Annotated in this window: 106 protein-coding genes and 2 pseudogenes (1 of these 108 cut by a window edge); 51 read left to right on the top strand and 57 right to left on the bottom strand. The window is 72.9% G+C overall.

The genetic code is table 11. The features are described from left to right. Positions 1-663, bottom strand: partial view of a fumarylacetoacetate hydrolase family protein gene (locus BLA60_RS35240; protein WP_075137394.1) — the 5' end (the start) only. 795 nt of this gene lie to the left of the window's left edge; 663 of the gene's 1,458 nt are visible here — the first part of the coding sequence; its start codon is at positions 661-663; its stop codon lies beyond the left edge, outside the window. Next, entirely contained in the window at positions 660-1,724 is a 1,065-nt protein-coding gene (hisC, locus tag BLA60_RS35235) for a histidinol-phosphate transaminase (protein WP_075137393.1), read from the bottom strand. Before hisC ends, BLA60_RS35240 begins: the two co-directional genes overlap by 4 nt. Before the next feature lie 93 nt (positions 1,725-1,817). Here hisC and BLA60_RS35230 point away from each other — a divergent pair, with 93 nt between their 5' ends. Genes BLA60_RS35230 through BLA60_RS35215 form a run of 4 tightly spaced genes read left to right on the top strand, consistent with a single transcriptional unit; the run spans position 1,818 to position 5,583 of the window. Beyond that, positions 1,818-2,744, top strand: coding sequence for a PDR/VanB family oxidoreductase (locus tag BLA60_RS35230; RefSeq protein WP_075137392.1), 927 nt, complete (start codon positions 1,818-1,820; stop codon positions 2,742-2,744). Between the two features lie 12 nt (positions 2,745-2,756). Then, positions 2,757-3,923, top strand: a complete 1,167-nt coding sequence (locus tag BLA60_RS35225; protein ID WP_075137391.1) for an aromatic ring-hydroxylating dioxygenase subunit alpha — start codon at positions 2,757-2,759, stop codon at positions 3,921-3,923. Continuing rightward, positions 3,923-4,399, top strand: a complete 477-nt coding sequence (locus BLA60_RS35220; RefSeq protein WP_075137390.1) for a hypothetical protein — start codon at positions 3,923-3,925, stop codon at positions 4,397-4,399. Before BLA60_RS35225 ends, BLA60_RS35220 begins: the two co-directional genes overlap by 1 nt. Beyond that, complete coding sequence (locus BLA60_RS35215; RefSeq protein ID WP_075137389.1) at positions 4,399-5,583, top strand: M20 metallopeptidase family protein; 1,185 nt, start codon at positions 4,399-4,401, stop codon at positions 5,581-5,583. The genes BLA60_RS35220 and BLA60_RS35215 overlap by 1 nt, the downstream gene beginning before the upstream one ends. 16 nt (positions 5,584-5,599) lie before the next feature. Here BLA60_RS35215 and BLA60_RS43875 read toward each other — a convergent pair whose 3' ends face one another. After that, positions 5,600-6,307, bottom strand: a complete 708-nt coding sequence (locus BLA60_RS43875; protein WP_075137388.1) for a FadR/GntR family transcriptional regulator — start codon at positions 6,305-6,307, stop codon at positions 5,600-5,602. Between the two features lie 130 nt (positions 6,308-6,437). On the opposite strand from BLA60_RS43875, the gene BLA60_RS35205 reads away from it, so the two are divergent. The 8 genes from BLA60_RS35205 to BLA60_RS35170 all read left to right on the top strand — a co-directional run bounded on the left by BLA60_RS35205 (position 6,438) and on the right by BLA60_RS35170 (position 17,432). Next, positions 6,438-8,123, top strand: a complete 1,686-nt coding sequence (locus BLA60_RS35205; protein WP_075137387.1) for a thiamine pyrophosphate-dependent enzyme — start codon at positions 6,438-6,440, stop codon at positions 8,121-8,123. Beyond that, complete coding sequence (locus tag BLA60_RS35200) at positions 8,120-9,547, top strand: aldehyde dehydrogenase family protein (RefSeq protein WP_075137386.1); 1,428 nt, start codon at positions 8,120-8,122, stop codon at positions 9,545-9,547. Before BLA60_RS35205 ends, BLA60_RS35200 begins: the two co-directional genes overlap by 4 nt. 64 nt (positions 9,548-9,611) lie before the next feature. Next, positions 9,612-11,204: an ABC transporter substrate-binding protein gene (locus BLA60_RS35195; RefSeq protein ID WP_075137385.1), complete on the top strand. Its 1,593-nt coding sequence runs from the start codon at positions 9,612-9,614 to the stop codon at positions 11,202-11,204. A gap of 4 nt (positions 11,205-11,208) precedes the next feature. Further along, positions 11,209-12,159 (top strand): ABC transporter permease, encoded by a 951-nt coding sequence (locus BLA60_RS35190; protein WP_075137384.1) that lies wholly within the window; start codon positions 11,209-11,211, stop codon positions 12,157-12,159. After that, entirely contained in the window at positions 12,156-14,045 is a 1,890-nt protein-coding gene (locus tag BLA60_RS35185) for a dipeptide/oligopeptide/nickel ABC transporter permease/ATP-binding protein (protein WP_075137383.1), read from the top strand. Before BLA60_RS35190 ends, BLA60_RS35185 begins: the two co-directional genes overlap by 4 nt. After that, positions 14,042-14,839: an ABC transporter ATP-binding protein gene (locus BLA60_RS35180; protein WP_211288953.1), complete on the top strand. Its 798-nt coding sequence runs from the start codon at positions 14,042-14,044 to the stop codon at positions 14,837-14,839. The genes BLA60_RS35185 and BLA60_RS35180 overlap by 4 nt, the downstream gene beginning before the upstream one ends. Further along, positions 14,836-15,990 carry a M20 metallopeptidase family protein gene (locus BLA60_RS35175; protein ID WP_075137382.1) on the top strand — a complete coding sequence of 385 codons (1,155 nt, stop codon included), beginning with the start codon at positions 14,836-14,838 and terminating at the stop codon, positions 15,988-15,990. Before BLA60_RS35180 ends, BLA60_RS35175 begins: the two co-directional genes overlap by 4 nt. Beyond that, positions 15,987-17,432 (top strand): S10 family peptidase, encoded by a 1,446-nt coding sequence (locus BLA60_RS35170; RefSeq protein ID WP_075137381.1) that lies wholly within the window; start codon positions 15,987-15,989, stop codon positions 17,430-17,432. The genes BLA60_RS35175 and BLA60_RS35170 overlap by 4 nt, the downstream gene beginning before the upstream one ends. Here the strand turns inward: BLA60_RS35170 and BLA60_RS35165 are convergent. Genes BLA60_RS35165 through BLA60_RS35155 form a run of 3 tightly spaced genes read right to left on the bottom strand, consistent with a single transcriptional unit; the run spans position 17,429 to position 19,784 of the window. Continuing rightward, entirely contained in the window at positions 17,429-17,806 is a 378-nt protein-coding gene (locus tag BLA60_RS35165; protein WP_075137380.1) for a DUF2255 family protein, read from the bottom strand. The genes BLA60_RS35170 and BLA60_RS35165 overlap by 4 nt on opposite strands. Further along, positions 17,779-18,339, bottom strand: a complete 561-nt coding sequence (locus BLA60_RS35160; protein ID WP_084735746.1) for an anthrone oxygenase family protein — start codon at positions 18,337-18,339, stop codon at positions 17,779-17,781. Before BLA60_RS35160 ends, BLA60_RS35165 begins: the two co-directional genes overlap by 28 nt. Positions 18,340-18,353: 14 nt before the next feature. Then, positions 18,354-19,784 carry an amidohydrolase family protein gene (locus BLA60_RS35155; RefSeq protein WP_162293058.1) on the bottom strand — a complete coding sequence of 477 codons (1,431 nt, stop codon included), beginning with the start codon at positions 19,782-19,784 and terminating at the stop codon, positions 18,354-18,356. Between the two features lie 37 nt (positions 19,785-19,821). On the opposite strand from BLA60_RS35155, the gene BLA60_RS35150 reads away from it, so the two are divergent. Then, positions 19,822-20,430, top strand: coding sequence for a TetR/AcrR family transcriptional regulator (locus tag BLA60_RS35150; protein ID WP_084735770.1), 609 nt, complete (start codon positions 19,822-19,824; stop codon positions 20,428-20,430). Positions 20,431-20,447: 17 nt separating this feature from the next. Here BLA60_RS35150 and BLA60_RS35145 read toward each other — a convergent pair whose 3' ends face one another. Together BLA60_RS35145 and BLA60_RS35140 are read right to left on the bottom strand one after the other, a co-directional pair. Continuing rightward, entirely contained in the window at positions 20,448-20,975 is a 528-nt protein-coding gene (locus BLA60_RS35145) for a winged helix-turn-helix domain-containing protein (protein ID WP_075137378.1), read from the bottom strand. Further along, positions 20,972-21,763, bottom strand: coding sequence for a TrmB family transcriptional regulator (locus BLA60_RS35140; protein ID WP_075137377.1), 792 nt, complete (start codon positions 21,761-21,763; stop codon positions 20,972-20,974). The genes BLA60_RS35145 and BLA60_RS35140 overlap by 4 nt, the downstream gene beginning before the upstream one ends. A gap of 163 nt (positions 21,764-21,926) precedes the next feature. On the opposite strand from BLA60_RS35140, the gene BLA60_RS35135 reads away from it, so the two are divergent. Then, the gene (locus BLA60_RS35135; protein ID WP_084735739.1) at positions 21,927-26,021 is read left to right on the top strand and encodes a S8 family serine peptidase; all 4,095 of its coding nucleotides are present in this window, start codon (positions 21,927-21,929) and stop codon (positions 26,019-26,021) included. A 67-nt stretch (positions 26,022-26,088) separates the two neighbouring features. On the opposite strand, the gene BLA60_RS35130 is transcribed toward BLA60_RS35135, so the two are convergent. The 3 genes from BLA60_RS35130 to BLA60_RS35120 all read right to left on the bottom strand — a co-directional run bounded on the left by BLA60_RS35130 (position 26,089) and on the right by BLA60_RS35120 (position 29,487). Beyond that, positions 26,089-27,024, bottom strand: a complete 936-nt coding sequence (locus tag BLA60_RS35130) for a sigma-70 family RNA polymerase sigma factor (RefSeq protein ID WP_075137415.1) — start codon at positions 27,022-27,024, stop codon at positions 26,089-26,091. A 10-nt stretch (positions 27,025-27,034) separates the two neighbouring features. After that, positions 27,035-28,231: an NAD(P)/FAD-dependent oxidoreductase gene (locus tag BLA60_RS35125; RefSeq protein WP_075137375.1), complete on the bottom strand. Its 1,197-nt coding sequence runs from the start codon at positions 28,229-28,231 to the stop codon at positions 27,035-27,037. An 80-nt stretch (positions 28,232-28,311) separates the two neighbouring features. Beyond that, positions 28,312-29,487 (bottom strand): PQQ-dependent sugar dehydrogenase, encoded by a 1,176-nt coding sequence (locus tag BLA60_RS35120; RefSeq protein WP_075137374.1) that lies wholly within the window; start codon positions 29,485-29,487, stop codon positions 28,312-28,314. Between the two features lie 257 nt (positions 29,488-29,744). Here BLA60_RS35120 and BLA60_RS35115 point away from each other — a divergent pair, with 257 nt between their 5' ends. Genes BLA60_RS35115 through BLA60_RS35105 form a run of 3 tightly spaced genes read left to right on the top strand, consistent with a single transcriptional unit; the run spans position 29,745 to position 32,834 of the window. Beyond that, positions 29,745-30,422, top strand: a complete 678-nt coding sequence (locus BLA60_RS35115) for a vWA domain-containing protein (protein WP_075137373.1) — start codon at positions 29,745-29,747, stop codon at positions 30,420-30,422. Next, a complete protein-coding gene (locus BLA60_RS35110; RefSeq protein WP_075137372.1) occupies positions 30,415-31,344 on the top strand; it encodes a protein phosphatase 2C domain-containing protein in 930 nt (309 codons plus the stop codon). The genes BLA60_RS35115 and BLA60_RS35110 overlap by 8 nt, the downstream gene beginning before the upstream one ends. Then, complete coding sequence (locus tag BLA60_RS35105) at positions 31,341-32,834, top strand: protein kinase family protein (protein WP_075137371.1); 1,494 nt, start codon at positions 31,341-31,343, stop codon at positions 32,832-32,834. The genes BLA60_RS35110 and BLA60_RS35105 overlap by 4 nt, the downstream gene beginning before the upstream one ends. Here the strand turns inward: BLA60_RS35105 and BLA60_RS35100 are convergent. Both BLA60_RS35100 and BLA60_RS35095 read right to left on the bottom strand, forming a co-directional pair. Continuing rightward, positions 32,792-33,667 (bottom strand): hypothetical protein, encoded by an 876-nt coding sequence (locus BLA60_RS35100; protein ID WP_075137370.1) that lies wholly within the window; start codon positions 33,665-33,667, stop codon positions 32,792-32,794. The genes BLA60_RS35105 and BLA60_RS35100 overlap by 43 nt on opposite strands. A gap of 3 nt (positions 33,668-33,670) precedes the next feature. Next, positions 33,671-34,045: a hypothetical protein gene (locus BLA60_RS35095; protein WP_075137369.1), complete on the bottom strand. Its 375-nt coding sequence runs from the start codon at positions 34,043-34,045 to the stop codon at positions 33,671-33,673. A 44-nt stretch (positions 34,046-34,089) separates the two neighbouring features. Here BLA60_RS35095 and BLA60_RS35090 point away from each other — a divergent pair, with 44 nt between their 5' ends. After that, a complete protein-coding gene (locus tag BLA60_RS35090; RefSeq protein ID WP_075137368.1) occupies positions 34,090-37,188 on the top strand; it encodes a CHAT domain-containing protein in 3,099 nt (1,032 codons plus the stop codon). A 49-nt stretch (positions 37,189-37,237) separates the two neighbouring features. Here the strand turns inward: BLA60_RS35090 and BLA60_RS35085 are convergent, their stop codons facing one another. Both BLA60_RS35085 and BLA60_RS35080 read right to left on the bottom strand, forming a co-directional pair. Further along, on the bottom strand, positions 37,238-38,956 hold the full coding sequence (locus tag BLA60_RS35085; RefSeq protein WP_075137367.1) for a glycoside hydrolase domain-containing protein: 1,719 nt from the start codon (positions 38,954-38,956) through the stop codon (positions 37,238-37,240). 68 nt (positions 38,957-39,024) lie between these two features. Then, positions 39,025-39,510, bottom strand: a complete 486-nt coding sequence (locus BLA60_RS35080) for a MarR family winged helix-turn-helix transcriptional regulator (RefSeq protein WP_075137366.1) — start codon at positions 39,508-39,510, stop codon at positions 39,025-39,027. A 73-nt stretch (positions 39,511-39,583) separates the two neighbouring features. On the opposite strand from BLA60_RS35080, the gene BLA60_RS35075 reads away from it, so the two are divergent. From BLA60_RS35075 to BLA60_RS35050, 6 genes are all read left to right on the top strand, one after another. Next, positions 39,584-40,453 (top strand): haloalkane dehalogenase, encoded by an 870-nt coding sequence (locus tag BLA60_RS35075; protein WP_075137365.1) that lies wholly within the window; start codon positions 39,584-39,586, stop codon positions 40,451-40,453. A gap of 15 nt (positions 40,454-40,468) precedes the next feature. Beyond that, positions 40,469-41,518, top strand: a complete 1,050-nt coding sequence (locus BLA60_RS35070; RefSeq protein ID WP_075137364.1) for an alpha/beta hydrolase — start codon at positions 40,469-40,471, stop codon at positions 41,516-41,518. Between the two features lie 24 nt (positions 41,519-41,542). After that, a complete protein-coding gene (locus BLA60_RS35065; protein WP_075137363.1) occupies positions 41,543-42,013 on the top strand; it encodes a nuclear transport factor 2 family protein in 471 nt (156 codons plus the stop codon). Next, entirely contained in the window at positions 42,010-42,204 is a 195-nt protein-coding gene (locus BLA60_RS35060) for a hypothetical protein (protein ID WP_075137362.1), read from the top strand. The genes BLA60_RS35065 and BLA60_RS35060 overlap by 4 nt, the downstream gene beginning before the upstream one ends. A gap of 154 nt (positions 42,205-42,358) precedes the next feature. Next, positions 42,359-42,976 carry a TetR/AcrR family transcriptional regulator gene (locus BLA60_RS35055; protein WP_154814819.1) on the top strand — a complete coding sequence of 206 codons (618 nt, stop codon included), beginning with the start codon at positions 42,359-42,361 and terminating at the stop codon, positions 42,974-42,976. After that, entirely contained in the window at positions 42,976-44,184 is a 1,209-nt protein-coding gene (locus BLA60_RS35050) for an APC family permease (RefSeq protein ID WP_075137360.1), read from the top strand. The genes BLA60_RS35055 and BLA60_RS35050 overlap by 1 nt, the downstream gene beginning before the upstream one ends. Before the next feature lie 93 nt (positions 44,185-44,277). Here BLA60_RS35050 and BLA60_RS35045 read toward each other — a convergent pair whose 3' ends face one another. The 4 genes from BLA60_RS35045 to BLA60_RS45015 all read right to left on the bottom strand — a co-directional run bounded on the left by BLA60_RS35045 (position 44,278) and on the right by BLA60_RS45015 (position 47,959). Further along, positions 44,278-45,402 (bottom strand): alpha/beta hydrolase family protein, encoded by a 1,125-nt coding sequence (locus tag BLA60_RS35045; RefSeq protein ID WP_075137359.1) that lies wholly within the window; start codon positions 45,400-45,402, stop codon positions 44,278-44,280. Between the two features lie 118 nt (positions 45,403-45,520). After that, on the bottom strand, positions 45,521-46,807 hold the full coding sequence (locus BLA60_RS35040) for an ArsB/NhaD family transporter (protein WP_075137358.1): 1,287 nt from the start codon (positions 46,805-46,807) through the stop codon (positions 45,521-45,523). Between the two features lie 130 nt (positions 46,808-46,937). Further along, the gene (locus BLA60_RS35035) at positions 46,938-47,453 is read right to left on the bottom strand and encodes a CBS domain-containing protein (RefSeq protein WP_211288952.1); all 516 of its coding nucleotides are present in this window, start codon (positions 47,451-47,453) and stop codon (positions 46,938-46,940) included. After that, the gene (locus BLA60_RS45015; RefSeq protein WP_211288951.1) at positions 47,450-47,959 is read right to left on the bottom strand and encodes a cation:proton antiporter regulatory subunit; all 510 of its coding nucleotides are present in this window, start codon (positions 47,957-47,959) and stop codon (positions 47,450-47,452) included. The genes BLA60_RS35035 and BLA60_RS45015 overlap by 4 nt, the downstream gene beginning before the upstream one ends. A 246-nt stretch (positions 47,960-48,205) precedes the next feature. Here BLA60_RS45015 and BLA60_RS35025 point away from each other — a divergent pair, with 246 nt between their 5' ends. Then, a complete protein-coding gene (locus tag BLA60_RS35025) occupies positions 48,206-49,159 on the top strand; it encodes a sensor histidine kinase (RefSeq protein ID WP_075137356.1) in 954 nt (317 codons plus the stop codon). After that, a complete protein-coding gene (locus tag BLA60_RS35020; RefSeq protein WP_075137355.1) occupies positions 49,156-49,815 on the top strand; it encodes a response regulator in 660 nt (219 codons plus the stop codon). The genes BLA60_RS35025 and BLA60_RS35020 overlap by 4 nt, the downstream gene beginning before the upstream one ends. Before the next feature lie 406 nt (positions 49,816-50,221). Here the strand turns inward: BLA60_RS35020 and gdhA are convergent, their stop codons facing one another. From gdhA to BLA60_RS35005, 3 genes are all read right to left on the bottom strand, one after another. After that, entirely contained in the window at positions 50,222-51,571 is a 1,350-nt protein-coding gene (gene gdhA / locus BLA60_RS35015; RefSeq protein WP_211288950.1) for an NADP-specific glutamate dehydrogenase, read from the bottom strand. A 69-nt stretch (positions 51,572-51,640) separates the two neighbouring features. Next, positions 51,641-52,219: a TetR/AcrR family transcriptional regulator gene (locus BLA60_RS35010; RefSeq protein ID WP_075137353.1), complete on the bottom strand. Its 579-nt coding sequence runs from the start codon at positions 52,217-52,219 to the stop codon at positions 51,641-51,643. Then, positions 52,216-53,643 carry an N-acyl homoserine lactonase family protein gene (locus BLA60_RS35005; RefSeq protein ID WP_075137352.1) on the bottom strand — a complete coding sequence of 476 codons (1,428 nt, stop codon included), beginning with the start codon at positions 53,641-53,643 and terminating at the stop codon, positions 52,216-52,218. The genes BLA60_RS35010 and BLA60_RS35005 overlap by 4 nt, the downstream gene beginning before the upstream one ends. Before the next feature lie 227 nt (positions 53,644-53,870). Between BLA60_RS35005 and BLA60_RS45010 the strand changes: the two genes are divergently transcribed. The 5 genes from BLA60_RS45010 to fdhD are packed head-to-tail and all read left to right on the top strand — an operon-like array spanning position 53,871 to position 59,784. Further along, positions 53,871-54,353, top strand: a complete 483-nt coding sequence (locus tag BLA60_RS45010; protein ID WP_075137351.1) for a formate dehydrogenase subunit gamma — start codon at positions 53,871-53,873, stop codon at positions 54,351-54,353. Next, positions 54,350-55,900, top strand: coding sequence for a formate dehydrogenase beta subunit (locus BLA60_RS34995; RefSeq protein WP_075137350.1), 1,551 nt, complete (start codon positions 54,350-54,352; stop codon positions 55,898-55,900). Before BLA60_RS45010 ends, BLA60_RS34995 begins: the two co-directional genes overlap by 4 nt. Further along, a complete protein-coding gene (gene fdhF / locus BLA60_RS34990) occupies positions 55,897-58,719 on the top strand; it encodes a formate dehydrogenase subunit alpha (protein WP_075137349.1) in 2,823 nt (940 codons plus the stop codon). The genes BLA60_RS34995 and fdhF overlap by 4 nt, the downstream gene beginning before the upstream one ends. Further along, on the top strand, positions 58,716-58,937 hold the full coding sequence (locus tag BLA60_RS34985; RefSeq protein ID WP_075137348.1) for a formate dehydrogenase subunit delta: 222 nt from the start codon (positions 58,716-58,718) through the stop codon (positions 58,935-58,937). Before fdhF ends, BLA60_RS34985 begins: the two co-directional genes overlap by 4 nt. Before the next feature lies 1 nt (position 58,938). Then, positions 58,939-59,784 (top strand): formate dehydrogenase accessory sulfurtransferase FdhD, encoded by an 846-nt coding sequence (fdhD, locus tag BLA60_RS34980; protein WP_075137347.1) that lies wholly within the window; start codon positions 58,939-58,941, stop codon positions 59,782-59,784. Positions 59,785-59,788: 4 nt separating this feature from the next. Here fdhD and BLA60_RS34975 read toward each other — a convergent pair whose 3' ends face one another. Further along, positions 59,789-61,078 (bottom strand): hypothetical protein, encoded by a 1,290-nt coding sequence (locus BLA60_RS34975; RefSeq protein WP_075137346.1) that lies wholly within the window; start codon positions 61,076-61,078, stop codon positions 59,789-59,791. Between the two features lie 167 nt (positions 61,079-61,245). Between BLA60_RS34975 and BLA60_RS34970 the strand changes: the two genes are divergently transcribed. Then, positions 61,246-62,712 carry a glycoside hydrolase family 76 protein gene (locus tag BLA60_RS34970; RefSeq protein ID WP_162293057.1) on the top strand — a complete coding sequence of 489 codons (1,467 nt, stop codon included), beginning with the start codon at positions 61,246-61,248 and terminating at the stop codon, positions 62,710-62,712. Between the two features lie 15 nt (positions 62,713-62,727). On the opposite strand, the gene BLA60_RS34965 is transcribed toward BLA60_RS34970, so the two are convergent. Then, positions 62,728-63,393 carry a lysoplasmalogenase gene (locus BLA60_RS34965; RefSeq protein WP_075137344.1) on the bottom strand — a complete coding sequence of 222 codons (666 nt, stop codon included), beginning with the start codon at positions 63,391-63,393 and terminating at the stop codon, positions 62,728-62,730. A gap of 33 nt (positions 63,394-63,426) precedes the next feature. Next, on the bottom strand, positions 63,427-63,948 hold the full coding sequence (locus BLA60_RS34960) for a DinB family protein (protein WP_075137343.1): 522 nt from the start codon (positions 63,946-63,948) through the stop codon (positions 63,427-63,429). An 89-nt stretch (positions 63,949-64,037) separates the two neighbouring features. Here BLA60_RS34960 and BLA60_RS34955 point away from each other — a divergent pair, with 89 nt between their 5' ends. The 3 genes from BLA60_RS34955 to BLA60_RS34945 are packed head-to-tail and all read left to right on the top strand — an operon-like array spanning position 64,038 to position 65,866. Then, complete coding sequence (locus BLA60_RS34955; RefSeq protein ID WP_075137342.1) at positions 64,038-65,006, top strand: helix-turn-helix transcriptional regulator; 969 nt, start codon at positions 64,038-64,040, stop codon at positions 65,004-65,006. A 21-nt stretch (positions 65,007-65,027) separates the two neighbouring features. Beyond that, the gene (locus tag BLA60_RS34950) at positions 65,028-65,378 is read left to right on the top strand and encodes a metalloregulator ArsR/SmtB family transcription factor (RefSeq protein WP_075137341.1); all 351 of its coding nucleotides are present in this window, start codon (positions 65,028-65,030) and stop codon (positions 65,376-65,378) included. After that, positions 65,375-65,866: an SRPBCC family protein gene (locus BLA60_RS34945; protein ID WP_075137340.1), complete on the top strand. Its 492-nt coding sequence runs from the start codon at positions 65,375-65,377 to the stop codon at positions 65,864-65,866. Before BLA60_RS34950 ends, BLA60_RS34945 begins: the two co-directional genes overlap by 4 nt. Here BLA60_RS34945 and BLA60_RS34940 read toward each other — a convergent pair. Genes BLA60_RS34940 through BLA60_RS34930 form a run of 3 tightly spaced genes read right to left on the bottom strand, consistent with a single transcriptional unit; the run spans position 65,781 to position 68,271 of the window. Continuing rightward, positions 65,781-66,224 (bottom strand): hypothetical protein, encoded by a 444-nt coding sequence (locus BLA60_RS34940; protein ID WP_075137339.1) that lies wholly within the window; start codon positions 66,222-66,224, stop codon positions 65,781-65,783. The genes BLA60_RS34945 and BLA60_RS34940 overlap by 86 nt on opposite strands. Next, a complete protein-coding gene (gene sigJ, locus BLA60_RS34935; protein WP_075137338.1) occupies positions 66,221-67,117 on the bottom strand; it encodes an RNA polymerase sigma factor SigJ in 897 nt (298 codons plus the stop codon). The genes BLA60_RS34940 and sigJ (BLA60_RS34935) overlap by 4 nt, the downstream gene beginning before the upstream one ends. After that, on the bottom strand, positions 67,114-68,271 hold the full coding sequence (locus BLA60_RS34930) for an NAD(P)/FAD-dependent oxidoreductase (RefSeq protein WP_075137337.1): 1,158 nt from the start codon (positions 68,269-68,271) through the stop codon (positions 67,114-67,116). The genes sigJ (BLA60_RS34935) and BLA60_RS34930 overlap by 4 nt, the downstream gene beginning before the upstream one ends. A gap of 64 nt (positions 68,272-68,335) precedes the next feature. Here BLA60_RS34930 and BLA60_RS34925 point away from each other — a divergent pair, with 64 nt between their 5' ends. Together BLA60_RS34925 and sigJ (BLA60_RS34920) are read left to right on the top strand one after the other, a co-directional pair. Then, on the top strand, positions 68,336-68,521 hold the full coding sequence (locus tag BLA60_RS34925; RefSeq protein WP_075137336.1) for a hypothetical protein: 186 nt from the start codon (positions 68,336-68,338) through the stop codon (positions 68,519-68,521). Positions 68,522-68,576: 55 nt separating this feature from the next. Continuing rightward, the gene (sigJ, locus tag BLA60_RS34920) at positions 68,577-69,494 is read left to right on the top strand and encodes an RNA polymerase sigma factor SigJ (protein WP_075137335.1); all 918 of its coding nucleotides are present in this window, start codon (positions 68,577-68,579) and stop codon (positions 69,492-69,494) included. On the opposite strand, the gene xylB is transcribed toward sigJ (BLA60_RS34920), so the two are convergent. From xylB to BLA60_RS34870, 10 genes are all read right to left on the bottom strand, one after another. Beyond that, positions 69,484-70,962: a xylulokinase gene (gene xylB, locus BLA60_RS34915; protein WP_075137334.1), complete on the bottom strand. Its 1,479-nt coding sequence runs from the start codon at positions 70,960-70,962 to the stop codon at positions 69,484-69,486. The genes sigJ (BLA60_RS34920) and xylB overlap by 11 nt on opposite strands. Before the next feature lie 110 nt (positions 70,963-71,072). Continuing rightward, complete coding sequence (locus tag BLA60_RS34910) at positions 71,073-71,858, bottom strand: GntR family transcriptional regulator (protein WP_211288949.1); 786 nt, start codon at positions 71,856-71,858, stop codon at positions 71,073-71,075. Between the two features lie 88 nt (positions 71,859-71,946). After that, positions 71,947-73,347: a mucin-5B gene (locus BLA60_RS34905; RefSeq protein WP_075137332.1), complete on the bottom strand. Its 1,401-nt coding sequence runs from the start codon at positions 73,345-73,347 to the stop codon at positions 71,947-71,949. Between the two features lie 16 nt (positions 73,348-73,363). Then, positions 73,364-74,323 carry a substrate-binding domain-containing protein gene (locus tag BLA60_RS34900; RefSeq protein WP_075137331.1) on the bottom strand — a complete coding sequence of 320 codons (960 nt, stop codon included), beginning with the start codon at positions 74,321-74,323 and terminating at the stop codon, positions 73,364-73,366. Positions 74,324-74,356: 33 nt separating this feature from the next. Next, entirely contained in the window at positions 74,357-75,334 is a 978-nt protein-coding gene (locus tag BLA60_RS34895) for an ABC transporter permease (RefSeq protein WP_211288948.1), read from the bottom strand. Beyond that, the gene (locus BLA60_RS34890) at positions 75,331-76,812 is read right to left on the bottom strand and encodes a sugar ABC transporter ATP-binding protein (RefSeq protein WP_075137330.1); all 1,482 of its coding nucleotides are present in this window, start codon (positions 76,810-76,812) and stop codon (positions 75,331-75,333) included. The genes BLA60_RS34895 and BLA60_RS34890 overlap by 4 nt, the downstream gene beginning before the upstream one ends. Then, the gene (locus tag BLA60_RS34885; protein WP_211288947.1) at positions 76,812-78,215 is read right to left on the bottom strand and encodes an aldehyde dehydrogenase family protein; all 1,404 of its coding nucleotides are present in this window, start codon (positions 78,213-78,215) and stop codon (positions 76,812-76,814) included. Before BLA60_RS34885 ends, BLA60_RS34890 begins: the two co-directional genes overlap by 1 nt. A 95-nt stretch (positions 78,216-78,310) precedes the next feature. Continuing rightward, on the bottom strand, positions 78,311-78,901 hold the full coding sequence (locus tag BLA60_RS34880; protein ID WP_211288946.1) for a vitamin K epoxide reductase family protein: 591 nt from the start codon (positions 78,899-78,901) through the stop codon (positions 78,311-78,313). Between the two features lie 23 nt (positions 78,902-78,924). Continuing rightward, positions 78,925-79,665: a DsbA family protein gene (locus tag BLA60_RS34875; RefSeq protein ID WP_075137328.1), complete on the bottom strand. Its 741-nt coding sequence runs from the start codon at positions 79,663-79,665 to the stop codon at positions 78,925-78,927. A 126-nt stretch (positions 79,666-79,791) separates the two neighbouring features. Then, positions 79,792-80,769: an enoyl-CoA hydratase/isomerase family protein gene (locus BLA60_RS34870; RefSeq protein WP_425427117.1), complete on the bottom strand. Its 978-nt coding sequence runs from the start codon at positions 80,767-80,769 to the stop codon at positions 79,792-79,794. A 65-nt stretch (positions 80,770-80,834) separates the two neighbouring features. Here BLA60_RS34870 and BLA60_RS34865 point away from each other — a divergent pair, with 65 nt between their 5' ends. Further along, a complete protein-coding gene (locus tag BLA60_RS34865) occupies positions 80,835-82,007 on the top strand; it encodes a CoA transferase (RefSeq protein ID WP_211288945.1) in 1,173 nt (390 codons plus the stop codon). After that, positions 82,004-83,344, top strand: a complete 1,341-nt coding sequence (locus tag BLA60_RS34860) for an amidohydrolase family protein (RefSeq protein WP_075137325.1) — start codon at positions 82,004-82,006, stop codon at positions 83,342-83,344. The genes BLA60_RS34865 and BLA60_RS34860 overlap by 4 nt, the downstream gene beginning before the upstream one ends. 7 nt (positions 83,345-83,351) lie before the next feature. Here the strand turns inward: BLA60_RS34860 and BLA60_RS34855 are convergent, their stop codons facing one another. From BLA60_RS34855 to BLA60_RS34810, 10 genes are all read right to left on the bottom strand, one after another. Beyond that, a complete protein-coding gene (locus BLA60_RS34855; RefSeq protein ID WP_075137324.1) occupies positions 83,352-84,191 on the bottom strand; it encodes an enoyl-CoA hydratase in 840 nt (279 codons plus the stop codon). Beyond that, positions 84,191-85,177 carry an acyl-CoA dehydrogenase family protein gene (locus BLA60_RS34850; RefSeq protein ID WP_075137411.1) on the bottom strand — a complete coding sequence of 329 codons (987 nt, stop codon included), beginning with the start codon at positions 85,175-85,177 and terminating at the stop codon, positions 84,191-84,193. The genes BLA60_RS34855 and BLA60_RS34850 overlap by 1 nt, the downstream gene beginning before the upstream one ends. Before the next feature lie 5 nt (positions 85,178-85,182). Continuing rightward, positions 85,183-86,310: an acyl-CoA dehydrogenase family protein gene (locus tag BLA60_RS34845; RefSeq protein ID WP_075137323.1), complete on the bottom strand. Its 1,128-nt coding sequence runs from the start codon at positions 86,308-86,310 to the stop codon at positions 85,183-85,185. Positions 86,311-86,325: 15 nt separating this feature from the next. After that, positions 86,326-87,372 carry an ABC transporter substrate-binding protein gene (locus BLA60_RS34840; RefSeq protein ID WP_154814816.1) on the bottom strand — a complete coding sequence of 349 codons (1,047 nt, stop codon included), beginning with the start codon at positions 87,370-87,372 and terminating at the stop codon, positions 86,326-86,328. Positions 87,373-87,388: 16 nt separating this feature from the next. After that, a complete protein-coding gene (locus tag BLA60_RS34835) occupies positions 87,389-88,273 on the bottom strand; it encodes an ABC transporter permease (protein ID WP_084735736.1) in 885 nt (294 codons plus the stop codon). Next, positions 88,270-89,022 (bottom strand): ABC transporter ATP-binding protein, encoded by a 753-nt coding sequence (locus tag BLA60_RS34830; RefSeq protein WP_211288943.1) that lies wholly within the window; start codon positions 89,020-89,022, stop codon positions 88,270-88,272. The genes BLA60_RS34835 and BLA60_RS34830 overlap by 4 nt, the downstream gene beginning before the upstream one ends. Before the next feature lie 130 nt (positions 89,023-89,152). Continuing rightward, the gene (locus BLA60_RS34825; protein ID WP_075137320.1) at positions 89,153-90,256 is read right to left on the bottom strand and encodes an NAD(P)H-dependent flavin oxidoreductase; all 1,104 of its coding nucleotides are present in this window, start codon (positions 90,254-90,256) and stop codon (positions 89,153-89,155) included. Then, positions 90,253-91,770 (bottom strand): class I adenylate-forming enzyme family protein, encoded by a 1,518-nt coding sequence (locus BLA60_RS34820; RefSeq protein ID WP_162293056.1) that lies wholly within the window; start codon positions 91,768-91,770, stop codon positions 90,253-90,255. Before BLA60_RS34820 ends, BLA60_RS34825 begins: the two co-directional genes overlap by 4 nt. A 12-nt stretch (positions 91,771-91,782) precedes the next feature. Then, on the bottom strand, positions 91,783-92,097 hold the full coding sequence (locus BLA60_RS34815) for a hypothetical protein (RefSeq protein WP_075137318.1): 315 nt from the start codon (positions 92,095-92,097) through the stop codon (positions 91,783-91,785). After that, positions 92,094-93,569: a class I adenylate-forming enzyme family protein gene (locus BLA60_RS34810; protein WP_075137317.1), complete on the bottom strand. Its 1,476-nt coding sequence runs from the start codon at positions 93,567-93,569 to the stop codon at positions 92,094-92,096. The genes BLA60_RS34815 and BLA60_RS34810 overlap by 4 nt, the downstream gene beginning before the upstream one ends. An 81-nt stretch (positions 93,570-93,650) precedes the next feature. Between BLA60_RS34810 and BLA60_RS34805 the strand changes: the two genes are divergently transcribed. From BLA60_RS34805 to BLA60_RS34780, 6 genes are read left to right on the top strand one after another with little or no spacing between them, the layout of a single operon-like run. Further along, a complete protein-coding gene (locus BLA60_RS34805; RefSeq protein WP_075137316.1) occupies positions 93,651-94,439 on the top strand; it encodes an enoyl-CoA hydratase/isomerase family protein in 789 nt (262 codons plus the stop codon). A gap of 3 nt (positions 94,440-94,442) precedes the next feature. Beyond that, positions 94,443-95,621, top strand: a complete 1,179-nt coding sequence (locus BLA60_RS34800; RefSeq protein WP_075137315.1) for a thiolase C-terminal domain-containing protein — start codon at positions 94,443-94,445, stop codon at positions 95,619-95,621. Beyond that, positions 95,618-95,956 (top strand): Zn-ribbon domain-containing OB-fold protein, encoded by a 339-nt coding sequence (locus BLA60_RS34795; protein WP_075137314.1) that lies wholly within the window; start codon positions 95,618-95,620, stop codon positions 95,954-95,956. The genes BLA60_RS34800 and BLA60_RS34795 overlap by 4 nt, the downstream gene beginning before the upstream one ends. After that, positions 95,953-98,205, top strand: a complete 2,253-nt coding sequence (locus BLA60_RS34790) for a CaiB/BaiF CoA-transferase family protein (protein WP_084735733.1) — start codon at positions 95,953-95,955, stop codon at positions 98,203-98,205. The genes BLA60_RS34795 and BLA60_RS34790 overlap by 4 nt, the downstream gene beginning before the upstream one ends. A 1-nt stretch (position 98,206) precedes the next feature. Continuing rightward, on the top strand, positions 98,207-98,995 hold the full coding sequence (locus BLA60_RS34785) for an enoyl-CoA hydratase/isomerase family protein (RefSeq protein WP_211288942.1): 789 nt from the start codon (positions 98,207-98,209) through the stop codon (positions 98,993-98,995). A gap of 5 nt (positions 98,996-99,000) precedes the next feature. Then, positions 99,001-99,552, top strand: a complete 552-nt coding sequence (locus tag BLA60_RS34780; RefSeq protein ID WP_154814815.1) for a MarR family winged helix-turn-helix transcriptional regulator — start codon at positions 99,001-99,003, stop codon at positions 99,550-99,552. On the opposite strand, the gene BLA60_RS34775 is transcribed toward BLA60_RS34780, so the two are convergent. Beyond that, positions 99,542-100,705: an MFS transporter gene (locus BLA60_RS34775; protein WP_075137312.1), complete on the bottom strand. Its 1,164-nt coding sequence runs from the start codon at positions 100,703-100,705 to the stop codon at positions 99,542-99,544. The genes BLA60_RS34780 and BLA60_RS34775 overlap by 11 nt on opposite strands. Before the next feature lie 88 nt (positions 100,706-100,793). On the opposite strand from BLA60_RS34775, the gene BLA60_RS34770 reads away from it, so the two are divergent. The 3 genes and pseudogenes from BLA60_RS34770 (at position 100,794) to BLA60_RS34760 (ending at position 103,477) form a co-directional block, all read left to right on the top strand. Continuing rightward, complete coding sequence (locus tag BLA60_RS34770; RefSeq protein WP_211288941.1) at positions 100,794-101,552, top strand: IclR family transcriptional regulator; 759 nt, start codon at positions 100,794-100,796, stop codon at positions 101,550-101,552. A 4-nt stretch (positions 101,553-101,556) separates the two neighbouring features. After that, positions 101,557-102,731, top strand: a pseudogene (locus BLA60_RS34765) (CaiB/BaiF CoA transferase family protein). Further along, positions 102,710-103,477 (top strand): citryl-CoA lyase, encoded by a 768-nt coding sequence (locus tag BLA60_RS34760; protein WP_075137310.1) that lies wholly within the window; start codon positions 102,710-102,712, stop codon positions 103,475-103,477. Before BLA60_RS34765 ends, BLA60_RS34760 begins: the two are co-directional and overlap by 22 nt. On the opposite strand, the gene BLA60_RS34755 is transcribed toward BLA60_RS34760, so the two are convergent. Then, positions 103,465-104,625, bottom strand: coding sequence for a hypothetical protein (locus BLA60_RS34755; RefSeq protein WP_075137309.1), 1,161 nt, complete (start codon positions 104,623-104,625; stop codon positions 103,465-103,467). The genes BLA60_RS34760 and BLA60_RS34755 overlap by 13 nt on opposite strands. A 133-nt stretch (positions 104,626-104,758) precedes the next feature. Between BLA60_RS34755 and BLA60_RS34750 the strand changes: the two genes are divergently transcribed. The 3 genes from BLA60_RS34750 to BLA60_RS34740 are packed head-to-tail and all read left to right on the top strand — an operon-like array spanning position 104,759 to position 107,528. Next, positions 104,759-105,787, top strand: a complete 1,029-nt coding sequence (locus BLA60_RS34750; protein WP_084735757.1) for a FecCD family ABC transporter permease — start codon at positions 104,759-104,761, stop codon at positions 105,785-105,787. Beyond that, positions 105,787-106,563, top strand: coding sequence for an ABC transporter ATP-binding protein (locus BLA60_RS34745; RefSeq protein ID WP_075137307.1), 777 nt, complete (start codon positions 105,787-105,789; stop codon positions 106,561-106,563). The genes BLA60_RS34750 and BLA60_RS34745 overlap by 1 nt, the downstream gene beginning before the upstream one ends. Then, positions 106,560-107,528 carry an ABC transporter substrate-binding protein gene (locus BLA60_RS34740; protein WP_075137306.1) on the top strand — a complete coding sequence of 323 codons (969 nt, stop codon included), beginning with the start codon at positions 106,560-106,562 and terminating at the stop codon, positions 107,526-107,528. Before BLA60_RS34745 ends, BLA60_RS34740 begins: the two co-directional genes overlap by 4 nt. Here BLA60_RS34740 and BLA60_RS34735 read toward each other — a convergent pair. From BLA60_RS34735 to BLA60_RS44410, 7 genes and pseudogenes are all read right to left on the bottom strand, one after another. Further along, positions 107,504-108,049, bottom strand: a complete 546-nt coding sequence (locus BLA60_RS34735; RefSeq protein ID WP_075137305.1) for a hypothetical protein — start codon at positions 108,047-108,049, stop codon at positions 107,504-107,506. The genes BLA60_RS34740 and BLA60_RS34735 overlap by 25 nt on opposite strands. Next, positions 108,049-108,771 (bottom strand): hypothetical protein, encoded by a 723-nt coding sequence (locus BLA60_RS34730; RefSeq protein WP_075137304.1) that lies wholly within the window; start codon positions 108,769-108,771, stop codon positions 108,049-108,051. The genes BLA60_RS34735 and BLA60_RS34730 overlap by 1 nt, the downstream gene beginning before the upstream one ends. Further along, positions 108,762-109,262 (bottom strand): hypothetical protein, encoded by a 501-nt coding sequence (locus tag BLA60_RS34725; RefSeq protein WP_075137303.1) that lies wholly within the window; start codon positions 109,260-109,262, stop codon positions 108,762-108,764. Before BLA60_RS34725 ends, BLA60_RS34730 begins: the two co-directional genes overlap by 10 nt. Beyond that, the gene (locus BLA60_RS34720; RefSeq protein WP_075137302.1) at positions 109,259-109,648 is read right to left on the bottom strand and encodes a hypothetical protein; all 390 of its coding nucleotides are present in this window, start codon (positions 109,646-109,648) and stop codon (positions 109,259-109,261) included. The genes BLA60_RS34725 and BLA60_RS34720 overlap by 4 nt, the downstream gene beginning before the upstream one ends. Before the next feature lie 34 nt (positions 109,649-109,682). Next, complete coding sequence (locus BLA60_RS34715) at positions 109,683-110,825, bottom strand: CHAT domain-containing protein (RefSeq protein WP_075137301.1); 1,143 nt, start codon at positions 110,823-110,825, stop codon at positions 109,683-109,685. Beyond that, positions 110,819-112,939, bottom strand: coding sequence for a tetratricopeptide repeat protein (locus BLA60_RS34710; protein WP_075137300.1), 2,121 nt, complete (start codon positions 112,937-112,939; stop codon positions 110,819-110,821). The genes BLA60_RS34715 and BLA60_RS34710 overlap by 7 nt, the downstream gene beginning before the upstream one ends. Continuing rightward, positions 112,936-113,512: pseudogene (locus BLA60_RS44410) on the bottom strand (hypothetical protein); the annotation flags it as partial. The pseudogene BLA60_RS44410 and the gene BLA60_RS34710, both read right to left, overlap by 4 nt.

Below are 113,512 nucleotides of genomic sequence, written 5' to 3'. Positions count from 1 at the left end.
CGTGGGGGTGGCGCCGAAGGCGGCCAGCCGGGGGCCGGCGACGACCGTGTTGGTCAGCCGGCCGGCGCCGGACAGCTCGACCTCCACGACGTCGCCGGGCAGCACGATCCCCGCCCCGGTGGGGGTGCCGGTGAGGATGACGTCGCCCGGTTCCAGGGTGATCGTGCGGCTCAGGTCGGCGACCAGGTGGTCGAAGTCGAAGATCATGTCGTCGGTGCCGGTGTCCTGGACGAGCCGGCCGTTGACCCACGTCCGCAGCCGCAGCGTCGCCGGGTCGACCGTGCTGGCGTCCACCAGGGACGGACCGAGCGGGGTGAACCCGTCGGAGCCCTTGGAACGCAGGTTCGAGCCCCGGTCGGCCGCCCGCAGGTCGTGCAGGCCGACGTCGTTGCTCGCGGTGAACCAGCCGATGTGCGCGGCGGCCCGCCCGCGCGGCACGTTCCTGGCCCGGGTGCCGATGACCACGGCGATCTCGCCCTCGTAGGTCAGCAGCTCGGCGCCGGCCGGCCGGACGATGTCGTCGCCGTCGGCGGCCAGCGACGAGGGCGGCTTGAGGAAGTAGGAGGGCACCTCCGGCACCCGCCCGCGCTCGGCCGCCCGGCTGCGGAAGTTGAGGTGCACGGCGATGATCTTGGACGGGCTGATCCCGAGCGGGTGGCTCATCGCAGTTCCCCCGCGGCGGCCAGCAGCGCCTCGTTGGCCTCGGCGTCGCCGAGGCACACCCGCAGGCCCTCGCCGTCGAACGGGCGGACCACGACACCGTGCCGGGCGAACACCTCGGTGCCCTCGCCGGTGCGCTCGCCCAGCGGGAACCAGAAGAAGTTGGCCTGGCTGGGCGGGATCCGCCACCCCAGGTCGGCCAGCGCGCCGGCCAGCCGGTCGCGCTCGGAGACCAGGTCGTCGACCCGGGCGGCCAGTTCGTCCTCGGCGTCCAGCGAGGCCAGCGCGGCGCCCTGGGCGAGGTCGGTGACGCCGAAGGGCACCGCGACCTTGCGCATGGCCACGGCCACCGGCTCGGGGGCCAGCGCGTAGCCGATGCGCAGGCCGGCCAGGCCGTAGGCCTTGGAGAAGGTCCGCGCGACCACGACGTTGGGGCGCCGGCGCGCCAGCGCGACGGCGTCCGGCACGTCGGCGTCCCGGTTGAACTGGACGTAGGCCTCGTCGATCAGCACCACCACGTCGGCCGGCACGGACTCGACGAACGCGGTCAGCTCGGCCGCGCCCACCGCCGTGCCGGTCGGGTTGTTGGGGTTGCACACGATGACCAGGCGGGTGCGCTCGCCGATCGCCGCGCGCATCGCCGCGAAGTCGTGGCCGTGGGCGGCGGTCAGCGGCACCTGGACCGGCCGCGCCCCGGCCGCGACCGCCAGCAGCGGGTAGGCCTCGAACGAGCGCCAGGCGAAGACGATCTCGTCGCCGGCCCCGGCGGTGGCCCGCATGAGCTGGGAGAGGATCTCCACCCCGCCCGCGCCGAGCACGACCTGGGCGGCGGGGACCCCGTGCAGGGCGGCGAGCCGGTCGGTGATCGCGTGCCCGGCCATGTTCGGGTAGCGGTTGACCCCGCCGGCCAGCTCCGCGATCCGGGCGGCGACCGAGGGCAGCGGCGGGTACGGGTTCTCGTTGGAGGACAACTTGAACCGGGGCCCCTCGCCCGGCACGGGCGCCTTCCCCGGCCGGTACGCGCCCAGCGCCTCCAGGTCTTCCCGTAACCGCACAGTCGTCATCAAGGCTCCTGTTTGACACCCGCCCGAGGCGGCTCGTAGGTTCCTAATGACTATAAACATTATGGTGGTTTTGTACAGGCGTGGAGGCCGTCGGTGGAGCTGCTGGTCCGTGACATCAGGCTGGAGGCCGACGACGTGCTCTCGGTCGGCCTGGTCGATCCCACCGGCGCCGACCTGCCGGAATGGACCCCGGGAGCCCACGTCGACCTCGTCCTGACCGGCGGCGTCGAGCGCCAGTACTCCCTGTGCTCGGACCCCGCCGACCGGTCCTGCTGGCGGGTCGCGGTGCTGCGGGAACGCGGCGGGCGCGGCGGCTCCCGGTTCGTCCACGAGCGGCTGCGGCCCGGGGACGTGGTCACCGCACGCGGGCCGGTCAACACCTTCGCGCTGGTCCCCGCCCGCGAGTACGTCCTGGTCGCCGGCGGCATCGGCATCACGCCGATCCTGCCGATGGTCCGGGCACTGACCAGGGCCGGCGCCCGCTGGCGGCTGGCCTACCTCGGCCGGCGCGCGGCCGGGATGGCGTTCACCGCCGACCCGCTGCTCGCCGGCGCCGAACTGTTCGTGTCCGAACAGGACCGTCGGGCCGACCTGGCCGCCTGGATCGGCGAGGTCGCCGAGGGCACCGCCGTCTACGCCTGCGGCCCGCGCCCGATGCTCGACGAGCTGGAGTCGCTACGCGCCGGCTGGCCCAAGGGAACACTCCACATGGAACGGTTCCAGCCGCTGGCCGTGCCGGCCGACCGGGTCGACGGCTCGTTCGTCGTGGAGTGCGGGCGGTCCGGGCGCACGCTGGTCGTCGAACCGGGCCGCTCGATCCTGGCCTGCGCCGAGGAGGCCGGCCTGCCGGTGGTCAGCTCGTGCCGCGAGGGCGTGTGCGGCACCTGCGAGACCCGCGTCCTGGACGGCGTCGTCGAGCACCGCGACTCGATCCTGAGCCCCGACGAACGCGAGGCCGGCGAGACGCTGATGATCTGCGTCTCCCGCGCCACCTCCCCCCAACTGGTACTCGACATCTGAGGAGGTCGGACCGTGACAGACACCGACACCGCCTACGGTTTCCGCCCCGGGCAACCGAACCGGGACCTCACCGGGGTCGGCCGGGGCACCCCCTACGGGGAGGTGCTGCGCCGCTACTGGCAGCCGGTCGCGCTGTCGGCCGACGCCACCACCACGCCCCGCCGGCTGCTGGTGCTCGGCGAGGAGCTGATCCTGTTCCGCACCCGCTCGGGCACCCCCGGCCTGCTCTACCCGCGCTGCGCGCACCGGGGCGCGTCGCTGTTCTACGGCGGCGTCGAGGACGAGGGCATCCGCTGCTGCTACCACGGCTGGGTGTTCGACCCGTCCGGTCACTGCCTGGAGCAGCCGTGCGAACCCGAGGGTGGGCCGCACCGCGACCGGATCCGCCAGCCCTGGTACCCGGTCCAGGAGCGCTACGGGTTCGTCTGGGCCTACCTCGGCGACCCCGAGCGCAAACCGCTGCTGCCGCGCTACGACGTGCTGGAGGACCTCGGTGAGGGTGAGCTGCTGATCGCCGACGACTCCGGGGTCGGCGGCGGCGGGCCGAAGCTGTTGGACTTCAACTGGTTGCAGCACTGGGAGAACGTGCTCGACCCGTTCCACGTGCCGATCCTGCACGCCCGGTTCAGCGGCTTCCAGTTCGTCAGGGAGATGGCCCTGATGCCGGAGGTGAGGTTCGAGTACACCGACCGGGGCGTGCGCTCCACCCAGCTGCGGACCCTCGACGACGGCCGCAGGCTGCGCCGGGTCACCGAGGTGATGTTCCCCAACCTGCGGGTGGTCGCCAGCCCTCGGCTGGCCGCCGGCCGCACCGACATCCTCGGCTGGGTGGTGCCGCGCGACGACGAGTCGTTCCACATCTTTACCCTCGCCAGGGCCACCGACCCGGACTACCTGCGCAGGCTGCGTTCCACCCACGACGGCAAGCCGTGGGCGGAGCTGACCGACGCCGAGCACCAGCGGATGCCCGGCGACTACGAGGCCCAGAAGAGCCAGGGGACCGTGACCCTGCACGGCGACGACCACCTGACCACCACCGACCAGGGGGTGGCGATGCTGCGCCGGATGATGGCCAAGCAGATCAGTCGGGTCGCCGACGGCGGTGACCCACCGGGCCTGGTGTTCGACGACCGGGACGTGGTTGTCGCCATCACCGGCGGCAACTTCCTGGACGACTGATGGCCTACACCCCGGCGGCGACCTCCGGCACCCGCCCGATCGCCTTCCTCGGCCTCGCCGGCGTCATCCACCTCGACGACGCCCCGGCCGTGCCGGTGCGCACGATCCGGGTGTCGGCCTGGGGCTGGTGGGCCAGGGAGGTCGCGGTCCCCGAGACCACCGCCCGCCAGCTGGCCACCCTGGCGTCGTTCACCGACGTCGTGTGGATCTCCGAGTGGGGTCACAACGCCCACACCGCGTTCGCCACGGCGCTGGACCTGCCGTCGCGGCCGTGGCCGACGCTGCCGGTCCAGTTCGACAAGCTCGCCGCCATCCGCGTCTACGCCGCCGCCCTGCCCTGGGTCTGGATCGACGACCCGCTGGTCATCCCGCCGGACGCCACCGGCGGCCTGGTCGTGCCGACCGATCCCCGGCGGGGCCTGGCCGGGGTCGACCTGGCCGCGATCCGCTCTCGGCTACCGGAAAGGACCCGTTGATGGACCTGCGTACGCGCGCCGCCGCCCTGGCGCCCGAGCTGGTGGCGTTGCGGCGGGAGCTGCACCGCCACCCCGAGCTGGGGCTCGACCTGCCGCGCACCCAGCGGGTGGTGCTGGAGGCCCTGGCCGGGCATGGCGTCGAGCTGGGCACCGGGCGCGGCCTGTCCTCGGTCGTCGGTGTCGTGCGGGGCGCGCGGCCGGGCCCGACGGTGCTGCTGCGGGCCGACATGGACGCGCTGCCGATCACCGAGCTGACCGGGCTGCCCTACGCCGCCGACAACGGTGCGATGCACGCCTGCGGGCACGACCTGCACGTCGCCGGGCTCGTCGGCGCCACCCGCCTGCTCGCGGACCGGCGCGACCGGATCGCCGGCTCGGTCGTGGTGATGTTCCAGCCGGGGGAGGAGTCCGGCGGCGGCGCGGTCCACATGCTCGACGAGGGCCTGCTGGAGGTCACCGGCGAGCACCCGGTCGCCGCCTACGGCCTGCACGTCGTCCCCGGGCCGGCGGGCACGTTCACCACCCGGCCGGGAGCCGTCATGGCCGGCGCCAGCGTCCTGGAGATCACCGTCCGGGGCCGGGGCGGGCACGGGTCCACACCCCAGCAGGCCGTCGATCCGGTGCCGGCGCTGGCCCAGATCATCCTGGCGTTGCAGGACCTCGCGGCCCACCGGTTCCCGCCGCGCGCGCCGGTCGTCATCTCGGTGACCGTGCTCTCCGCCGGGCAGGCGTCCAACATCATCAACGACACCGCGACCCTGCGGGCCACCGTGCGCACCGTCGCCAGGGACTCGATCGACGTGCTGCGTGCCGAACTTCCCGGGCTGGTCGGCGGGATCGCGGCCGCGCACCGGTGCACGGCGGAGATCGACCTGCGGGTCGGCTACCCGGTCACGGTCAACGACGACGACCTCGCGCGGCGGTCGCTGGCGGTGCTCGGTGAGCTGTTCGGGGCCGACCGCGCGGTGCGCCGCGACCACCCGCTGATGGCCTCGGAGGACTTCAGCTACGTCCTGGAGCGGGTGCCGGGCGCGTTCCTGCTGCTCGGCGCGACCCCGCCCGGCCTCGACCCGGACACCGCCGAGTTCAACCACTCACCGCGCGCGGTGTTCGACGACGCGGTGCTGGCCGACGGGGCCGCCGCGCTCGCGGCCCTGGCGCTCTCCCACGTCGGCGCGCGGTGACCGGCGCGTGACCGGCTCAGTTGGACCGGTGGGCCAGCACCACCGCGCGCACCGCCCGCTCGTCCTGGGAGCGGATCGCCTCGACGATGTCGTAGTGGATGCGCAGGCGTTCCTCGCTGGTGGACAGGAAGGTCGGCACCTGGGGGTCCACTGTGGAGGTCTGGCGCTCCAGTTCGATGTAGTCGACCATGTTCTGGTAGAAGGCCCGCAGCACGACGTTCGGCGTGATCTCGGCGATGCGCCGGTGCAGCTGCCAGTTGCAGCGGATGCCCTGCGCCGGGTCGTGCCACACCTTCGCCAGCTTCTTCATCAGCGCGTCCAGGTCGCGCAGGTCGCTGGCCCGGCGGTGGATCGCGGCGTCGCGGATGACCGCCTCGTCCAGGGCGTCGAGCACACCGAGCACCTCGTTGACGGTGGCGCCGGTGTCGCGCAGCGACAGCACGGTCTGGGCCAGGCGGATCAGCGGCGACTGGTCGGCGACGAACGTGCCGCCGCCGGGGCCGGGGCGCACGTCGACGATGCCGCGGGCGCGCAGCACCCGCAGTGCCTCGCTGAGCGTGGCCGGTGCGACACCGAACTCCTCGCACAGCTCCAGCTTGGTGCCGATGCGGTGTCCGGCGGGGAGGTTCTCGTCCCGGATCCGGGCCTCCACCTCCAGCACGATGCCGTCGGCCGCCGACCGTCCCGCGTGGTGCCGGCCGAATCGCCGCGTCGAGCCGGTCATGGACTCTCCTCCTCCGCTGGCAGGGCCCCATCCTAGGGAGATCGGCCGGCGAACCACGCGCCAACCACCCCTTGCCCAATACACATAAACCATTATAGTGATTACGCAATCCGTGGAAGGGCGCTTCGCAGTGAACTCAGCAGACACCGGTGGCCGGCTCCTGGTCAGGTCCCTGATCGGCCAGGGCGTCGACACGATCTTCGGCATCCCCGGGGTCCAGCTCGACGAGGCCGCCGACGCGCTGTACTCGGCGGCCGACCGCGTCCGGTTCCTCTGCGCGCGCAACGAGCAGGCCACCACCTACATGGCCGACGGGTACGCCAGGAGCACCGGCCGCCCCGGCGTGGCCATGGTCGTGCCCGGCCCCGGCGTGCTCAACGCCCTGTCCGGCCTGGCGACCGCCTACGCCACCAACTCCCGCGTCCTGCTGCTCGCCGGCCAGATCGACTCCCGGCTCATCGGCAAGGGCACCGGCGCGCTGCACGAGATCCCCGACCAGACCGGCATGCTGCGCCGGCTCACCAAGTGGACCGGCACCGCGCGCACCGCCGCCGAGATCCCCGACCTGGTCGCCAGGGCGTTCGCCGAACTGCACGGCGGACGCCCCCGCCCGGTCGCCCTCGAACTGCCGCCCGACGTGCTCGCGGCCACCGCCGACGTGCCGATCCCGTCGGTGGTGGCCGGGTCACCGGTCGTGCCCGACCAGGCCGAGGTGGAGCGCGTCGCCGCCCTGCTGGCCGGCGCGCGCCGGCCACTCATCCTCGTCGGCGGCGGAGTGCTCGCCGCGTCATCGAGCACGGGGGCCAGCACCGCGCTGGTCGACCTGGCCGAGGCCCTGGAGGCCCCCGTCGTGGTCAGCGAGAACGGCCGGGGCGCCATCGACGCCCGGCACCGGCTCGCCTTCGACGCCCTGGCCCTGCGGGCCTTCCGCGAGGACGCCGACCTCGTCCTGGGCGTCGGCACCCGCTTCCTGACCACCTTCGGCACCCCACTCGACGTCGGCGGCGCCCGGATCGCCCTGGTCAACGCCGAGCCGGCGGACCTGACCGGCCCGCGCACCCCGGCCGCCACCGTGCACGGCGACGCCGGCCTGAGCCTGGCCGCGCTCGCCGCCGCCGTCGGCCGCCCGGCCCGCGAGGACCGCACCGAGGAGTTCACCACGGTCCGCGACTGGCTGGCGCGCTCGCTGGCCGACATCGGGCCGCAGCGCGAGTACCTGGCCGCCATCCGCGACGCGTTACCCGACGACGGGGTGTTCGTCAGCGAGTTCACCCAGGTCGGCTACGCGGCGAGCATGTGCTTCCCGACCTACCACCCCCACGGGTACATCGGCCCCGGCTACCAGGGCACGCTCGGCTACGGCTTCGCCACCGCGCTGGGCGTCAAGGCCGCCGACCCCGACCGCGCGGTCATCTCGGTCAGCGGCGACGGCGGGTTCTCCTGGACCATGCAGGAACTGTCCACCGCGCGGCGCTTCGACCTCGGCCTGGTCACCGTCGTGTTCAACGACGGCCACTACGGCAACGTCCGGCGCATCCAGAAGAACCGTTACGGCGCACGGTACTTCGCCAGCGACCTGACCAACCCGGACTACCAGGCGCTGGCCGGGGCGTTCGGCGTCGGCTTCGACCGCGCCTGGAACCCGCGGGCCCTGCGCGGTGTGCTGCGCGAGGCCGTCGCCGCCAACGAGCCGATCCTCGTCGAGGTCCCGGTCGGCGAGTTCCCCTCGCCGTGGCACCTGATCCACGAGGGCCTGCCCCAGCCGGTGCCGGTCCCGCCCGGCGCCCACCTGCTCTCCGAACAGGACCGACCGTGACCCGCGGGCACTTCCTCGACGGGGACTGGGTTCCCGGAACCGGTGCGCTGACCGTCACCGACCCGTCCACCGGCGAGCCGGCCGGCGCGGTCGCCGCCGGGGACGCGGCGGTCGTGGACCGCGCGGTCGCCGCCGCCCGCGCCGCGTTCCCCGGCTGGGCCGCGCGCCCGCTCGACACCCGGATCGCGCTCGTGCGGGCGATCCGCGAGGGCATCGCCCGGGAACGCGACGCGCTCGCCCGGGTGCTCACCGCCGAGATGGGCGCCCCGATCACCTTCGCCAGGCAGGCCCAGGTCGGGGTGGCCCTGGCCGACCTGGACGCGCTGATCGCCGCGGCCGAAGCCGGCGAACCGGAGACGCAGGTGTCCCGCTCGCGGGTCGTCGCCGAGCCGGCCGGGGTGGTCGCGGCCATCACGCCGTGGAACTTCCCGCTGCACCAGATCGTGCTCAAGCTCGGCGCCGCGCTGCTGGCCGGCTGCACGGTCGTGCTCAAGCCCAGCGAGGTCGCCCCACTCAACGCCGTGGCACTGGCCGACCTCCTCGCCGGCGCCGGCCTGCCGGCCGGCGTGGTGAACGTCGTGTTCGGCACCGGCCCCGACGTCGGCGAGCCGCTGGTCGCCCACCCGGACGTGGACCTGGTGTCGTTCACCGGGTCCCGGGCCGTCGGCGGGCGGATCGGCGCGCTGGCCGGTGCGGCGATCAAGCGGGTGTCGCTGGAACTGGGCGGCAAGTCGGCGGCGGTGATGCTGCCCGACACCGACCTGACGACCGCCGCGCCGCAACTCGTCGGTGCCTGCTTCGCCAACACCGGCCAGACCTGCGCCGCGCTGACCAGGCTGCTGGTGCCCGCCGGCACCGAGGACGACTGGCTGGACGCGGTCGCCGGTGCGCTCGCCCCCTGGGCCCCCGCCGACCCCCGGCTGGAGTCCACCCTGCTCGGCCCGCTCGCCTCCCACCCGCAGCGCGACCGGGTGCGCGGCCACATCCAGGCAGCGCTCGCCGACGGCGCCCGGCTCGTCCTCGGCGGACCGGAGACCCCGGCCGGCCTCGGGTCGGGCGCCTACCTCGCGCCGACCGTGTTCACCGGGGTCGACCCGGCGATGCGGCTGTTCCGCGAGGAGGTCTTCGGCCCGGTGCTGGCGGTCACCGCCTACCGCACCGAGGACGAGGCGGCGGCGCTGGCCAACGACAGCGACTACGGCCTGTCCGGCGGCGTCTGGTCGGCCGACCCCGAGCGGGCGCTGGCCTTCGCCAGACGGATCCGCACCGGCACGGTCGGCCTCAACGGCGCCGGCCTGGACGTCGGCGCCCCCTTCGGCGGGGTCAAGCAGTCCGGGGTCGGCCGCGAGTGCGGCAGCCACGGCATCGCGGAGTTCCAGGAACTCAAAACGATCATGGGCGCCCCGGCGCTCCCGGCGCGCTAGCCGGACACGTCCCACCCACCCTGACCCCGCCGTGGCGGCGGGTTTCGCGTTCGGAGGAACAACCATGAAGCGCACCACGGTCGCGCTCGCCGCCCTGGGCGCGGCACTGCTGAGCGCGTCAGCGTGTTCCGGCTCGGGGGAGACCAGGACCGGCGACGACACCGGTGGGGCCGGCGGCGACGGCGTCACCGTCGCCATCGAGGCCGACCCCGGCAGCCTCAACCCGATCACCAACGCCACCCAGGCCGGGGAGACGCTCGCCGCGTTCAGCTACGAGTCCCTGCTCAGCTTCCCGCCCGGCCAGGAGGAGACCGGCGCGCTGGCCGAGAAGTGGGAGGTCAGCACCACCGAGGCGGTGTTCACCCTCAAGAAGGACATCACCTGCGCCGACGGCGCCAAGCTCACCCCCAGCGACGTGGCCGCCACGTTCACCTACGCCCAGACGCCGGACACCGGGTCGCCCTACCGTGGCGTCTACTTCCCGGCCGAGGGCCTCACCGTCACCCCCGACGACGCGGCCGGCACCGTCACCTTCACCGTCGACACCCCGCAGAGCTTCCTCAACCGCACCATCGGCTCACTGCCGATCGTCTGCGCCGCCGGCCTGAAGGACCCGGAAGCGTTGGCCACCAAGACTTTCGGCACCGGCCCCTACGAGCTGACCGAGGCCAACCCCGGCCAGAGCTACGACTTCGCGCTGCGCGAGGACTACGCGTGGGGCCCCGGCGGCATCACCGCCCAGTCCGACGGGATCCCCCGGTCCGTGGTCGCCAAGGTCGTCACCAGCCTGTCGACCAGGGCCAACATGCTCCAGTCCGGTGAGGTGCAGCTGGCGTCGATCAGCGGCATCGAGCGCGACCGGTTCACCGAGGACGACTTCACCACCTCGACCACGCTGAACCTGCGGCCCGGTCTGTTGTTCTTCAACCAGGCACCCGGCCGGCCGACCAACGACCTCGCGGTGCGCCAGGCCATCGCCACCGGCGTGGACTACGAGGGGATCGGCAACGTCGCCTCCGAGGGCTACGGCGAGCCGATGACCAACCTGGTCCCCGGCTACGACACGCTCTGCCCCGGCATGGACAGCGCCGCCGCGCTGCCCTCCTTCGACGTCGAGAAGGCCAAGGCCCTGCTCGACGAGGCCGGGTGGAAGGTCGGCAAGGACGGTCTGCGGGCCAAGGACGGCAAGCCGCTGCTGCTCAAGGTGCTGTTCCCCTCGGAGGAGAGCGCCGGGCTGACCGGGGCGATCGAGCTGCTCCAGCAGAAGCTCGGCGAGATCGGCGTGCGCGGCGAGCCGACACCGGCCGCCGCCTACACCGACGTGATCTTCCAGGGCGGCGACTGGGACCTGGTCTGGGCGCCGATCTACACCACGCTGCCCAGCGACTGGCAGGGCATCCTGTCCGGCGAGTTCCCGCCCGACGGCGGCAACTGGACCTACAACACCAACGAGGAGTACTTCACGCTGGCCGCGCAGGCCCAGGGCCACGCCGGCAAGGACAGCTGCCAGGCGTGGACCAAGGCCCAGGACTCGCTGATCACCGACCTCGAGGTGCTGCCGGTCACCAGCTCGACGACCACCATCTACGGCAAGGGTGTCGCGTTCGACCTGTCGAAGACGATCCTCGCGCCGGCCACGCTGAAGCTGGACTCCTGAGGGCATGAACCCCTGGGTGTCGTTCCTGCTCCGGCGCACCACGCGGGTGGTGGTGGCGATGCTGGTCATCGTCACCATCGCCTTCGGGGTCCTGCGCCTGGCCGGCGGCGACCCGGTGCGCGCGGCGCTCGGCCCGACCGCGCCGGCCAGCGTGGTCGACGAGCGGCGGGCCCAGCTCGGGCTGGACGACCCGGTCCTGGAGCAGTACGTCAACTACCTCGGCGACCTGCTCCACGGTGACCTCGGCACCTCGCTGGTCACCGGCCGCTCGGTGTCGGACCTGGTCGGCAACCGGCTGATGCCGACGCTGGAACTGGCGGGGCTGGCGTTCGTCGTGGCGCTGGTGTTCGCCGTGCTGATCGGGTTGTGCGTCGCGGTGTTCACCCAGGGGCACCGCCGCCGGGGTCTGGAGCTGGCGTTCACCGGCGTGTCCGGGTTCCTGGCCGCCATCCCCGAGTACCTGCTCGGTGTGCTGCTGGTGATCGGGTTCGCGATCACCGTCGCGGTGTTCCCGGTCGCCGGGCAGGGCGGACCGGACTCCTACGTCCTGCCGGTGATCGCGCTGGCGGTCTCGGCCACGGCCGGGCTGTCGCGGATCGCGCGGATCGAGGCGCTGAACACCCTGCGCGACGACTACGTGCGCACCGCGCGGGCCAAGCGGATCCCGCCGTGGCGGGTCTACCTGCGCCACGCGCTGCCCAACATGCTCACCGGGACGCTGACCATCGGCGGCACACTGCTGGCGACCATGATCACCAGCAGTGTGCTGGTCGAGCAGGTCTTCAACTGGCCCGGCATGGGCACCGCCTTCGTCCAGGCGATCGTCACCAAGGACTACGGCATCGTGCAGGGCCTGGCGCTCGTCTACGCGGCGATCGTGCTGGTGGTCAACCTGCTGGTGGACCTGGTCCTGGCGCTGCTCGACCGCCGCACCACCCTGCTGGAGACCGGATGACCGCCCGCGCGCGTCTGTTCAGGGCGCCGATGACGATCGCCTCGCTGGTGCTGGTGTGCCTGTTCGGGATCCTGGCGGTGGTCGCGCCGATCCTGTGGGGCGAGGAGGCGCTCACCGCCCGGCCGACCGAACTGCTCCAGGGCCCCAGCGCCGAGCACCTGCTCGGCACCGACAACCTCGGCCGCGACCTGCTGCTGCGCACGCTGGTCGCCACCCGGCTCTCGCTGGGCCTCGCGGTGCTCGCCACGCTGCTCGCGGCCGTGGCCGGGGTGCTGGTCGGCGGGCTGCCGGCGGTGCTGGGCGGGCGGGTGCAGCGGACGTTCGGCGCGGTGATCAACACCTGGCTGGCGTTCCCGGTGCTGCTGCTGGCGATGCTGGTCGCGATCCTGCTGGGCGCCGGGACGACGACGGCGGTGCTGGCGCTGGTGCTGACCATGACCCCGTCGTTCGCCCGGCTGGCCCAGACGCTGGCCTCGCGGGTGGGTGGCTCGGAGTACCTGGCGGCCGCGCGGATGCTCGGGGTGTCGCGGCGGCGCCAGTTCACCCGCTACGTGCTGCCCAACATCGCCGAGCCGGTGATCGTGAACGTGACGATCTCGATCGGCGGCGGGCTGCTGGCGCTGTCGAGCCTGAGCTTCCTGGGCGTCGGCGTGCAGCCCCCGGACTACGACTGGGGCCGGCTGCTCAAGGACGGCTTCGCCCAGGTGTACAACTCGCCGACCGCGGTGATCGGCCCGGCGGTGGCGGTCGTGCTGGCCGGGGTGGCCTTCGGGGCGCTGGGCGAGTCCCTGGCCGGGCACCTGCGCGGCCAGGACCACGGCCACACCGGCGGCCGGCGCGGCCCGGCCCCCGGCCCCGGACCCGGCTCCGGACCTGACGGCGGCCAACCGTCCACACCGGACACCCTGCTGGAGGTCGACGGCCTGTCGGTCGCCTTCCCCGGCGAGCACGGCTGGGTGCGACCGGTGCGCGACGTGTCGCTGACCATCCGGGCCGGTGAGATCGTCGGCGTCGCCGGCGAGTCCGGCAGTGGCAAGTCGGTGACCATGATGGCCATCGCCCAGCTCAGCGCCCCCGGAGCCGAGGTCGCCGCCCGCACGCTGCGCTTCGGCGACGAGGACCTGACCCTGCTGCGCGGCCGGGCGCTGCGCGGCGCGCTGACCGGGGTCGGCGTGGTGTTCCAGGACTCGCTGACCGCGCTCAACCCGGCGATGCGGGTCGGCGCGCAGCTGGCCGAGGTGCCACGCACCCAGCGTGGCGTCGCGCGTCGGCAGGCCAACCGGGACGCCGTCGCCGCGCTGGACGCGGTCGCCATCCCCGACCCCGCGCGGCGCGCCGGCCAGTTCCCGCACGAGCTGTCCGGCGGCATGCGCCAGCGCGCGCTGATCGCCATGTCCCAGATCGGCCGGCCGTCGCTGATCATCGCCGACGAGCCGACGACCGCCCTGGACGTCACCGTGGCGCGGCGGGTGATGCGCCTGCTGCGCCGCGAGTGCGACCGCACCGGGGCCGCCGTACTGGTGTCCTCGCACGACATCGCCGTGCTCGGCGAGCTGTGCCAGCGCGTGCTGGTGATGTACGCCGGCCGGGTCGTGGAGGACGTGCCGGTCGACGCGCTGCGCGACCCGGCGCGGCTGGCCCACCCCTACACGCGTGCGCTGGTCGCCGCCCTGCCCGACCTGGACAGCGACCGCGACGCCCCGCTGGCCACCATCCCCGGTGAGCCGCCCGACCCGGCCGACCCGGCGCCTGGCTGCGGGTTCGCCGCCCGCTGCGCGCTGGCCACCGACCGGTGCCGCGCCGAGGTCCCGGAGCTGACCGGCCACCGCCACGGCGGCCGGGTCGCCTGCTGGCATCCACAGGACCGGGAGGTGGTGAGGTCGTGAGTGCCCTGGACGTCACCGATCTGACCGTGCGGTTCGGCCGGGGCGCCGGGGCGCTGGTCGCCGTCGACGGCGTGAACCTGCGGGTCGAGTCCGGCGGGGTGCTGGGCCTGGTCGGCGAGTCCGGCTCGGGCAAGTCGACCATCGCCCGCGTGGTCGCCGGCCTGCGCCGGCCCAGCGCGGGGACGGTGACCGTCGACGGTCGCGACGTCACCGGCCGGCGGCTGCCGGCGCGGGAGCGGGCCCGGCTGATCCAGATGATCTTCCAGGACCCGTACTCGTCGCTGAACCCGAGGATGACCGTCGGCGAGACCATCGAGGAGGCGCTGGCCGCCCGCGAGGAGCAGGACGCCGCCGCCCGCCGGGCCGGCGCCCGCGAACTGCTCGACCTGGTGCGGCTCAAGGCCACCGTCGCCCAGGCGTATCCGCGTCAGCTCTCCGGCGGCATGCGCCAGCGGGTGGCGATCGCCCGGTGTCTGGCGGTCAAGCCGAAGGTGATCGTCGCCGACGAGATCACCTCCGCGCTGGACGCCTCCGTGCAGGGCTCGGTGCTCAACCTGCTGCGCGACCTGCGCGCCGAACTCGGCCTGTCGATGCTGTTCATCAGCCACAACCTCGCCGTGGTCCGCTACCTGGCCGACCGGATCGCGGTGATGCACCACGGCCGCATCGTCGAGGAGGGCCCCAGCGACGAGATCGTGCACGCCCCCCGACACGAGTACACCGCCACCCTCGTCGGCGCCGTCCCCAGCCTGGACAACGCCGGCACCGACGTACTGACAAGGGACGAACCGTGACAGATCTGGTTGAGCTGCGCAGAGCCATTCACGCTGAGCCGGAGATCGGGCTCGACCTGCCGGCGACCCAGCGCCGGGTGCTGGACGCGCTGGCCCCGCTCGACCTGGAGATCACCCTCGGTGAGGGTCTCAGCTCGGTGGTCGCCGTGCTGCGCGGCGCCCACCCCGGGCCGGTGGTGCTGCTGCGCGGCGACATGGACGCCCTGCCGCTGCGTGAGGAGACCGGCCTGCCCTACGCGTCGACCAACGGCGCCATGCACGCCTGCGGCCACGACCTGCACACCGCCGGCCTGGTCGGCGCCGCGCACCTGCTCGCCGCCCGCCGCGCCGACCTGCACGGCTCGGTCGTGTTCATGTTCCAGCCCGGCGAGGAAACCGGCCAGGGCGCGGCGCTGATGATCGAGGAGGGCGTGCTGGACGCCGCCGGCCGCCTGCCCGACGCCGCCTACGCGGTGCACGTCGTGCCGGGGGAGCGCGGCGTGTTCTCCACCCGGCCCGGCCCGCTGATGGCCGGCGCGCTGGAACTGCGGGTGAGCGTGCGCGGCCAGGGCGGGCACGCCAGCGAACCGCACCAGGCCCGCAACCCGGTGCCGGCCGTGACCGCCGCCGTGGACGCCCTGCACACCTTCGTCACCCGCCGGTTCAGCGTGTTCGACCCGGTGGTGCTGACCGTCACGGCGCTGTCGGCCGGCGGCCCGGCGCTCAACATCATCGCCGAGCAGGCCGGCTTCGGCGGCAGCGTCCGGGTACTGTCGGCCGAGTCGCTGGCGCGCGTGCGGGCGGAGATCCCGCCGCTGGTCGAGTCGATCGCCGCCGCCCACGGCTGCACCGCCGAGGTCGACCTCGACCTGGTCTGCCCGCCGACCACCAACGACGAGCACCTGGCCACCGAGGTCCTCGACGTGCTGCGCGCGCGGTTCGGCGAGGACCGGGTGCGGGTCACCCCCGAGGCGGTGATGGGCGGCGAGGACTTCTCGCACGTGCTCGCCAGGGTGCCCGGGGTGTACTTCTTCCTGCGGGCCACCCCGCCCACGGCGCCGCAGGTGTCCAACCACAGCCCGACGGCCAGCTTCGACGACTCGGTGCTCGCCGACCAGGCGGCCGCCCTCGCCGCCCTGGCCCTGCGTCACCTGGAAGGACCGACACCGTGACCGAGACCGACCCGGCCGAGGTGGAGCGCAGCGTGCGCACCACGCACACCCTGGAACTGGCCGGCACCACGCTGCGTTACCACGCCGACGCCGGCACCGTCCGCATCCGCCGCGACGACCACAGCCCGCTGGCCGACGTGTTCTACCTGGCGTACCGGGCGGTCGCCGAGCCGGGCGCGGCGCCCCGGCCGCTGACGTTCGCGTTCAACGGCGGGCCGGGCTCGGCCAGCCTGTGGCTCAACATCGGCGGCTTCGGCCCCCGACGGGTGCCGACCAGGACACCGCTGGCGACCCCGCCCGCGCCCTACGAGTTCGCCGACAACCCGCACAGCCTGCTGGCCGTCAGCGACCTGGTGTTCATCGACGCCGTCGGCACCGGCTACTCCCGCCTGGCCGGCGACGGCCGCCCCGACGAGGTGTGGGGCGTCGACCAGGACGTCGAGGCGTTCACCAGGGCGATCCTGCGCTACCTGACGGTCACCGACTCGTGGCACCGGCCGAGGTACCTGTTCGGCGAGTCCTACGGCACCACCCGGGCCGCCGCGCTCGTCCACCGCCTGCAGAACCTGGGGGTGGACTTCAACGGCGTGGTGCTGCTCTCGACCCTGCTGAACTGGGCGACCAACCAGCCGGGGGTGGACCAGAGCTACGTCAACCTGCTGCCGACCCTGGCGGCCACCGCGCACCACCACGGCCGGTCGGCCACCACCGGCCAGCCGCTGGCCGAGGTGCTGCGCGAGGCCCGCGAGTTCGCCCAGGGCGACTACGCCAGCGCGCTGCAACGCGGCGACACGCTGCCGGCGCGGCGGGAGGCCGAGGTGGCCGGCCGCCTGTCGGAGTTCATCGGCCTGCCGGCGGACTACCTGCTGCGCCGGCGCCTGCGGGTGGAGATGGAGGAGTTCCGCCGCGAGCTGCTGGCGGCCGAGGGCCGGCTGATCGGCCGCTTCGACACCCGCTTCGCCGCCGACCACCAGTACGTCATCGGCACCGGCTCGTTCGACCCGGCCACCGACGACGCGGCCACGGCCGGGGTGAACAGCGCGCACCTGTCCGGGTTCCACACCCACCTGGCGGCCGACCTCGGCTACCGCACCGACCTGCACTACCGGCACCTGCACAACATGACGATCGCCCCGGCGTGGGACTGGCGGCACAAGGCGCCGGGGATCGACGCGCCGCTACAGGTGCCGAACGTGTCGCTGGACCTGTCGGCCGCCCTGCGCCGCAACCCGGCGCTGGGCGTGTACCTGATGGGCGGGGTGTACGACCTGGCGACGCCGTTCTTCGCCGCCGAGTTCGACATCGCGCACCTGTACCTGTCGGAGTCGTTGCGCCGCAACGTCCGCGTGAGCTGGTACGAGTCGGGTCACATGACGTTCGTCGACGAACGGATCGTCGGCCAGATGACCGCCGACCTGACGGGCTTCTACGCCCAGACCTAGGCGCGGACCAGGCGCAGCGTGGTCGAGCGGGCCAGTGGTGTGGTCACGCTGCCGACGATGTCGTCGGCGTAGCGCCGGTACTTGTCGCGGTAGACGTCGTCCAGGGCGTCGTTGAGCCCGGTGTTGTCCACGGTGTCGACGAAGGCCACGTCACTGTCGACCCCACCGGCGGTGACATGCCCCGTGCCGTGGCGGGTTCCCCGGTACCACCCGGCGCCGGGCCCGTTCACCGACCGCACGTACAGGCCCCCGTCGTAGGGCACGACCCAGATGGTCCGCTCCGCCCGCAACGACCCGTCAGCCCGCCGCGTGGCGATCCGCAGTTCCTCGGCCTGGCCGATGCCGGTCAGTTGGTCCCCGGTCCACTCACCCATCGCCGTCCTCCCCGTTGGTCGGTCATCCGAGTGTCCTGGCAACCGGCGCGCCCGGCATCCCCAATCGCCCGGCGAACGTGCGCCGCGCCCGTCGCGGCCCCGATGACCAGGGCGAACGCGGCCAGCGCGGTGAGCGTACGGGTGATGTTGAAGGCGTCCCAGCGACTGAGGATCTCGGCGTGGTCGGCCGGCGGACCCTCGACCGCCCAGACCTTGATCCGGCCGTTGATCGGCACGTTGCCCAGCCGGGTGACCAGGAACGAGGCGATGGCCAGGGCCCCGGCCGCGCCGACCAGCCAGCGCCGCCGGCCCCTGGTCAGGACGGCGAGCGCGACGGTGCTCAGCGCGGCGGTGGCCATGGTGGTCTGCATGACCGGGCCGTTCATCCGCATGAGCGCGGAGTGGAAGGTCAGCCGCACGTCGAGCGGGACGGCGTGGAAGGTGGTGGCGATGTTGACGGCGCCGTAGCCGAACGCGCCGGCGAGCAGGCCGGTGGACAGCAGGGCGAGCGCGGTCACCAGTCGGGTGGGCAACGGTTCTCCTCGGGTCAGTGCGCGGCGACGGCGGCGAGCAGGGCGGCGCGGTCGGCGGGGGACAGGACGCGGCCGCCGGCCAGCACCGTGTGGACGCGGGTGGTGTGGCGGATGTCGGTCAGCGGGTCGGCGTCCAGGACGACGAGGTCGGCGAGTTTGCCGGGCGCGACGGTGCCCAGGTCGCGGTCGAGGTCGAGCAGCCGCGCGGATTCGACGGTGGCCGACGCCAGCGCGCGCAGCGGGGAGAGCCCGGCCAGCACGAGCAGCGCCAACTCCTCGTGCAGCCCGAACGCCGGCAGGACGAACGGCAGGTCGCCGCCGTCGGTCCCGGCGACGACCGGGACGCCGGCCCGGGCCAGTTCGCCGACGAACGCCAGCCGGTGGTCGAGCATGGCGTGCCGCTGGGCGGTTTCCCGTGGGGTGCGGCCGGCCTTGACGATGTTCTCCAGCGCCCACCGCCAACCCTCCACGACGGACTTCGGGACGTACCGGAGCCGGTCGTCGGTCAGGTCGACGTCGTCGGGGCGGTCGAGCACCCGGTACACCGACAGGGTCGGCACGACCGCGGTGCCCCGGCGGGCCAGTCCGGACAGGACGGTCGCCGCCTTCGTCGGGCTGTGGCTGGTGAACGCGGCCCATTCCAGGCGGTGGGTCTCGCGCATCCAGGTGAGCAGGTCCGTGCCGAGGGCACCGTCGGCGATCCGCGCCCGCAGTTCGCGCTCGCGTGTCGAGGTGGCGTACCAGGTGCCGTAGAGGTGTTCGACGCTGCGCTGACCGGCCGTGCTCGCGTCGGTGAGCGGAACCCGGTCCGGCAGGTGCCCGGCGAACGGGATCCGCAGCCGGCGGGCCTCGCCGGCGATCACCCGGTACAGGTCGGCCGGCAGGTTCGAGTACACCTTGACCAGGTCGGCGCCCTCCCGAACGGCGTCGCGGACCGCCGCTTCGGCCTGTGCCTCGGTCTCCACGATGACGGCCGACTCGGGCGACCCGGTGACCCCGTCGATGATCCGGCTGGCGATGACCGACCTCGGCCCGAGCAACGCGCCGCGCCGGACCCGGTCGCGCCACTCGTGGGCCAGTGGTGAGCCGGACATCTCGCGGACCGTGGTGATGCCGTTGGCCAGGTACAGCGGCGGGGTGACCGCCTCGATGGGGAGGCTGTGCACGTGCGCGTCGCACAGCCCCGGGATCACGTACTTCCCGTGCAGGTCGAGGACCGTCGCCGAGGACGGGATCGCCACTCTGCCCACCGCGACGATCCGCTCGCCGTCGATCAGCACGGTCACGCCCCGCCGGGTCGGACCGCCGGTGACGTCCACGACGTTCACCCCGGTCAGCGCGGTCATGGTGGTCGCCGCGGCCGTCCTGCTCGCCGGTACGGCCGCGGTCGTCGCCAGTACGGCTCCTGCCACCAGCAGTCCCCGTCGCGTCATTATCTCTGACATGCTGTCAAACATAAGTGCGTGAGCTAACCTTGACAATGTGTCCGAGATAACGGAGCCCCGGCGACGGCGACGGCGTACCGACGCCACCCGCAGCGTCGAGGCGATCCTTGGCTCCGCCAAGCAGGTCCTCGCCGAACGTCCGAACGCGAACATGGAGGATGTCGCCGCCGCGGCCAACCTGAGCCGCCAGACGGTCTACGCGCACTTCCGTACCCGGGAACTGCTGATCAGCGCCGTGGTTGACGCGATCGCCGCCGACGCCGCCGCCGCGATGGACGCCGCACGGCTGGACGAAGGGCCCGCCGCGCAGGCCCTGCTGCGCCTGCTCGACGTCAGCTGGCGCACCACCCAGCCGTACTCGGCGCTGCTGGCCACCGTCACACCACTGCCCGACCAGGACGCCGACCGCGTCCGCCACCAGCCGGTGACCGTCCACCTGGAACGCATCCTCGACCGGGGGCAGCGCTGCGGCGAGTTCACCAACGACCAGCCGGTGTCCTGGCTCGCCGCCGCCGTCGTCGCGATCGGCCACACCGCCGGCGGCGCTGTCCACTCAGGACACATGACCCGCGCCGATGCCGCCAAGGCCCTCGCGAACAGTGTCCTGTGGCTCTGCGGAGCGACATCAGGTGCGCCGTCCCCGTAGGGGCCGGCGGGAGGGCGCTAGCGCGCGGGGACCAGGTGCAGGTCGTTGCCCCGGGTGAGGCGGAAGCCGAGGCCGCGGGCGGTGTCGATGCGCAGCGGGAGGTCCCACTGCCGCAGTTTGGCGCGGAGTCGTTTGATCACCGACTGGACCGCGGCCGGGCCGGTGAAGTAGGCCTGGTCCCAGGCGTGGTCGTGCAGTTGGCGGTAGGTGCGCAGGCGTCCGGGCTGGGCGGCCAGGCAGCACAGGACCTTCAGTTCGTGCGGGGTGAGGCGCAGTTGGCGGTGGTGCCAGGTCGCCTCGTGGTGGTGGGGGTCCAGGCGCAGGGCGCCGACTCGGACGACCTCGCGGGGTGGGTCCTCGTCGACGGGGGTGGTGTCGCGGAGGTGGTCGAGGAAGGCGCGGGCGCCGGTGGCGTCGGCGGCCATGACCAGGACGCCGGCGCCGTCGAACAGGGCGGCCAGGCGGGAGCGTTCCTCCGGTGTGTCGCTGATGCACAGGACCACCGACGGGGCGGGTAACTCGTCGGGTCTGGCACTGCCGCTCATGGGTCCTCCGGCCGGTAGGTGTCCATCGGCTCCGCGCTTGCCCACAGGGTGGCGAAGAGGAACTCCAGACCGGCCGCCAGTTCGCCGTGCCGCACGACGATCGCGGCGACGCCCTGCACGCTCGGCGACACCAGCGGCATCAGCACCGTGTGCGAGTCGAACACCGCGAACTTCATCGGCAGGTCACCGGTGTACCACCTGGCCTGTTCGCCCTCCGCCGTCCACTCGTCCAGATGGGCGCGCACCGACGGGTCGGTCAGCGCGCTGCGGTCGTAGATGGCCCGCGTGCGCACGCCCCGGCGCATCGCGGCCAGTTCCTCCTCGTTGCGGCCGCCGATCTGCACCGGGCCGCGCATGACGACGTCGATCGTGTGCCTGGCCTCGGACTGCAGGCGGTCGAAGCGCTCGCCGACGACCTTGGGGGTGCGCAGCAGCTCCAGGATCTCCTGGTCCTCGGCCGCGCCGGTGTCGAACAGTGCGGTCAGCTCCGGCAGGACCTGGTCGACGTGCTCCTCCCGCGCCCGCAGCTCGGCCCGTTCCCGTTCGAGCAGTGCCGGCAGCGCCTGGTGGGGCGGCGCGGCGTGGTAGCGGCTGCTGTACCCGGCGCCCGCCTCGATCAGGCCCTTGTCGGCCAGCGAACGCAGCACCGTGTAGACGCTGCTGCGTGAGGTCCTCGTCCGGTCGGCGATCGTCGCGGCCGGCATCGGTGACTCGCCGAGCAGGCACCGGTAGACCTTCGCCTCGGTCTTCGACAGGCCGAGCAACTCGAGCACCGGCTCGACGTCCATCCATGTTCTCCCAACGTTGGACGACATCCTCCGGTTTGGTGAACGTGCGTGTCAAGACGTTGTCCGGCATCTGGACGACATCCGCCGGACTGCCCGGCAGGTGCCCGGAAAGTGATCAGACTCTGCCCCGGTTTCCCTCGGTCGAGCGACATACCGTCGGCGCATGAGAGCCATTGCCCGTCAGAGCCGGGACAGACGAAGAGTTCTGCACGTGGTCGGCGGCAGCCTCGCCGTGATCATGCTGGCCGCCGGTGTCAGCTCCGCCAGCGCGGCGCCCCCGACCGCCCCCACCCCGCCGCAGACCGCCGCCAAGATCGAGCCGTCGCTGGCTCGGGAGCTGAAGACCTCCGGTGACACCGACTTCTGGGTCCGCCTCGAGGCGCGGGCCGACCTGACCGCCGCGTCCGCGACCGAGGACTGGGCCCAGCGCGGCACCCGCGTCGCCGCCGAGCTGCGCGCCACCGCCGCCGCGAGCCAGGCCGCCGTGCGCGCCGAGCTCGACAGCGCGGGCGTCGACTACACCGCTTTCTGGGCCACCAACGCCATCCACGTGCGCGCCGGCTCCGAGGACCTGGCCACCTCGCTCGCCGCGCGCCCCGACGTGGACGCGGTACGCGCCGAGACCCAGTACGTGCTCCCGACGCCGGACGAGAGCAGCGCCGTGCGCGCGGCCAACGCCGTCGAGTGGGGTATCGCCAACATCAACGCCGACGACGTGTGGTCCCAGTACGGGGTGCGCGGCGCCGGCATCACGGTCGCCAACATCGACACCGGCGTGCAGTACGACCACCCCGCGCTGGTCGGCCAGTACCGGGGCAACAAGGGCGACGGCACGTTCGACCACAACTACAACTGGTTCGACGCCGCCGGCGCGTGCGCCGAGGCCGCGCCGTGCGACTGGAACGGCCACGGCACGCACACCATGGGCACCATGGCCGGTGACGACGGCGCCGACAACCACATCGGTGTCGCGCCCGGCGTGCGGTGGATCGCCGCCAACGGCTGCTGCCCGAGCGACGAGGCGCTGGTCCGGTCGGCGCAGTGGCTGCTGGAGCCGACCGACCTCGCGGGGCAGAACCCGGACGCCGGTCTGCGCCCGCACGTGATCAACAACTCCTGGGGCACCCAGGTCCCGTCGAACGACCCGTTCATGGAGGACGTGTCGGCGGCGTGGACCGCGTCGGGCATCTTCGCGGTGTGGTCCAACGGGAACAACGCGCCCGGCTGCAGGACCGCCGGCAGCCCCGGTAGCCGGATCATCAACTACTCGGTCGGCGCCTACGACGAGAACCACCGCATCGCCGGTTTCTCCAGCCGTGGCACCGGCCAGGACGGCGAGACCAAGCCGAACATCTCCGCGCCCGGCGTGAACGTGCGTTCGGCGCTGCCGGGGAGCAAGTACGGCGCCTACAACGGGACGTCGATGGCCGCGCCGCACGTGGCCGGCACGGTCGCGCTGCTGTGGTCGGGGGCGCCGTCGATGATCGGTGACCTCGCCGGCACCCGCGAGATGCTCGACGGCACGGCCGTGGACACGCCCAACGACGAGTGCGGTGGCACCGACGAGGACAACAACGTCTTCGGCGAGGGCCGGCTGGACGCGTTGGCGCTGCTGGACACCGCGCCGGTGGGGGAGACCGGGGTGCTGCGGGCCAGGATCACCGGCAACGGCGGTCCGGTGGCCGGTGCGACGATCACGTTGGACGGGCCGAACGACCGGGAGCGGGTCACCGGCCCGGACGGCACGCTGACGCTGCCGCTGCGCGTGGGTGACTACACGATGACGGTCACCGCGTTCGGGTACGCCGACCAGACCAGGACGTTCACCGTCGCCACCGGCAAGGAGTCCACTGTGGACGTCTCGCTGCGCGCGCTGCGGACGGTCACGGTGTCCGGCAAGGTCCTCGACGGGTCCGGCCAGGGCTGGCCGCTGTACGCGAAGATCACCGTGCCGGGCATGCCCGGCGGGGTCTTCCACACCAACCCCCGCGACGGCAGCTACCGCATCACCCTTCCGGCTGACGGAAAGTACGTCCTGAAGGTGGAATCACGCTACGACGGCTACCAGGCGGTGACCGAGGAGGTGGCGACCGGCCGCCGCGACGTGCGTCGTGACGTGCGGATGTCGGTCGACGTCGCCAGCTGCACCGCGCCGGGCTACCGCGTCGGCCACGAGGGCCTCCAGGAGACGTTCGACAACGGCCAGCCCGACGGGTGGACGGTCTTGGACAACCTGGGCACCGGCCTGGTGTGGCGCTTCGACGACCCGGGCAAGCGGACGAACCGCACGGGCAGCGACGGCGGCTTCGCCATCATGGACAGCGAGTTCTACGGCTACCCGAACACCCAGGACACGACGCTGGTCAGCCCGGCGGTCGACCTGACCGGCCAGTCGGCGCCGGCGGTGAGCTTCTGGCAGGAGTACGACGACGGCGTGTTCGACGTGGCGTCGGTCGACGTGAGCTACGACGACGGTGCGAGCTGGGAGAACGTGCTCGCACAGTCGGAGCGGGTGCGCGGCCCGAAGCTGGAGACGATCGAACTGCCGAAGGCGGCCAACCAGCAGAAGGTGCGGGTGCGGTTCCACTTCGTCGTCGAGCACTCCAGCGACTGGTGGCAGGTCGACGACGTGCGGATCGGGACCCGGCTGTGCCTGCCGGTGTCCGGCGGTCTGGTCGTCGGTCACGTGACCGACAAGAACACCGGCCAGGTCGTCAACGGCGCCACGGTGTCCACTGTGGACCGCCCGGCTGAGTCGGCGGTCACCGAGGCGACCCCGGACGACCCGTCGGTGGCCGACGGCTTCTACTCCCTGTTCTCCACGGAGCTGGGCCGCCAGCGCTACACCGCGACCTACGACGAGTACCAGACCGCGACCGAGACCCCGAGACTGTCCGCCCACAAGGCGAACTGGGTCGACTTCGCCCTGCCCGCCGGGCGCCTGTCCGTCCGTGACGTGAGTGCCACGGTGGCGCAGGGCAGGTCGACCGAACGCACGCTGACCGTCACCAACACCGGCACCGCCCCGGCGACGGTGGAGTTCAGCGAGCGCACCGGGTCGGTCACCATGGCGTCGCCGGCCGCGACCGGTTCCACCCAGGGCGCCCCGGTCCGCCGGGTCAAGGGCGACTTCTCGCCCCTGGCCCTCGGCACGGCCCCGGCCGCACCGGCGTCGCGTGACCACTACGCCCCGCCGTCCGCACCGTGGGTCAACCTCCCGTCCTACCCGATCTCGATCATGGACAACATGGTCGGCGACCTGGACGGCGCGATCTACTCCGTCGGTGGCGTGGACGGTCAGCGCATCACCGAGAAGGGCTACGTCCTGCGCCCCGGTGCTCAGGACTGGGAGCCGATCGCCGACCTGCCCCAGCCGTTGGAGTCGCCGTCGGGCGCGTTCATCGACGGCCAGTTCTACGTGTCCGGCGGGTGGGGCTCGAACATGCGGGCCACCAAGACCACCTACGCCTACGACCCGTCGACGAACACCTGGCGCACCCTGGCCGACGGCCCGGTCATCGGCGCCGCGGCCGGCAGAACCGTTCACGACGGCAAGCTCTACCTGGTGGGCGGCTGCACGAACGCGTGCGACCACACCGCCGTGCGCCGCTACGACCCGGCGAGCGACACCTGGGAGGTCCTGGCCGACTACCCGGAGCCAACGGCCCACCTGGCGTGCGCTCCCCTCAAGGGCCAGATCTACTGCGCGGGCGGCATCCGCCGGGGTGGAATCACGTGGAAGACCACCTACGCGTACGACCTGAAGGCCAACACCTGGACGAGAAAGGCGGACATGCCCTTCGAGCTGTGGGGCATGGCCTACACGGGCTCGTACGACAGGCTGATCATCTCCGGCGGCATCACCGCCGACGACACCCTGACCAACGAGTCCTTCGCCTACGACCCCGACGACGACCGGTGGACGAGGCTCCCGGCGTCCAACAACGTCGTCTACCGAGGCGGCAGCACCTGCGGCCTCACCAAGGTCGGCGGCTCGAACGGTGTGGGTTTCCAGCCCGTCACCCGCAACGAGATGCTCCCGACCTACGGAGCCTGCACCCCGCAGGACGTCCCCTGGCTGACCGTTGACCAGAAGAAGGTGACCCTGAAGCCGGGCGAGCGGGTCCGCGTCACGGTCGGCTTCACCGCCACCACCCCCGGCACCCACCACGCCGGCATCTGGCTGAAGGAGAACACGCCCTACCTGGCCCACCCCGCCACCGTGACGATGCACGTCAGGCGAACCGGCCGCCCGTAACCCCGACAGTGGGGTGGTGCCGGCATGACCTGCCGGCACCACCCCAACCCCAACGAAACACCGCCGGTCACCAGGAGGCGATGATCGGATCCGGGTGATCCTCCCGCTTCCACCACTCACCGAACCGCCCCAACCGGGACTGCCCGGCGATCCCACACAGAGCCGAGATCCGCTCCCCCCGAACCTCCAACACCACCACCCCCAGCACCCGACCATCCAACGCCGCCACCATCGCCGGCGACCCGTTGACCATGGCCGCGTGGATCGACGGCGATCCGCCGGCCAACCGGCGCTTGGCCGGGGTCGGCTTGAACCCGGCCCGGAACATCGCGGCGATGCGCTCCGGCACCGACGACCGCAACAGCCGCTTCGCCCCTCCCGCACCGTCGGCCACCGCCGTCGCGTCGTCGGTCAGCAACGCGACCAGAGCCTCCGTGCGGCCGGTGGACGCCGCCTCGACGAACGCCTCGACGATCTTGCGCGCGGTGGCGTCGTCGACCTCGGTGGCGTCCCGTTCCGCCGCCACCCGCTGCCGCGCCCGGTGCGCGTGTTGCTGGCTCGCGGACACCGAGATGTCCAGGATCTCCGCGATCTCCGCGTGCGAGTAGGAAAACGCCTCGCGCAGCACGTACACCGCACGTTCGTTGGGGGACAACCGTTCCAGCAGCATCAGCACCGCCAGCGTCACCGACTCGCGTTGGACCACCGTGTCCGCCGGGCCCAGCATCGGGTCGCCGTCGAGGAGTGGTTCCGGCAGCCATTCGCCGAAGGTGCGTTCGTGGCGGGCCCTGGCCGAGCGCAGACGGTCGAGCGACAGGTTGGTCGCCACCTTGGTCAGCCAGGCCTCGGGGACCTTGATGCGGGTGCGGTCGGCGGCCTGCCAGCGCAGGAACGCGTCCTGGACGACGTCCTCCGCCTCGGTGGCCGAGCCGAGCAGGCGGTACGCCAACGAGGCCAACCGGGACCGGTTGGCCTCGAAGCGTTCTACGGTGGCGGTGTCCACGTGCGCCACCCTAGGCGGGAACCGCTTCCGTCGCCTGCCCCCGCCCGGCCGGCAGGTGGTGCCGCCGGCTGGGCAGGCCGTAGGTCGGGTGGCCCTGGTTCCACGCCGCCCCCCGCAGGACGAACTCCTTGAAACTGGCCGCCACCCGACCGCGCAGCGACCACTCCTTCGACACGGCCTCGCCGTCGACGGCCTGGAACAGGGCGTCGCGCCGACCCAGGCTCACGCAGTTGCCCAGGTAGGCCAACGCGCTCGTGGACACCTTCCGGCCGGTCAGGTCGCCGATGACCGCGCTGGTCGCCTGCATCCTGGTGAACCCGGCCGACGCGCACGACATCGGCAGCGGGCGGCCGTTGTCGCCGATCGCGTAGGCGCTGTCGCCGATGGCGTAGACCTCCGGGTGGGACACCGAGCGCATCATCCGGTCGACGGTGATCCGGCCGTCGTCCTCGACGGTCAGGCCGCTGGCCGACGCCAGTGGGTGCACGGCGAAACCGGCCGCCCACACCACCGCGTCGGCGGTGAGGGCGACGGTGCCGGCGACCGCGCCGGTCGCGGTGACCCCGTCGACGGTGGTGTTCTCGTGCAGGGTGATGCCGAGCCGGTCGAACGCGCGCAGCATGTGCCGGCGGGCCTTCTCGCCGAACCAGCCGCCGGCCTCGCCGGTGGTGGCCAGCGTGACCCGCAGGTCCGGCCAGGCCTCGGCGATCTCGGTGACCGCCTCGATGGCGGTCAGGTTGCCGCCGACGACCAGGACGCTGCCCCGCCCGTCGAGCTCGGTGAGCCGCTCACGCACCCGCAGCGCGCCGGGACGGCTGGCGACGTCGAGCGCGTGCTCGGCCACCCCGGGCACTCCGTGGTCGGCCGCCGCGCTGCCCAGCGCGTAGATCAGGGTGTCGTACTCCAGTTCGGCGGTGGCGGTGTCACTGTCGTCGCTGGTGACGGTGACCGTCCGCCGGCCGGCGTCGACGGCGGTCACCCTGGCCACCCGCAGCTCGATCCCCGTGCTGGCGAACATGTCCGCCAGCGCCAGGGTGCGCTGCTCGCGGCCGGCGGCGAGCTGATGCAGACGCATCCGCTCGACGAAGTCCGGCACGGCGTTGACGACCGTGATCTCGACGTCGTCGGGGTGCAGGTGACGGGCCAGATGTCCGGCCGCCGAGGCCCCGGCATAGCCGGCCCCGAGGACGATGACGCGATGCCGCATGGTCCTGCTCCTGTCTGTTCGCTCGCCCCCTTGAACGGGGTGGCGGGCGGATTGCTGACAGGCGCCGACTGTGTCCTGGGTCACTCCACCTCGGTGAAGGTGATCCGGTGGAGGGTGCCCTGCTCGTCGGTCAGGTACTGCTCGCCCCGCGAGTCGGTGCCGATGGCGGTGAGGAACTCGGGGAACGTGCCGATCGCGGCGCTGGTGTAGGTGCCGTCGCGGTTGGCGCGCACCGCCCACGCGGTGGCCGAGCAGTAGTCGCCGGCGATGTAGGTGCCGCCGACCAGGTCGTCGTAGCGGGCGCCCCGGTAGACGTGGCCGCCGATCACCGCGCAGCCCTCGACGCCCGAGCGGTAGTGGAAGACCGGCTCGGTGTAGTCCTGGGTGGCCTCGCAGCGGGTCTCGTCGAACACGTGCGGGCCCTCCATGCAGGACCAGCCGAAGTTCACCCCGGCCTGGCGGGCGCCGATGTGGTCGATCTCCTCGGCCCGGCCCTGGCCGACGTCACCGATCCACAGCGAGCCGTCAGCGCGGTCGAAGGAGAACTTCCACGGGTTGCGCAGGCCCCACGACCAGATCTCCGCGCGGGCGCCCTCGACGCCGACGAACGGGTTGTCGCCGGGCACGCAGTAGGGCAGGTCGCCGCACGCGGACCGCACGTCGATGCGGATGATCTTGCCGAGCAGCGTGTCCAGGTTCTGGCCGCTGCCGAACGGGTCGCCGCCGCTGCCGCCGTCGCCGATGCCCAGGTACAGGTACCCGTCGGCGCCGAAGGCGACGTTGCCGCCGTTGTGGTTGGCGAACTCGGCGTGCTCCTGGGTCAGCAGCACCTGCTCGGCGCCGGTGGCCAGGTTGAACCGGGACAGGGTGACCGCGCCGTCGGGCAGGCGCGTGTAGGCGGCGTAGACGACCTTGCTGCGGGTGAAGTTCGGTGCCGGCGCGAGGCCGAGCAGGCCGCGTTCGTTCTCCGACTCGTTGACCCGGTCGGTGATGTCGAGCACCGGGTCATCGGCGACGCCCCGGCGCGGGTCGTACACCCTGACCAGGCCGGGTTTCTCGGTGATCAGCAGGCGTCCGTCACCGATCCCGGTGATCGAGGTCGGGCGGACGAGCCCGGCGGCGATCTGGGTGGTGCCGGCCCGGACCTGGTCCAGTGGTGGTACCCGGTGCTGGGCGGTCGCGCTGGCGACCGGACCGAGGCCGAGCGCGAGCGCTGCGGCGGCGGTGACTGTCGCGGTGAGTACTCGGCCTGGCATACCCCGACCTCCTCGTCAGTGGTCCAACCAATACCAGTAATGGTCTAGACAACAATGTCCTGATTGAACCAGGTCGGTGGAGCGCACGGTAGCCCCCCGGTGACACGGAGTTCGACTCGGCCGGTGCGCGGCGGGACCCGGGGTGGTTCAGCTCCGTGAACCTGGGCCCAATACGGTCAGAAAATCGCCTCTGGCGTGGTAAAAGAGGGTTGTGACGTGGAGCACGTCACGTTACCGCGAGCACGAGGGATCTGAGCGTGACGGAGAACCTGGGGAACGTCCTGCCGGTGTACGTGGTGGCGGACGAGTCGTTGTCGATGAGTCCGGTGGTCGGCGAGCTCAACGCGGGCCTCGCCGCCCTGCACCGGGCGCTGCTGCGCGAACCGATGGCCGCGGCCAAGGTCCGGTTCACCATTCTGGGTTTCTCCGACGACGTCCAGGTCCGGCTCTCGCTGGCCGACCTGCGTACCGAGGAGGCGTTGCCGACGCTGACCACCCGGGGCGGCACCCGCTACAGCGCGGCGTTCGAGGCGCTGACCGACCAGCTGCCCCGCGACATCGACGCGCTGAAGGCCTCCGGCTATGCCGTGTACCGGCCGGCGGTCTTCTTCCTCACCGACGGCCAGCCCAACGACGAGCCGGAGTGGCGCACCCCGTACGGGACGCTGACCGACCGGGAGATCACCCGGGCCGCGCCGAACATCATCGCCTGCGGCATCGGCGAGGCGCAGGCCCGCACGATCGTCGACATCGCCACCCGCCCGGAGTTCGCCTTCGTCGCCACCCCCGGCACCGAGCTGGGGCTGGCCATCGCCGAGTTCAGCGTCGCGCTGACCAAGAGCATCGTGGCCTCCGCCCGCGCGGCGGCCGACGGGAAGACCGAACTGGTGGTCGAGCGGCCGAACAACTTCGTGATGGCGATCGACGTTGTCTGACCTGACCGAGTCCCTCGCGCCGCCCCACGCGGCCCGGTCACCGCTGGTCATCGGCACTCCGGTGGTCAGCTTCGAGCCGCGCGCGCCCCGGTCGCGCACCTACCGGCCGGACACCGTCGTCGACGGCTGGTCCACCGGCCGGCTCGCGGTGCGCGGCGGGTCGGTGCGTGGCTACCAGCACCGCCACGACGGCACCCCGCGCCAGGACGACTTCGCGATCGCCGCGCACGAGGGCACCGGCGCGGTGGTCGTCGCGGTCGCCGACGGGGTGTCGGAGGCCGAGCTGTCGCACGTCGGCGCCACGCTGGCCTGCCGCACGGCGGTCGACCAGCTGCTGCGCTGGCTCGACGAGGAGGGCGGAGCCGGCCAGCCCGACTGGGCCGACGTGCTGCGCTGCGCCAGCTGGGCGCTGGTGGAGTTCGCGAAGGCCCAGCCCGGCGGCGACACCGACACCGACACCGACAACGGGACCGAGGCCGAACGCGCCGAGCGGTTGCTGGCGACCACGCTGGTGGCGGCCGTGGTGCTGCCCGGCGAGGACGGCACGGCCACCGTCACCTCGGCGCGGGCCGGTGACTCGACGGCGTGGCTGCTGACCGGGCCGGACTGGGCGGAGCTGTTCGGCGGCCCGGCCGGTGAGCTGCTCGACCCGGCGGTGCACGCGCTGCCCCGGCTGCCGGCCGAGATCGCCGGTGTGCCGGCCGTACTGCCGGCCGGCGGGGTGCTGCTGGTCGGCACCGACGGTGTCGGCGGGCCGGTGGGCGAGGGCCGGGGGCCGGTCGGCGCGGCGCTCGCCGCCGGGCTGGAGTCGCCGCCCTCGCCGCTGGACCTGGGCTACCTGCTGGACTTCTCGCGCGAGACCTTCGACGACGACCGGACGCTGGTCGCGGTCTGGCCGCTGCGGGAGGCCGACCCCGGATGACCGCCCAGGTCCGGGAGATCGACGTGGCCGCGCTGGGTCCGCTGGTGCGGATCGCCGGCGGTGGCCAGGGCCTGGTCTACCGGCTGCGCGACACCCCCGACGGGCCGGTGTACAAGGAGTACCTGCCGCGCGTCGTGGACGACCTCGACGTGGACGCGCTGCGCGCGTTCGTCCGCTACACCGAGGAACTCGACGCCGCCGACCGTGAGGCGCTGCTGGAGCGGGTGGCCTGGCCGGAGGCGGTGGTGCGCCGCGACGGGGTGGTGCGCGGGTTCCTGATGCGCCAGGTGCCGCCGCGGTTCCGCGTCGACCTCACCTTCGGTGGTACGCCCAGCAGCGAACTGGCGACCGCGCAGTTCCTGCTGAACCCGCCGGGCTACCTGGAGAAGGTGGGGCTGGCGGTCGGTCAGCGGTTCCGGGTGGAGTTCCTGGCCGACACCGCCGAGGCGCTGGCCCTGTTGCACCGGCTGGACATCGCGGTCGGTGACCTGTCACCGAACAACCTGCTGTTCAGCCAGGACGCCCGCCCCCGGTGTTTCTTCGTGGACTCCGACAGCATGCGCCTGGGGGAGCATTCCGTGCTGCCCCAGGGCGAAACCCCGGACTGGCGGGTCGGTGACGTCGGCGACGAGGAGCTGGGGACCTCGGCCAGCGACGTCTACAAGTTCGGTCTGCTGGCCGTGCGGCTGTTCGCCGGCGAGCAGCACACCACCGATCCCGCCGCCGCCCCGGTGCGACTGCGCCGTTCCCTGCGGCTCTGTCTGGCGACCGACCCGGCGGGCCGGCCCGGTGCCGCCGACCTGGCCGACCCACTGGCCCGCACGCTGAACACCCTGCGCGAGCCAACACCGGAACCCGCGCCGGAGCCGACGCCCGAACCAACGCCCGAGCCGGAGCCCGAGCGCGTGCCGCGGCAGCGGACCCCGATCCCCCCGGTGCCGGCCGGCCGTTCGCTGGGCGGCTCGGTCGGCTGGGTGGTGGGCGCGCTGGTGCTGATCGGGGTGGTGGTGGGCAACGTGTTCGACGACTCCGGTCCCAGCAGTGGCCCGCTGACCGGCGGCATCACCGTCCCGGCGACCGGGTTCACGCTGCCCGACTACCCGTATCCGACCTACGGCCTCCCGGACCCGACCTACTACAACCCGTACCCGGACGTGCTTCCCGACCTGGTGCCCAGCGCCATGGTGCCGCTGCCGAGGCTGTCGTGCCTGACCGAGACCGGCGCGGGTGTCCAGGGCGGTGAGGGGCTTGGCTCGGCGCGGGTGGCGATCGGTCAGCTGTGCGGGCCGGCGCTGGGCGACTGGCCGGCGTTGGCCGAGCACGCGCCCTACGACGGCGCGCGGGTCGTCGGGTTCTTCGGTGAGGGCACCGGGGCTCCGTCGGCCACCGTCGACCTGACCGCCGAGGACGGCCGGTGCTGGCGCACGAGCGTCGGCTTCGACGCCGGTTACCGGGTGCGGTCGGTCGGTCCGCTGTCCCCGTGTGGTTGAGGAGTGGCGCCCTTGTGCAGCTGGTCGTTGATGGCGTCGGCGATCCGGGGCGGCAGCGGTTTGCCGTCGCCGAGCGGGTGGCCAAGCGCGGTGGCGAGCGCCCGGTGTTGAAGGTCCACAGTGGACTCGACGGTGTCGCAGAACAGCGCCACCGCGACCCGCCCGCGCCGCCAGCCGGCCAGCAGCGTCAGCGCGCCGGGCACCAGCGCCGGCCACCAGACCACGGCCAGCACCAGGTAGGTCGCCGACCAGCCGACCAGCGTGCTCGCCGCGTCGTAACGCGCCCGCGCCTGCTGCACCAGCGCCCTGGTCTCCACGTCCACCAGCTGCCAGATCCTGGGCCACACCAGGGCGAGCGCGAGCCCGTACTGGGCCGTGATCCGCGCGTCGGTCAGCTGGAGCCGGTCCCCGATCCAGGTCGCGGTCGAGGGCAGGAACGCCGCCGGCAGCCGGGTTCCGGCCCCGGCGAGCCGGGCGGAACGCCGCTCGCGCCGGGCCGAGGTGAGCCGGGTCGCGAGCCGCTCGAACGGGAAACCCCACCGGCCCGACCACAACCGGCGGACCCAGGCGCCGGCGGCGTGCGCGGCGGCACTGGCACCGACCGACGCGGCCACCGCCAGCGCCCCGTACACCAGCGCCTCCGCCGGCCGGTCGGCCAGCATCCCGCCGGTGTCGCGGACCGTCTCGGCGAGACCGAGCACGCCCAACGCGTTCGTCTGTCCGAAATGGACGGCAAGGGCGGCGGTGAGCACCCACAGCGCGCCCGGCCCCAGGGTCGTGGTCAGCCACCGGTCCGGCAGCCGCCGGGTGATCTCGCCGATGAGCGCGGTCATGACCTAGCCGTTCCGGCTGGTGAACAGCATCTGCTCGTCGGTCAGCCAGCAGCGCGGCGGCCGGCCGGTGTCGTCGCGGCCCGCGCGGCGCGGGCAGCGGCGCAGCGGGCACTGGTAGTCGCCGACCAGCGACGGCGCCGGCCACAGGTCGCCGACCAGGTCGTCCGGTCCGCCCCCGTCACGGGTGGTGTGGTCCTTGGGATTCAGCCCGAGCCGCTCCCAGACGACCACCGCCGACTCGCCGCCGACCAGATCGGCCACGTACATGTCCAGGGTGTCGGTCCAGAACCCGCCTTCGGCCTGCTCACGCAACATCGGCAGCGACGCGCACAGCACCGCGAGTGTCTCGCGTTCGCCCCGGGGCCGTTCGGTTGTCACCGTGCGACTGTACTGTCCGGCACGGTCACGAACACGGGGTTGCGGTGAACGGCCAGCGGGCCGAGGTGCTCGCCGACCTCGCCGCCCGGCTCACCTCGCACGACCGCGACGGCCAGTCCGGTGTGCTGCTCGACCAGCCGGCCAACGACCGGGCCGTCGCGCTGTGCACGTCGCTGATCTCCGGGCACGGAGACCGCGACGACGCGGGAACGCTGCGGGTGCTCGGCGAGTGGTTCCTGCGCCGCTACCAGGCGCTGCCCTCCGGTGCGGCCCAGGCGGACCTGCGGTTCGCGCGGCTGTGCGCCGGGCTGCTGCGCGACCTCGGCGACGCCACGCTCGTCGAGCGGCTGCGCGACCTCGACGGCGAGCGCCACCTGGCCGTGCGTACCAGCGAGACCGCCATCGCCCTGCTGGAGGACTTCGACCTCACCGGCGACGCCCGCCAGGTCGCCTCGGCGAAGACGCTGGTCGGCGCGCTGGAGGGGATGATGGCCCCCGACGACCCGCTGCGCGGCGAGCTGTTCGTCATCGGCGGCCAGCTGGCGTCGGCGATGTTCACCATCGACGGCGACCCGGCCCACCGCGACCGGGCCGTGGACGCCGCGCGGGCCGCGGTCCAGGACGCCCCCGAGGACGAGCCGCGCACCATCGACAAGCGCGCGCTGCTGGCCCACACCCTGCTCACCCGCTACGACGACAGCGCCGAACGGGCCGACCTCGACGAGGCCCAGGCGCTCGCCGAACAACTCGTCGCCGCCCGCCCGCACGACCCGGCGCCCAACGCCGTCGCCATCCTGGCCAGGGCGCTGAGCACCCGCTTCGAACGCACCCGGCGCTCCTCGGACCTGGACCGCGCGATCGTCGTGTGCCGCGACGCCGCCGCCCGGCTCCCGTCCGGCCACCCGACGGTCTCGGTACTGCGGCTGAACCTGTTGGTGTGCCTGCTGCGCCGCGCCGAACACCTCGGCCAGGAGGCGGACCTGTCCGAGGCGATCGACATCGCCCGGGGCGTGCGCGCCGAACTCGGCCCGGCCGGCCCGGTGCGCTGCGGCACGCTCACGAGCCTCGCGATCCTGTTGCTGTGGCGCTTCTCCCGCACCGGCGCGGCCGGTGACCTGGCCGAGGCGGCGGAGCTGAGCGCCGAGGCGGTCGCGCTGTCGGCCGAACTGCGGGCGCTGCGCCACGTCGCGCTCACCAACCACGTCATCGTGCTGTCCACCCGGTTCCTCGTCGAGGGCCGCCCGCGGGACCTCGACGAGGCGATCGCCCTGTGCCGGGAGGTGCTGGCGGCCAACCCGCGCAGCACGGTGCAGGTCGGCGTGACCCAGTCCAAGCTCACCCGACTGCTGACCTACCAGGCCGGCCTCGACGGCCGGATCTCCCGCCTGGACGAGGCGCTGGAGGTGGGCCGGGGCTCGACCGCCCGGTTCAGCCCCGGCCACCCGCTGCGGGTGATGGCCCTGTCGGACCTGGCCGGGGTGTACCGGCAGCGGTTCCGGCTCACCGGCGACCGTGCCGACCTCGACGCCGCGACCGGCCTGTGGCGGGCCGCGGTCCGTTCGCCCGCCGGCAAACCGGACATGCGGATGCAGGTCGCCAAGGACTGGTTGGACGCGATGCTGCGCGCCAAGGACCTGCCGGCGGCGGCCGAGCCGGCCAAGGCCATGGTCGACCTGCTGCCGGTGGTGGCCTGGCGGGGCCTGGACCGCACCGGCCGCGAACAGCGCCTGGCCGGTCTGGGTGACGTGGCGACCACCGCCGCCGCGCTGGCCGTCCAGCTGGACCGGCCCGAGCAGGCCGTGGAACTGCTCGAACAGGGCCGTTCGGTGCTCTGGACCCAGGCGATCCAGACCAGGAGCGACCTGTCGGCCCTGCACGCCGCCGCGCCGGCCCTGGCCGCCGAGCTCGACGACCTGCGCCGTGCGCTGGACCGGATGAGCGCGCACACCGAGGCCGGTGGCACCACCGACCGCACCGCGCACGCCTACCGGGAGCTGGTCGAGCGCTGGGAGACCCTGCTGGCCGACGCGCGCGCGGTCCCCGGCTTCGCCGATTTCCTTGGCGCGGCCCCGTTCCGGACGCTGCGCACGGCCGCGACCGGCGGGGCGGTGGTGATCGTCAACGTGGCCTGGCCCCGGTGTGACGCGCTGATCGTGCGGGCGGGCGGTGTGCGCTCGGTCCACCTGCCGTGGCTGACGCTGGCCAGCGTGCGCAAGCGGGCGGCCGGGCTGCTGCGCGCGATCACCGAGATGGAGACCGGGGTGTCCGGCACGGCGAATCTGCGCCAGACCCTGACGGCGATGACCCGCTGGCTGTGGGACACCGTCGCCGCGCCCGTCCTGGACGCCTTGGACGCCGACGACCCGGGGACCTCGCGGCACCGGGTGTGGTGGTGTCCGACCGGGCCGCTGACCCTGTTGCCGCTGCACGCGGCGGGGCGCTACGGCCGGGCGCTGGGCCGGCCGCCGACGGTGCCGGACCGGACGGTGTCGTCGTACACCACGAGCCTCTCGGCGCTGCTGCGCGCGGGCCGCCCGGCCGGTGCCGGCGGGTCGAGCCTGGTCGCCGTCGGCATGCCGCACACCGCCGGGCGCGCCGACCTGCCGGAGGTGTCGCGGGAACTGCGCCACATCAGCGCGACGGTGCCCGGCACGCTGGCGCTGGTGGGGGAGGCGGCGACGCCGGGGGCGGTGCTGGAACAGTTGCGGCGCCACCGGTCGGTGCACTTCGCCTGCCACGCGACCCAGGACGTGGGGGAGCCGAGCCGGGGGGCGCTGCACCTGGCCGGCGGTGACCTGTCGGTGCGCCAGCTCGCCGCCCTTGACCTGCACGACGCCGGGCTGGCGTACCTGTCGGCGTGCCGGACGGCCGGCGGGTCGCTGGACCTGGCTGACGAGGCGATCAACGTGTGCGCCGCGTTGCAGGTGGCGGGGTACCGCAACGTGATCGGGACACTGTGGTCGGTCGCCGACCGGCACGCGGCGGCGGTGGCGGCCGACGTGTACGGGGCGCTGGCCTCGGGCGGGGACCACGCGGGGGCGCTGGCGGGGGCGACCGCGCGGCTGCGGGCGCGCTTCCCGGACCGGCCGGACGTGTGGGCGCCGTTCGTCCATCTCGGCGGTGACCCCGTTGACGTGGAATGACGTGGGATGACGTGGCGGCGCGGCGCACGGCCGCGCCGCCACGCGCCGGTCAGCGACCGGCCTGGAGCGCTCCCCAGCTGGCCGGCCCGACGATCCCGTCGACCTCGAGCGTGCGGCTCTGCTGGTAGCCGCGCACGGCGGTCTCGGTGTTGGGCCCGAACGCGCCGTCAATGGCCAGCGTCGTGCCCAGCGCGGCGGTCAACGCCCGCTGCAACCGCCGGACCGCCGAGCCCGACGACCCCTGCCGCAGGGTCGGCGTGTCCCCGGCGGACAGCAGCGCGGTCCAGCTCCGGGGACCGACGATGCCGTCGGCCTCCAGTCCGCGCGACCGCTGGAACGCCGTCACCGCGGTCTGGGTGGCGGAGTCGAACGTGCCGCTGGGCGTGACGTCGGCCGGCAGCTGACCGGTGGTCGCCAGCAGACACTGGGCCGCCTTCACCGCGTTGCCGGTGGAGCCGGCGCGCAGCGTCGGGTAGGCGGTGAAGTCCAACCCGACCGAGTCGCACGGGACCGGCGTTCCGGCGCCGACGTCGAGGTAGTTGCGGTCGATGCCGGACAGTCGCACGCCGCCCCAGGTCTCCGGGACCTCGCCGGCGTACTGGTGCAGTCGTGCGTTGGGCCAGTACTCGGCCGGCGCGTAGGAGCCGGTGTCGGTGTCGGCGCGATCGTTCCACCAGGCGAACCAGATGTGGTCCGGGCGCAGGTAGGTCGAGCTGTTGTAGGCGCTGGCCAGGTCCCGGATGCCCGAGGACGCACTCGAGTACACCCCGGACAGCCAGCCGGACTCGTGCAGCCGCTCGGTCCAGCCGCTCACGTAGGACAGCACGCTCGCCTTGCACGACGCCGTCGACGTGTAGTTCTCGATGTCGCTGTACACGGCGCTGCCGCTGCCGAAGCCCAGTGCCGTGGCCGCCGAGATCGCGCCGGCGGCGGCGGTGCGGCCCTGCTGGCGCGCGGTCGCCGGGTCGGTGGACATCCGCAGCCGGTAGGACGTGCAGGGCGCCTGGCGGCCGACGTCGGTCAGGATGAAGCGCCAGCCGTTGGCGGCCTGGTTGGCCACCCACGTCGGGGTCAGGTTCGGCTGGGAGCACGCCCGCAGGTCGCCGCTGCTGTAGATGCCGACGGCCCGGTAGGGCGAGGCCTGCCAGGCGTTCATCGTCGCCTGGGACGGGGCGGCGCAGACGTCGAAACCCTTGCCCTCGTAGGTTCCCGGGCTGACCAGCGCCTGGGCGGTGGCCATCGGACGGGCGGTGGGCAGGCTCGCCCGTTGCCCGCCGGGCACCAGCCGGGCGGTGTCCAGGACACGGCGCACGGCCGGTTCGGTCAGGCCGTTGTGCGCGGCGGTGACCAGCACGCCGGCGTCCTCGACCGCTACCCGCAGGGCGGAGTCGTGGGACGTGGCGTCGGCTGGGGGTCTTGCCGTGCCGGCGGGTGCGGTGGTGACGCCGGCCGGGACGCGTTCGGCGCCCAGGTCGGACAGCGGCTCGATCACCAGGCCGGCGGTGCGGCCGACGAGCCGCCCGGGACAGGTGGTCGCGTCGCCCTGTTGTCCCAGGTAGACGGTTTCCCGGTCGAAGCGGACACAGGTGTCGGGGTCGGCGGTCAGGTCGACCACCCGCCAGTGGGCGGGCACGTCGACCTGGTAGCCGTGGTAGGTGACTGTTCTGGACGCAGGGGCCGCCGAGGCGGATGCGGTCGCGGTGAGCACGCTCGCGGCCAACGCCGCGACGGCGACGAGCGCACGCACTCGTCGTGTGGTTGGGGACATCGTCTTCTCCCTTCCGGATCGCGCACGGGAGGCTACTGGCCGTGACGCCGGGCGGGAAGACCCGTTGATCAGTCCGGGGGGAGGTCCTCGATCGAGGTGAGGCGGGCGGCGGCCCGCTGGTCGGCCCGCGCCAGGCGCTCCAGCAGGCGGTGCAGGTGGGTGCGCACGGCCGCCAGGTCCTCGGGGCTGGTCAGCTCCGCCCAGCGGCGCTCGATGGCGTCGCCGGCCTCGGCGGCGGCCGGCGCGACCGCCTGGCCGCGTGCGGTGAGCACGATCAGTTGGGAGCGGCCGTCGGCCGGGTTCGGGTGGCGTCGCAGGTAGCCGGCCTGTTCGAGCCGGCCGACCGACTGGGCCATGGTCTGTTTGCGTACGCCGGCCCGCGTGGCGAGGTCGCGGATCGCGATGCCCTCGGCCGGGACGAACGGGAAGATCTTCGCGTCGCCGGAGCCGATGTCGCCGAAGCCGGCGTCGGCCAGGGCTTCCTCGACGGTGACGGCGTACTCGCGGTGCAGCAGGCGCAGCAGCAGCGAGAGCCTCGGCCGGTTCCCTGTCATATAGACAGCCACCTGTCTTGTGTTCTACGGTTGGTCAGGTACCTGTCTAGTATCGCATCCCCAGGGGTCCCCGATGCCCACCGCACACGTCCTCGACTCGACCATCGCCTACCGGGAGGCCGGTGCCGGGCCGGTACCGATGGTCTTCCTGCACGGCAACCCGACCTCCTCCTACCTGTGGCGCAACGTCCTGCCGATCACCGCCCGCGCCGGCCGCTGCCTGGCCCCCGACCTGATCGGCATGGGGGAGTCCGGCAAACCCGACCTCGACCACACCGTCGCCGACCACGCCCGCTACCTCGACGCCTGGTTCGACGCCCTCGCCCTGGACCAAGTCGTCCTGATCGGCCACGACTGGGGCGGCGCGCTCGCCTTCGACTGGGCCGCCAGCAATCCCGGCCGGGTCCGGGGCGTCGCGTTCACCGAGACCATCCTCGCGCCGCTGTCCTCCGGCGACCTCCCACCCGGCGCCAGAGGACTGTTCGAGTCGATGCGCACCCCGGGCGTCGGCGAGGACATGGTGCTGGAACGCAACTCCTTCATCGAGGAGAACCTGCCGCGCACGGTCGCCACCGGGCTGAGCGAACACGACCTCGACGTCTACCGCCAGCCCTACCCCACCCCGCGCAGCCGCGCGCCGCTGCTGGCCTGGGCCCGGTCACTGCCGCTGGACGGCCGCCCGGCCGAGGTCGTCGACCGGGTCACCGCCTACGGCCGCTGGCTCGCCACCAGCCCGGAGGTGCCCAAACTGCTGCTGAGCTTCGAACCCGGCCCCGGCACGATGACCGGCCCCGCCGCCGTCGAGTGGTGTGCCGCCACGGTGTCCGGCCTGGAGATCGACCGCCACGGCGTCGCCGGCCACCACACCCCCGAGGACCAGCCGGACGCCATCGGCGAATCCCTGGTCGCCTGGGCGACCCGGCACGACCTGCTCACCCCCTGAGGAAAGGAAACCCCGATGTCCCAACGGATTCTCGCCGCCTGCCTGACCGCGTGCCTGACCGTCGGCCTGGTCGCCGCGACCTCGGCGCCCGCCGCCGCGACGTCGGCCTGTCGCGAGGTCACCGTGCCGGTGTCGACCGCCGAGGACCAGCCAGCGCGGTACCGGATCCGGGGCCGGCTGTGCGTCCCCGCGCACCGGCCGGCGACCACGGTGCAGGTCCTCGTGCACGGGCTCAACTACAGCGGCCTGTACTGGGACCCGCCTTACCAGCCCGACCGCTACTCCCACGTCCGCGCCGCCAACCGCGCCGGGTACGCCACCTTCGCCCTCGACCGGCTCGGCGTCGGCGCCAGCTCCCACCCGGCCAGTACCGAGGTCACCACCTCCGCCAACGCGCACACCCTGCACCAGGTCGTCACCGCGCTGCGCGAACGCGGCTTCGACACCGTGGTCCTCGTCGGCCACTCCTACGGTTCGGAGATCGCCACCCTCGCCGCCTCGCGGTACTCCGACGTCGACGCCCTCGTGCTGACCGGCAACGCCTCCCGGATCTCGCCCAGCGCCCAGGAAGGCCTGGCGCGGCTGGGGCAACCCGTCGCCGAGGTGCCCCGGCTGGCCGCGCGGGTCCCGGCCGGCGACACCGGCTACGTGACCGTGCGCGACGAGCAGCGGCCGCTGTTCATGTACGAGCCGGCCGCCGCCGACCCGAACGTCATCGCGCTGGACGTCGCGACGAAGGAGACCAACACCCTCGCTGAACTCGCCACCCTCGGCGACGCCGACGCCCCCGGCGTGACCGCCCGGCTGACCCTGCCGATCCTGGTCGTCGACGGGGACGCCGACCGGCTGGTCTGCGCACCCGACGCCACCGACTGCTCGTCCCCGGCGGCACTCGCCGCGGCCGAGCAGCCCTTCTACCCGAACACCCGCGTCGACGCGGTCCTCGTCCCCGGGGCCGGCCACGCGCTGAACCTGCACCGGGACGCCCCCGTCGCCCACCGGCGGATTCTCGCCTGGCTGGACCGGGCCCTGATGTTTCGGCCGGCTGTCTCGTCAGAGGAGTAACCCCTGACCAGACAAGGAGATCCGATGAACGATCCGCGGGAGACGGCCGACCGTACGGCCATCGAGGCGTTGCGCGCCGAGTACTCCGACGCCGCGATGATGCTCGACCACGAGCGGTTCGCGTCACTGTTCACCGACGACGGCGTGATGGTCATCCCCGACGCCGGCATCGAACACCGCGGCCGCGCAGCGATCCTGGACGGGGCGACGCGGCTGCGCGCCGGCTGGGAGTTCATGGTCCAGACCACCCACCCCGGCGTGGTCGAGCTGCACGGCGACACCGCCACCGGCCGCGCCTACATCCAGGAACTGGGCCGGCTGCGCGACGGCCGGTCGATCGTGAACTACGCCCTGTTCCACGACCGCTACCAGCGCACCCCGCAGGGCTGGAAGTTCACCGAGCGGGTGTACGAGGTCCGCTACCTGGACACCTCGACGCTGGGCGGTTCCCCGCCGCCCTACCCGAAGTGGGCCGACGCGGCGGTCGCCGAATGACCGCCGGGACCGCGGCGTTCACCGAGCCGGTGGCCGTGCGGCGCCTGGAACGCGCCGCCGCCGCGCTCAACGCCAACGGGTTCGTCACCGAGATCCTCGACGACGTCGCGGCGGTCACCGAGACCGGGTCGGTGGTGGTCGCCTCAGCGCCCTGCTCGTGCTCAACGCCGAGATCCGGGCGGGCCGGGTGACGGTACCGCTGCTGCGGGAGGCGATCGGCTTCTGAGCACCGGCCCCGACGGCCGGTTCGGCGCGTCAGCGGGTGGGGGAGATCACCTGCCGACCGCCGCCGACCGTGGCACGGTGACCTACGCGGACTTCCAGCGCGCGACCCCGGAGGGACGGATGCCACGAACCGTTGACGAGGCGGCGCGCGCCCGCCGCCGCGAACACTTCCTCGACGTCACCAGAACGCTGATCGAGACGAGAGGCTACGACCGCACCAGCGTCCAGGACGTCCTCGACGAGGCCAGGGCCTCCCGAGGCGCCTTCTACCATTACTTCGTGTCCAAACAGGAGCTGCTGTCCGCCGTGGTCGACAGCGTCGCCGGGACCGTCGCCGCCACCCTCGACCCCATCGCCACCGACCCGCACCACGACGCCGTGGCGAAGCTGGTCGCGGTGTTCGCCGAGCTGTCCGCGCCGGACCTGGTGCGCACCCTGCGCGTCTGGTCCGCCGAGGGCAACGAACGCGTGCGCCAGCGGGCCCGCGTCGCGATCGTCGCCCGCCTCACCGGGCCCCTGACGGCGATCGTCGCCCAGGGCGTGGCCGAAGGCCGCTTCACCGTCCCCGACCCGCCCGCCGCCGCCCACCTGCTCGCCACCCTCACCCAGGACCTCAACGACGACCTCGCCGACCCGGCGTCCTCTGTGGACCGCACGCTGCGCACCCACACCTGGGCGGTGGAACGCCTCCTCGGCCTCCCACCCGGCTCCTTGCCCGGCACCGGGTTCCCCCGCTGATGGGTGAGTTGCGGCGTCGGCTGGGGCTGGGTGACGCGGTGGTGGTCGGGCTCGGGGCGATGGTCGGAGCCGGGATCTTCGTGGCGCTCGGGCCGGCGGCGCGGGCGGCCGGCGCGTGGCTGCTGGCGGCGTTGGGGGTGGCGGCCGTGGTCGCCTACTGCAACGCCACGTCCTCGGCGCGGTTGGCGGCCCGCTACCCCGCCTCGGGCGGGACCTACGTGTACGGCCGGGAGCGGCTCGGCCCGTTCTGGGGCTACCTGGCCGGCTGGAGCTTCGTCGTCGGCAAGACCGCCTCGTGTGCGGCGATGGCGTTGACGGTCGGGCTGTACGTGTGGCCCGAGCACGCCACGGTCGTCGCGGTCGCGGCGGTGGTGGTGCTGACGGCGGTGAACTACGGCGGGGTGCGGAAATCGGCCTGGCTGAGCCGGGTTCTGGTGGCGGTGGTGCTCGCGGTGCTGGCGGGGGTGGTGGTGGCGGGCCTGGGCGGGGGCGCGGTCGCGCGGATCGCCGACGGCGGGCACGGCGGCGTGCTCGGGGTGGCGCAGGCGGCGGGACTGCTGTTCTTCGCCTTCGCCGGCTACGCGCGGATCGCCACGCTGGGGGAGGAGGTGGCCGACCCGGCGCGGACGATCCCGAGGGCCGTTCCGCTCGCCCTGGGGATCGCGCTGGTGGTGTACGCGCTGGTCGCGGTCGCGGCACTGGCCGCGTTGGGGCCCGACGGGCTGGCGCGCTCGGCGGCGCCGCTGTCGGACGCGGTGCGGGCCGCCGGGGCGGCGTGGCTGGACCCGGCGGTGCGGGTCGGGGCCGCGTGCGCGGCGCTGGGCTCGTTGCTGGCGCTGGTGCTCGGCGTCTCGCGGACCGTGCTGGCGATGGCCCGCGACCGGCACCTGCCCACGCCGCTCGCCGCCGTGCACCCCCGCTTCGGCGTACCGCACCGGGCGGAGGTCGTGGTCGGGGTCGTGGTCGCCGCGGTGGTGGCCGTCGCGGACGTGCGGGCGGCGATCGGGTTCTCGTCGTTCGGGGTGCTCGTGTACTACGCGATCGCCAACGCCTCGGCCTGGACGCTGCCCGGCGCGTCCAGGGTGGTCAGCGGCCTGGGGCTGGTGGGCTGCCTCGGGCTGGCCGGCACGCTGCCGTGGCAGTCGGTCGCCGGCGGCGCGGGCGTGCTGGCCGTCGGGATCGCGGTGTACGCGGCCCGGCGCCGGTGAACCGGCACGCCCGACGGCCGGCCGCCGGTGAGGTCCGGGTGCGGACCTGCTCACCGGCGGCCGCCGCCGACAGACCGGGCCGGACAACCACCCTCAGCCGATGAACGTGACCTCCGGGTAACGCGGCGAGGGCGCGGTCATCAGCGGCTGCGGCGTGCCCCGCAGGTGCAGGTCGAAGAACGCCCGGGTGTAGGCCCGGAAGATGGCCGCGCCGCGCCGCGCCGGGGTGTCGGCACCGAAGTCCAGGCCCAACTCCTCACCCACCAGGCCGATGTCGGTGAACGACGGGTGCTGCATGCCCTCCACCACCAGCCACCGCCGCCAGCCGGTGAGCTGGGGCCACACCGTCTCCCACGACCGGGACTCCGGCCCGATGCCCGGCGTGTAGGTGTTCGCCCGGCCGAGGAACAGGAACGGCCGGTCCAGGCCGCCCTCCGGCAGGGCGACGTCGGCCGTGCCGTCGGCGTCGAAGCCCGCCAGGATCCGCTCGTCCTCACGCATCGTGACCAGGGTGGCGGCGCCGCCGACGGAGTGCCCGCCCATCGCGATGCGGCTGGCGTCGATCAGGCCGGCGCCGCGCCACGGCGGGCGTGGCCCGGTCAGTTCGTCGAGCACGAACGACACGTCGGCCGCCCGGCCGGCGTGCAGCTTGTCCCAGAACGCCGGGTCGTAGGAGCCGCACGCCGCGCACGGCGCGACCCGCCCGTCGGGGAAGGTCGTGGCGACGTTCTCGTAGGTGTGGTCGATGACCGCGACCACGTTGCCGTGGCTGGCGAGGTCCTCGGCCAGGGTGGTCAGCGTCGCCCGGGGGCGCTTGAACCCCGGTGACAGCACGAGCAGCGGCAGGCCTTGTGGGCGCCCGACCGGCCGCGCGTCGACCACCGCGTTCGTCCTGGTCGAGGCGATGGCCGCCGCGGTCACCTCGGTGATGCCGGCCTCGTCCAGTACGGCCGTCGCCTCGGCGACGGTCAGGAAGTGCCGGGTCGGCCCGTGGCCCCGGGCGGCCGGGTAGAACACCGACACCATCAGCTCCCGGTGGGCCACCGACGGCACCCACGGGTCCGGCCGGGACGTGTCGACCAGGTGCAGCGAGGTCGTGCCGACCGGATGTGGCCCGGTGGGCGCCGGCAGCCGGGGCACGGGACCGGCGGACACGGGTGGGGCGGACTGGACGGCCAGTGTCAGGACCACGGCCAGAGCGCCGTACAGGACACGCATGGGATTCCCCCGTTCGGTGAGGCAGCAACGAGAACCTCACCGAACGTAGGGAGCACCGGCCCGCGCCGCGTCCGTCCCGGTATGCAACTCCGGGTCGTGGTCATCCCGGGGATGTAGCTCAGAGGAAGTACCGCAGCCAGACGTACACCCAGGCCATCAACGTGCTCAGCGCCGTGACGACCAGACCGTAACGGGTGAACTGCCAGAACGAGATCGGGTGACCGGTGCGGGCGGCGATCCCGATGGCCACGACGTTCGCGCTGGCCGCCACCGCCGTGCCGTTGCCGCCGAAGTCGGCGCCGAGGGCGAACGCCCACCACAGCGAGCGGCCGGTCTCCGGGGTCGGTGCCCCGGCCGCCAGGTCCTCCACGATCGGGGCCATCGTCGCCACGTACGGGATGTTGTCGAAGAACGCGCCCAGGATGGCCGACCCGAACAGCAGTGAGGTCGCCGCCAGGAAGAAGTTGTCGCCGAACGCGGTGATCGCCCAGGTGCCGACGGTCTCGATCACCCCGGTGTGCACCAGGCCGGCGACCATCACGAACAGGCCCATGAAGAAGACCAGGGTCTGCCACTCGATCTCGCGCATCACGTCGGTGACCTCGGCCCTGGTCACCAGCAGCATCAGCCCGGCGCCGACCATCGCGACGATCGCCGGGTCGAGGTGCAGCGTGGCGTGCAGCGCGAAACCGGCCACGACCAGGGCGAAGACGGCCAGACAGCGGCGCAGCATCCGAGGGTCGGTGATCGCCCGGCGCTCCTTGAGCGCCATCACCGAGGCCACCTTTTCCGGGTGGTACTGGAACGACTTGCGGAACAGCACCCGGGTGAACAGCACGAACACGGCGAACACGACCACGACGATCGGCGCCATGTGCACCAGGAAGTCGGTGAACGTCAGGCCGGCGCGGCTGCCGATGATGATGTTGGGCGGGTCGCCGATGAGGGTGGCGGCGCCGCCGATGTTGGAGGCCAGGATCTCGGCGATCAGGTACGGCTTGGCCGAGATCTGCAGCCGGTCGCAGACCACCACGGTGACCGGCGCGACCAGCATGATCGTGGTGACGTTGTCCAGGAACGGCGAGGCGATCGCGGTGATCACCATGAGCATGACCATCAGCCGGTAGGGCCGGCCCTTGGACTTCTTGGCCGCCCAGATGGCGAGGTAGTCGAACAGCCCGGTCTGTTTGATGATCCCGACGATGATCATCATCCCGAACAGCAGGAAGATGACGTTCCAGTCGATGCCGGCGTGTTCGGAGAAGAACACCTCGGAGCCGGGGATGAGGCCGAGCGCGGCCATGGCGCCGGCCGCGACGAGCACCACCTTGACCTTGTCGATCTTCTCGGTGGCGATGAAGAAGTACGCCGTGACGAAGATCGCGAGGGCAAGAACCGCGCTCACGTGTCAAACCCCGGGGGGCCACCGTCAAGGGGGTGCACGGGAGCTGCCTCCTCTGTTTTCGGGCATGGCACGTCCGGGCACCGGCGCATGGCCGGGGCCCGGACGGGTGGGGGAGATGGTCTGGGAGCGGTTACTCGTCGGTGGTGAACACCGCCAGGCTGGTGATCAGCCGTTCGAGGGTGATCGCTCCGATGAGTGAGCCGTCGGGGTGGACGACCGCGATGAGTGGGCTGTGTTGTCGCGCCATCAGCGCGGCAACCTCGAGCAACGTCGCGTCGGCACGGATGGTGACCGGCCGGGGTGCCGACACTGGCGCACACTCGGCTACTGTCCGTGAGCCCAATTCCACCCAGAAGTGGTCAGCGGATTCTTCGTCGATCGCCCGCACCAGCGCGGGGTCCTTCTGGAACGCCTCGGGCACCGCCAGGCGCAGGACCTGGGTCCCCGGCAGCACCATCTTGGGCCGGGACCACTCGTCCACCACGATCAGACCGGGCAACCGGCTGACTGCCATCACCCGCACCGCCTTGGCGACCGGATCACTCGCGGTCACCGTCGGCACGTGCGCGGCGATGTCACTTGCTTGCATGGCACCAGCCCCGGTTGTGCTTATGAGCCGTGTCGGCTGAACTGCTTCGGTACTCACCGGCGCTCCCTGGCCACGGCCGCGACGGCGCGTTCCAGTGCGTCGACTCGTTCAACGAGCGACCGGTCGTGCAGTATCGCCGCTACCTCGACGGCCTCGTCGGCGTCCAGGTCGATGGCTTGCACAGGCACGTCGGGATCGATGTCCGGTTCGTAGACCAGCAGCTGCCGGCGGTCGTCGGTGACCAGGACGGCGAATCGCTGACCGCCGCGGGTGACGAGGTGGGTCAGCTTGCCGGTGCCGGGCACTGTCGTGTGGGTGATGTTCATGCCGGACTGCTCCCTCCTCATGCCACAAGCGACTGTGGTCACCGTCGATTCTCGCTGAAAGTGCTGGTCGGAGCCATCGGTGTCAGCACCCATCCTGGATGGGGAGAACCATGTACCCGGCTGGCGCTCGGGCACCCCCAGTCCCGCCGTCGCGAGGAGGACGAGGCCGGCGGCGATGAGCACACCGTGCCCGAGTGCGACCCCGATGACCAGGACCGTGGTCGCGACGGTCGCCATCGACCACACCCGCCACCTGCGTGCTCTCCTCATTCCCCCTCCGATCCCCGAAGCGGGTGCCCGGCCTCCACAATCGCCCATATCGGACCTTCGGCGCCATCCGTGCTCGCACCCACATCGCGGCTCTGGTAGGTGTGGGCACCGCCAGGAGATGAGGGCTGGCACGGATGCCGCCAGCTCGTCGCGCGGGTACATGTTGGGTTGATGGCCATGGTGTGACGAGATGGTCTGACGAGGAGGCTGTGCGTGTCGTTGTTCTGGCGGATCTTCCTGCTCAACGCGGTGGTGGTGCTGGCAGCCACGATCGCGTTGCTGCTGGGTCCGGTGACGGTGTCGACGCCGGCACTGCTCACCGAGGCCCTGGTCCTGGCGACGGGTCTCGGGGTGATGCTGGCCCTCAACGCGCTGCTGTTCCGGGTGGGCCTGGCGCCGCTGCAACGCCTGATCAGAGCGATGACCACTGTGGACCTGCTGCGCCCTGGTCCGCGTCCGGTCGCCAACGGCCGGGGGGAGATCGCCGACCTGATCCGCGCCTTCAACGGCATGCTCGACCGGCTGGAGGCCGAGCGGGGCCGCAGCGCGGCGCGCGCGCTGTCCGCGCAGGAGGCCGAACGCCACCGGGTCGCGCAGGAGCTGCACGACGAGGTGGGCCAGACCCTCACCGCCGTCCTGCTGGAGCTGAAGCGGGTGGCCGACCACGCGCCGCCCCCGGTGTGCGACGAGCTGCGCCAGGTGCAGGAGACGACCAGGAGCAGCCTCGACGAGATCCGCCGCATCGCGCGCCGGCTGCGCCCCGGGGTGCTCACCGAGCTGGGCCTGATCTCCGCGCTGAAGGCCCTGACCGCCGAGATCGCCGAGCCGACGGGTCTGAGCGTGCGCAAGTCCTTCGGCCAGGACCTCCCCGAACTGGGGGAGGAGGCCGAGCTGGTGATCTACCGGGTGGCCCAGGAGAGCCTGACCAACACCGCCCGCCACGCCGGCGCCCGCCACGTCGACCTGACCCTGCGTCGCTCCGGCCCCGGGGTGGAACTGCGCATCCGGGACGACGGGCGTGGCGTGGGCGGGGCGGCGGAGGGAGCCGGGATCCAGGGGATGCGTGAACGTGCGCTGCTGGTTGATGCCAAGCTTTCCGTCGGCGCCGGGCCAGCCGGTGGAACCGAGATACGACTTGTCATACCGATTTCCGCGGAGCGTTCATGACCACACCGTCCCCGGCGCGCATCCTGCTTGCCGACGACCATGCGCTGGTCCGTCGTGGGGTTCGGCTGATTCTCGACAACGAGCCTGATCTGACCGTGGTGGCCGAGGCCAGCGACGGGGCCGAGGCCATCGAACAGGCTCGGGCGACGTCGCCCGATCTGGCGATCCTGGATATCGCCATGCCTCGGTTGACCGGATTGCAGGCCGCCCGGGAACTGTCTCGATTGTCGCCCGATCTGCGCATTCTCATCCTGACGATGCACGACAACGAGCAGTTCTTCTTCGAGGCGTTGAAGGTCGGGGCTTCCGGATATGTTCTGAAGTCGGTGGCTGACCGGGATCTGGTGGAGGCCTGCCGGGCGGCCATGCGGGGCGAGCCGTTCCTGTACCACGGGGCGGTTTCGGCGTTGATCCGCAACTATCTGGACCGGGCGCATGACGGGGACGACCCGCCTGATCGGCCCATCACCGTTCGGGAGGAGGAGATTCTCAAGCTGGTGGCCGAGGGCCATTCCACCAAGGAGATCGCCTCCATGCTGGTGATCAGCGCGAAGACCGTGGAGCGCCACCGAGCCAACCTGTTGCAGAAACTGGGGTTGCGGGATCGCGTCGAGTTGACTCGCTATGCCATTCGGGCCGGGTTGATAGAGCCCTGATATTCGGGCTTGACCTCGAGACCGACCCACACCAGCGACCGACCCGACCCGACCCGACTCGGCCCGCCGGAGGCTCACCCGAGCCTCCCCGTCACGGCCCAGCCTCCAACGGACAGACACAGGCCAAACCAGAACCCCCCACCACGGAGCCCTCGCCCACCCGGGTCTGGCGGTGGACACCGCCAGGGGCAGGGCGCAGCCCTGCCCCTAAGGCCCTGCCTCAGGGCGGCGGAGGCTCACGGGTCAAGAGGCCCACAGGTGAACACGAACCCAGACAAAGCCCAGTTCAGGGCCTCTTGAGGCGTGAGTGGCCGCCCGTAAAATCCACCGCCAGACCCGGGCAAGACAAACAAACCCCCCACAACCCACACCACCAGGGAAACCCACAACCCCACAAACAACGAACTCAGATAATCCCCAAAGCCAACATCGCGTCCGCGACCTGCGTGAACCCGGCGATGTTGGCCCCGGTGACGTAGTTCCCAGGCGACCCGTACTCATCAGCCGTGGTCAGGCACCGGTCGTGAATGCCCCGCATGATCGATGCCAACCGCTGCTCGGTGTGCTCGAAGGACCACGAGTCGCGGGAAGCGTTCTGCTGCATCTCCAACGCGCTGGTGGCGACCCCGCCGGCATTGGCGGCCTTGCCCGGCGCGAACGTCACCCCGGCCTCGCCGAAGGCCCGGACGGCCTCCGGGGTGCACGGCATGTTCGCCCCCTCCGCGACGACGGAGCACCCGTTCGCGATCAGTACCGCCGCGTCGGCGCCGTTGAGTTCGTTCTGGGTCGCCGACGGTAGGGCGATGTCGCACGGCACACCCCACACCGACTCGCCGGTCACGTACCGCGCCGGGTCGCCGCATTCCTGGGCGTAGTCGGAGATCCGGCCTCGCCGAATCTCCTTGACCTCCTTCAGCAGCCCCAGGTCGATGCCCTTCTCATGGTGCACGTAGCCCGAGGAGTCCGAGCAGGCGACGACGGTCCCGCCGAGTTGCTGGATCTTCTCGATGGCGTAGAGGGCCACGTTGCCGGAACCGGACACCACGACACGCTTGCCGTCGAAGGAGTCCCGCCTGGTGCGCAGGATCTCGTCGACGAAGAACACGGTGCCGTAGCCGGTCGCCTCGGTGCGGACCTGGGAGCCGCCCCAGGCCAGGCCCTTGCCGGTCAGGACGCCGGACTCGTAGCGGTTGGTGATGCGTTTGTACTGTCCGAACAGGTAGCCGATCTCCCGGCCACCGACCCCGATGTCACCGGCCGGAACGTCGGTGTACTCGCCGATGTGGCGGTACAGCTCGGTCATCAGCGCCTGACAGAACCGCATGACCTCCCCGTCGGAGCGGCCCTTCGGGTCGAAGTCCGAACCGCCCTTGCCGCCGCCGATGGGCAGGCCGGTCAGGGCGTTCTTGAAGATCTGTTCGAAGCCCAGGAACTTCACGATGCCCAGGTAGACGCTGGGATGGAAGCGGAGGCCGCCCTTGTAGGGGCCCAACGCGGAGTTGAACTCGACGCGGAAACCCCGGTTGATCTGCACCGCCCCACGGTCGTCGACCCAGGGGATGCGGAAGATGATCTGGCGTTCCGGTTCGCACAGTCGGCGGATCACCGCGCGGTCGGCGTACTCGGGATGCTTGGCGACCACCGGGCCGAGCGAGTCGAGCACCTCGTGCACGGCCTGGTGGAACTCGGTCTCGCCGGGGTTGCGTCGCAGCACCTCGTCGTAGATCGTTTCCAGTTTCTCGTCCAGACCTGGCACATCCGCTCCTCTCGTCGTCCTCCACCGTCTCATGAGGACCCCCTGTCGCGGGGCGAGGAGTTGGGGATGTCACCGCCCCAGCAGGCGATTCGCCTGGTGGACGAGCTTGGCGAGGTAGTCGCGGTCGGACGGCTCACCGGGGTCGACCAGCATCCGGTACAGCGCGGCGCCGACCACCATGTCGATCACGGTGTCGATGTCGACGTCGGCCTCGGGGTCCACGCCGGCGGCCAGGGCCTCGCGGACCAGGCGGCGGCGGGGCCGCAGGTACTGCTCGCGGTAGGTGGCCAGCAGGTCCGGGTGGCTGGTGCTGGAGCCGATGAGCTGCGCGAGCACCGCCCGGTAACGGGGATCGCCCAGGGTGGTGACCCACGAGTCCATCAGGCGCTCGTCGGACGGCCCGGCGTTCTCCGCCCAGAGCCGCTCCTCCGGGACGACCGTGCGGGCCCGCTCCAGCGCCTGGACCAGCAGGGCCTCGCTGGAGGGCCACCGGCGGTAGATCGTGACCTTGGCCACCCCCGCCCGCTTCGCGATCCGCTCGACGTTCGCGCCCTCCACGCCCTGCTCGACGAACAGTTCCAGCGCGGCCTTCATGATCAGGTCGTCGACCTGCGGGTCGCGGGGCCGGCCCCGCGAGCGGCCGGTCACCGCAGCCGCCAGTCCGGGGTGAGCACGCCGTCCAGGTGCCGGCGCAGCGCGGCGAAACCGGCCGGGTCCGGGCGGCCGGTGGCGAACACCTCGTCGACGACAGACCGGTAGGGCGTCGTCTCGTGGGCGAACAGCGGCGCGACCGTGGGATCGGCCAGCAGGCCCTGGACGCGGCGGGCCGCGTCCAGCTGGTTGGCGGTGTCCGCACCGCCGAGCGTCAGCTGCCGGACCTCGTCGACCGCGAGGTGGCGCAGCGTGTACAGGGTGTCGCCCATGAACAGCACACTTCCGTCGTCCATCCGCAGGAGCACGCACTGGTGCCCCGGCGAGTGCCCTGGGGTCGGCAGCAGGATCACGCTGCCGTCGCCAAAATAGTCCTGGCTGTCCGGGAACGTGCCGTACGCCCCCGAGTCGTAGCGCGGGAACCGCAGGTTCGCCTCGACCCGCTCGAACGAGTACCCGTAGCGCACGCCCTGGTCCCAGTCGCGCCGGTCCAGGACGACCGTCGCCGTCGGCAGGTGGCGCAGGCCGCCGGCGTGGTCGTCGTGGACGTGGGTCAGGAACACCGTGGCGACGTCGTCGGGGTGGTAGCCCAGCCGGCCCAGCCGCACCCGCAGGTCCTGCTCGGGGGCCTGCCGGTACTCGTCGCGCTGGCTCAGCAGGCGCGACACCATCGCGTTGTGGTTGTAGTAGCCGTCGTGGTCGTGGGCCTGCTCCCAGGTGATTCCGGCGTCGACCATCAGCACGCCGTGGCGGGGGTGGTCGATCAGGTACGCGTACACCGGCACGGTCAGCTGGGTCTTGTCCAGCAGCGTGCGCACATAGCCCTCGACGCCCACCCAGTCATCGAGCCCGCCGTGGAACTGGCCGAAGGTGACGACCGTGTCGCCCAGGTGCAGCGGGAACACCCGCACCGCGCCGTCGGTCACCCGCTGCCGCCGGCCCGGCGCGTGCAGGGCCGCTGCCCGCGCGCGGGCAGCCGGGGCCAGCCGGTCACGCCGCCGGTCCCGCGCCCAGCCGACCGACGCGACCCCCAGCGCGCCGAGCGCGACCCCGGCGCCGCCGAGCAGGAACACCCGGCGGGAACGGCTCGGCCCCGCTGGCGTCCGCCGGACCGTCACCAGTGCCGTGACCAGGGCGGTCACCGCGCCCAGTCCCAGCAGGACGGGCGTGTCGGTCACGTAGAACACGACCGCGAAGTACAGCCCGAGCGTCGCGAGACCCGCCGGGACACCGAGCAGGACGGCGACCCGGCGTCGGCCGAACGCCCCTGGCCACAGCAGGCCGGCGGCCAGGGCGACCAGCAGCGGGCCGTACACGGCGAGCACCGCGAGCGGCACGTCCTTGAGTCGCAGCACGATCAGCGTCGCGGCGATCACCAGCACGCACGCCGCCAGCAGCGCGACCTTGCCGAGAAGCTTCACGACCCACCCCCTTTTCGAATACGCAAACGGTAGCGTTTGCATATTAAACCCGATCGACGGGCGCGATGGCCTCACGGACCGGCGGCGCGGTCGCTCCCCGGCGCGGTGGCGCCGTTTCGGCCGCTCACCGGTGACCTCGCCGCCGCCGATCGTGATAGACGGCGGTTATCGGGGCATCGATTTCATTGTCTTGACCTGTAGCATGTCAGAACGAAACAGTTGGTGGCATGACTGCTGTCTCCGACCTGACGACGGTGCGGGTTGGCCGGGTTCGCGAGATCGCGACGCGGTTGCGCGAGCGGCGCGGTGCGCTGCTGCCGATCCTGCACGCCGTCCAAGCGGAACTGGGCCACATCGACACCGTCGACCTGCCGGTGATCGCCGACGTGCTGAACCTGTCGGTCGCCGAGGTGCACGGCGTGGTCACCTTCTACAAGGACTTCCGCCGCGAACCCGCCGGCCGCGCCACCGTCCGGATCTGCCAGGCCGAGGCCTGCCAGGCCGTCGGCGCGCGGGAACTCGCCGACCACGCCCGGCAACGGCTCGGCGTCGGGTTCGGCGAGACCACCCCCGACGGCGCGGTCAGCCTCGACGAGGTCTTCTGCCTCGGCAACTGCGCCCTCGGCCCGGCCGTCCAGGTCGGCGAGCGGCTGCACGGCCGGGTCAGCCGGGCCCGCCTCGACGTGCTGCTCGGGGAGGTGTCCCGGTGAAGGTGTACGTCCCCCGCGACTCGGCCGCCCGCTCGGTGGGCGCCGACGAGGTCGCCGAACGTCTCGAAACCCTGGCCGACGGCCACGACGTCACCGTCGTGCGCACCGGCACGCGCGGCATGCTCTGGCTCGAACCGCTCGTCGAGGTCGACACCCCGCACGGGCGCGTCGGCTACGGGCCGGTCGCCCCGGAGGACGTCGACGGGCTGGTCGCCGCCGGCCTGTTCGAGGGTCGCGGTGAACACCTCGGCCTCGTCGAGGACCTGCCGTGGCTGCGCCGGCAGAACCGGGTGACCTTCGCCCGCGTCGGCGTCGTCGACCCGCGCAGCGCCGAGGACTTCACCGCGCACGGCGGCGGCGCCGGGCTGCGCGCCGCCCTGGCCAGGACCCCGGCGCAGGTCGTCGAGGAGGTCGTCGAGTCCGGGCTGCGCGGCCGGGGCGGCGCCGGCTTCCCCACCGGCATCAAGTGGCGCACCGTCCTGGGCGCGGAGGCCGACCAGAAGTTCGTGTGCTGCAACGCCGACGAGGGCGACTCGGGCACCTTCGCCGACCGGATGCTGATGGAGGGCGACCCGTTCACCCTCGTCGAGGGCATGACGATCGCCGGCTACGCGGTCGGCGCCAGCGAGGGCTACGTCTACGTCCGCTCCGAGTACCCCGACGCGGTCGAGGCACTGGAGTCGGCGATCGCCACCGCCCGTGCGCTCGGCTGGCTCGGTGACCGGGTGCTGGGCACCGACTTCGCGTTCGACCTGCACGTGCGGGTCGGCGCCGGCGCCTACATCTGCGGCGAGGAGACCGCGATGCTGGAGAGCCTGGAGGGCAAACGGGGGACGGTGCGCTCCAAGCCGCCGATCCCCGCCCTGGAAGGGCTTTTCCGGCGCCCGACCGTGGTCAACAACGTGCTCTCGCTCGCCTCGGTGCCGATGATCCTGGCCGACGGCGCACCCGCCTACGCCGCCCTGGGCACCGGCCGCTCACGCGGCACCAGCGTCTTCCAACTGGGCGGCAACATCGCGCGTGGCGGGGTCGTCGAGACCCCGTTCGGGATGACCCTGGGCGAGCTGGTCAACGACCTCGGCGGCGGGACCGCGTCGGGCCGGCCGGTGCGTGCCATGCAGGTCGGCGGGCCGCTGGGCGCCTACGTGCCGGCGACCCAGTTCGACCTGTCGCTGGACTACGAGTCCTTCGCCGAGGCGGGCGCGATGCTCGGCCACGGCGGCGTCGTCGTGTTCGACGACACCGTGGACATGGCCGCCATGGCCAGGTTCGCGTTCTCCTTCTGCGCGGAGGAGTCGTGCGGCAAGTGCACGCCCTGCCGCGTCGGCGCCGTGCGCGGCGTCGAGACGATCGACCGGATCCGCACCGGCCAGGACCGCGAGCGCAACCTCGTGCTGCTCGACGACCTGTGCGAGCTGATGACCGACGGCTCGCTGTGCGCGATGGGCGGGCTCACGCCGATGCCCGTACGCAGCGCGGTCCGCCACTTCGGCGCGGACTTCGGCATCCCCGAACCCGCCACCACGACGAACGGGGGCCGGTCATGAGTCTGCTCAGGGAACCCGACTTCGGCACGCCGGCCCGCGAGGGCGCGGCCACCGTCGAGCTGACCGTCGACGGCATCGCGGTGGCCGTCGCGCCCGGCACGTCGGTCATGCGCGCGGCCAAGCAGGCCGGGGTGGACATCCCGAAGCTGTGCGCCACCGACAGCCTGGAGGCCTTCGGGTCCTGCCGGCTGTGCGTGGTCGAGATCGACGGCGCCCGGGGCACCCCCGCCTCCTGCACCACCCCGGTCAGCGACGGCATGGCCGTGCGCACCCAGACCGAGAAGCTGGGCCGGCTGCGCCGGGGCGTCATGGAGCTCTACATCTCCGACCACCCGCTGGACTGTCTGACCTGTTCGGCCAACGGCGACTGCGAGTTGCAGGACATGGCCGGCGTGACCGGGCTGCGCGAGGTGCGTTACGGGTCCGGTGTGGACGCCGGTGCCAACCACCTGGACGCGCCCAAGGACACCTCCAACCCCTACTTCGACTTCGACGCCTCCAAGTGCATCGTGTGCTCGCGTTGCGTGCGGGCCTGCGACGAGGTGCAGGGCACGTTCGCGCTGACCATCGACGGCCGCGGCTTCGACTCGAAGGTCGCCGCCGGCGCCGGGGGCTCGTTCATGGAGTCGGACTGCGTGTCGTGTGGCGCGTGCGTGCAGGCCTGCCCGACCGCGACCCTGCAGGAGCGGTCGGTGGTCGAGCTGGGCATGCCGACCCGCAGCGTCGTGACGACCTGCGCCTACTGCGGTGTCGGCTGCTCGTTCAAGGCCGAGCTGCGCGGCGACGAGCTGGTCAGGATGGTGCCCTACAAGGACGGCGGCGCCAACGAGGGCCACTCGTGTGTGAAGGGCCGGTTCGCCTTCGGCTACGCCGACCACCCCGACCGGGTGCTCGCCCCGATGGTCCGCGACTCGATCGCCGACCCGTGGCGGGAGGTCTCCTGGGAGGAGGCGATCGGGTTCACCGCGCGCCGGCTGCGGGAGATCCAGGCCGAGCACGGCGTCGGGTCGATCGGCGGGATCACCTCCTCGCGCACCACCAACGAGGAGGTCTACGTCGTCCAGAAGATGGTGCGCGCGGTGTTCGGCAACAACAACGTCGACACCTGTGCGCGGGTGTGCCACTCGCCGACCGGCTACGGCCTCAAGCAGACCTTCGGCACCTCGGCCGGCACCCAGGACTTCAGGTCGGTGGCCAGGTCCGACGTGATCCTGGTGATCGGCGCGAACCCGACCGACGCGCACCCGGTGTTCGCGTCGCGGATGAAGCGCCGGCTGCGCGAGGGCGCCAAGCTGATCGTGATCGACCCCCGGCGGATCAGCCTGGTCCGCTCGCCGCACATCGAGGCGGCACACCACCTCCAGCTCGCACCCGGCACGAACGTGGCCGTGGTCAACGCCTTCTCCCACGTGGTGGTCACCGAAGGGCTGGCGGACAGGGAGTTCGTCGCGCAGCGGTGTGAGGGCTACGAGGAGTGGGCGGAGTTCATCGCCGGCGAGGAGCACAGTCCGGAGGCCGCCGAGGAGATCACCGGCGTCCCGGCCGCCGAGCTGCGCGCCGCCGCCCGGCTCTACGCCACCGGCGGCAACGGCGCCATCTACTACGGCCTGGGCGTCACCGAACACAGCCAGGGCTCCACGATGGTCATGGGCATGGCCAACCTGGCGATGGCCACCGGCAACATCGGCCGCGACGGGGTGGGCGTGAACCCGTTGCGCGGCCAGAACAACGTGCAGGGCTCGTGCGACATGGGCTCGTTCCCGCACGAGCTGCCCGGCTACCGGCACGTCGGCGACGACGACGTGCGCGGGATCTACGAGCACCTGTGGGGCGTCGACCTGCAGGACGAGCCGGGGCTGCGCATTCCCAACATGTTCGACGCCGCCACCGAGGGCTCGTTCCGCGCGCTGTTCGTGCAGGGCGAGGACATCGCCCAGTCCGACCCCAACACCCAGCACGTGCACGCGGCGCTGGCCGCGCTGGACCTGCTGGTCGTGCAGGACCTGTTCGTCAACGAGACGGCCAAGTTCGCGCACGTGCTGCTGCCCGGCACGTCGTTCCTGGAGAAGGACGGCACGTTCACCAACGCCGAGCGGCGGATCAACCGCGTGCGCCCGGTCATGCGTCCGCGCACCGGCAAGCACGAGTGGGAGATCGTCTGCGAGCTGTCGCAGGCGATGGGCTACCCGATGCACTACGAGTCGTCCGCCCAGATCATGGACGAGATCGCGCTGACCACCCCGACCTTCGCCGGGGTGTCCTTCGAGCACCTGGACAGGGTGGGCAGCGTGCAGTGGCCGTGCAACGAGGCCGCGCCCAACGGCACGCCGATCATGCACCAGGACGGGTTCGTGCGCGGCCTGGGTCGGTTCGTGGAAACCGTGTACGTGCCGACCAGCGAACGCAGCACGCGCAAGTTCCCGTTGATCCTGACCACCGGCCGGATCCTGAGCCAGTACAACGTCGGCGCCCAGACCCGGCGCACCGCGAACGTCGCCTGGCACCCGGAGGACCTGCTGGAGCTGCACCCGCACGACGCCGAGGTCCGGGGCATCCGCGACGGCGACCTGGTGGCGCTGTCCAGCCGGGTGGGGCGCACGACGCTGCGGGCGCTGCTGTCGGACCGGATGCCGGTCGGTGTCTGCTACACGACCTTCCACCACCCGGTCACCGGCGCGAACGTGATCACCACGGAGAACTCCGACTGGGCGACGAACTGCCCGGAGTACAAGGTCACCGCCGTCCAGGTGGCGCTGACCACCGAGCAGGCGTCGGTGCGCGAGGAGTTGGCCAGGGACCGGACGCGGGTGGGCTCGTGACCGCCACCGTCCCGGCCACGGTCCGGCTGGCCAACGAGATCGCCGTCCAGTTCCACCACCGCGACCCGGACGCGGCGGCGGCCGAGATCGCCACCCACCTGCGGTCGTTCTGGGAACCCCGGATGCTCACCGCCCTGTACGCGCACGTCGACGCCGGTGGCGACGGTCTGGACGACCTGGCCGTGGCCGCCGCGCGCCGGCTGCGCGCGGGGGGCTGAGGTGGGCCGGCTGATCGCCAGGAAACCGGTGCTGCGCCTCACCCCCGACGGCCAGCGCCGGCGCCCGGACTCGCTGGCCGTCGAGGAACCGCTCGAACTGCGGGTCGGCGGGCGCCCGCTGGCCGTCACGATGCGCACCCCCGGCCACGACGTCGAACTGGCACACGGGTTCCTGCTCAGTGAGGGCGTCGTCGGCGACGCCGCCGACGTGCGCGACGCCCGCTACTGCTCCTCGCGCGACGACAAGGGCGTCAACACCTACAACGTGCTCGACGTCGGCCTGGCCGACGGCGTGCCCGCGCCGGACACCGGGGTGGAGCGCAACTTCTACACCACGTCCTCGTGCGGGGTGTGCGGCAAGGCGTCGCTGGACGCGGTGCGCCTGCGGACCCGGTTCCCGCCGGCCGCCGACCCGCTGAGCATCGCCTCGGCGGTGCTCTCGGCCCTGCCCGGCGTGCTGCGCGACCACCAGCGGGTGTTCGACCGCACCGGCGGCCTGCACGCCGCCGGTCTGTGCACGCCCGAGGGTGAGGCGCTGGTGGTGCGCGAGGACGTCGGGCGGCACAACGCCGTGGACAAGGTGCTCGGCTGGGCGTTGCTGGCCGGGCGGGTGCCGGCCGCCGGGTGCGTGCTGGTGGTGTCGGGGCGGGCGTCGTTCGAGCTGGTGCAGAAGGCGGTGATGGCCGGCGTGCCGATGCTGGCCGCCGTGTCCGCCCCGTCCTCGCTCGCGGTCGACCTGGCCGAGGAGTCCGGCCTGACCCTCGCCGGTTTCGTCCGCGACGGTTCGATGAACGTCTACACCCGCCCCGACCGGATCGTGCCGGCCGGGGCGTTGGCCGCCGGGTGAGGTGTCAGGGGCGGGAGACGGCGTACATGATCCGCTGGGTGTCGTGCTCGGTGACCGTCCACAGCTGGTCGCGCCCCGGCCAGTAGGACAGGTCCTCCACGCCGACGGCCACGTCGTGGGCGGCGCCGTCGGTGGCCAGGACGCCGGGGTTGCCGCCGGTCGGGACGGCCGCCCGCAGGTGGCCGGGACCGGTCGTGCCGCCGCCGGTGCTGTTGAGGTACCACCGGTTGTCGACCGACACGGCGCCCTGCACCCTCGGCGTGGGCAGCCGGTAGGCCTGGCTGGCCTTCCACCGGCCGTCGGCGGCCGGGGCGGGTTTGCCGGTGTCGCCGTCGAGCGGCCACCGGGCGACCCGGCCGTTGAGGTTGTCGTCGTCCTGGTCGGCGCAGTACTCACCGGTGACGATCGAGTCCGGGTTGGTGGAGCGGTCCAGGCCGAGGTAGGAGAACTTCTGCGGGCCGGAGGCGGCGCACCTGTAGTCGGGCGGGAACTCGGCCAGGCCGTCGGGGTTGGACCAGCCGGAGACCTGCGGCATGACGTAGCGGTAGCCGTAGCTGTAGTAGGTGCCGTCGTGGCGGCCGACCCGGCTCGAGTCGGTGACGTCCCCGTCGCCGGCGGACTTGATGTCGAAGATGTAGCGCATGTCGAACATCCGGATGCCCCGGTTGGTGTCGACGAGGTAGAGGTAGTTGCCGTACCAGACGATCCCGCCGGCGTGCACACTGCCGTGGTCGCCGGACTGCGGTGTGGTCACCTGCTCGTAGGAGGGGTTGCCACTGGTGTTGGTGTACGGGTACACGAGCAGCACGTGCTGGTAGTTCCCGGTCGCCGTGTCCAAGAAGGACACTCGCACGCCCTTGACCGGGTCGGTCTGTTTGTCGTACCAGCTGACCAGGACGGCCTGCTTGTCGCCCCAGTACTGGTCGTCCTGCGCGTCGGCGACCGTGGTGATGCCCTGCGGGACCCACTCCGTGGTCCTGACGTCGCCGTCGTTGAAACAGAACTTGTCCCGAACGGGAAGGGTGTTGGTGTCCAACGCGGGCGACGTGCAGGCCGCGCCCTTCGGGGCGTCGTCGCGGTTGGCCTGGGTCAGGATGTTCTGCACCCCCAGCTTCGGCAACCGCGCGTCCAGTTGGTCGACGATCGTCTGCTTGTCGGTCTGGGTCGGCACGAGCTGGAAGTCCGACAGCGCCGGCGGACTCGCGGCGGCGGCCGAGGCCGAGGGCACCGTCACCGTCGTCACCAGCACGGCGAGCGCGGCGGCCGCGGACAGCGTTTTCCTTGATGTGCGCATGGTTGTGACCTCACCCCACGTTTGGTCTTCCCCGTCGCGCCCCACCGTACGTCCGCCGCCACGGTCGCGCAGCGTCGCTGGTCAGGCGGTGCGTTCGACGCCATGACACCCTTTCGGACCTGGCGGAAAGCGCTTTCATGGGTCACGGTGAAATTTCCCTGCGACAGATGAGGTTCCCCGTGACACGGATGCTGTTCCCCGTCCTGGTCGCCGCCGCACTGGTGGCCGGCGCCCAACCCGCCATCGCCCAACCCACACCAACACCCACACCCGCGCCCGCGGCGACGATCTGCAACCGCTACTGCGACGCCCGCGACCCGTCCCAGGCCGGCGGTGACCGCGTGCCGGTCACCGCCGGCCTGTCCGGGCGGACGCTGTCGCTGCACCTGGCCGACGGCGACCCCATGGGCTGGGCCGCCATCGACCAGGTCCGTCCCGGTGACGAGGTGTGGCTCGACCGCTCCTTCGACGCCGGCGCCACCTGGGAGGGCCGCCTGGGCGTCACCACCGCCCCCCAGGGCTTCGGTGGCTGGCGCACCCAGATGTACAACAACGACGACTGGAACAACCGGGGCGTCGGCGCCCTGCGCGCCTGCGGCCGGGCCGTCGACACCGGCGCCATCGCCTGCACCCAGTGGGCCAGAACCACCTGGAACGCCGCGAACCGCACCGACGCGGCGGCGACCGCGCTGATGGCGCTCTACGACAACACCACCGGCTACTTCCGGGGCGGCGGGTTCTGGGGCAGCGCCGTCGCCCTGACCGGGGTCATCCGCAACGCCGCCGTCACCAACCTGCCCAGCTACCGGTACGCCATCGCCACCACCTACGAGCGCAACGTCAACGCCGGCCGGGGGCACTTCCGCAACGAGTTCTCCGACGACACCGGCTGGTGGGCGATGGCCTGGCTGGACGCGCACGCCCTCACCGGCGAGCAGCGCTACCTGGACACCGCGCGGATCGCCGCCGACCACATGCACACCTTCTGGACCGGCGCCTGCGGCGGCGGCATCCGGTGGAAGGAGGGCTCGACCTACAAGGCCTCGATCTCCAACAGCCTGTACGTGCAGGTCAACGCGACGCTGGCGGCCAGGGCCGGCGAGACCCGGTTCCGCGACCGCGCCCTGGCCGGCTGGTCCTGGTTCGCCGGCACCGGCCTGATCGGCGGCGACAACCTGGTCCGCGACGGCCTCGACGAGTCCGGCTGCGCCCCCGGCGGCACCGTGTTCACCTACAACCAGGGCGTGCTGATGTCCGGTCTCACCGCCCTGTCGGCCCTCACCGGCGACCCGGGGCCGCGCGCCCGCGCCCGCCAGGTCGCCGACGCGACGACCCGCCCCGGCTCCCCGCTGACCGACTCCTCCGGTGTGCTGCACGACCCCGCCGAGGGCTGGGACGACTGCCTCAAGGACGGCGCCTACTTCAAGGCCGGGCTGGCCAGGGGCCTGGCCGAGCTGAACGCGGCGGTCTCCGGCGGCCCGTACACCGCCTACCTCGACCGCCAGGCCGACACCGCGTACTCCCGGTCCCGCAACGCCTTCGACCAGTACTCACTGTCCTGGTCGGCGTGGACCAGGCCGGCCGGCCCCGGCTGTCAGGCCAGCGCGCTGGCCGTGCTGAACGCGACCCACTGACCCCCGGACCGACCCTCAGGCCGGCGTGCCGGCGGCCACCGGGACCCGTTGGCGCGCCAGCACGCCGGCCGTGATCAGGGCCTGGCCGGCGACGTAGGTCAGCATCACCCAGAAGCCCGGCACCGGCGGGGTGTACCAGTCGGCGAACGCGCGCAGCGCGATCAGGCCGTCGGACACGAAGAACAGCGCCCCGCCGATGCCGGCCAGCCGGTGCACGCCGGTGGACAGCACGGCCACCAGCGTCAGGCACAGGCCGTAGACCACCACCGGAACCAGCAGCCCGCCCGCCCCCGGCACGCAGGCCACCAGCAGCCCACCGAACGCGGCGACGTACACCGCGACCGCCGGGCGGCCCAGCACCGACTCGCCGCGCAGCGGCCAGAAGGCCACCGCGTAGGTGATCTGGGCGCACAGGAACAGCCCGACCATGGTGAGGAACGCGGTGTCGCCGGTGAACAGCGCCGGCACGCTGTCGCCGAGCCAGGAGAAACCCAGCGCGACCAGCAGCGGCCGGGTGAGCGGGCCGGGCGGCACGGTCAGCACGACGGCGGCCAGCGCGGGCATCAGCAGGAACTGGGTGGCCTGGGCGGCGGTGTCCGCGCCGGCGAGCTGCGTGGCCAGGTGTCCGGCGGCCAACGCGAGGAACAGCGCGCCGGCGGCGCGGGTGGGGATCGTGCGCACCGGACGGGATCGTAGCTGGTCAGACGCCGCCGGTCAGCCCATCGTCTTGGCGCCGTCCAGGGACTCGCGGATGATGTCGGCGTGGCCGGAGTGCTGCGCGGTCTCGGCGATGATGTGGGTCAGCGCGCGGCGGGCCGTCCAGCTCGCGCCCGGCTCGTACCAGGGCGCGACGGGCAGCGGGTGCGACACGTTGAGGTCGGGCAGCGACCTGACCAGCTCGTCGGTCCTGGCGGCGACCTCGGCGTACTCGGCGAGCACCCCGGCCAGGGTCTCCTCGGGCAGCAACTGGAACCCGGCGGCCCACTCGCTGAAGTCGTGGTCGGTCATCGAGGTGACGTTCGAGGACGGGGCCGGGCCGTTGACGATGAAGTCGGCCCAGGTCGCCTCGACCTTGGCGACGTGCTTGATCAGGCCGCCGAGGGTCAGCTCGCTGGCGGTGGTGCGCTGCCTGGCCTGGTCGTCGGTGAGGTCGCGGGTGGTGAAGCGCAGGAAGTGGCGGCTGGTCGCCAGCATGTCCAGCAGGTCGGTGCGCTCGGTGTCGATCACGGTCGTCATTCTCGTTCTCCCTGGTCGGTGGTGCTTGCGCAGAACGCTATCCACCATTGCGGCCAGTTTCTGTCCTCAATGTGTGACAGTCTTTTTTCATGGCCAACACCAGCTCACGGACGCTGCGGCTGCTCTCGTTGCTCCAGCACCACCGCTACTGGCCGGGCGGCGAACTGGCCGAGCGTCTCGGCGTGTCCCCGCGCACGCTGCGCCGCGACATCGACCGCCTGCGCGAGCTCGGCTACCCCGTCGAGGCCACCCGGGGCGTCGACGGCGGCTACCAGCTGGCGGCCGGCGCCGCCCTGCCGCCGCTGCTGATCGACGACGACGAGGCCGTGGCGCTGACCGTCGGGCTGCGCCACGCCGCCGGCAGCGCGGTGTCCGGCGTGGCGGAGGCGTCGGTGCGGGCGCTGGCGAAGGTCACCCAGGTCATGCCGGCCAGGCTGCGTCGCCGCGCCGAGGCGCTGCGGACGATGACCGTGCCGTTGGAGTGGGTCGCCGGCCCGCGCCCGAACGTGGACGCCGAGATGCTCACCACCGTCGCCCTGGCCTGCCGGGACACCGAGCGGCTGCGCTTCGCCTACACCTCGGCCACCGGCGAGGGCACCGATCGGCACGTCGAGCCGCACCGCCTGGTGAGCCTGGGCCGCCGCTGGTACCTGGTCGCCTACGACCTGGTCCGCCACGACTGGCGCAGTTTCCGCGTCGACCGGCTCAGCGCCCCGGCCGTGACCGGTGCCCGTTTCCGGCCGCGCGAGCTCCCGGCGCCCGACGCCGCCGAGTTCGTCCGCTCCCGGCTGGACCGGGGTTCGCGCCCGCACACCGTCGAGGCGCTGGTGGACGCCCCGGCGGTGGTGGTGCGCGCCCGCGTCGGCCAGTGGGCCACGGTCGACGAGGTCGACGACAACCGCTGCCGGGTGCACCTGACCACGCACGCGCTGTCCTGGGCACTGCTGGCCCTCGGGGTCGCCGGGGCCGACTTCCACGTCGTCGGGCCGCCCGAGCTGCGCGACGAGGTCGCCGACTGGGCCGCGCGCTTCACCCGCGCCGGATTGCCAGACGCGTAACAGGGTCGTTACGCTTCAGGGGTGGACGACGTGGCCGCGGCGATCGCGGATCCGGTGCGCCGGGACATCCTGGTGATGTTGCGGGAGCGGGACCTGCCGGCGGGCCGGATCGCCGAGCGGTTCCCGATCAGCCGCCCGGCGGTGAGCCGGCACCTGCGGGTGCTGCGGGAGAGCGGGCTGGTGCGCGACACGCTCACCGGGCGCGAGCGGTGGTACTCCCTGGAGGCCGACCGGCTCGCGGAACTGACCGGCTGGTTGGCCCAGTTCAACCGACCATCCGGTTGGGAACACCGGTTGGACGCGCTGGCGACCGAGGTCCACCGCACCCGTCGCGAGCGTGGCACGACCCAACGACAGGAGAAACACGCATGACCACCCCACCGACCGGACGGCTGATCCCCGTGGGCGCCGGCCACGACCTCGTGCTCAGCCGCACCTACCGGGCGCCCGTCGAGGACGTGTGGGCCAGCGTCACCGAGTCCGAGCGGACCGCGCGCTGGTTCGGGCCGTGGGAGGGCGACGCCGCCCCCGGCAACGTGATCAGGGTCCGGATGGACCACGAGGACCAGACCCCGTGGTGCGACCTGCGCGTCGACGCCTGCGAACCACCGCACCGGCTGGCACTGTCCATGTCGGACGCGGCCGGGGACTGGCACATCGAGCTGCTGCTGGCCCACGACGCCGGGCAGACCGAACTGCGCCTGGTGTTCCACCTCGACGACACCGCCGGCCTCGGCGAGACCGGGCCCGGCTGGGAGTACTACCTGGACATGCTCACCGCCAGTCGTTCCGGTCGACCACTACCGGACTTCGCCGAGTACTACCCGTCGCTGAAGCCCTACTACGACGGGTTGCGGTGAACGGCCGCCACACCAGCAGCGCCAGCGCCGTCACGTAGCCGGCCAGCGCGACCCCCAGCGGCACGTGCAGGTCCAGTGCGCCGGACACGCCGACCGCGTACTGCCCGGCCTCGCCGGCCACCAGCGGCAGGCTCGCCAGCAGCGGCCAGCGCGCCCCGGCCCGCCACCACACCACCGCGGCCGCCACCAGCTGCGCCAGCCCGACCACGGTGCCCACGTCGGCGGCCAGGCGGTGCCCGGCCAGCATGCCGGCGTCGCCGACCAGGTAGCGACCGGCCAGCACCGGCAGCACGAAGATCACCACGGCGTGCGCCGTGACCAGCCAGCGCAGCACGCCGTAGGAGCCCCGGCCGGTCATCGGCTGATCCGGCGGACGGCGGTGACGGCCACCAGCTTGTCGGGGTTGCGGATGGCGTAGAAGTTGGTGATCAGCCCGCCGGCCACCTCGATCAGGAACACGCCGTCGAGCCGGTCGTCGCGGTGGGCGACGACGGCGGGGGTGTGGTTGCAGTTGACGATCTCCACGCGCAACCCCGGCGGCCGGCGGCGCGGGTGGAAGATCTCCAGCAGGAACGCGGCCACCGTCGCCGCGCCGACGACCGGGCGGTGCGCGGCGGTGGCCTTCCCGCCGCTGTCGGCGGTCCAGGTGGCGTTGGGCGCGAGCAGGGCGACCAGACCCTCCAGGTCACCGCTGTCGGCGGCGGCCAGGAACCGCGCGGTGATCCGCTCGGTCTGCGCGGTGTCGGCCGGCGCGAACCGGCGGCGCCGCGCGTGCACGTGTTCGCGGGCGCGGTGGGCGACCTGGCGGGCCGCGGTCACCGACTTGCCTACGGCCCCGGCGATCTCGTCGTAGTCGAAGCCGAACACCTCGCGCAGCACGAACACCGCGCGCTCGTCGGGGGTCAGCGTCTCCAGCAGCACCAGCATCGCCATCGACACCGACTCGGCGAGCACCACGTCGGCCGACGGGTCGTGCTCGTCGAGCAGCAGCGGCTCGGGCAGCCACGGTCCGATGTAGTCCTCGCGGCGGCGGGCGTTGGCGCGCACCGTGTTGAGCGCCTGCCGGGTCACCAACTGGGCCAGGTAGGACCTGGTGTCGCGGACCGTGCCGAGGTCGACCGAGGCCCAGCGCAGGTAGCTGTCCTGGAGCACGTCGTCGGACTCGGTGGCCGAGCCGAGGATCTCGTAGACGATGGTGAACAGCAGGGGCCGCAACAGGGTGAACCGCTCGGCGTGCTCGTCGACGGTCACCGCGCGCCCTCGAACTGGTCGCTGCGCCGGCCACCCCTTGTCCAGAACACCGAACCGGGTTTGGCGGCCTCGCGCCGGATGCCCCACAGCGCGAGCCGGCAGGCGCCCTCCTTGAGCGCGGCGCCGAGCCGGCCGCCGACGTGGTAGTCGATCGAGGTGTCGTCGCGGCGGGCCAGTTGCAGGGTGCCGGCGCGCCGGCCGAGGCTGATCGCCGACCCCGTGAAGCCCTGGTCGATCACCGCCGGCTCGGTGCCGGCGATCCGGCTCAGTACGGTGTTCGCCGCCTGGGCGCCCAGCGGCGCCGCAGCCTGGCAGCTCATCCGCAGCGGCCGGCCCGACGGCGCGGCGGCGTCCCCGGCGGCGATGACCCGGTCGTCGTCGATGCTGGTCAGGGTCTCGTCGGTGAGCAGGCGGCCGAGCGCGTCGGTGTGCAGGCCGCTGGCGGTGGCCAGCACCGGCACGCCGAAGCCGGCCGTCCAGATGGTGAGCGCGCTGGGCCGGGTGGTGCCGTCGGTCAGCACGACCTCGTCGGGGCGGATCTCGGTGACCGCGACGTCCTGCAGGACGGTGACCCCGTGGCGGGTCAACCACTTCGCCACCGAACGCCGGCCGGGTTCGCTCAGCGGCGGGGCCAGCGCGCCGCCGCAGACCTGGGTGACCGGGCGGCCGAGGTCGGCGAGTTCGGCGGTCACCTCGGTGCCGGTCAGGCCGCCGCCGACCACGGTCACCGGCGCGTCGGTGGGCAGGTCGGCCAGCGCGTCGCGCAACCGTTGCGCCGCTTCGAGTTCGGCGATGGGGAAGGCGAACTCGATGCCGGGGACGGTGGCCGGCATGCCGGTGGTGGAGCCGACGGCGTAGATCAGGTAGTCGTAGTCCAGCAGGCGACCGGAGGCGAGCTGGACGGTGCGCGCGGTGGTGTCCAGGTAGGTGGCGCTGTCGACGACCAGCCGGACGCCCTCGCCGAGCAGCGAGCCGTAGTCGACCGTCGCGGTGCCGGTGCCGGCGACGAACTGGTGCAGCCGGATCCGTTCGACGAACTCGGGACGCGGGTTGACCAGGGTGACGTCGACGTCCTCGCGCAGGCGCAGGTGGTTGGCCGCGAGGGTCCCGGCGTAGCCGCCGCCGATGACCACGACCGTGGTGTGCTCTGTCATGCCCACTGGACACCGTCGACCCCTCGCGACGTGACAGGTAGCGATGTGACACCTGTCACTCAGAGTGGAGGTCACCAGGCCCGCCCACGGGCTGACCGTCGGCAACGGCCGCACCGGTGCGATGACCTGGCAGGGCAACAGCCCCACCAGCCAGATGTCCACTGTGGACGCATCGCGGCAGGCCGCGTTCGGCGCCGGGCTGATCAACCTGGCCACCACGCCCGCCATCACGAAACACCAGACGGCCTGACGATCGGCGGTGCCGTCTCGTCGGAACGGTGAGGGCACCGACGTGAGGAGAGATCATGACCGACCGGCCGGACGCGGGGTTGCGCGCGATCGTCAGCGAGCGGCGCCACCTGATCAACCTCGCCTACCGGCTCCTCGGGTCGGTCGCCGAGGCCGAGGACGCCGTGCAGGAGACCTACGCCCGGTGGTACGCCATGTCCCGGCGGCAGCAGGAGGCCATCGCCTCGCCCGGCGCGTGGCTGACGACCGTCGCGAGCCGCGTCTGTCTCGACGTGCTCGGCTCCGCGCGGGCCCGGCGTGAGCGGTACGTTGGCGAGTGGATCCCTGAGCCGCTGCCCGACCACACCGAGTGGGCGGGCGCCGTGGCCGACCCGGCCGACCGGGTCACCCTGGACGAGTCGGTCAGCATGGCGTTCCTCGTCGCGCTCGAGGCGATGACACCCGCCCAGCGCGTCTCGCTGGTCCTGCACGACGTGTTCCGGTACTCCTTCGCCGAGATCGCCGGGATCACCGGCCGCACGCCCGCGGCGTGCCGGCAACTGGCCTCCTCGGCCCGTCGCCGGGTCCGCGACACGCCCGCGACGCCCCCGGCCAGGCGGGCCCGGCTCGTCCGGGAGTTCCGGCTGGCGTGGGAGGCCGGGGACATCGACGCCCTCGTCTCCCTCCTCGACCCCGACGCTGTCGCGATCGCCGACGGTGGCGGGTTGGCCAGCGTGATCTCCCGGCCGAACACGGGCGCCGAGCGGATCGTGGCCTCGCTGGTCCACATCGAGGACCGGCTGCGCACGTTGACGTTCCTGGAGCGGACGGTCAACGGCGAACCCGGGCTGATCGCCCAGGTGAACGGCGTCACCGTCACCGTCTACTCGTTCGACGTCGTCGGCGACCGGATCACCCGCATCTGGGCCGTGCGCAACCCCGAGAAGCTCCGTCAGTGGACGACCGGCTCACCGGTCGACGTCGCTAGGTCGTGAACCAGGGCTCCAGGCGGCGGTAGGCGTCGGCGAACCGGGCGTGGCGGCGGCGGTACTCGTCGTGCCGCGTCGGGTCGGGGGTGAACTCGGCGGTGACCGTGGACAGGTCGCGGGCCACCGAGAAGTCCTCGACCAGGCCGACGGCCACGGCGGTGGTGACGGCGGCGCCCAGGCTGTTGGCCTCCTCGACGATGGTGCGGCGGCGGACCGTCGCGCCCCACACGTCGGCCAGGATGGACAGCCACAGGTCGCTGGCGGCGCCGCCGCCGATGGCGTCGATCCGGTCCACCGGCACCCCGGCCTCGCGGAACGCGTCCACGCACGTCGCCAGGTTGAACGCCACGCCCTCCAGTACCGCCCTGGTCAGCGCGGCGGGGCCGTGGTGGCGGGCCAGGCCGAGGAACGCGCCGGTGGCGGCGGCGTTCCAGTGCGGGGAGCGTTCGCCGAGCAGGTGGGGCAGGAAGTACAGGCCGGTGGTGTCGGCGTCGGCCGCCTCGGCCAGCAGCGCGGGCAGGGGAGCGGTGACCGACGGGCGCAGGACCTCGGCCACCCAGTCCAGCGACGCCCCGCCGGCCTGCATGGTCGCGGTCGGGACGTAACGGCCGGGCACCACGTGGTCGAAGGTCATCGTCCGCAGGTGGGTGTCGAGCAGCGGCTCGGTCGCCGACACCGACACCCAGGACGAGGACCCCAGGTACACGTAGGCCCCGTCGGACGGGTCGAGCACGCCGGCGCCCAGCGCGGCCAGCGGCCCGTCGCCACCGCCGAGGACGATCGGAGTGCCGGCGCACAGGCCCAGCTCGGCGGCCACCGACGGGCGCAGGCCCCCGGCGACCGTGGCCGACGGGACGATCGGGGGGAACAGCTCCGGGGACAGCCCGGCCGCCGCCAGCAGCTCGGCCGACCACGTGCCGCGGCGCTGGTCGTAGGCGTTGGTGGACGACGCGTCGGAGTGGTCGGTGAGCAACTGTCCGGTCATTCGCAGGACCACGTAGTCCTTGGCCAGGCACACGTGCCGCACGCGGGCGAACACGTCGGGTTCGTGGTCGCGTACCCACAGCACCTTGGCCAGCGAGTACGTCGGGTGGACCCGGTGGCCGAGCAGCCGGTAGGCGTGCCGGGCGCCGACGGCCTCGTTGAGCCGGTCGGCCTCGGCGGTACTGCGGTGGTCGGCCCAGATCATCGCCGGGCGCACCGGCTCACAGGCCGCGTCGAGCAGCACCGCGCCCATCATCTGGGCGCCCAAGCCCACGGCCATGACCTCGTCGGCGGCGGTCCCGGTGCGGGTGAGCAGCTCGCGGGTGGCGGTGCACACCGCCCGCCACCAGTCGGCCGGGTCCTGCTCGGCGACCCCACCGGCGGCGAAGGTCGTCGGGTAGTGCACGGTGACCGACGAGACCAGCTCGCCGTGGTCGGTGTGCAGTGAAGCCTTGTTCCCGGTCGTGCCGAGGTCATGCGCGACGATCATGTGCTCCCGCCTCGCAGGGTTCGCGGTGCGACGCGGGCCGGTGGCCTCTCGTTCTACGTCGAACACCGAGCCGAACCCTATGCGCAGCGGCGGCCGGTGACCAGGGGAGTTCAGTCCTGCGTGACGACCATCGCTGGCAGCCCGGTGGCCGGCGAACGGCGCCGGCGCAGGCGGACCTGGAAGCGGCTGCGGTCGCCCCGGTGGTAGGCCAGGAAGTGCTCGACCGGGCGGCCCAGCACGTCCCACGCCGTGCTGTGCAGCAGCAGTACCGGGTCGCCGGCCTCCAGGCGCAGCGCCTCGGCGATGCTGGCCGAGGCCGGAACGGCCTCCAGCATCCGGGTGCCGTTGTCCAGCTCCACGCCGTACTTGTTCTCCAGCAACCCGTAGAGCGACAGCTCGGTGAGATCCTCACCGAGGATGCCGGGTGCGATGGCCGGCGGCAGGTAGGTCCTGGCCAGCACCCACGGCTCGCCGTTGGCGTAGCGCAGCCGCTCCAGGCACACCACCGGGTCGCCCTCGGCCAGGCCGAGCTCGGCGGCCACCCCGGCCGGGGCCGGGATCAGCTCCTGCTGGAGCACCTTGCTGCGCAGCGTGCCGCCCCGCGCCTCGACGTCCTCGTGCAGCCCGGTCAGCGACTGGAACAGCGTCTCGTCGACCTTGCGGGCCGCGGCGAAGGTGCCCTGGCCCTTGCGGCGCACGACCCGGCCCTCGGCCTCCAGCTCGTCGAGCGCCTGGCGCACCACGGTCCGGGACACGCCGTACTGCTCGCACAGTTGGACCTCACCCGGCAGGCGCGAGCCCGCCTCCCAGTGGGTGTCCAGCCGCCCCTCGAGCAGCTGCTTGAGCTGCGCGTAGTAGGGCAGCGGTGAGTCGCGATCGATTCGGTCGCCGGGCACCGCCATACGATACGCCCCCAACGGATTCCCCTGATCCGGAATCGGGTGCGCCGAACGGGAATGTCCGGCACACCCGATTCCTCGGTCGTTATCTCTTCTTCTTCGGAACGAACAGCTTGATGTCGTCGAGCGAGGCCTTGCCCTCGTACACGTTCGTGTAGAGGTCACCGATGACGAAGTAGTCCGGGTAGGCCGAACCCTTCGCCCACTGGTCGGGCCAGGTGCGGTCGGCGACGACGCCGTTCTGCTTCAGGTCACCGTCGAACTGGCCGTCGTACTCGTCCGGGGTGACGTTGTAGTGCCAGATCGGCTTGCCGTCGACGACGAACGGACGGGTGAACCGGAACGTCTGCTCCCCGGAGCGGGCGAACATGCCGCTGATCTCCAGCGTGTACGCGGTCCTGCTGCGCTCGATGGCGATCGTGTAGTCGTGCTTGGGCATGAGCTCGGGCAGCATCTCCCCGGCGGTGGACAGCTGCTGCTCGGCCTTGCCGTCCGAGCAGGAGGTCATGAACCACTGCGAGTTGCCGGCCAGCCCGCCCTCGCCGGGCGAGTAGTTCGGCATTCCGGAGATCCACATGTTGACGGTGTTGTAGTTGCTGTCGCGGTAGTTGTAGTAGGTCTTGGTCTTGGCGTCGCAGATGCGCCCGCCGGTCCCGTCGCCGACCCGGTCGGGGTGCTGGGCGAAGGAGTCCATCAGGACCTTGCGGTGGTAGTGCCAGAAGTGGTTGTTCCTCGGCGCGGGGTCCGCGAAGTCCACGATCGTCATGAAGTGGTAGCCGTTGTAGCCGTACGGTCCACTTCGGACGTCCTGCCACTCGCAGTAGGGAGCTGAGGCGTCGCCCTCCCAGCCGGGGGTCCTCGGGCCCTCGCCCCACGGGTGCTGGGTCTTGCAGCCCTCGGTGGAGTAGCCGTTCTCCCGGCCGTCGTAGTTGATCTCGCCGCCGCGCTTGCCGCCGAAGTCGAGTGTCTTGAGCTTGTACTCGATCCGGTACTCCTGCGGGAGCTGGTTGGTCGGGCGGAAGATCGCGCCGCCGGTGTGGTCCGGGACGTCGATCTGGGCCACCTTGCCGGCACCGCGCAGGTTCTCGGTGCTGATCGTCGGCTCGTCCTCGATCACGCCGTCGGCGTTCCAGTCCCGCGCGGACAGCGACGCGGTCAGCCACCCGTTGGTGCCGAACGCGTAGTCCTTGCGGTAGGTGCGGAAGCCCGCCATCTGGTCGTTCCACGCCTGCCCGTAGTCGTTCTCGTACCACAGGCCGTTGTCGTCGGTGATCGTGTCGAACGGATCACCGTAGTTCTCCAGACGCCACTGGGCGTCGGTGGGTAACGGCGTGCTGAAGTCCTCGGCGTAGAGCAACTGCCAGCCGTCGTCACCTCTGCCCTTGGCGGTGGTCTCCTGGGCGGCCACCGCGCCGGGGGTGACCATACTGGTCACGAACAGCGCGGCGGTCAGCAGGGGAACGGCTCTTGATCGTCGTCGACTCATCGGCCCTCTCTCCGAATCAGAACTCACTGTTGGGGTCGTAGTGTTCGGCCACGTTGTCGCTGGTGATCCGGGGTGAGGGGATCACGGTGTCCTTCTGCGCCTGCTCGCCGTCGAGGATCGAGGTGAGCCGCTCGAACGCGGCGTCGCCCATCTCCACGGCGTTGTTGAGCCCGGTGACCGCGTAGTTGCCGCCCTCGGCGATGGCCGCGAGGGCCTCCTTCTGCCCGTCGACACCGGCGAGGAAGATCTGGTCGGCGCGGCCGGCGTCGGCGACGGCTTTCTGCGCGCCAAGGCACATCGAGTCGTTCTCGCAGAACACGGCGTCGAGGTCGGAGTGCTGGGCCAGCAGGTTCTCCATCACCCGCAGGCCGCCGTCGCTGCTCCACTCGGCGAACTCCGGGGCCATGACCTGCTCGATGCCGGTCTCGCCGTCCAGTACGGACTTCACGCCCTCGGTGCGGGCGATGCCGATCGAGTTGTCGGCGGGGCCACCGCGGATGATCGCGACCTTCCCCTTGCCGCCCAACCGCTCGGCGATGTACTCGCCGTCCTGCTCACCGATCGCCTTGTTGTCCGGGCCGACCCAGCTGGTGTACTCGCCGGTCTGGAACTTGCGGTCCACGAGCACGACCGGGATGTCCTTCTGGGCGATGGCGGTGAGCGCGGCCGGTGCCGCCTCCAGAGGTCCGCCGGAGATGATGATGCCGTCGACGTCCTTGGCGAGCAGTTCGGAGACGTTGGAGGTGAGCGTGGCGGCGTCGCCGCGCGCGTCGGTGACCAGCACCTCGACGCCGGCCTTGTCACCGGCCCGTTCGACGGTCTTGGAGATGCCGATGAAGTAGGGCGCGCCGAGCGTGAAGTTGACCATGCCGATGGTGCGGGTGCCGTCGTCGGCGTCGCCGCCGTCACCGGATCCGCAAGCCACGGCCGCCAACATCGTCGTCGCGACGCCGACCAGTGCGATTAGTCGCCGCATGGCAACCTTCCTTGTTGGTATGAAAGGGAAATCTCAGGCGTCCTCGCGGCGCCGTGCGAGCACGACGGCCACGATGATCAGGCCCTTGAGCACCTGCTGCCAGTAGCTCTGCACGTCGTGGAGCGTGAGCAGGTTGTCGATGAGCGCCAGCAGCACGACTCCGGCGAAGGTGCCGGGAACACTGCCCCGGCCGCCGGACAGGCGCGCCCCGCCGATGACGCACGCGGCGATCGCGTTGAGCTCCAGCGCCATGCCGACGCTGGGCTGGGCGATGCCGACCCGGGACGCGAGGATCACGCCGGCCAGGCCGGCGAGCAGCCCGCTGATGACGTAGGTCAGCAGGACGTGGCGCGGCACGTTGATGCCGGCCAGGCGCACCGCCTCCCGGTTGCCGCCGATCGCCACGATCGCCCGGCCGGCCGTGGTCCTGGTGAGGAACAGCCAGGCCAGCGCGAACGCGACGACCATCAGCAGGGTGGCGACCGGGATCGGCCCGAGCAGTTCGGTGCCCAGGGTGAGGAAGTTGATCTCGGTCGGGGTGATCGGGGTTTCGGAGTACACGTAGGCCAGGCCGCGGATGGTGGTCAGCGCGGCGAGCGTGACCACGAACGGCGCGAGCCGGAAGTGTGCCACCAGTACGCCGTTGACCGCCCCACACACCCCGCCGATGCCGATCGCGGCCAGCATCGCCACCGGCACCGGCAGGCCTTCGGCCAGACCGGCGGCCATGATGCCGGTCAGCGCCACCACCGAACCGACCGACAGGTCGATGCCGCCGGTGAGGATGACCATCAGCATCCCCAGCGCCAGCAACCCGGTGGTGACCGACTGGCGCAGCAGGTTGGTGAGGTTGTCGTCGGTCAGGAACGAGTCGGTCGAGGTGGCCGCCACGACCAGCAGCACCACGAACGCGACCGCGAAGCCGCCGTTGATCAGCAGGTTCCTGCTGGGGACCCGTCGTTGTTCGCGGACGTCGCCGACGTCCTGGGTCCGCTGGTCCACACCGGTCACGCGGCGACTCCAATCGAGTACGCGAGTACTTCCTCCTCGTCGGTCTCCGCGCTGCGCAGGTCGGCCACGACGCGGCCCTCGTGCATGACGAGCACGCGGTCGCTCATGCCGAGCACCTCGGTGAGGTCGGAGGAGATCATCAGCACGCCGAGCCCGGCGCGGGTCAGTTCGTCGACCATGCGGTACAGGTCGACGCGGGCGGCGACGTCCACGCCCCGGGTCGGTTCGTCGAGGATCAGCACCTTGGGCCTGGCCAGCAGCCACTTCGAGAGCACGACCTTCTGCTGGTTGCCGCCGGAAAGCTGGCCGACCGGCCGGGAGATCCCCCGGGGCCGCAGGTCCAGCCTCTCGGCCAGGTCGCCGACCGACCGCGCCTGGCGGACCCGGTCGATCAGGCCCCGGCGGCGGAAGGTGCGCATGGTGGCGAGCGAGGCGTTGTCCCGCACCGACAGGTCCAGCACCAGCCCGGTGGCCTTGCGGTCCTCGGTGACCAGCGCGATCCCGGCGTCGATGGCCTCCCGGGGCGAGCGCAGCCGCGCGGGCCGGCCGGCCAGCGCGATCTCGCCGCCGGTGCGCGCGGCCGCGCCGAACAGCACCTCGGCCAGTTCGCTGCGGCCACTGCCGACCAGCCCGAACATGCCGACGACCTCACCGGCGCGGATCGTGACCGACACGTCGGTGAAGCAGCCCTCGCGGCTCAAACCGGTGGTGCGCAACAGTTCCGCGCCGGGCTCGGTGCGCCGCGCCGGGTAGATCTGGTCGAGGCGGCGGCCGGCCATCAGCCGCACCAGCTCGGCCTCGTCGGTCCGCGCCGGCGTGGTGTCGGCGGTGATCACGCCGTCGCGCATGACGACCACCCGGTCGGCGATGGCCATGATCTCCTCAAGGCGGTGGGAGACGTAGAGCACCAGTACGCCCTCGGCGCGCAGCGAGCGGATCAGCGCGAACAGCTGGTCGAGGTCGTCGCCGGCGAGCACGGCCGAGGGCTCGTCGAGGATCAGGATCCTCGGTTCGGACGCCATCGCCTTGGCGATCTCCACCATCTGCCGCCGCGCGACCGACAGCCGCCGGGCCGGGGTGCGCACGTCGATGCCGGAGAACCCGGTGCGGCGCAACAGTTCCCCGGCCCGCCGGTGCGCGGCCGGCCAGTCGACCAGTCCGGCGCGGGTCGGCAGGTCGCCGAGCAGGATGTTCTCGGTGACGGTCAGATCGGGCACCAGGCTCAGCTCCTGGTGCACCGTGCGGATGCCCAGCGCCGCCGCGGCGTGCGGGTTGCCCAACTGCTCGGGCCTGCCGTCGACGGTGACCGTGCCGCCGTCGCGTTTCACCGCGCCGCACAGGATCTTGATGAGGGTCGACTTGCCCGCCCCGTTGGCGCCGACCACGGCGAGCACCTCGCCCGGCCCGGCGTCCAGGTCGATGCCGTGCAGCACCTCGACACCGGAGTAGGACTTGCGGACCCCGTCCAGGACCAGCATCAGGCGAGCGCTTCCATCACGATGATCGTCTTCTCCTCGGTCATCTCCCGTAACGTGTCGTGCAGGCTCTCCCGGCTGCCGCCGGTGTTCTTCGGCCCGCCGAAGGACAGGTGCTCCGAGCGCAGCGCGGTCGAGCCGTTGATGATCACGCCGCCGGCCTCCAGTCGCCGTGCGAGCGAGAGGGCGCGGTTGATGTCGCGGGTGAAGATCGCGGCCTGCAACCCGAAGTCGGAGTCGTTGGCCAGCCGCAGCGCCTCCTCGGCGTCGGCGACCCGCACCAGCGGCGCGACCGGCCCGAAGATCTCCTTGGCGATCTCCGGCTCGTCGGCGCGCACCCCGGTGAGCACGGTGGGGTGCACGAAGTTCCCTTCACGGATCCCGCCGGCCGCCAGGTGCGCGCCGCCCTCGACGGCCCGCCGCACGGCGTCCTCGACGTCGCGCGCGGCGGCCTCGGTGATCAGCGGGCCGACGTCGACGCCCTCGGTCAGCGGGTCGCCGACGGTCAGGGCCCTGGCGCGGGCGGTGAGGTTGGCGGCGAGTTCGTCGTACACGGCGTCCTCGACGTAGATCCGTTTGACCGCACAGCAGATCTGGCCGTTGCCCCTGGCCAGCCGGCCGAGCACGATGGCCTCGGCGGCGCGGTCGACGTCGGCGTCCGCGCAGACGATCATCGGGTCGTTGCCGCCGAGTTCGAGCTGGACCTTCTTCAGGGTGCCGGCGGCGAGTTCGGCGATGGCGCGGCCGGCGGTGGTGCTGCCGGTGAGGCTGATCAGCTGGATGTCGGGGCTCAGCGCGAGCGCGCGGACGACCTCGGGTCCACCGTGGACGATCTGGTGGGCGCCCGGCGGCGGGCCGGCCTCGGCCACGATCCGGCCGACCACCTCCAGGGTCAGCGGGCACTTCTCCGGCGGCTTGACGATGACCGCGTTGCCGGCGGCGAGCGCGGCGGCGGCCTTGTAGGCGTACAGCTCGACCGGGTAGTTGAACGGCACGACGGCGGCGACCACCCCGAGCGGCTCGCGGATGGTGAAGGCCAGGTGGTGTTCGAGGCCGGGGGAGACGTCGAGCGGGACCTGCCGGCCGAACAGCCGCTTTGCCTCCTCGGCGAAGCCGGTGAAGATGTTGGCCGCGGCGGCGACCTCGCCCCGGGTCTGGTCCAGCGGCTTGCCGTTCTCGGCGGCCAGCATCCGCGACAGTTCCTCGTGCCGTTCCCGGAGCCGGTCGGCGACCGTGGTCAGCAGGCCGGCCCTGGCGTGGGCGGGCAGGGCGGCCATCCGCCGCCGGCCCTCGCGTGCGGCGGCGATCACCTCGGCGACCCGTTGCTCGTCGGCGACCGGGACGGTCCCGAGTACCGCGCCGGTGGCGGGACTGTGGACCTCGATGACCTCACCGCTCGACGGCACGGCAACCTCCTCGCTGGGGACGTGGAGGGCATCATGTCATCCTGTACGTACAGGATGTCAAGAGGTTGATCCCGCTGGTCGGGACGGGTGCGGGCTCAGAACAGGGTCGACCAGTAGTCCCAGAACTCGACCAGCACGAGCACGATGATCACCACGTACCAGGCCGCCAGAACCGTGGAGTGGTAGCGCGCGAGCCGCTCGCCGAACGCGCGGGTCCGCTCGCCCGCGCGCAGCGTGTCCAGCGTCGTGTACCAGAAGATCGGGATGGTCACGACCCACACGACCATGCAGTACGGGCACAGCGCGTGCAGCGAGTACAGGCTGGTCGCGATGAGCCAGTGGATGAACACCACACCGAAGGTCGTGCCGACCTGCATCCCCAGCTGGAACCAGTACGGCGGCGCGAACCCGGCCAGCCGGGCCACGCCGACGGTCACCACCACCGCGAACGCGGCGACGCCGATCAGCGGATTGGGGAACCCGAACGCCTCGGCCTGCGCGGAGTCCATCACCGAGCCGCAGGAGATGATCGGGTTGATCGAACAGGTCGGCACGTAGTCCGGGTCGGCCAGCACGGCGAGCCGTTCCAGGATCAGCGCGCCGGCCCCGGCCAGGCCGATCGCCCCGCCGACGACGTAGAGCCACGCCGTCGCCCTGGTCAGCCCGCCGGTCGTGTCCCCAGCCATCTCCCCGGTCATCCCATGGGCCATCACATGGCCTCGTCGAGCATCGTCCGCAACTGCTTGTCGACGTCGGTGACCTGGTCGCTGGAGGGGTGGAAACGCTTGCCGTTGACGAAGAACGTCGGGGTGCCGGTCACCCCGACCTGTTGGCCGGCGGCCTGGTCGGCGTCGATGCGCTCCTGCACCGCCGCCGAGTCCCGGTCGGCGCGGAAGCGGTCCAGGTCAAGGCCGATCTCGGTGGCGTAGCGGTCGAAGAAGGTGGCCGCGCGCCGCTCGTCGTCGCTGAGCTGCTCGCCGTCCTCGCTGATCGCCCAGTCCTGGTAGTTGTCGTAGAGCGTGTGGTACATCTCGCGGTACTTGCCCTGCTTGGCCGCCGCCTCGGCGACCCGCGCCGCCGGCTGGGCGAGCGGGTGGCTCTCGATCGGGAAGTTGCGGGTGACGAAGGTGATCCGGCCGGCGTAGTCGGTCTCGATCGCATTGGTGACGTGCTCGTAGTACGCGGCGCAGGCGGGGCACTGGAAGTCGAGGAACTCGACGAGCGTGACCGTGTTGCCCGGCGTGGTGGTGAGCGTGTTGCTGTCCGGTTGCACGCGCAGTTCCGCCGGGATCTCGCCGCTGCCGGCACCGCCCTCGTCGTCGCGCTGGCTGGACCGGTTGAACAGCAGCACTCCGCCGATGACGAGCACGGCCACCACGACGATGACGATCGTGACGATGGCGTTGGGGGACAGTCCTCGGCGGGGGATGTTCGGGGAGGAGCGTGGCATGCCTGACCTTTCGCTGGGGTTGGCCCATGATCGGTCAGGTCGGCCCCACCCACCGGCCTGTGACTCCCGGATGTCGGCGAGACCACCCGATGGTGGTCACTTGTGGTTCCTTGTGGGGTAACGGGTTCACTCAGGGTCGGTGAGTTCGTCGACCAGTCGCCACGCGAGAGCGGTGGCCGCGTCCAGGGCGTGCTGGGTGCCGGCGAGGTGGAACGTGCGCCAGCGGCCGATCCGGCGCGGCAGCGAGACCGTGCCGCCCGCGCCGGGGATCAGGCCCATCGACAGCTCCGGCAGCCGGAACGTCGCGTCCCGGGTGGACACCACCCGGGCGGCGAAGGCCGGCAGTTCCACGCCAGCGCCGACGCACCGGCCGTGCACCCTGACCTCGACCCGGCCGGCCAGCCGGTGCAGCGGCGGCGCGGCGCCGGCGCCGGTGCGGACCAGATGCGCGGTGACCGGGTCGGGGGTGGTGCCGAACTCGCCGAGGTCGCCGCCGGAGCAGAACGTCGGGCCGGCGCCACGCAGCACGACCCGCTCGGCGGTCGGGTCGATCTCGGCGACGCGCAGCGCGTCGACCAGCGCGTCCCGCAGGGCCCGGCCGTAGGCGTTGTGCCGGTCGGGCCGGTTGAGGGTGATCGTCAGCGTGTCGCCGGTCCGGTCGACGAGCACCGGGTCGGGGTGGGCGGCCGGCGGCCGGCGGGTGTTGCCGGCCGACCACCGGGCGAACTCCGGGCCGGCCAGCAGCGTCGAGTACGCCAGCGACTCGGCGTCCAGCGCGGCCGGGACCTCCAGGGTGCCGCTCCAGCGCAGCAGCCGGGCCAGGACCAGGGCCGCGTGCGGGTGGGCGGTCACCGCGTCGGCCAGTTCGCCGGCCGCGCGGTCGGGGTCGGCGGTGGCCACGCAGCAGCGGTGCGGCGCGGTCGGGGCGAGGGTGACGTCCAGCGCGGTGAGCAGACCGGTCAGCCCGGAGGCCGGCGGGACCCGGCACACGCCGACCAGGACGCGGTGCGATGCCAGCGCCGCCCGGCGGGCCCGGTCGATCAACCCGGGGTCCACCGTGGACGGTACGTTGACGATCCGTACCGGGTCGCCCAAGGGGTCCACAATGGACTCGGAGGCGAGCTGTTCGACTGTCCATTCCTTGTGGTTCAACGGCTACAATCCCTCCCGTGGCAGACGATACGGCGCAGTGGGCGAGCAGCGGCGTCGTCGCGCTCACCGGTCACGCCGACGGGCCGCCGCTGGTTCCGCCCGGCGACGCGGCCGCCGTCGCGCTGCGGCTGGCGCGCCGACTGCCGTTCCCCGTCGACGGCCCGGCGCTGCTGGCCGAGCGGGCCGCGTTCACCGGAGTGACCCGGCGCGGCACGCGCTCGGCCGGCGGGCACGCCCGGCTGCTGCCCACCGCCGACGGCTGGGCGGCGGTGTCCTGCGCCCGCCCCGACGATCCGGCCCTGTTCGGCGCCCTGGTGGAGTCGCCGATCGAGGGCGACCCGTGGCCGGCGATCACCGCGTGGCTGGCCGGGCACACCGGCGCGGATCTCGCCGACCGGGCGACCCTGCTGGGTCTGGCGGCCACCCCGGTCGCCCCGGCCCCGGCCGTGGATCTCGGTGCCGCGCCGGGCCGGCGGGTCGACGGCGCGCTGGTGGTGGACTTCAGCGCGCTGTGGGCGGGTCCGCTGTGCGCGCGGCTGCTGGGGCTGGCCGGGGCGCGGGTGGTCAAGGTCGAGACACCGTCCCGCCCGGACGGTGCCCGGCTGGCCGACGCCGGCTTCTACCGCCTGCTGCACGCCGGCCACCGGAGTGTGGTGCTGGACCCGGCCACCCGCGACGGCCGGGCCGCCATGGCCGGACTGGTCGCGGCGGCCGACTTCGTCGTGGAGGCCTCCCGGCCCCGGGCGCTGGCCGGGTTCGGCCTGGACGCGCGGGCGTGCGCCGCCGCCGGCACGACCTGGGTGTCGATCACCGCCGCCGGCCGGGCGTCGGACCGGGTGGGTTTCGGCGACGACGTCGCGGCCGGCGCCGGCCTGGTCGCCCGGGACGCGGCCGGCACCCCGCTGTTCTGCGGCGACGCGCTCGCCGACCCGCTCACCGGCCTCGCGGCGGCCGTCCTGGCGCTGTCGGCGCCGCCGGGCACCCTGCTCGACGTCCCGATGGCCGGGGTGGTCGCCGCGACCCTCCCGCCCGGCCCGGTGGGCCCGGCACCGGCGGCCGAGTGGGCCGGCGGGCGCTGGGTCGTCGGGGGCCACGAGGTCCGCGCGCCCCGGCACGGCGAGGTCACCGGCACCGCGCCGGCCAGCGGCGCGGACACCGCCGAGGTCCTGCGCGAGGTGGGGTTGTCGTGAGCACCCTGTACCGGCGGGCCGAGGTGGCCGGCGCCGTGCTCGACGTGCTCGTCGTGGCCGACCGGGTCGCCGCCGTCGGGCCAGGCCTGCCGACGGCCGGGGTCGGGGAGGTCGTGGACTGTGCCGGCGGCGCGCTGCTGCCCGGCCTGACCGACCACCACCTGCACCTGCACGCGCTCGCCCGCGCCGCCACGTCCGTCCACTGTGGACCGCCGCTGGACCGGGCCGGCCTCGCCGACGCGCTGCGCCGTGCCACCGCCGACGAGCACGGCTGGGTACGCGGCACCGGCTACACCGAGGACGTCGCCGGCCCGCTGGACGCCGCGGCCCTCGACGCGCTGCACCCCGACCGCCCGGTCCGCGTCCAACACCGAGGTGGCGCCCTGTGGATGCTCAACACCGCCGCCGCCCGCGCCGTCGGACTCGCCACCGCCAGCCACCCCGGAGTGGAACGCGCCGCCGACGGCACCGCCACCGGCCGGCTCTGGCGCGCCGACCCCTGGCTGCGCTCCAGGCTGCCCGCCGGCGCACCGCCGCCACTGGCCGACGTCGGCGCCCGGCTGGCCGCCCACGGCATCACCTCGGTCACCGACGCCACCCCCGACGTGGACCCCGCCGCCTTCGCCGGGGCGCTCCCGCAACACGTGCGCCTGCTCGGCGCCCCGCTGACCGGCCCGGTCCCCGACGGGCTGACCGCCGGCCCGTACAAGATCGTCCTGGCCGACTCCGGCCTGCCCACCCTCGACGACCTGACCGGGGTGATCGCCGCCGCGCACGCCACCGGCCGGGCGATCGCCGCGCACTGCGTCACGGTGGAGGCGCTGGTCCTGCTGCTGGCCGCGCTCGACCTCACCGGCGGCCACCCCGGCGACCGGATCGAGCACGCCGCCCTGGTCCCCGACGACCTGCTGGCCGGCCTGGCCGCCCGGCCGCTGACCGTGGTGACCCAGCCGGCGTTCCTCACCGACCGTGGCGCGGACTACCGGCGCGACGTCCCGGCAGCCGAGCACCGCGACCTGTACCGCTACGCCAGCCTGCTCGCCGCCGGTGTCCCGGTGGCGCCCTCCAGCGACGCACCCTACGGCCCGCTGGACCCCTGGACGGTCATCGACGCCTCGGTGACCAGGGCGATCGCCCCGGACGAGCGGGTGGCGGCCCGGACCGCGCTGGCCGGCTACCTCGCCCCGGCCGACCACCCCGGCGGCCCGCCGCGCCGGGTCGAACCGGGCGCGGTGGCCGACCTGGTCCTGCTGGCCGAACCGCTCGCGCAGACCCTGCGCCACCCCCGCGCGGCGATGGTCCGCCGTACGGTGATCGCCGGGCACCGGGTTCACTGACCCCGGGTCACCGGGCGGCGTCGCGCATGGAGCGGGCGTCGTGGCCGGCGAGCGAGTCGCTGCCGACCTCGGCGTTGTGCGCGTGTGCCACGTGGTGCAGGGCGAACGCGGCGTCCATTCCGGACCGCAGGCCCATCAGGTCCTCGGCGTGGTTGACCGCGCGTTTGGTCAGCGCCAGGCCAAGGCGGGGCATGGTGGCGATCCGGCCGGCCACGGCGAAGGTCTCCGTCGCCAGCTGGTCGCGGGGCACGACCCGGTTGACCATGCCGAGTTCGTGGGCCCGCGCGGCCGGCACCCGTTCACCGAGGAACAGGAACTCCTTGGCGAAGCGCGGGCCCATCACCCACGGGTGGGCGAAGTACTCCACGCCCGGGATTCCCATCCGTACCACCGGATCGGCGAAGAACGCGTCGTCGGCGGCGATCAGCAGATCACAGCTCCAGGCCAGCATCAGACCACCGGCCACGCACGCGCCCTGGACCATGGCGATCGACGGCTTGGGCAGCTCCCGCCACCGCCGGCACATCCCCAGGTACACCTCCGACTCCCGAGCCAGGCGGCTCTCCGCGCCGGACTTGCCGACGTGGTCCCACCACAGGCCGGCGCGGCGGGGGAAGGAGACGTCCGCGTCCCGCTCCGGGGTGCCGATGTCGTGGCCGGCGGAGAAGTGGTCGCCGGCACCGGCCAGGACCAGCACGGCGACCTCGTCGTCGGCCGCGGCCCGGTAGAACGCGTCGTCCAGGGCGTAGGTCATGGCCGAGTTCTGGGCGTTGCGGTAGCGCGGGCGGTTCATCGTGATGACCGCGACCCGGTCGCGGACCTCGTAGGTGACGGGCTGGTCGGACATCAGGACTCCTTGCCTGGGGTGAGGTCGGCGGCGACCGCGCGGCGGTGCCAGCCGGTCGGGCCCCACGCGCCGGCCAGCGCGAGCGCCCGCTTGGCGAACAGGTGCACGTCGGACTCCTCGGTGTAGCCCATCGCGCCGTGGCACTGGATGGACGTCGTCGCCGCGCGCGCGGCGGCCTGACCGGCGAGGACCTTGGCCATCGACACGTGGGTGGCCGCCGCCGGGTCGCCGGTGGCCAGCGAGTGCGCGGCCCGCAGCACGGCCGGGCTGGCCAGTTCGATCGCCAGCGCCAGCTCGGCCAGTTGGTGTTTGACGGCCTGGAAACTGCCGATCGGCACGCCGAACTGCTCGCGCTGGGTGACGTAGTCGACCGTCAGGTCCAGCAGTCGCCTGGCCAGGCCGGTGAGGGCGGCCGAGGTGCCGAGGACGCCCCGCTGCCAGAACACCGCCACCGGCAGGTCGACGGGCGTGCCGTCGGACCGGTAGCGGGCCAGGGCCCGGGTGCGGTCGACCGCCGCCACCGGTTCGAGGTCCACCGTGGACACGACACGCACCGGGGTGCCCCCGGCCCACCCGCCACGCAGCAGGACCGTCGCCCCGACCCCGTGGGCCACCAGGCCGTCGTCGTCCTCGTCCACCGCGATCCGCCCGGTGCCGGCCAGGACCGCGTCCAACGCTCCGGCCGGCAGCGCGGCGCCGAGGGCGGCGCCGGTGACCGTCTCGACCAGCGGGCCGGGCAGGCCGGCGTAGCCGACCTCGGTCAGCACCGGCACCAGGTACACCTCGTCGAGTGCGAGCCCGCCGTCCTGCGCCGCGACCAGCAGACCGGTCACGCCCAGCTCGGCCAGCATCGTCCACACGCGACCGACGGCGGCCGGCTCACCGGCCCAGCCGGCGCGCACCACCTGCGCGGGGCACTCGGCGGCCAGCAGGTCGCGGACCAGGTCCCGGAACTGGGCCTGCTCGGCGCTCAACGCGAACCGCACCAGCGTCACCTCCTCGGCAGGCCGAGCAGCCGCTCGGCCACGATGTTGCGCTGGATCTCGTTGGTACCGGCGTAGATCCGCCCGCCGAGGGCGAACAGCAGCCCCTTGCTCCACGGACCGGCGACCTCCGCCTCCGCGCCGAGCAGACCGGCGGCGCTCTCGTGCAGCCGCACGTCCAGCTCCGACCAGCACAGCTTGCTCAGACTCGACGCCGCGCCGAGCTCACCGCCGTCGGCCAGGCCGGTGACCTGGCTCAGCGTCATCAGCTGGTAGGCCTGCGCGTCCATCCACGCCTGGGCGACGTCCTCGGTCACCGCGCCCGTCCGCTCGACCGACAGCGCGACCAGGCGTTCGGCGGTGGCCAGGAACCGGCCGGGGGAGCGCAGGCTCAGCCCGCGCTCGGACCCGGTCGTGGCCATCGCCACCCGCCAGCCGTTGCCGACCCCGCCCAGCACGTCCTCGTCGGGCACGAACACCTCGTCGAGGAACACGTCGGCGAAGCCCTCGTCACCGTCGAGGCGGGTGAACCCGTTGACCGTCACGCCCTGGGCGTCCAGCGGCACCAGGAAGTAGGTCAGGCCCCGGTGCCGGCTCTGCTCCTGGTCGGTGCGGAACAGGCCGAACAGGTGGGTGCAGAACGCGCCCCGGGTCGTCCAGGTCTTCTGCCCCGACAGCCGCCACCCGCCGGCCGCCTCGTCGCGCACCGCCCGGCTGGTGATGGCCGCCAGGTCACTGCCGGCGCCCGGCTCGGACCACCCCTGGCACCACAGCTGCTCGGCCGCCGCCATCGCCGGCAGGTACCGGTCCTGCTGGTCGGGTGTGCCGAACTCGAACAGCGTCGGCGCGAGCAGGAAGATGCCGTTCTGGGTGACCCTGGCCGGGGCGCCGGCGCGGTGGTACTCCTCCTCGAAGATGAGCCACTCCCACAGCGACGCCTCCCGCCCGCCGTAGGCGCGCGGCCAGGACACCACCGACCAGCCGGCGTCGAACAGGCGCCGCTCCCACTCGACGTGGGCGGCGAAGCCCTCCCTGGTGTCCCCGGACGGCAACGGTCGCGCCGGCACGTTGTCCGCCAGCCACGACCGTGCCTGGTCCCGGAAACGCCGCTCCTCGGGGGAGTAACTCATGTCCACGACAGGATTCCGTCCTCAGTGCTCGTTGGCCCAGTCCATGAACTGGGTGTCGATCACCTGCTCGGTGGTCAGCGGTTCGTCGTAGGTCAGCAGGTCCGGCCACTGCCGCCACACCTGCTCGTGGGTGGCGACGTACTCGTCCGGGAAGGACAGTTCGGTCGGGTAGAGGTCGCTGGTGGACTGTTGCAGTGTCTCCACCGGCTGCTCCAGCTGCTCGGCGATGTCGGCGACCCGCTCCGGGTCGGCCAGGTAGTCGCCCTGGAGCTTGTCGACGAACGTGGAACGCAGGGCGGCCACGAAGACCTTGCCGGCGTCGGGGTTGTCCCGCAGCAGCGACGGTCCGAACAGGAGTGTCGTGTTGTTCCAGCCGTCCGGGAACTGCGGCGAGACCCGCACCGCGCTGTTGTTCTTCTCCAGCGCCACGTCCAGCGGTTCCTGCACGATCGCGCCGGAGATCGAGCCGTTCTCCAGTGCCGGCACCGCGTCCGAGGCGCTCATGGTGACGATCTCGACCTCGTCGACGCCGACCCCGCCGGACTCCAGCAGCTGGCTGAAGGCCACCATCGAGGTCCCGGTGTTGCCCTGGCTGGAGGCGAACTTCTTGCCGCGCAACATGGACGGCTCGAACTCGCGTCCGTTCAGCAGGGCCGAACTGACCCAGATCCCGCCGCCGGACTCCTCGGACAGGTAGTTGCCGGGCGAGACCATCCGCACGTCGGCCCCGCCGGCCACGGCGTTGAACAGCCCGACGCTCGGGCCGGTCCAGATACCGTCGAGCTTGCCGGTGGCCAGCAGCGGGAACGCCTCGTCGGAGGCGAGCGTCTCGATGGTGACGTCGAGGTTGCGCTCGTCGAACTTCTTCCACGCCTTGGCCATGATCGGCGCCAAGATGGGCAGTTGCTTGCCGGGGATGGCGATGGTCAGTTCGGTGCGCTCGGTGAGCTTGCCGTCATCGCCGATGGTCGCCCCGCCGCCGGACGCCTCCGGCGACCCGCAGCCGACCGCGAACATCGCCAGGCCCGCGACCACCGCCAGGGCGCCACGACCACGCTGTCGATTCATGTTTCCTCCGATTGAACTAGTCGCGGCGAGCGGCTGTGCTCGGTGCCCACGGCACGCAGACGCGACTGAGCAGTTGGACCAGCAGTGAGAGCAGGTAGCCGAGCAGGGCGACCACGACGATGCCGACGTACATCCGGTCGGCGGCGAAGATGGACCAGGAGTTCCAGATGCGGTAACCGATGCCCTCGTCACCGCTGACGAACTCCACGCCCACCACGATCAGCACGGCGTTGCCCACCGAGATGCGCAGGCCGACGAGCACCTGGGGGAGGACGGCGGGCAGCGTGACGTGCCGCATCCTTCGCCAGCCGCGCACGTCGAACGCGGTCGCGGCCTCCCCGTAGGCGCCGGGAAGGTCCAGGATGGCCTCCAGGACGCTGATCCAGGCGATGAAGAACACCCCGAGTCCCACCAGGATGACCTTCGGCAGTTCCCCGACACCGAAGATCAGCAGCAGCAGCGGGAGCACCGCGAGCTTCGGAATGGTGTAGAGCGCGGACAGCAGTGGTTCCAGCGCCGCCCGCGCGATCCGGGACAGGCCGAGCAGCAGGCCGGCGACGGTGCCGACGACGAAGCCGCTGACCAGTCCGATGAGCAGGACCCGCACGGTCACCGTCAGGTCGGTGAGCAGGATGCCGTTGCCGATCATGTCGACCGCGGTCGAGCCGATCTGGCTCGGCGCGGGGAAGAACCGGGTGTCGATCAGGCCGGCGTTGGCGCACAGCTCCCAGGCCACCAGCAGCACGACCGGCACCAGCACGCCCAGCAGCCGGCGTTCCAGCCGGCGGCGGCGGGCGAACGCGCGCGGGTTGCGTTCCTGCTGGCCGGGTTGGACGCGCCAGCGGCGCCGGCCGTCGTCGCCGGTGCCGGTGGTCCGGTCGGAGATCTGCGAGGCCCTCACCGCGCACCTCCGACCAGCGACCGGTCGACCTCGTCGCGCAGCTGCGCCCAGATCTCGCCCTCGAGTTCGGCGAACTCGGGCGCGGTGCGGATCTGCGGCGAGCGCGGCCGGTCGAACGGCACGCGGATGTCGGCGATGATCCGCCCGGGCCGCGCGGACATGACCACGATGCGGTCGCCCAGCAGGATCGCCTCCTCCAGGCTGTGGGTGACGAACACGACCGTGCGGCGGTCCTGCTGCCACAGGGCGAGCAGCTCCTCCTGGAGCACCCGGCGCAGCTGCGCGTCCAGCGCGGCGAACGGCTCGTCCATCAGCAGCACCTCCGGCTCGACGGCCAGCGCGCGGGCGATGGACACCCGCTGGCGCATGCCGCCGGACAGCGCCGCCGGGTAGGCGCGGCGGAACTGGGACAGGCCAAGGCGTTCGAGCCACTTGTCGACCCGGGCGTCGCACTCGGCGCGCGGCAGGCGGCGGCCCTCGAAGCCGAACCGGACGTTCTGCTCGACGGTCTTCCACGGGAAGATGCTGTAGTCCTGGAAGACCATGGCCGTCGGCGGCAGGACCGGGTCGTCGGCGAACACGTCAACGGTGCCGGCGCTCGGCCGGTGCAGGCCCATGATCATTCGCAGGAGCGTGGACTTGCCGCATCCGGAGGGCCCGACCAGGCACACGAACTCGCTGTCGTCGACGGTGAGCGTGACGTCACTGAGTGCCTCGACCGGATTCCTGCCCTCGTAGCGTTTCCCCACTTCCGAGATTTGTATCTTGGTTACCACGCGGTCTCCATTGACTGAGTTCTTCGTGGACCGACGGCCTCGTGGTCGTCAACGATGTGGTCGTCACCATAGTGTTTCGGGACCTTAATAGTAAGGCCTCTTACTAATTGTCGTCGGCGTCCAACAGTTCCGACACCGAACCCGCCGAGGCGATGAACTCCTCGACCAACCGGCCGACCACCATCGCGCAGGTCTCCTGCCGGCGCAGCTGCCCGACGACCTGCCCGAGCGGCGTGCCGAGCACCTCAGGAATCCCGTGCTCGACCGCACTGGTCATCGCGTCCCGCACCAGCAGTCCCTGCTGTGGCGCGGGAAGCGGGCGCGGCGCGCCGTCCTCCTCCCACGCCTTCACCCACGGCGTGCGCAGCAGCCGCACCGGCTTGCCGGAGTACGATTTGGACACCACGGTGTCCGAAGAGGACGCGTCGAGCAGCCGCGCCACCAGACCCGGCTGCAGGTCCGACTCCTGGGTCGTCAGCCACGCCGACCCCAGCCACGCGCCCTGCGCGCCCAACGCCAGCGCCGCCGCCACCTGCCGCCCGTCGGCGATCCCGCCGGCGGCCAGCACCGGCCGGTCCCCGGCGAGGTCCACGACCTGGGGCACCAGCACCATCGTGGAGATGTCGCCGACGTGCCCACCGGCCTCGTTGCCCTGCGCGATCAGCACGTCCATGCCGCCGTCGAGCTGGCGCTGGGCCTGGCGAGGCGTGCCGACCAGCGCGCCGAGCACGATCCCCCTGGCCCGCGCCCGGTCGGCGAGGTCCTCGGGCGGCAGGCCGAGCGCGGAGACCAGCATGGCGATGTCGGCGTCCAACGCGACCTCGGCCAGCGCCCGCGCGTTGTCCGGGGTCAGCTTGTGCGCCGAGTACAGCCGGGCACTGTCCTGGTCGGCCGGCGCCGGCACGTCGAAGCGCTCCATCAGCCCCCGGACGAACGCCCGGTGCTCGTCGGGCACGCTCGCGCCCAGCGCGTCCAGGTCGTTGCCGGCGAAGGTCGTCGGGAAGATCAGGTCGACGCCGAAGGGCCGCCCGCCGCTCTGCTCGGCGATCCACTCCAGGTCGACGGCCAGCTCCTCGGGACTGTGCCGGGAGACGCCGAGCACGCCGAACCCGCCGGCCCGGCTCACCGCCGCCACCACGTCCCGGCAGTGGCTGAACGCGAAGATCGGGTACTCGATCCCGAGCCGCACGCAGATGGGCGTTCTCATGAGGACTCCTCACTGGTCTGGTCGTCGGCCGGTGGTTGGTCGCGCAGCACGCGGCGCAGCACCTTGCCGGCGGCGTTCTTGGGCAGCGACGCGCGCAGCGACACCGTGGTGGGCACCTTGAACCCGGCGAGCACCGTGGCGCAGTGCGCCCGCAGCCGCTCGCCGGTCACGGTCGTGCCCGGCCGGGGGACGACGGCCGCGGCCGGCACCTCGCCGAGCGTGGGGTGGCGGACCGGGAAGGCGGCGGCCTCCAGCACGTCCGGGTGCGCCAGCAGGGCCTCCTCGATCTCGGCCGGCGCGATGTTGTAGCCGCCGCGCACGATCAGGTCCCGCAGGCGGTCGACGTAGTACAGGAAGCCGTCGCGGTCGTAGCGCACGAGATCGCCCGAGCGCAGCCAACCGCCGCGCAGCACGGCCTCGGTCGCGGCCGGATCGTTGTGGTAGCCGCGCATCATCGACGGTCCACGCAGGACCAGCTCGCCCGGCTGGTCAGGGCCGACCTCCCGGTCGTGCTCGTCGAGCACCCGCACGGCCGTGTACCGGCCGGCGACCCGGTTGCCGATCGAGCCCGGGTGACCGGGCAGGTACTCCTCGGGCAGATAGGTCCCGCCGGGGCCGGCCTCGGTGAACCCGTAGGTCTGCATCAGGGCCACGCCGGGCAGCGCCGCGCGCAGCCGGGCGATCACCGCCGGGGCCATGGCGGAGCCACCGAAGTCCAGTACCCGCAACGAGGTCAGGTCGTGGTCGGCGAACCGGTCGTGGTCGAGCCAGTACTGGTAGACGCTGGGCACCGCGACGTACACCGTGGACCGGTGGCGGGCGACGCGTTCCAGCGTCGGCCCGACGTCGGGCTGGTCGACCAGGAAACCGGCGCCCGACCACAGCGCGGCCAGCCCGTTGAAGTGCAGGCCGGCGCCGCTGAACACCGGGAACGGGCTGTGCACCACGTCGCCGGGGGTCAGCCGGAAGCAGTCGGCCCAGCCGATGCCGGCGGCCAGCGCCGAGCCGTGGGTGTGCTCGACGCCCTTGGGCAGCCCGGTCGTGCCGGAGGTGTAGAGGATGACGGCGAGGTCGTCCTCGGTCACCGGGTGGTCCTCGACCGGCTCGGCGGACAGCTCCGCCAGCCAGCGTCCGTCCGGGTCACCGGGGGTCAGCACCCGCGCGCCGCTGTGCCCGACCAGCTGCGCCGCCTCGGCGGGGGAGAGCCGGGGGTTGAGCGGGACGTTGACCGCGCCGGCCCGCAGCACCGCGTGGTAGAGCACCAGCGCCTCGCCGCCCCGGTCGTTGCCCAGCGACCAGGCCAGCGTCGACCCCGGCTCGACCAGCCCCCTGGCCAGCAGCCCGGCCGCCAGCCGGCGCGACCTGGTGTCCAGTTCGGACAGCGTGAGCGTGCGGTAGTGCCCGCCGACCAGGCCGGTGACCGCCGTCCGGTCGGGGTGGGCGGCGGCACGGTCGGCCAGCAGGGCGGGGATCGTCCGGGGGCCGAACTCGGCCGGTAGCCGGGGGTTCGTCACGTCGGCCACCTCTCAGTCGCTGGAGGGCAGCGGCTTGGCCGCGAGGACCGGCAGGACGTCGTCACCGACCGACAGCGTGCCGGCGCCGGCCCTGGTCACCAGGACCTCGACCCGCCCGTCGCCGGTGCGGCCGTAGCGTTTGCCGAGCTGGGTGCCGGTGTCCAAACCGGACTCCGGGGAGCCGCCGGCCCGGTCGGCGTCCAGCGCGACCATGGGCCGGCCGCCGCAGTGCAGCCGGTCGACGCCCTCCGCGCGGACCACGATGATCTCGGTGTCACACACCTGGCTGCGCAGCCTGGTCCCGGTGCGCAGCGTCCCGTCCGTCATGACCCTCCCTCGATCAACCGCTGCCGCAGTTCGCGGCGCAGCAGCTTGCCGGTGGCGTTGTAGGGCAGCTCGGCCACGGCGACGATCACGTCCGGGGTGCGCGCGGAGCGCAGCCTGGCCCGCACCCACTCCCGCAGCTCCGCCGGCTCGACGGTCCCGTTCGGACAGACGACGGCCGCCGCGAGCTTCTCGCCCCACTCCTGGTCGGGCAGCCCGACCACGCCGGCGTCGGACACCAGCGGGTGGGCGGTCAGCACGTCCTCGACCTCGGCCGGGGCGATGTTCTCCCCGCCTCGGATGACCGTGTCGTCGGCGCGGCCCCGGACGAACAGGTAGCCCTCGTCGTCGATCCGCGCCTCGTCCCTGGTGCCGAACCAGCCCTGCGCGTCGAGCACCGACCCGGTGCCGACGTACTCGCCGGAGACCTGTTCGCCGCGGACCAGCAGTTCGCCGTAGCCGTCCTGGTCCGCGTCGCGCACCCGCAGCTCGATCCCCGGCACCGCACGGCCCACACTGGACAGTCGCGCCCGGACGGTGGGGTCCGGTGCGGCCAGGGCGGCGCGGTGGTCCTCGGGGGTCAGTACGGCGATCGTCGAGCTGGTCTCGGTCAGCCCGTAGGCGTTGGTGAACGCGACGTCCGGGAACACCCGCAGTGCCCGCTCCAGCACGGTCGGTGGCATGCGTGCGCCGCCGTAGGCCAGTGCCCGCAACGGCGACGCCGCCGGTTCACCGTCCAGGTGGGACACCAGGCGGGCGAGCATGGTCGGTACGACCATGGCCGAGGTGATCCCCTCCCGGCGCACGGTGTCCAGCCAGTCGGCCGGGTCGAACCGGGGCAGGTGCACCAGCCGGCGTCCGGACAGGACGTTGGTGATCGCCGAGCCGATGGCGGCGACGTGGTAGGGCGGGACGCTGACCAGGGTGGCCTCGTCCTCGCCGGCGCCGCCGAGGTCGACGGTGTTGAGCACGTAGGAGGTCAGGTGGCGGTGGCGTAGTGGGACGGCCTTCGGCTCGGCGGTGGTGCCGCTGGTGAACAGCAGTACCGCGATGTCCTCGTCGGCCGGTTGTCCTTGCGGGACACCGGGTTCCGCGCTGGCCAGGATGTCGAGCCACTGTGCGGTGGGGACCGGGTTGGCGCCGATGGCGCGCAGCCGGTCGCACTGGTCGTCGTCGGCGACCACGGTGGCGCCGTCGAGGCGGTCGAGCACGGCGGCGAGGCGGTCGTCGGCGAGCCGGTAGTTCAGTGGCGCGAAGGGGATCGCGGCGTAGGCGGTGCCGAAGACGCCGATCGGCACGGCCGGTCCGTTCAGGCCGAGGAACGCGAGGCCGGCGGCGTCGCGCTGGCGCAGCCAGGCGGCGGCGGCGATGGCGCGCTGTCGCAGACCGCTCACCGGCAGTCCCGGCCGGCGGCCGAGAACCGGCCGCTCGGACACCAGGTCCGCCGCTGTGTCGAGCAGTACCGCGAGGGTCATCCGCGCTCTCCGTAGCCTTGACGACGAATCGTAAAGGTACCTAACATTAAGGACCGTTAACTAGTCAAGAGAGGATTCCGGGTGAAACCTGACAACGCCAACGAGGACGGACAGGTCACCGTGGAACGCCACGGCCGGGTCACCGTGGTGACGCTCGACCGGCCGGCGAAACACAACGCCTACACGCCCGAGATGTTCCACCAGTTGATGGCCGCCTTCGACGAGTTCGCCCGCGACGACGACCTCGACGTCGCCATCCTCACCGGCGCCGGTGAGAAGTCCTTCTGCACCGGCGCCGACCTCGGCAAGACCATCACCAAGCTGACCGCCGGGGCGCCGCGCCACTTCGCCGACATCACCAAGCGCTTCTTCTCCGACATCTACAAGCCGATCATCGGCGCGGTGAACGGCCTGTGTGTCGCGGGTGGACTCGAGATCCTCCAGGGCACCGACCTGCGGATCGCCGTGCCGCACGCCAAGTTCGGGCTCGGCGAGGTCCGCTGGGGCATCACCCCCGGCGGCGGCTCGCACGTGCGCCTGCCCCGGCAGATCCCCTGGGCGGTCGCCATGGAGATCCTGTTGATGGGCCGCCCGATCAGCGCCCAGCGCGCCTACGAGGTCGGCCTGGTCAACGAGATCGTCGAGCCGGACCGGCTGCTGGACCGGGCGATGGAGATCGCCACGACGCTCTCGTCCAACGCGCCGCTCGCGGTGCGCGCGGCCAAGGAGATCGCGGTCCGGGGCATGCAGCTGGAGATGCCCTTCGAGCTGGAGTACTACATCTCCGGCGCGGTGCTGCGCACCGAGGACGCCAAGGAGGGCCCCCGCGCGTTCACCGAGAAGCGACCGCCTGTCTACAAGGGACGGTGAGGGGTGACCGCACAGGCGCTGCGCGGCGTCGCGGCGGTGGTCGGGGTGGGGGAGAGCGCCTACACGCGCGGTGGCACCGACGGGGTCACCGACGTCTCGGTCGCACTGGACGCCTCGACCGCCGCCCTCGCCGACGCCGGACTGACCCCCGGTGACGTCGACGGGCTGGTCCCGCCCTACATGGGGGCCACCGCCGAGGAACTCATCGCCAACCTCGGGCTGACCGGGGTCCGGTTCTGCGCCCAGGTCAACCTGGGCGGCGCGAGCCCGGTGGCCGCACTCGGGTACGCCGCGTCGGCCGTGGCCGCCGGGCTGGCCAGGACCGTGCTGGTCCCGGTCGGCTGGGCCGGCTACAGCGGCCGGCGCGCGCGGGCGCTGTCGGCCGCGGAACCGACCACGTCCTACCGCAAGGCGGTCCGCGGCCTGTACGCGCCCAACGGCGTGCACAGCCCCTCCCAGGTCTACGCGCAGGTCGCGCGGCGCCACCAGCACGAGTTCGGCACGCCGGCCGAGGCGCTGGGCAGGGTCGCGGTCAACACCCGCGCGCACGCCGTCGCCACGCCCAACGCCATCATGCGCAAGCCCATGGCCCTCGCGGACCACCTGGCGTCACGGTGGATCGTGGAGCCCTACCGGCTGCTGGACTGCTGCATGGACAGTGACGCCGGGGCGGCGGTCGTGGTCACCGCGGCCGACGACCCCCGGCACACCGGGCGGGCCCGCGCGGTGCTCGACGGCTGGGCCGACGCCCGCCCGTCCGAGCCGCTGGACATGTACAACCGGGCGGACTTCTTCGAGACCGGGCTGACCACCGCCGCGCCGGCCGCGTGGGCGATGGCCGGGGTCGGACCGTCGGACATGGACTTCGCGCAGATCTACGACTGCTTCACCTTCGAGGTGCTCCAGCAGTTGGAGGAGGCCGGGTTCTGCGGGCGTGGTGAGTCCGGCGACTTCGTCCTGTCCGGACACACCGACCCCGGCGGCCGGCTGCCGATCAACACCCACGGCGGCCTGCTGTCCCAGGCACACGCGCTGGGGATGAACCACGTCGTGGAGGCCGTGCGCCAACTGCGGCACGAGGCCGGCCCCCGGCAGGTCGACGGCGCCCGGCTGGGCGTGGTCACCGGCTGGGGCGACCTCGGCGACGGCAGCATCGCGGTGCTGCGCAGGGAGGGGCGATGAACCAGGTCAGGCTCCAGCACTGCCCGGCGTGCCGACGCTGGTACGCCATGGCGAGGGACCGCTGCGGCTGCGGCACGCCGCTGGTGGTCGCGCCGGTGTCCGGTCGCGGCACGGTCTTCTCCGCCACGGTCACCCACCAGGCGATGACCGAGGAGTACGCCGCCCGGGTGCCGTACCAGACGGTCCTGGTCGAGCTGGCCGAAGGACCCAGGGTGCTCGCGCTGGTCGACGGCCCGCCGCTGCCCCTCGGCGCCGAGGTGTCGGTCGTGGACTCCGCGCCGGCCGGCGCGGACGTGCCGAGCACGGCGCTGCTGGTCGAGCGGAGCCGCCGGTGACCGCCCTGCTGACCGGGCTGACGGTGGGCGACCTGTCCACCGGTCTGGCCGGGGTGTACGCCGCGCGGCTGTGCCACGAACTCGGCGCGACCGTCCACCGCCCGGCCGGCCTGCCGGTGCGCTTCAGCGACGCGGGCACCGGCGGCCTGCCGGCCGCGCGCGCGGCCCTGACCGGCTACCTCACCGAGGGCTCGCTGCCGGCGGGCCCCGGTGCCGTCGAGTCGGCGGACCTGGTGCTCGACGACGGCACGCTCGACGTCGCCGCGCTGCGCGCCCGGCGCCCGGAGGTGGTGGTCGTGACGATCACCGACTTCGGGTCGACCGGGCCGTGGACCGGCCGCCCGGCGACCTCGGCGGTGCTCCAGGCCGCCGCCGGGTCGACGGCCTGGCGCGGTGAGCCGTCGGCGCCGCCGGTACAGGCCGGCGGGGAGATCGAGCAGTACCTGGCCGGCGCCTACGCCCTGGCCGGTGCCCTGGCCTGCCTGCGCGGCGCGGCCCGTACCGGCCTCGGCGACCACCTCGACCTGTCGGTCCTGGAGGCCACCAACCTCGGCCTGACGACCTTCGGCACCACCCACGCCAGCCTGTGGGGCCACGAGGGCACCGACTTCCCCGGCCGGTCGGTGCAGATCCCGGCGATCGAACGCACCCGCGACGGCTGGGTCGGCCTGTGCACGATCTCCGCGCGCCAGCGCCAGGACCTGATGGTCCTGGTCGGGCGCCCGGACCTGGCCGACGACGAGTCGCTGGCCTACGGCACCGCCCGCCAGCAGCGCCAGGACGAGCTGAAGGCCGCGATCGTGGACTGGGCGGCGTCGCTGACCACCGCCGAGGTCGTCGACCTCGCCTCGGCGTTCCGGATCCCGGTCGCCCCGGTCGGCTCCGGGGACACCCTGCTGGACAACGAACAGCTGCGCGAGCGCGGCTTCTTCACCACCGGCGCCGACGGCCTGACCCGCCCCGGCCCGCCGCTGCGGTTCACCGGGGACGGGACGGCACCGTCCCGGCCGGACACCGGTGACCGCGACGGTCTGCCGCTGGCCGGGCTGCGGGTGCTGGACCTGACCGCGTGGTGGGCCGGCCCGGCCAGTACCCACCTGCTGGCGGCACTGGGTGCCGACGTGGTGAAGGTCGAGTCGGCGCGTCGCCCGGACGGGATGCGCCTGTCGTTCGTCGCCGACCCGACCGCGCGCCAGTGGTGGGAGTACGGCCCGGTGTACTTCGCGCTCAACACCAACAAGCGCGGCATCGCCCTCGATTTGTCCACATCGGAGGGTGCGGCGGTGCTGGGTGACCTCGCCCGGCGCGCCGACGTGCTGATCGAGAACTTCACCCCGCGCGTGCTCGACTCGTTCCCGCTGGACTGGCCGGCGGTGCGCCGCGACAACCCCCGTCTGGTCACCGTGCGGATGCCGGCCTTCGGTCTGACCGGGAGCTGGCGCGACCGCACCGGCTTCGCCCAGACCATCGAGCAGGCCAGCGGGCTGGCCTGGACCACCGGCTACCCGGACGGCCCGCCGCTGGCCCCGCGCGGGGTGTGCGACCCGCTGGCCGGCGTGCACGCGGCGCTGGCCTGCCTGGCCGCGCTGCGCCACCGCGACCGGACCGGCGTCGCCGGCACGGTCGAGGTGCCGATGCTGGAACTGGCCGTGCGTGCCAGCTTCGGACAGCTCGCCGCCTGGCAGGTGGCCGGCATCGCCCCGCAACGGCTGGGCAACCGCGACCCGAGCCACGCCCCGCAGGGCGTCTACCCGAGCGCCGAGCCGGACCGGTGGATCGCGCTGAGCGTGCGCGACGACCGGGAGTGGGCGGCGCTGGCCGGCCTCATCGGCCAGCCGGCCCGGACCGCCGGGCAGCGCCGCCACCACCACGACGAGATCGACGAGGCGATCACCCGCTGGACCCGCCGCCACCCGCCGGCCGAGCTGGTCGCGGCCCTGGAGGCGCACGGTGTCCCGGCGGCCGTGGTCACCGGACCCGGCCGGCTGACCGGCAACCCGCAGCTGGCCCACCGGCGGTTCTTCGAGCCGGTCGACCACCCCGTCGCCGGAACCCATGTGGTGCCGGGACTTCCGTTCCGCTCGGCGCGCCACGACGTGCGGTGGAACCGCACGGCGGCGCCGACGCTGGGCCAACACACCGCCGAGGTGCTCACCGAGTGGCTCGGCCTGACCGACCAGGACATCGCGACGCTGGCCGAGGTGACCGCCGACTGGCCCGACGCGTACGACAACGGCAGGAGCGAGTGACGTGAAGGTTCCCTTCGAGCAGTACGCCGACGCCTACCGGCACGTCCGGATGCGCCGCGAGGACGGCATCCTGGAACTGACCCTGCACAGCGACGGTGGCCCGCTGCGCTGGGGCGACGGCCCGCACTCCGAGCTGGGGCACTGCTTCGCCGACGTCGCCGCCGACCGGGACAACCGGGTCGTGATCATCACCGGCGCCGGTGACCGGTTCATCTCGGGCCTGGACGACAGCTGGGTCGGCACGATGACCCCCGAGCTGTGGAGCCGGATCTTCCACAACGGGCACCGGCTGCTGCTCAACCTGCTGGACATCGAGGTCCCGGTGATCGGCGTGCTCAACGGCCCGGCGCGGGTGCACGCCGAGATCGGCCTGCTCAGCGACATCGTGCTGGCCAGCGACCGGGCCGAGTTCGCCGACTCGCCGCACTTCAGGGCCGGCGCGGTCCCCGGCGACGGCGTGCACGTGGTCTGGCCGCTGCTGCTGGGCCCCAACCGGGGCCGCTACTTCCTGCTGACCGGCCAGCGGATCTCCGCCGCGCAGGCGCTCGACCTCGGTGTGGTGAACGAGATCCTGCCGCACGGCACGGTCCTGGACCGGGCCTGGGAGCACGCCCGCGACCTGGCCCGCCAGCCCGACACGACGCTGCGCTACGCCCGCGCGGCGATCACCGGCTCGCTGCGCCGGTCGCTGCGCGCGGACCTCACCGCCGGCCTCGCGCTGGAAGGCCTTGGCGCACACGGGAGCTGGCCGGACGGCTCGGCGCCCACCGGCCCCGCTGTGGTTAGGTGATCGGTGTGAGTTCTCGCAACGGCGACGCGGCCCCCGGCACCCGTGACGCGTGGTCGGTCGCGGTCATCACCGGCGACGAGCCGGAACGGGTGCTGATCGGCCGGCGGCTCGTGCAGTTGGCGCAGGTCATCGTGCGGCTGGAGGAGCTGTCGCTGCACAAGCTGGACCTGAGCTACCGGCAGATGCGCATCCTCAAGCACGTCAACGCCGGCGTGTCCTCCGCTCGCGACCTCGCGCAGTTCTTCGGCATCACGCCGCCGGCCATCTCCGAGACCCTGGAGGCGTTGGTCCGCCGCGACCTGCTGGTGCGCGAACCGAATCCGAACGACCGCCGCGCGGTGGTGCTGCGGTTGACGGCCGCCGGCGCGAAACTGTGCCAGCGTTCCCAACTCGCCGAGGACGAGCTGGCCGAGGACATGCTGACCACCCTCGACCAGCAGGGCGTCGAGGACCTCGGCGCCCTGCTCGCCAACCTGCTCGCCCCCAACCAGGAACGCCTGCTGTCCCAACGCCGGGACCGCGACACCCGCCGCCGGGGCGACACCGTCAGGACGTGAACCGCCGCTCGGCCCAGCCGGTGAACGCGAAGGTCAGGCAGGCGCCGGCGCCCAGTGCGGTGAGCAGCACGGCCGGGTCGCCGGTGGCGAGGAACAGCGCGCCGGCCGCGCTGGCCACGGTGAACCCGACCGCGCCCCACGCGTAGAGCACCGAGAAACCGGCTGACCAGTCAGCCGGTGGCAGCGCGTCGGTCACGGTGAGGCTGCGGGCGGTGCTGGCGGCGGCCTGGAAGAACCCCGCGCAGCCGACCAGCGCGACCGTGGCCACCGGCGAGTCCAGCACGCCGACGGCCGCGACGATCGCGCCGAACACCGAGGCCAGCAGCAGGGTGTGCAGCAGCGCGGGACCGGCCCAGCGTCGCAGTCCGTAGAGGAAACTGCCGGCCACACTGGACACGGCCAACGCGGAAAGCGCGATCCCGGCCCATTCCGGTGGCCCGCCGCGTCGTTCCAGCACCCCGGGCAGGCTCACCTCGACCGCCGCCTGCACCGCCAGCACGACGGTCACCACGACCGCCGAGGGCCAGATCGACCGCAGGACCCGCCGCCGGGGTCCCGGTCGTGGCCCGTCCGCGCCGGGCAGGGCCGGCGGCAGGCGGGTGGCGACCGGCACGGTCGCCAGCAGTGCCCCGGCCACCGCCAGCAGGGCGGCGTCGGCGCTGCCGGCCACCACGGCGGCGGCCGCCAGCGCGGGGCCGGCGACCTGGCAGAGCTGGTTCGCGATCACGTCCAGCGCCAGGGCGTTGGCCCGCGCGCCGGGGGCGGCGGCCACCAGCAGGGTGCGCAGCCCACCGAAGGTCCCGCTGGCGACACCGCCGCCCAGCGCCGCGAGCGGCACGGCCACCGCCGGGACCCCGAGTCGCAGCGACGCCACCACACCGGCCAGGGCGAGCGCCTCCGCGACCGCGACCCACGACAGTTCCCGGCGCAGCGGGCGGCGTTGGATCCGCGCGCCCATCACCGGCGCGCCGAGCGCCTCACCGGCCGCGTAGGCACCGGCGAGCACCGCGCCCCACGCGTAGGACCCGGTGTGCTGCCCGGCGGCGAACACCGAGGCGAGCGGGACGGTGCACACGGCCAGCCGGGTGGACAGCGTGGCCGCCAGCCACCACCAGGTCACCGGCCGGGCCAGCAGTGCCGCGTACCCGGCCACCGGTCACCTCCGCGCGTCGCCCCCATTCTCCCGTACCACTGGGTGGCACATCTGGACCGTTGTGCGGACTTCGTCTAGGGTCCTCGCCGTGACCACGGACGACAGCGGGGTACGCAGCGTGCAGCGCTGCGTCGACATCCTGGGGCTGCTCACCGAGTCCCGGCCGGCGGTCTCGGTGGCCGAGATCGTGCGCGAGACCGGCCTGGCCAAGACCACCGTCATCCGGCTCGTGCAGACCCTGGAACGCAACGGCCTGCTCTGGGCCACCGCACACGGCTACCTGGCCGGCCCGAGCCTGTGGCGCTGGGCGCACCTGGCCAGGGGCAGCTGGGAACTCCCGCCGGAGGCCACCGAGCTGATGCGCGAACTGGCGCGACGGCACGGCGAGACCGTCAACCTCTACGTCCGCCGCGACGTCCACCGCGTGTGCGTCGCCCAGCAGGAGAGCCAGCAGGCGCTGCGCCACGTGGTGCGCATCGGTGACGAACTGCCGCTGTGGGGCGGCGCGGCGGCCACGGTCCTGCTCGCCGACGCCGACGACGAGCACCTGGCCAGGGTCGCCGCGACGTCCCCGCACGGCGACCTCGCCACCCTGCGCGCCGGGGTCGACGAGGCGGCCGCGCGCGGCTGGGCGGTGAGCCACGGCGAACGCGAGGCCGGGCTGTCGGCCGTCGCCGTCCCGGTCCAGGGCCGCGCCGGCACGGTCATCGCCGCGCTGTCGCTGTCCGGGCCGAGCGTGCGGTTCCCCGACGAGCGGGTCGCCGAGTTCGCCGCCGCGCTCACCGAGGCCGCCGGGCAGCTCCACCGCCGTGGCTTCGACCACCCGTTCCGCCAGGCGGGGAGCTGAGGACATGGCGCCGCTGCACGGGATCCGCGTCCTGGACCTGACCAACGTGCTGGCCGGCCCGTACTGCGCCTACCAGCTGATGCTCTTCGGCGCCGAGGTGGTGAAGGTCGAGGCCCTGGCTCGGGGGACCTGGCCCGCCAGCTCGGCCCGGACCCCGCGCTCAACGACGCCGGCCTCGGCGCGTCGTTCCTCGCCCAGAACGCCGGCAAGAAGTCGGTCGAACTCGACCTCAAGGACGACGAGGACCGCGCGGTGTTCACCGACCTGGTGCGCGGCGCGGACGTGCTGGTGGAGAACTTCCGCGCGGGCGTACTGGGCCGCCTCGGGTTCGACGCCGACCGGCTGCGCGCGATCAACCCCCGGCTGGTCTACTGCGCCATCACCGGGTTCGGGCAGACCGGCCCGAGCAGCCAGGCCCCGGCCTACGACCAGATCATCCAGGGCCTGTCGGGGATGATGAGCGTCACCGGCACCGAGGACACCGCGCCGCTGCGCGTCGGTTTCCCGGTCTGCGACACGATCGGCGGCCTGATGGCGGCGCTGTCGATCACCTCGGCGCTCGCCGGCCGGGAACGGACCGGGCAGGGCTGCTTCCTGGACCTGTCGATGCTGGAGGCGTCGGTCTCGGCGATGGGCTGGACGGTGTCCCACCACGTGATCGGTGGCGTGACCCCGGTGCCGGCCGGCCGGCAGAACGCGACGGCCGCGCCGTCGGGCACGTTCGAGACCGCCGACGGGCTGCTGAACATCGCCGCCAACCGCCAGTCCCAGTTCGAGACGCTGTGCCGGCTGCTGGGCCGCGAGGACCTGACGACCGATCCTCGTTTCGCCGAACGTGAGGCACGCCAACGCAACCGGGACGCGCTGGACACCGAGCTGACCGGCGCGCTGCGCACGCGCCCCGCCCGGGAGTGGGAACGGCTGCTGCCCGAGGCCGGGGTTCCGGCGGCCAGGGTCCTGTCGGTGCCGGAGGCGGTGGAATCCGGCCAGCTGGCCCACCGCCGCTTCTTCACCGACGTCCCGTTCCCCGGCGACGCCACCCGGGTGGTCCGGACCTGCGGCAACGGCGTGCTGGTCGACGGTCAGCCGCTGGCGCCCACCGGTCCGGCGCCGGTCCTCGGCGAGCACAACGACCAGGTCGCCGACCTGGTCACCCGGTGGACGGGGGCCGGCCGGTGACGCCCGAGGACTGGTGGGCCACCGGCATCACCCGGATGGCGCCCGGAGTGCTGGAACTGCGCGGGATCCCCGTCCAGGAGCTGATCGGCACGGTCGGGTTCACGTCGATGATCTGGCTGATGGTGCGCGGTGCGCTGCCCGCCGACGGTGAGGCGGCGCTGCTGGAGGCGGCGCTGGTCGCCTCGGTCGACCACGGCCCGCAGGCCCCGTCGATCGCCGTCGCCAGGATGACCGCGACCTGTGGCGTCGGTCTGAACAACGCGATGGCCTCCGGCGTGAACGCCCTGGGCGACGTGCACGGCGGTGCCGGCGAGCAGTGCGTCGAGGTGCTCACCGGGATCGTGACGGCCACCGGGTCGGGGACCCCGCTGGCCGAGGCCGTCGAGCGGGTCGTGGCCGGACACCGGTACGTGCCGGGTTTCGGTCACCGCTTCCATCCGGTCGACCCCCGCCGGGACCCGCTGCTGGCCCTGGTCGACGCGGCCGTCGCCGACGGGGTGGTGACCGGGGCGTACCTGCGGGCGGCGCGCGCGGTCGAGGACCGCCTCGCGCCGGTCCCGCTGAACATCGACGGTGCCACGGCGGTGATCTACGCGGAGCTGGGGTTCGCGCCGGCGCTGGCGCGCGGGCTGTTCGTGCTCAGCCGCAGCGTCGGCATCCTGGCGCACGCGTGGGAGGAGACCACGAACGGCACGCGCAACAAGGGCCCGCTGCCGCGCGGGACCCTGCCGTCCTATCGCCCGTAGTACATCGGCTGTTGGTGGTGCGGCCACGGGTTCTTCCTGGCCTTGACCCGCATCGCCCTGGTCGTCGCCGGCCGCCACCACAGCGCGAACAGCACACCGAACGGGACGAGGAACGCCGCGCCCCAGAGGCCGTCCGGCCCGCTGTCGATCACCCCGAAGATGATCACGCCGATCGGGAACAGCAGCAGGAACGTGCACACCCCCCGCGCCCACGCCTTCCCGGTCCCCGCGACGAACGCGACGATCGCCAGCAGCACCACCGCGACCAGCGTCGCCCACTCGACGATGACCAGGAACTCCCACCAGGCGATGGCCTCGTCACCGCCCTTGAGTCCCTTGCCGTCCCCGGAGTCGGCGCCCGCGAGGGCGGAGAGCGTGCGCAGGTCCTCCAGTACGTCGTACCCGTGCCGCACCCACAACCCCATCAACGGCAACAACAACAGCGCGATGCCGAAGGTGGTCCACTTCGCCGCGGTCAACGGCCTGGTCGACGGCGGTGGTCCCGGCGGTGGTCCCGGTGGTGGTCCCTGGGGCGGGTACGCCGGCGGCGGCGGGCCGTAACCGCCGGGCCACTGCTGCTGGTAGATCGAACTCACCTCGTGCGTCGCCGAACCCGTGCCCGGCGACGGTAACGGCCCGTCGCCGCTCGCGCTGTCAGGCCAACACCCGACAGTGCGGATGACCTGTTCGGCGACGTCGAGCAGCTCGGCGCGCAGCGCGTCCTCGTCACGGTGTTCGGCCGGCGTGTCCTCCCACCGTTCCAGTGGGCCGGTGAGTGCGCTGATCTCCGCCATGTCGTCGCGGTAGGGCCACAGGCTCCACAGTTCGTCCGCGCCGTCCTCGGGCGCCAGGCTTCCGCTGATCATCCGCCGGGCGATGTCGTGGGCCACGATCCGGGGAGCCCGCACCGTGTCGACGGGTTCGACACCGAGTTCGGTGAGCATCCGCCGAACCAGCGGCTCGGCGTCGGCCAGGGTGAGGCCGGTGGGTGACTCCCCGGCCAGTTCGCACAGTGCCGGCGTGTCCGCCCCGGCGACCAGCAGGTCGCAGGCCAGCCACACGACCGGCTCGGGGTCGAGTTCCTCCAGTGTCAGGTCGGCGTTGAGCCGGAGCACCCGTGCGCGCAGTGCGGGGGGCAGGTTCTCCATGGCGGAGAAGTAAAGCGGTCGGGTGTCGCGACCGTCACCACGTTTTCCGGCGGGTGGGGGCTTGCCGGGGTCGGGGGTCGCCGGCTAACGTCCAGTCGAATTTGATAATCGTTGCCAATAGGTGGAGTTGATCATGGCTGGCGGTGTTCGGATCGCCGGGCTGGTGGTGGCGCTGGCGGTGTCGGTGCTGCTGGCCATCGGACTGGGCGCGGCGACCGTCGCGCCGGCGGACACCGCGCGGTACCTGTGGGCCGCGGTGACCGGCGGGGAGATCGCCGCCGGCGAGGTGACCAGCTACCAGATCGTCTGGCAGATCCGGGCACCCCGGGTGGTGCTGGCGGCCGTGGTCGGCGGCGGGCTGGCGGCGGTCGGGGTGGCGGTGCAGGCGCTGGTACGCAACGCCCTCGCCGACCCGTTCATCCTGGGGGTGTCGTCGGGGGCCTCGGTCGGCGCGGTCGGCGTCAGCGTCCTCGGCGTGTGGGGAGCGTTGGGCATCTACGCCGTCTCGGCCGGGGCGTTCCTCGGCGCGTTGGCGGCCTCGGTCCTGGTCCACCTGGCGGCCCGGTCGCGCGCCGGCACGACACCGCTGCGGCTGGTACTGACCGGGGTGGCGATGGCCTTCGGTTTCCAGGCCCTGTTGAGCGTGCTGATCTACCTGGTCCCGGACGCCGAGGCGACCAGCGCCGTCCTGTACTGGACGATGGGCAGTTTCGGCGCGGCGACCTGGGGCGTGCTCCCGGTCGTCGCCCTGACCGTCCTGATCGGACTGGTCGTGCTGCGCCGGCTGAGCCGCCCACTGGACGTGCTGTCGCTGGGCGACGAGACCGCGGCGAGCCTCGGGGTCGACGCTGCCGGCCTGCGCGGCCGGCTGTTCGTGCTGACCTCCCTGGTGACCGGGGCGATGGTCGCGGTCAGCGGCGCCATCGGTTTCGTCGGCCTGGTGGTCCCGCACGTGGTGCGCATCGTGACCGGCGCCGGCCACCGCCGGGTGTTGGTGGTGGCGCCGCTGGTGGGCGGTGTGCTGATGGTGTGGGTGGACCTGGTGTCCCGGACACTGGTCGCGCCCCGCGAACTGCCCCTGGGGGCGATCACCGCGCTGGTCGGTGTCCCGGTGTTCATCGTCCTGCTGCGTCGCCGCGCCTACCTGTTCGGTGGCCGCTGATGCGTCTGGCGTTCGACGAGGTCACCGCGGTGCTGGACGGTCGGGAGATCGTCCGCCGGCTGTCGCTGGAAGTGCCCTCCGGTCAGGTCGTGGGCCTGGTGGGCCCCAACGGATCCGGCAAGTCCACCGCGGTGCGCTGCGTCTACCGCGCCTTGCGCCCCACCACCGGAACCATCTGGCTGGGGCGGACGGACCTGGCGTCGATGTCCAGAAAGGACAGTGCCCGCTCGGTGGCCGCGCTGACCCAGCACAACGGGTTGGACCTCGACTTCACCGTGGAGGAGGTGGTTGCCCTCGGCCGGGCCCCGCACCACACCGGCAACCAACGACTGGGCGCCCGCGAGCGCGCCCTGTGCCACACGGCGATGGAACGACTCGACGTCGCCCACCTCGCCACCCGAGGCGTCCTGTCCCTGTCCGGCGGTGAACGGCAACGGGTGCTGATCGCCCGGGCACTGGCGCAGGAACCCCAGGTCCTGGTCCTTGACGAGCCCACCAACCACCTCGACATCCGCCACCAGGCGGGCCTGCTGGTGCTGCTGAGGGATCTCGGCCTGACCGTACTGGTCGTCCTGCACGACCTGAACCTGGCGGCGGCCACCTGCGACCGCCTGGGCGTACTGAGCGAAGGCCGGTTGGTCGCCTCCGGCACCCCGCACGAGGTCCTGACCGAAGCGCTGGTCCGAGAGGTGTTCGGCACAACGGTCACGATCGTCCACCACCGGGGCGTACCCCAGTTACTCCATTCGTTACCGGAAAGAGGAAGTCTCAGATGAGGATCGTGTTGCTGGGCGTGGCGGTGCTGCTCCTGACCGGCTGCGGAGCCAAGATCGAACCAACCGACCCGGGAACCCGCGTGACGGTCGCCCGCTGCGGCGAACAGGTCTCCTACACCACGCCCCACCGGGTGGTGGCCTACGAGGCCGGTAGTGCCGACAAGCTGTTCGCCCTGGGTCTCACCGACCACGTGCTGGGCTACGTGATGCCCCCGGCCAACCCGCCGGTGGAGGAATCGCCCTGGGTGGCCGAGTACGCCAAGGTCCGCTTCCTGGGCGATGATCTGCTCAACCGTGAACTCGTGGTCGATGCCCGCGCCGACCTGGTGGTGGCCGGCTGGAACTCCGGCTTCTCCGACCAGCGCGGCATCACCCCGGAGATCCTGGACCGGTTGGGAATCCAGAGCTTCCTGCACGCCGAGTCCTGTTTCAACTATCCCGGCCATCCCGAACGCCATCCCCCGTTCGAGGCCCTGTACACCGACCTGACCCGTCTGGGCGAGATCTTCGGCGTCCCGGACCGGGCCGCCAGGGTGGTCGCCGACCTCCGCGCCCGCGTGGACGCCGTCACCGCCCGGGCTCCCCAGGGCGACCCGGTTCCGGTCTTCCTCTACGACTCGGGTACCGACCAACCGTTCACGGCGGGAAACCAGGTGCCCCCCAACGAGATCATCTCCTTCGCCGGCGGCCGCAACATCTTCGCCGACCTGGACCAACGCTGGACCCAGGTCGGCTGGGAAGCGGTGGTTCGTGCCCGCCCCGAAGTGATCATCATCCTGGACTACGGCGACCAGCCGGCGGCCGAGAAGATCGACTTCCTGCGCACCTCCCCGACCACCGCCACCCTGCCCGCCGTGGTGAACAACAACTTCTACATCCTGAACTACAACGAGGGCATCAGCGGTCCCCGCAACATCGACGGCCTGGAAGGTTTCGCCACCTACCTCCGCACTCTGCCCAGGTGAGGCCCAACTGGATCTCCGCCGAGGTCCACCAACTCGAGATCCGGCCACAGCACGTCCCCGCGAACCCGAACCCGAATCCCGGGCGCGTACCCGGCAAGCTCCTCAGCCGAATACAACCCGGTCGCCACCCGAACAACCCCCGCCACCTCGACGTCGAAGGACACCGCGACCCGGTCCCCGACCCGCTCCGGCCCGACCCGAACCCCCAGCAACGTCCCCGAACGGAGCACCCCCTCAGGACGGGGAAGCAACCCCTCGGAGACACGTTGCGCGACCAACCCGGCCAACCGAACCTCCCGGGGTTCCTCCTCGGCGAGCACGACACCACCCGGACAGACCCGAACACCCAGGATCCGGCCGACCCGCACCAACGCCCACCGGGCGGGATCGACCGACACCACCACCAACCCCGGCTCGGGCAACCCCACGGCGATCCGCAAGGCCAACACCCGACGCGGATACTGACACCGCCGGCTCACGTTGTCCTCGACCCCCAGGATCGACACGTAGCGCACCGTCATCAGAACGGAAACCACCCCAACGCGACCCGCCCGTCGAGCACACACACCGGCACCTGCCGCGACAGCCGGATCGCCCCGGCCTCCTCCGGCCGAACGAACCCCACCACCCGCTCGGAACCCACCAGAACCGCCACCTCCACGTGGTCGTCACGAACCCGCCCGGTCGGACACACGTCCGCCACCGCGACCACCGAACGCCGGCCACGTAACCAGGCGGCGTGCGCGAAATCGTCGAGCAACCCGGCCTCGCGACGGTGATCGGCCAACAGCGCCAGCAGCTCACCGGCCGGATACCCGAGGGCGAGCCGAAAACCCTCACCCAGATCCACCACCGGCAGCAGCATCCCCGGCCGCAGCCCGTCGACCTCCCGGGGATACTCGGTGACCACCACCACCTGTCCGTCCACACGCAACGCCAACGTCACCGTCTCCAGCCCGTCCGAGATCCCCTCGGTCGACCACCACTCCAGCCGCCCGACGCGGGGCCGGACAAACCCCTCGCGCCACCGCAGAACCCCCACCGCCGGCCCGTACCGGGCGTCGACACACAGCAGATCGGTGAGCGCCCTCGGTTCCCGCTCCCACGACTCCCGGGTCGCCCCGGCGATCCGCGCGGCGGTGGCGGCCAGTTCCGCCGGCGTGCTGACGGCGTCCCGCCCGGCCAACGCCACCAGCAGCGCCAGCCCACCGACCCCGACGACCAGCCACATCGTCAGGTCCATGAGCCACCCCTCGGCCGACGCCAGTGGACGCGCTCCTCGGCCAGCCGCACACCGTCGAGGTGGTACCCGATCCGCAGCACGTCGTCGTGGGCGCCGGCGAGGAACACCCGCTCGGGCCGGCTGGTGAACGTGCGCACCCACCACCGGCTGCCCCGCACGAACCTGTCCCGGTGCTCGTCGGCGATCTCGTCGGCCAGCACCGAGTCGAACGGGCCGTCGGGGGCGTCCACCCGCAGGTGCACGACCGGGCACCGCCGGTCGTACTCGTCGATCACCTCGGTGGTGTGGCCGGTGACGGTCGCCTGCCGGGCCACCGGGTCCAGCGCCGGCAGCGGCCCGAACCACAGGTACGCCAGCCACCCCCCGAGTCCGGCGACGGCGACCGGCACGACCAGCAGCGGCGAGACGTACCACGGCAGGTCGAACCGGAACGTGGCCACGATCCACAGCAGGTACGCCGGCACCCCCAGCCGCAGCGCCCACGCCATCATCCCCGCACCTCGCGGTGGACGCGGTCCAGGTGGACCTCGGTCGGGCGGTCGTCGACGGTGTGCACCGACCACGTGGTGTCCGGCTGGAACCGGTGGAGGTGCTCGCCGGCGATCTCGTCGGCCAGCACGGCCTCCCGGAGGCCCTCCGGTGTCCGCACCACGACGTGGATGACGGTCCGCTCCCCGGTGACCCGCCCGGTGACGGTCGCCTCCAGGGGCGGGTCGCGCAGCGGCCGGGACCGCAGGTACACCCAGAACAGGAAGCCGTAGATGCCGGCCGACAGCGCGATCAGCGGCGGGGCGTGCCCTGGCAGGTCCATGCCCAGCCAGGTGAACAGCCCGCAGACCAACGCCGGGACGCCGAAGCTGACCAACGCGGGGTACATGCGAGCAGCGTGCCGCCCGGTGCCGGCCTACCGGTCACAGGTTCGGCGCGTACGCCGTCCAGAACGCCCCCCACAGGACCGGCGAGCACGCCCGGTCGCCGGTGTCGTCCCAGCGTGCGGCCAGGTCGCGCTGCCACGCCCCGAGCGCGGCGACCGGGTCGGCCGACCCGTGGGCGGTGTGCACCGCGACGATCACGCCGGTGACGGCCGGCGCGAACCCGTGGCGCGCCAGGCCGGCGTCGGTCGGCAGCACCCACCGGGTGGACGTCACGTACTCGGCGCCGCCGTTGACCATGGCGGTGACCAGGCCGGTCGGCTCGGCGAACCGGGCGTCGGCGCCACTCTCACAGGCGACCAGGGCCACCCGGTTGGGGAAGCGCCACGGTGTCGGGTCGTGCGGGCGGTGGCCGAGAACGAGGTCACCGGCGGTGAGCGGGCGGTGGGTGCCGAGCAGGGCGGCGCGACCGGTCGTCGCGGGTCCGCAGGACAGGTGCAGGCGCGCGTCCAGGCCGTGCCCGGCGGTGGTGACGTGCCCGACGTAGAGCAGCCGCGCGGCGCCGTCGAGCGCCTGTTCGAGCCGGTCGCGGTCGAGGTCGGCGTGGACGGCGCCGATCTCGTCCGCCACCCGCGCGCGTTCGTCCTGGCCAAGGACCGGGCCGAGGTCGGGCACGACCGGGTCGAGCACCGCGACCACCGGCCCGCTCGGGTCCCAGGGCGAGACCCGCCGGCCTGGCGCGTTGCGCACGGTCGCCGGCACCAGCACCGACACGTCACACCGGTGCACGAGGCGCCCACCGTCCCCGAGCCGCAACGCCTCCCACGGCACCCGCGCGGTCGACGGCGAAGGCTGGATCCGCAGGTGCACGCGGTCCTCGGCCGTGGACAGCCGCGCGGCGAGCGCGGGCGGGATCAGCGCGTCGGCCAGTCGCCGGGACAGGTCGCGTTCGCGGTCGGGGTCGGTCAGCGGGCCGCCGGCCAGCGCCCGCGCGAGCGCGTCCCCGGTGCTCTCGCCGGGCAGCGGTGACGGGAGGGCCCGGTCCAGTTCGGCCAGCACCCCGGTGGCGTGCGCGCGGGCCTGGAGGTCGACGTGCGGCTCACCGGGGGCGTGCTCCCAGCGCCACATCACGTACATCTCGCCGGCGTCGACGAACGTGAGCTGGACGGTTGGTCTCACCACGACCGCACCACCTCCGCCGAGCGGACGGCGAAGCCGTAGCGCCGCTCGGCCAGGTCGATCCAGTCGTCCAGCGGGCCGCGCACCGCCGGGTCGACCCGCACCCTGGGTGGCGGGCCGAAGGTGGTGTCCGGCGGCCTGGGCAGTGAGGCCACCTCGCCGAGGGCCGGGCGGGCCGGGCCGTCGAGGGAGACGGTGGCGGCGAGGTGGTCGAGGTAGGCGGCGGTGAGGGCGAGGTCGCCGGAGGCGGTGATGGCGGTCAGGGCCGAGCGGGTGGCGGGCGCGGCGGCCAGCGCCACCCAACGTTCCCGCAGCGGGCCGGGGGAGAAGCGGCGGCGCAGCGCCTCGGCGGCCAGGGCGGCCGGCAGCGCGACGTCCAGCGCCTGGCGACGCAGGTCGTCGGCAGAGGCAGAGGCAGAGGCAGAGGCAGAGACAGCGTCGGGGTCGGGGGCAGTGTCGGGGTCGGGGTTGGCGGCGGCGTGGGCCCAGCGGGTGAGTGAGTCGGCTCGCCACCAGTCCAGGCCGAGGGCCACGTGCCAGAGGCCGGCGCGGTCGCTGAGGTCGCGGGCCGCCAGGTACTCCGCGCGCGCCTGCGCGAACCGGCCGAGGGCCTCCAGGGCGGCGCCCCGGACCTGGCCGGTGGCGATCGCCGCGAGCGGGGGCGGGTCGGTGCCCAGCGCGTCGAGCACCCGGTCGAGCATGGTCAGCGCGTCGGCCGGCCGGCCCCGGTGGACGGCGATCGCCGCGCGGCCGTGGAGGCAGGTGACGAGCTGGGTGGTGTTGCCCAGGCGGGTGAACAGGTCCTCGGCGTCGTCGTAGTGGGCGTCCGCCGCGTCGAACTCGCTGTCCAAATAGGACAGTCGGGCGAGGCTGAGGAGGGTGGTGGCCTCGGCGTTGGTGTCCCCGGTGGCGGCCAGGAGCATCCGGGCGACGGTGAGGTGCTCGGCGCTCGCCGCCGTGTCGCCGGTCGCGTCGGCGAGGTCGGCGAGCGCCACGTGCGCGTAGGGCACCAGGTGCGGCGCGTGCTCACCGGCCAGGTCGAGCGCGGCCGTCGCCTCGGCCAGGCCCTCCTCGAACCGGCCGCCGCCGGCCAGCACACCGGCGCGGGCGGTACGCAGCGACGCGACCACCGCCTCGTCCCGGGTCGTCGCGACCGCCTCGTCCAGGTCGGCCAGCGCCTCGTCGGTGCGCGAACGCTGCCGCAGGTAGCTCGCCCGCGCGGCCAGCGCGGTGACCCGGTCGGCGGCCGTGCCGTACCGGTCGCCGACCCGCGACTCGACCTGCCTGGCCAGCTCGATCGTCTCGGTACCGAGCCGCAGTGCCTCGTCGAGATCGCCGACCCCGGCGGCCAGCGCGGCCCGGTTGCCGGTCACCGCCGCCCGACACACCAGCGCCTCCACGTCGTCCATCTCGTTGTCGGGCACCAGGGTCGCCCGGTACGCCTCGTCGAACACCGCCGACGCGGCCCTCGGGTCCCCGGCACCGGCGAGTTCGGCGGCCCTGGCGTTGAGCTCGACGACCTGCCGCCAGCGTTGCCCGACCGGGCGGGGCGCGTCCGGGTTCTCGGCCAGCAACCGGCAGCGCGCGGCGTGCTCGTCGTCGCCGACGGCCTCGGCGATGAGCGCGAGGTTGGTGTAGGCGTGCGGCAGGTGCTCGGGGGCGTGCGCGTGCGCCAGCTCGACCGACCGGATCGCGGACTCCTCTGCCTCGTCGAGCCGGCCGGTGGCCATCAGCAACCCGGTCCGCACGACGTGCAGGACGACCGTCACCGGCTCGTCGTCCACGGTCAGCCCGAGATCGAGGTCGGCGAACCCCTCCTCGGCCCGGCCGCCGCGCAGCAGGGCCTGGGCACGCAGCGCGCACGCGTTCACCAGGGTCAGCGGCTCGCCGCCGTCGCGTGCCAACCCGATCGCCTCGCCGGCCAGCTCGACCGCCCGGTCCAGTTCACCCCGGTGCTCCACCAACGCCGCCAGGCTCACCAGCACCGACGCCCGAACCGCCACCGGTTCCCCGTCCACCGCCGCCAGGGCAGCCTCGAACGCGCCGACCGCGCCGTCCAGGTCGCCCGACCCGGCCAGCGCGACGCCCTCGTCGTGCAGCCGCCGCCAGTCGCTCATGCGCCGGCCACGTACTCGGCGAGCGTGGCGCCGGGCGAACCCACCCGCGTCCTGGCCAGCGCGACGATCGCCGCCCGCCGGGCCGGCGCGTCCGGGTCGGGGAGGCGGTCGGGCACCGCGAAGTCCGGCGCGTACACGGTCAGCGTCCGCTCTCCGGCCGGCAGCAGGACCACCGCGTCCGGCACCGGCGCCCGGCCGGTCGCCGGGCCGTCGCCCGCCGGCAGGTCCAGCGCCACCTCGACCGGGCCGAACCGCGCGGCCAGGCCCGCCCGCCGCGCACCCGGCGCGCGCGGCACCGACACCTCGACCACCGACGAGCCGTCCCGCCGCAGCACCGTCCAGCTGGCGTGCGCCGCCGCGTCGACCACGCCCTGCGGCACCAGCGCCCAGTCGACCGGGCTCGTTCCCCGCAGCACCACGACATCCCGGCCAACGGGTGGTCCGCCGGCGGCGAGCGCCAGGTCCGCGCGGGCCGGCGCGGCGGGCTCGGTCAGGACGATCCCGTTGTCCTCGGCCAGCTCCGCCAGCCGCGCGGCGAGACCGGCGGCGCGGGCGCCCGGGACCGCGGCCAGC

Source organism: Actinophytocola xinjiangensis, assembly GCF_001921215.1.
Taxonomy (GTDB): domain Bacteria; phylum Actinomycetota; class Actinomycetes; order Mycobacteriales; family Pseudonocardiaceae; genus Actinophytocola; species Actinophytocola xinjiangensis.
This window is presented reverse-complemented; position numbering and strand designations above follow the sequence as displayed.

Bases quoted from the DNA above. Each gene is read 5' to 3' on its own strand.
- hisC (WP_075137393.1), bottom strand. From the start codon at position 1,724: ATGACGACTGTGCGGTTACGGGAAGACCTGGAGGCGCTGGGCGCGTAC.
- BLA60_RS35220 (WP_075137390.1), top strand. From the start codon at position 3,923: ATGGCCTACACCCCGGCGGCGACCTCCGGCACCCGCCCGATCGCCTTC.
- BLA60_RS35215 (WP_075137389.1), top strand. From the start codon at position 4,399: ATGGACCTGCGTACGCGCGCCGCCGCCCTGGCGCCCGAGCTGGTGGCG.
- BLA60_RS43875 (WP_075137388.1), bottom strand. From the start codon at position 6,307: ATGACCGGCTCGACGCGGCGATTCGGCCGGCACCACGCGGGACGGTCG.
- BLA60_RS35195 (WP_075137385.1), top strand. From the start codon at position 9,612: ATGAAGCGCACCACGGTCGCGCTCGCCGCCCTGGGCGCGGCACTGCTG.
- BLA60_RS35190 (WP_075137384.1), top strand. From the start codon at position 11,209: ATGAACCCCTGGGTGTCGTTCCTGCTCCGGCGCACCACGCGGGTGGTG.
- BLA60_RS35185 (WP_075137383.1), top strand. From the start codon at position 12,156: ATGACCGCCCGCGCGCGTCTGTTCAGGGCGCCGATGACGATCGCCTCG.
- BLA60_RS35165 (WP_075137380.1), bottom strand. From the start codon at position 17,806: ATGGGTGAGTGGACCGGGGACCAACTGACCGGCATCGGCCAGGCCGAG.
- BLA60_RS35155 (WP_162293058.1), bottom strand. From the start codon at position 19,784: ATGTCAGAGATAATGACGCGACGGGGACTGCTGGTGGCAGGAGCCGTA.
- BLA60_RS35145 (WP_075137378.1), bottom strand. From the start codon at position 20,975: ATGAGCGGCAGTGCCAGACCCGACGAGTTACCCGCCCCGTCGGTGGTC.
- BLA60_RS35140 (WP_075137377.1), bottom strand. From the start codon at position 21,763: ATGGACGTCGAGCCGGTGCTCGAGTTGCTCGGCCTGTCGAAGACCGAG.
- BLA60_RS35135 (WP_084735739.1), top strand. From the start codon at position 21,927: ATGAGAGCCATTGCCCGTCAGAGCCGGGACAGACGAAGAGTTCTGCAC.
- BLA60_RS35125 (WP_075137375.1), bottom strand. From the start codon at position 28,231: ATGCGGCATCGCGTCATCGTCCTCGGGGCCGGCTATGCCGGGGCCTCG.
- BLA60_RS35120 (WP_075137374.1), bottom strand. From the start codon at position 29,487: ATGCCAGGCCGAGTACTCACCGCGACAGTCACCGCCGCCGCAGCGCTC.
- BLA60_RS35105 (WP_075137371.1), top strand. From the start codon at position 31,341: ATGACCGCCCAGGTCCGGGAGATCGACGTGGCCGCGCTGGGTCCGCTG.
- BLA60_RS35100 (WP_075137370.1), bottom strand. From the start codon at position 33,667: ATGACCGCGCTCATCGGCGAGATCACCCGGCGGCTGCCGGACCGGTGG.
- BLA60_RS35085 (WP_075137367.1), bottom strand. From the start codon at position 38,956: ATGTCCCCAACCACACGACGAGTGCGTGCGCTCGTCGCCGTCGCGGCG.
- BLA60_RS35080 (WP_075137366.1), bottom strand. From the start codon at position 39,510: ATGACAGGGAACCGGCCGAGGCTCTCGCTGCTGCTGCGCCTGCTGCAC.
- BLA60_RS35075 (WP_075137365.1), top strand. From the start codon at position 39,584: ATGCCCACCGCACACGTCCTCGACTCGACCATCGCCTACCGGGAGGCC.
- BLA60_RS35070 (WP_075137364.1), top strand. From the start codon at position 40,469: ATGTCCCAACGGATTCTCGCCGCCTGCCTGACCGCGTGCCTGACCGTC.
- BLA60_RS35065 (WP_075137363.1), top strand. From the start codon at position 41,543: ATGAACGATCCGCGGGAGACGGCCGACCGTACGGCCATCGAGGCGTTG.
- BLA60_RS35060 (WP_075137362.1), top strand. From the start codon at position 42,010: ATGACCGCCGGGACCGCGGCGTTCACCGAGCCGGTGGCCGTGCGGCGC.
- BLA60_RS35055 (WP_154814819.1), top strand. From the start codon at position 42,359: ATGCCACGAACCGTTGACGAGGCGGCGCGCGCCCGCCGCCGCGAACAC.
- BLA60_RS35050 (WP_075137360.1), top strand. From the start codon at position 42,976: ATGGGTGAGTTGCGGCGTCGGCTGGGGCTGGGTGACGCGGTGGTGGTC.
- BLA60_RS35045 (WP_075137359.1), bottom strand. From the start codon at position 45,402: ATGCGTGTCCTGTACGGCGCTCTGGCCGTGGTCCTGACACTGGCCGTC.
- BLA60_RS45015 (WP_211288951.1), bottom strand. From the start codon at position 47,959: ATGGCGACCGTCGCGACCACGGTCCTGGTCATCGGGGTCGCACTCGGG.
- BLA60_RS35020 (WP_075137355.1), top strand. From the start codon at position 49,156: ATGACCACACCGTCCCCGGCGCGCATCCTGCTTGCCGACGACCATGCG.
- BLA60_RS45010 (WP_075137351.1), top strand. From the start codon at position 53,871: ATGACTGCTGTCTCCGACCTGACGACGGTGCGGGTTGGCCGGGTTCGC.
- fdhF (WP_075137349.1), top strand. From the start codon at position 55,897: ATGAGTCTGCTCAGGGAACCCGACTTCGGCACGCCGGCCCGCGAGGGC.
- BLA60_RS34975 (WP_075137346.1), bottom strand. From the start codon at position 61,078: ATGCGCACATCAAGGAAAACGCTGTCCGCGGCCGCCGCGCTCGCCGTG.
- BLA60_RS34970 (WP_162293057.1), top strand. From the start codon at position 61,246: ATGAGGTTCCCCGTGACACGGATGCTGTTCCCCGTCCTGGTCGCCGCC.
- BLA60_RS34960 (WP_075137343.1), bottom strand. From the start codon at position 63,948: ATGACGACCGTGATCGACACCGAGCGCACCGACCTGCTGGACATGCTG.
- BLA60_RS34955 (WP_075137342.1), top strand. From the start codon at position 64,038: ATGGCCAACACCAGCTCACGGACGCTGCGGCTGCTCTCGTTGCTCCAG.
- BLA60_RS34945 (WP_075137340.1), top strand. From the start codon at position 65,375: ATGACCACCCCACCGACCGGACGGCTGATCCCCGTGGGCGCCGGCCAC.
- BLA60_RS34940 (WP_075137339.1), bottom strand. From the start codon at position 66,224: ATGACCGGCCGGGGCTCCTACGGCGTGCTGCGCTGGCTGGTCACGGCG.
- BLA60_RS34930 (WP_075137337.1), bottom strand. From the start codon at position 68,271: ATGACAGAGCACACCACGGTCGTGGTCATCGGCGGCGGCTACGCCGGG.
- sigJ (WP_075137335.1), top strand. From the start codon at position 68,577: ATGACCGACCGGCCGGACGCGGGGTTGCGCGCGATCGTCAGCGAGCGG.
- xylB (WP_075137334.1), bottom strand. From the start codon at position 70,962: ATGATCGTCGCGCATGACCTCGGCACGACCGGGAACAAGGCTTCACTG.
- BLA60_RS34905 (WP_075137332.1), bottom strand. From the start codon at position 73,347: ATGAGTCGACGACGATCAAGAGCCGTTCCCCTGCTGACCGCCGCGCTG.
- BLA60_RS34900 (WP_075137331.1), bottom strand. From the start codon at position 74,323: ATGCGGCGACTAATCGCACTGGTCGGCGTCGCGACGACGATGTTGGCG.
- BLA60_RS34890 (WP_075137330.1), bottom strand. From the start codon at position 76,812: ATGCTGGTCCTGGACGGGGTCCGCAAGTCCTACTCCGGTGTCGAGGTG.
- BLA60_RS34880 (WP_211288946.1), bottom strand. From the start codon at position 78,901: ATGGCTGGGGACACGACCGGCGGGCTGACCAGGGCGACGGCGTGGCTC.
- BLA60_RS34875 (WP_075137328.1), bottom strand. From the start codon at position 79,665: ATGCCACGCTCCTCCCCGAACATCCCCCGCCGAGGACTGTCCCCCAAC.
- BLA60_RS34855 (WP_075137324.1), bottom strand. From the start codon at position 84,191: ATGTCCGACCAGCCCGTCACCTACGAGGTCCGCGACCGGGTCGCGGTC.
- BLA60_RS34840 (WP_154814816.1), bottom strand. From the start codon at position 87,372: ATGAATCGACAGCGTGGTCGTGGCGCCCTGGCGGTGGTCGCGGGCCTG.
- BLA60_RS34825 (WP_075137320.1), bottom strand. From the start codon at position 90,256: ATGAGAACGCCCATCTGCGTGCGGCTCGGGATCGAGTACCCGATCTTC.
- BLA60_RS34815 (WP_075137318.1), bottom strand. From the start codon at position 92,097: ATGACGGACGGGACGCTGCGCACCGGGACCAGGCTGCGCAGCCAGGTG.
- BLA60_RS34810 (WP_075137317.1), bottom strand. From the start codon at position 93,569: ATGACCCTCGCGGTACTGCTCGACACAGCGGCGGACCTGGTGTCCGAG.
- BLA60_RS34795 (WP_075137314.1), top strand. From the start codon at position 95,618: ATGAACCAGGTCAGGCTCCAGCACTGCCCGGCGTGCCGACGCTGGTAC.
- BLA60_RS34755 (WP_075137309.1), bottom strand. From the start codon at position 104,625: ATGGAGAACCTGCCCCCCGCACTGCGCGCACGGGTGCTCCGGCTCAAC.
- BLA60_RS34750 (WP_084735757.1), top strand. From the start codon at position 104,759: ATGGCTGGCGGTGTTCGGATCGCCGGGCTGGTGGTGGCGCTGGCGGTG.
- BLA60_RS34745 (WP_075137307.1), top strand. From the start codon at position 105,787: ATGCGTCTGGCGTTCGACGAGGTCACCGCGGTGCTGGACGGTCGGGAG.
- BLA60_RS34740 (WP_075137306.1), top strand. From the start codon at position 106,560: ATGAGGATCGTGTTGCTGGGCGTGGCGGTGCTGCTCCTGACCGGCTGC.
- BLA60_RS34735 (WP_075137305.1), bottom strand. From the start codon at position 108,049: ATGACGGTGCGCTACGTGTCGATCCTGGGGGTCGAGGACAACGTGAGC.
- BLA60_RS34730 (WP_075137304.1), bottom strand. From the start codon at position 108,771: ATGGACCTGACGATGTGGCTGGTCGTCGGGGTCGGTGGGCTGGCGCTG.
- BLA60_RS34725 (WP_075137303.1), bottom strand. From the start codon at position 109,262: ATGATGGCGTGGGCGCTGCGGCTGGGGGTGCCGGCGTACCTGCTGTGG.
- BLA60_RS34720 (WP_075137302.1), bottom strand. From the start codon at position 109,648: ATGTACCCCGCGTTGGTCAGCTTCGGCGTCCCGGCGTTGGTCTGCGGG.
- BLA60_RS34710 (WP_075137300.1), bottom strand. From the start codon at position 112,939: ATGAGCGACTGGCGGCGGCTGCACGACGAGGGCGTCGCGCTGGCCGGG.